The sequence below is a fragment of the Pseudomonas sp. GB2N2 genome (genome assembly GCF_054897705.1).
The window spans coordinates 3840398-3954249 of record NZ_CM142701.1 but is presented as its reverse complement, the minus strand read 5'-3'; the positions used below and the strand labels follow the sequence as shown (position 1 = coordinate 3954249).

The 113852-nt window shown below is 60.7% G+C and carries 103 protein-coding genes and 2 pseudogenes (1 of these 105 cut by a window edge); 42 read left to right on the top strand and 63 right to left on the bottom strand.

Annotated elements, in window-relative coordinates:
* Nucleotides 1-12 precede the first annotated feature (12 nt).
* The 3 genes from ACYZT4_RS18275 (at nucleotide 13) to ACYZT4_RS18265 (ending at nucleotide 1956) form a co-directional block, all read left to right on the top strand.
* Nucleotides 13-651, top strand: coding sequence for an FMN-dependent NADH-azoreductase (locus ACYZT4_RS18275; RefSeq protein WP_461981963.1), 639 nt, complete (start codon nucleotides 13-15; stop codon nucleotides 649-651).
* On the top strand, nucleotides 652-957 hold the full coding sequence (locus ACYZT4_RS18270) for a DMT family transporter (protein ID WP_461981962.1): 306 nt from the start codon (nucleotides 652-654) through the stop codon (nucleotides 955-957).
* Between the two features lie 108 nt (nucleotides 958-1065).
* A complete protein-coding gene (locus ACYZT4_RS18265; protein ID WP_461981961.1) occupies nucleotides 1066-1956 on the top strand; it encodes an alpha/beta fold hydrolase in 891 nt (296 codons plus the stop codon).
* Between the two features lie 95 nt (nucleotides 1957-2051).
* Here ACYZT4_RS18265 and ACYZT4_RS18260 read toward each other — a convergent pair whose 3' ends face one another.
* Entirely contained in the window at nucleotides 2052-2939 is an 888-nt protein-coding gene (locus tag ACYZT4_RS18260) for a DMT family transporter (protein WP_461981959.1), read from the bottom strand.
* A gap of 150 nt (nucleotides 2940-3089) precedes the next feature.
* Between ACYZT4_RS18260 and ACYZT4_RS18255 the strand changes: the two genes are divergently transcribed.
* Both ACYZT4_RS18255 and ACYZT4_RS18250 read left to right on the top strand, forming a co-directional pair.
* A complete protein-coding gene (locus ACYZT4_RS18255; RefSeq protein ID WP_157714380.1) occupies nucleotides 3090-3395 on the top strand; it encodes a PsiF family protein in 306 nt (101 codons plus the stop codon).
* Nucleotides 3396-3619: 224 nt separating this feature from the next.
* On the top strand, nucleotides 3620-4633 hold the full coding sequence (locus tag ACYZT4_RS18250) for an AI-2E family transporter (RefSeq protein WP_461981957.1): 1014 nt from the start codon (nucleotides 3620-3622) through the stop codon (nucleotides 4631-4633).
* Between the two features lie 107 nt (nucleotides 4634-4740).
* Here the strand turns inward: ACYZT4_RS18250 and ACYZT4_RS18245 are convergent, their stop codons facing one another.
* On the bottom strand, nucleotides 4741-6006 hold the full coding sequence (locus ACYZT4_RS18245; protein WP_461981955.1) for an Hsp70 family protein: 1266 nt from the start codon (nucleotides 6004-6006) through the stop codon (nucleotides 4741-4743).
* Nucleotides 6007-6311: 305 nt separating this feature from the next.
* Here ACYZT4_RS18245 and ACYZT4_RS18240 point away from each other — a divergent pair, with 305 nt between their 5' ends.
* Nucleotides 6312-7265, top strand: coding sequence for a DnaJ C-terminal domain-containing protein (locus ACYZT4_RS18240; RefSeq protein WP_461981953.1), 954 nt, complete (start codon nucleotides 6312-6314; stop codon nucleotides 7263-7265).
* A 23-nt stretch (nucleotides 7266-7288) separates the two neighbouring features.
* Nucleotides 7289-7594 (top strand): chaperone modulator CbpM, encoded by a 306-nt coding sequence (locus ACYZT4_RS18235; RefSeq protein WP_461981951.1) that lies wholly within the window; start codon nucleotides 7289-7291, stop codon nucleotides 7592-7594.
* A gap of 88 nt (nucleotides 7595-7682) precedes the next feature.
* Here ACYZT4_RS18235 and ACYZT4_RS18230 read toward each other — a convergent pair whose 3' ends face one another.
* Nucleotides 7683-8804: a sensor histidine kinase gene (locus ACYZT4_RS18230; RefSeq protein ID WP_461981949.1), complete on the bottom strand. Its 1122-nt coding sequence runs from the start codon at nucleotides 8802-8804 to the stop codon at nucleotides 7683-7685.
* Between the two features lie 247 nt (nucleotides 8805-9051).
* On the opposite strand from ACYZT4_RS18230, the gene ACYZT4_RS18225 reads away from it, so the two are divergent.
* Nucleotides 9052-14307: a dermonecrotic toxin domain-containing protein gene (locus tag ACYZT4_RS18225; protein ID WP_461981946.1), complete on the top strand. Its 5256-nt coding sequence runs from the start codon at nucleotides 9052-9054 to the stop codon at nucleotides 14305-14307.
* Nucleotides 14308-14446: 139 nt separating this feature from the next.
* A complete protein-coding gene (locus ACYZT4_RS18220; protein ID WP_461981944.1) occupies nucleotides 14447-19624 on the top strand; it encodes an NEL-type E3 ubiquitin ligase domain-containing protein in 5178 nt (1725 codons plus the stop codon).
* On the opposite strand, the gene ureC is transcribed toward ACYZT4_RS18220, so the two are convergent.
* From ureC to cbiE, 24 genes are all read right to left on the bottom strand, one after another.
* Nucleotides 19609-21309: an urease subunit alpha gene (ureC, locus tag ACYZT4_RS18215; protein ID WP_461981942.1), complete on the bottom strand. Its 1701-nt coding sequence runs from the start codon at nucleotides 21307-21309 to the stop codon at nucleotides 19609-19611. The two genes, ACYZT4_RS18220 and ureC, sit on opposite strands and share 16 nt — an antisense overlap.
* A 125-nt stretch (nucleotides 21310-21434) precedes the next feature.
* Entirely contained in the window at nucleotides 21435-21740 is a 306-nt protein-coding gene (locus tag ACYZT4_RS18210; RefSeq protein ID WP_461981940.1) for an urease subunit beta, read from the bottom strand.
* Complete coding sequence (locus tag ACYZT4_RS18205) at nucleotides 21740-22273, bottom strand: GNAT family N-acetyltransferase (protein ID WP_461981938.1); 534 nt, start codon at nucleotides 22271-22273, stop codon at nucleotides 21740-21742. Before ACYZT4_RS18205 ends, ACYZT4_RS18210 begins: the two co-directional genes overlap by 1 nt.
* A gap of 6 nt (nucleotides 22274-22279) precedes the next feature.
* Nucleotides 22280-22813: a GNAT family N-acetyltransferase gene (locus ACYZT4_RS18200; RefSeq protein WP_461981936.1), complete on the bottom strand. Its 534-nt coding sequence runs from the start codon at nucleotides 22811-22813 to the stop codon at nucleotides 22280-22282.
* A 9-nt stretch (nucleotides 22814-22822) separates the two neighbouring features.
* On the bottom strand, nucleotides 22823-23125 hold the full coding sequence (gene ureA / locus ACYZT4_RS18195; RefSeq protein WP_033055605.1) for an urease subunit gamma: 303 nt from the start codon (nucleotides 23123-23125) through the stop codon (nucleotides 22823-22825).
* A 47-nt stretch (nucleotides 23126-23172) separates the two neighbouring features.
* Complete coding sequence (locus ACYZT4_RS18190; RefSeq protein ID WP_461981934.1) at nucleotides 23173-24012, bottom strand: urease accessory protein UreD; 840 nt, start codon at nucleotides 24010-24012, stop codon at nucleotides 23173-23175.
* Between the two features lie 30 nt (nucleotides 24013-24042).
* Nucleotides 24043-24741 carry an urea ABC transporter ATP-binding subunit UrtE gene (gene urtE, locus ACYZT4_RS18185; RefSeq protein WP_461981933.1) on the bottom strand — a complete coding sequence of 233 codons (699 nt, stop codon included), beginning with the start codon at nucleotides 24739-24741 and terminating at the stop codon, nucleotides 24043-24045.
* A gap of 122 nt (nucleotides 24742-24863) precedes the next feature.
* Entirely contained in the window at nucleotides 24864-25733 is an 870-nt protein-coding gene (gene urtD, locus ACYZT4_RS18180) for an urea ABC transporter ATP-binding protein UrtD (protein WP_461981931.1), read from the bottom strand.
* Nucleotides 25734-25743: 10 nt separating this feature from the next.
* A complete protein-coding gene (urtC, locus tag ACYZT4_RS18175) occupies nucleotides 25744-26769 on the bottom strand; it encodes an urea ABC transporter permease subunit UrtC (RefSeq protein ID WP_461988727.1) in 1026 nt (341 codons plus the stop codon).
* Between the two features lie 53 nt (nucleotides 26770-26822).
* Nucleotides 26823-28325, bottom strand: coding sequence for an urea ABC transporter permease subunit UrtB (gene urtB, locus ACYZT4_RS18170; RefSeq protein WP_461981929.1), 1503 nt, complete (start codon nucleotides 28323-28325; stop codon nucleotides 26823-26825).
* A gap of 165 nt (nucleotides 28326-28490) precedes the next feature.
* Entirely contained in the window at nucleotides 28491-29756 is a 1266-nt protein-coding gene (urtA, locus tag ACYZT4_RS18165; RefSeq protein ID WP_461981927.1) for an urea ABC transporter substrate-binding protein, read from the bottom strand.
* Nucleotides 29757-29991: 235 nt separating this feature from the next.
* On the bottom strand, nucleotides 29992-31002 hold the full coding sequence (locus ACYZT4_RS18160; protein WP_461981925.1) for a FecCD family ABC transporter permease: 1011 nt from the start codon (nucleotides 31000-31002) through the stop codon (nucleotides 29992-29994).
* Nucleotides 30999-31946, bottom strand: a complete 948-nt coding sequence (locus tag ACYZT4_RS18155; RefSeq protein ID WP_461981923.1) for an ABC transporter substrate-binding protein — start codon at nucleotides 31944-31946, stop codon at nucleotides 30999-31001. Before ACYZT4_RS18155 ends, ACYZT4_RS18160 begins: the two co-directional genes overlap by 4 nt.
* Entirely contained in the window at nucleotides 31943-32731 is a 789-nt protein-coding gene (locus ACYZT4_RS18150) for an ABC transporter ATP-binding protein (RefSeq protein WP_461981921.1), read from the bottom strand. The genes ACYZT4_RS18155 and ACYZT4_RS18150 overlap by 4 nt, the downstream gene beginning before the upstream one ends.
* A 99-nt stretch (nucleotides 32732-32830) precedes the next feature.
* Nucleotides 32831-34210 carry a PepSY-associated TM helix domain-containing protein gene (locus ACYZT4_RS18145; RefSeq protein WP_461981919.1) on the bottom strand — a complete coding sequence of 460 codons (1380 nt, stop codon included), beginning with the start codon at nucleotides 34208-34210 and terminating at the stop codon, nucleotides 32831-32833.
* A 175-nt stretch (nucleotides 34211-34385) separates the two neighbouring features.
* Complete coding sequence (locus ACYZT4_RS18140; protein ID WP_461981917.1) at nucleotides 34386-36503, bottom strand: TonB-dependent copper receptor; 2118 nt, start codon at nucleotides 36501-36503, stop codon at nucleotides 34386-34388.
* Between the two features lie 84 nt (nucleotides 36504-36587).
* Nucleotides 36588-37046 carry a DUF2946 domain-containing protein gene (locus tag ACYZT4_RS18135; protein WP_461981915.1) on the bottom strand — a complete coding sequence of 153 codons (459 nt, stop codon included), beginning with the start codon at nucleotides 37044-37046 and terminating at the stop codon, nucleotides 36588-36590.
* 21 nt (nucleotides 37047-37067) lie between these two features.
* On the bottom strand, nucleotides 37068-37544 hold the full coding sequence (locus ACYZT4_RS18130) for a copper chaperone PCu(A)C (protein WP_461981913.1): 477 nt from the start codon (nucleotides 37542-37544) through the stop codon (nucleotides 37068-37070).
* A gap of 48 nt (nucleotides 37545-37592) precedes the next feature.
* Complete coding sequence (locus ACYZT4_RS18125) at nucleotides 37593-37991, bottom strand: DUF2946 domain-containing protein (protein ID WP_461981911.1); 399 nt, start codon at nucleotides 37989-37991, stop codon at nucleotides 37593-37595.
* 98 nt (nucleotides 37992-38089) lie between these two features.
* Nucleotides 38090-38380, bottom strand: coding sequence for an addiction module antidote protein (locus ACYZT4_RS18120; protein ID WP_461981909.1), 291 nt, complete (start codon nucleotides 38378-38380; stop codon nucleotides 38090-38092).
* A gap of 3 nt (nucleotides 38381-38383) precedes the next feature.
* Complete coding sequence (locus ACYZT4_RS18115) at nucleotides 38384-38686, bottom strand: type II toxin-antitoxin system RelE/ParE family toxin (protein ID WP_461981907.1); 303 nt, start codon at nucleotides 38684-38686, stop codon at nucleotides 38384-38386.
* A 191-nt stretch (nucleotides 38687-38877) separates the two neighbouring features.
* Complete coding sequence (locus tag ACYZT4_RS18110) at nucleotides 38878-39606, bottom strand: cobalt-precorrin-6A reductase (RefSeq protein WP_461981905.1); 729 nt, start codon at nucleotides 39604-39606, stop codon at nucleotides 38878-38880.
* The gene (locus tag ACYZT4_RS18105) at nucleotides 39603-40700 is read right to left on the bottom strand and encodes a cobalt-precorrin-5B (C(1))-methyltransferase (protein WP_461981903.1); all 1098 of its coding nucleotides are present in this window, start codon (nucleotides 40698-40700) and stop codon (nucleotides 39603-39605) included. The genes ACYZT4_RS18110 and ACYZT4_RS18105 overlap by 4 nt, the downstream gene beginning before the upstream one ends.
* Nucleotides 40693-41904, bottom strand: coding sequence for a precorrin-6y C5,15-methyltransferase (decarboxylating) subunit CbiE (gene cbiE, locus ACYZT4_RS18100; protein WP_461981901.1), 1212 nt, complete (start codon nucleotides 41902-41904; stop codon nucleotides 40693-40695). Before cbiE ends, ACYZT4_RS18105 begins: the two co-directional genes overlap by 8 nt.
* 159 nt (nucleotides 41905-42063) lie before the next feature.
* Between cbiE and ACYZT4_RS18095 the strand changes: the two genes are divergently transcribed.
* The 6 genes from ACYZT4_RS18095 to ACYZT4_RS18070 all read left to right on the top strand — a co-directional run bounded on the left by ACYZT4_RS18095 (nucleotide 42064) and on the right by ACYZT4_RS18070 (nucleotide 48481).
* Complete coding sequence (locus tag ACYZT4_RS18095) at nucleotides 42064-42810, top strand: hypothetical protein (protein WP_461981900.1); 747 nt, start codon at nucleotides 42064-42066, stop codon at nucleotides 42808-42810.
* Between the two features lie 146 nt (nucleotides 42811-42956).
* Nucleotides 42957-44270 carry a precorrin-3B synthase gene (gene cobG / locus ACYZT4_RS18090; protein ID WP_461988725.1) on the top strand — a complete coding sequence of 438 codons (1314 nt, stop codon included), beginning with the start codon at nucleotides 42957-42959 and terminating at the stop codon, nucleotides 44268-44270.
* Nucleotides 44263-44889, top strand: a complete 627-nt coding sequence (locus tag ACYZT4_RS18085; protein ID WP_461981898.1) for a precorrin-8X methylmutase — start codon at nucleotides 44263-44265, stop codon at nucleotides 44887-44889. Before cobG ends, ACYZT4_RS18085 begins: the two co-directional genes overlap by 8 nt.
* Complete coding sequence (locus tag ACYZT4_RS18080; RefSeq protein ID WP_461988723.1) at nucleotides 44889-45620, top strand: precorrin-2 C(20)-methyltransferase; 732 nt, start codon at nucleotides 44889-44891, stop codon at nucleotides 45618-45620. The genes ACYZT4_RS18085 and ACYZT4_RS18080 overlap by 1 nt, the downstream gene beginning before the upstream one ends.
* Nucleotides 45620-47320: a precorrin-3B C(17)-methyltransferase gene (gene cobJ, locus ACYZT4_RS18075; protein WP_461981896.1), complete on the top strand. Its 1701-nt coding sequence runs from the start codon at nucleotides 45620-45622 to the stop codon at nucleotides 47318-47320. The genes ACYZT4_RS18080 and cobJ overlap by 1 nt, the downstream gene beginning before the upstream one ends.
* A gap of 360 nt (nucleotides 47321-47680) precedes the next feature.
* Nucleotides 47681-48481: a hypothetical protein gene (locus ACYZT4_RS18070; protein ID WP_461981894.1), complete on the top strand. Its 801-nt coding sequence runs from the start codon at nucleotides 47681-47683 to the stop codon at nucleotides 48479-48481.
* Between the two features lie 48 nt (nucleotides 48482-48529).
* On the opposite strand, the gene ACYZT4_RS18065 is transcribed toward ACYZT4_RS18070, so the two are convergent.
* The 14 genes from ACYZT4_RS18065 to gcbA all read right to left on the bottom strand — a co-directional run bounded on the left by ACYZT4_RS18065 (nucleotide 48530) and on the right by gcbA (nucleotide 67181).
* Nucleotides 48530-49126, bottom strand: a complete 597-nt coding sequence (locus tag ACYZT4_RS18065; RefSeq protein ID WP_007937197.1) for a MarC family protein — start codon at nucleotides 49124-49126, stop codon at nucleotides 48530-48532.
* Nucleotides 49127-49190: 64 nt separating this feature from the next.
* Nucleotides 49191-51968, bottom strand: coding sequence for a hybrid sensor histidine kinase/response regulator (locus ACYZT4_RS18060; protein WP_461981892.1), 2778 nt, complete (start codon nucleotides 51966-51968; stop codon nucleotides 49191-49193).
* A 99-nt stretch (nucleotides 51969-52067) separates the two neighbouring features.
* Nucleotides 52068-53363: a phosphoribosylamine--glycine ligase gene (gene purD, locus ACYZT4_RS18055; RefSeq protein WP_461981890.1), complete on the bottom strand. Its 1296-nt coding sequence runs from the start codon at nucleotides 53361-53363 to the stop codon at nucleotides 52068-52070.
* 171 nt (nucleotides 53364-53534) lie between these two features.
* Nucleotides 53535-55142: a bifunctional phosphoribosylaminoimidazolecarboxamide formyltransferase/IMP cyclohydrolase gene (gene purH, locus ACYZT4_RS18050; RefSeq protein WP_461981888.1), complete on the bottom strand. Its 1608-nt coding sequence runs from the start codon at nucleotides 55140-55142 to the stop codon at nucleotides 53535-53537.
* Between the two features lie 81 nt (nucleotides 55143-55223).
* Nucleotides 55224-55544, bottom strand: coding sequence for a DNA-binding transcriptional regulator Fis (gene fis, locus ACYZT4_RS18045; RefSeq protein ID WP_007907419.1), 321 nt, complete (start codon nucleotides 55542-55544; stop codon nucleotides 55224-55226).
* Entirely contained in the window at nucleotides 55541-56551 is a 1011-nt protein-coding gene (gene dusB / locus ACYZT4_RS18040; RefSeq protein ID WP_461981886.1) for a tRNA dihydrouridine synthase DusB, read from the bottom strand. The genes fis and dusB overlap by 4 nt, the downstream gene beginning before the upstream one ends.
* 185 nt (nucleotides 56552-56736) lie before the next feature.
* A complete protein-coding gene (locus ACYZT4_RS18035) occupies nucleotides 56737-57978 on the bottom strand; it encodes a DUF3426 domain-containing protein (RefSeq protein ID WP_461981884.1) in 1242 nt (413 codons plus the stop codon).
* 30 nt (nucleotides 57979-58008) lie between these two features.
* The gene (gene prmA, locus ACYZT4_RS18030) at nucleotides 58009-58887 is read right to left on the bottom strand and encodes a 50S ribosomal protein L11 methyltransferase (protein WP_461981882.1); all 879 of its coding nucleotides are present in this window, start codon (nucleotides 58885-58887) and stop codon (nucleotides 58009-58011) included.
* A gap of 250 nt (nucleotides 58888-59137) precedes the next feature.
* Complete coding sequence (gene accC, locus ACYZT4_RS18025) at nucleotides 59138-60496, bottom strand: acetyl-CoA carboxylase biotin carboxylase subunit (protein ID WP_461981880.1); 1359 nt, start codon at nucleotides 60494-60496, stop codon at nucleotides 59138-59140.
* Nucleotides 60497-60513: 17 nt separating this feature from the next.
* Entirely contained in the window at nucleotides 60514-60972 is a 459-nt protein-coding gene (accB, locus tag ACYZT4_RS18020; protein WP_461981878.1) for an acetyl-CoA carboxylase biotin carboxyl carrier protein, read from the bottom strand.
* A gap of 46 nt (nucleotides 60973-61018) precedes the next feature.
* Complete coding sequence (gene aroQ, locus ACYZT4_RS18015) at nucleotides 61019-61471, bottom strand: type II 3-dehydroquinate dehydratase (RefSeq protein ID WP_461981876.1); 453 nt, start codon at nucleotides 61469-61471, stop codon at nucleotides 61019-61021.
* A 131-nt stretch (nucleotides 61472-61602) separates the two neighbouring features.
* Nucleotides 61603-63348, bottom strand: coding sequence for a protein-disulfide reductase DsbD (locus ACYZT4_RS18010; protein ID WP_461981874.1), 1746 nt, complete (start codon nucleotides 63346-63348; stop codon nucleotides 61603-61605).
* 163 nt (nucleotides 63349-63511) lie between these two features.
* Nucleotides 63512-64555: a methyl-accepting chemotaxis protein gene (locus ACYZT4_RS18005; protein WP_461988721.1), complete on the bottom strand. Its 1044-nt coding sequence runs from the start codon at nucleotides 64553-64555 to the stop codon at nucleotides 63512-63514.
* A gap of 955 nt (nucleotides 64556-65510) precedes the next feature.
* Nucleotides 65511-67181 carry a diguanylate cyclase GcbA gene (gcbA, locus tag ACYZT4_RS18000; protein ID WP_461981872.1) on the bottom strand — a complete coding sequence of 557 codons (1671 nt, stop codon included), beginning with the start codon at nucleotides 67179-67181 and terminating at the stop codon, nucleotides 65511-65513.
* Between the two features lie 320 nt (nucleotides 67182-67501).
* On the opposite strand from gcbA, the gene ACYZT4_RS17995 reads away from it, so the two are divergent.
* The 11 genes from ACYZT4_RS17995 to ACYZT4_RS17945 all read left to right on the top strand — a co-directional run bounded on the left by ACYZT4_RS17995 (nucleotide 67502) and on the right by ACYZT4_RS17945 (nucleotide 78127).
* A complete protein-coding gene (locus ACYZT4_RS17995) occupies nucleotides 67502-68653 on the top strand; it encodes a DUF2515 family protein (RefSeq protein WP_461981870.1) in 1152 nt (383 codons plus the stop codon).
* Nucleotides 68650-69333: a hypothetical protein gene (locus tag ACYZT4_RS17990; protein WP_461981868.1), complete on the top strand. Its 684-nt coding sequence runs from the start codon at nucleotides 68650-68652 to the stop codon at nucleotides 69331-69333. The genes ACYZT4_RS17995 and ACYZT4_RS17990 overlap by 4 nt, the downstream gene beginning before the upstream one ends.
* A gap of 14 nt (nucleotides 69334-69347) precedes the next feature.
* Entirely contained in the window at nucleotides 69348-69854 is a 507-nt protein-coding gene (locus ACYZT4_RS17985; RefSeq protein ID WP_461981866.1) for an Hcp family type VI secretion system effector, read from the top strand.
* Nucleotides 69851-70327 (top strand): hypothetical protein, encoded by a 477-nt coding sequence (locus tag ACYZT4_RS17980; RefSeq protein ID WP_461981864.1) that lies wholly within the window; start codon nucleotides 69851-69853, stop codon nucleotides 70325-70327. The genes ACYZT4_RS17985 and ACYZT4_RS17980 overlap by 4 nt, the downstream gene beginning before the upstream one ends.
* Before the next feature lie 155 nt (nucleotides 70328-70482).
* Entirely contained in the window at nucleotides 70483-71550 is a 1068-nt protein-coding gene (locus tag ACYZT4_RS17975) for a DUF2333 family protein (RefSeq protein ID WP_461981862.1), read from the top strand.
* Between the two features lie 3 nt (nucleotides 71551-71553).
* Nucleotides 71554-72111 (top strand): NUDIX hydrolase, encoded by a 558-nt coding sequence (locus ACYZT4_RS17970; RefSeq protein ID WP_461981860.1) that lies wholly within the window; start codon nucleotides 71554-71556, stop codon nucleotides 72109-72111.
* A gap of 289 nt (nucleotides 72112-72400) precedes the next feature.
* Nucleotides 72401-72772: a translation initiation factor Sui1 gene (locus tag ACYZT4_RS17965; RefSeq protein ID WP_461988720.1), complete on the top strand. Its 372-nt coding sequence runs from the start codon at nucleotides 72401-72403 to the stop codon at nucleotides 72770-72772.
* A 218-nt stretch (nucleotides 72773-72990) separates the two neighbouring features.
* Nucleotides 72991-74904, top strand: coding sequence for an arginine decarboxylase (gene speA / locus ACYZT4_RS17960; RefSeq protein WP_461981858.1), 1914 nt, complete (start codon nucleotides 72991-72993; stop codon nucleotides 74902-74904).
* Between the two features lie 233 nt (nucleotides 74905-75137).
* Nucleotides 75138-76454, top strand: a complete 1317-nt coding sequence (locus tag ACYZT4_RS17955) for a contractile injection system protein, VgrG/Pvc8 family (RefSeq protein ID WP_461981856.1) — start codon at nucleotides 75138-75140, stop codon at nucleotides 76452-76454.
* Nucleotides 76451-77233 carry a DUF4123 domain-containing protein gene (locus tag ACYZT4_RS17950; RefSeq protein ID WP_461981854.1) on the top strand — a complete coding sequence of 261 codons (783 nt, stop codon included), beginning with the start codon at nucleotides 76451-76453 and terminating at the stop codon, nucleotides 77231-77233. Before ACYZT4_RS17955 ends, ACYZT4_RS17950 begins: the two co-directional genes overlap by 4 nt.
* An 18-nt stretch (nucleotides 77234-77251) precedes the next feature.
* Nucleotides 77252-78127, top strand: a complete 876-nt coding sequence (locus tag ACYZT4_RS17945; protein ID WP_461981852.1) for an alpha/beta hydrolase — start codon at nucleotides 77252-77254, stop codon at nucleotides 78125-78127.
* On the opposite strand, the gene ACYZT4_RS17940 is transcribed toward ACYZT4_RS17945, so the two are convergent.
* Nucleotides 78121-79470 carry an MATE family efflux transporter gene (locus ACYZT4_RS17940; RefSeq protein ID WP_461981850.1) on the bottom strand — a complete coding sequence of 450 codons (1350 nt, stop codon included), beginning with the start codon at nucleotides 79468-79470 and terminating at the stop codon, nucleotides 78121-78123. The genes ACYZT4_RS17945 and ACYZT4_RS17940 overlap by 7 nt on opposite strands.
* Before the next feature lie 67 nt (nucleotides 79471-79537).
* The gene (locus tag ACYZT4_RS17935; RefSeq protein WP_461981848.1) at nucleotides 79538-79831 is read right to left on the bottom strand and encodes a hypothetical protein; all 294 of its coding nucleotides are present in this window, start codon (nucleotides 79829-79831) and stop codon (nucleotides 79538-79540) included.
* Between the two features lie 185 nt (nucleotides 79832-80016).
* On the opposite strand from ACYZT4_RS17935, the gene ACYZT4_RS17930 reads away from it, so the two are divergent.
* The 5 genes from ACYZT4_RS17930 to ACYZT4_RS17910 all read left to right on the top strand — a co-directional run bounded on the left by ACYZT4_RS17930 (nucleotide 80017) and on the right by ACYZT4_RS17910 (nucleotide 84382).
* A complete protein-coding gene (locus ACYZT4_RS17930) occupies nucleotides 80017-80319 on the top strand; it encodes a MazG-like family protein (protein ID WP_461981846.1) in 303 nt (100 codons plus the stop codon).
* The gene (locus ACYZT4_RS17925; RefSeq protein WP_461981844.1) at nucleotides 80319-81068 is read left to right on the top strand and encodes a methyltransferase domain-containing protein; all 750 of its coding nucleotides are present in this window, start codon (nucleotides 80319-80321) and stop codon (nucleotides 81066-81068) included. Before ACYZT4_RS17930 ends, ACYZT4_RS17925 begins: the two co-directional genes overlap by 1 nt.
* Nucleotides 81069-81080: 12 nt before the next feature.
* A complete protein-coding gene (locus ACYZT4_RS17920) occupies nucleotides 81081-81707 on the top strand; it encodes a DUF4136 domain-containing protein (RefSeq protein WP_461981842.1) in 627 nt (208 codons plus the stop codon).
* A 54-nt stretch (nucleotides 81708-81761) separates the two neighbouring features.
* Complete coding sequence (locus ACYZT4_RS17915; RefSeq protein WP_461981841.1) at nucleotides 81762-82319, top strand: DUF4136 domain-containing protein; 558 nt, start codon at nucleotides 81762-81764, stop codon at nucleotides 82317-82319.
* Nucleotides 82320-82462: 143 nt separating this feature from the next.
* Nucleotides 82463-84382 (top strand): pilus assembly protein TadG-related protein, encoded by a 1920-nt coding sequence (locus ACYZT4_RS17910; RefSeq protein ID WP_461981839.1) that lies wholly within the window; start codon nucleotides 82463-82465, stop codon nucleotides 84380-84382.
* On the opposite strand, the gene ACYZT4_RS17905 is transcribed toward ACYZT4_RS17910, so the two are convergent.
* Nucleotides 84367-87111: a PAS domain-containing sensor histidine kinase gene (locus ACYZT4_RS17905; RefSeq protein WP_461981837.1), complete on the bottom strand. Its 2745-nt coding sequence runs from the start codon at nucleotides 87109-87111 to the stop codon at nucleotides 84367-84369. The genes ACYZT4_RS17910 and ACYZT4_RS17905 overlap by 16 nt on opposite strands.
* Nucleotides 87108-87548: a TadE/TadG family type IV pilus assembly protein gene (locus ACYZT4_RS17900; protein ID WP_461981835.1), complete on the bottom strand. Its 441-nt coding sequence runs from the start codon at nucleotides 87546-87548 to the stop codon at nucleotides 87108-87110. The genes ACYZT4_RS17905 and ACYZT4_RS17900 overlap by 4 nt, the downstream gene beginning before the upstream one ends.
* A 75-nt stretch (nucleotides 87549-87623) precedes the next feature.
* Between ACYZT4_RS17900 and ACYZT4_RS17895 the strand changes: the two genes are divergently transcribed.
* Together ACYZT4_RS17895 and ACYZT4_RS17890 are read left to right on the top strand one after the other, a co-directional pair.
* Nucleotides 87624-88094, top strand: a complete 471-nt coding sequence (locus tag ACYZT4_RS17895; protein ID WP_461981833.1) for a prepilin peptidase — start codon at nucleotides 87624-87626, stop codon at nucleotides 88092-88094.
* Between the two features lie 113 nt (nucleotides 88095-88207).
* Complete coding sequence (locus ACYZT4_RS17890) at nucleotides 88208-88990, top strand: response regulator transcription factor (RefSeq protein WP_461981831.1); 783 nt, start codon at nucleotides 88208-88210, stop codon at nucleotides 88988-88990.
* Nucleotides 88991-89062: 72 nt separating this feature from the next.
* Here the strand turns inward: ACYZT4_RS17890 and ACYZT4_RS17885 are convergent, their stop codons facing one another.
* The 8 genes from ACYZT4_RS17885 to cpaB are packed head-to-tail and all read right to left on the bottom strand — an operon-like array spanning nucleotide 89063 to nucleotide 96565.
* Nucleotides 89063-89338: a DUF3613 domain-containing protein gene (locus ACYZT4_RS17885; RefSeq protein WP_461981829.1), complete on the bottom strand. Its 276-nt coding sequence runs from the start codon at nucleotides 89336-89338 to the stop codon at nucleotides 89063-89065.
* Nucleotides 89339-89351: 13 nt separating this feature from the next.
* Nucleotides 89352-90065, bottom strand: coding sequence for a hypothetical protein (locus tag ACYZT4_RS17880; RefSeq protein WP_461981827.1), 714 nt, complete (start codon nucleotides 90063-90065; stop codon nucleotides 89352-89354).
* A 10-nt stretch (nucleotides 90066-90075) separates the two neighbouring features.
* Nucleotides 90076-90966, bottom strand: a complete 891-nt coding sequence (locus ACYZT4_RS17875) for a type II secretion system F family protein (protein WP_461981825.1) — start codon at nucleotides 90964-90966, stop codon at nucleotides 90076-90078.
* Complete coding sequence (locus ACYZT4_RS17870) at nucleotides 90963-91847, bottom strand: type II secretion system F family protein (RefSeq protein WP_461981823.1); 885 nt, start codon at nucleotides 91845-91847, stop codon at nucleotides 90963-90965. The genes ACYZT4_RS17875 and ACYZT4_RS17870 overlap by 4 nt, the downstream gene beginning before the upstream one ends.
* A 10-nt stretch (nucleotides 91848-91857) precedes the next feature.
* A complete protein-coding gene (locus ACYZT4_RS17865) occupies nucleotides 91858-93138 on the bottom strand; it encodes a CpaF family protein (RefSeq protein ID WP_461981821.1) in 1281 nt (426 codons plus the stop codon).
* Nucleotides 93135-94331: an AAA family ATPase gene (locus tag ACYZT4_RS17860; protein WP_461981819.1), complete on the bottom strand. Its 1197-nt coding sequence runs from the start codon at nucleotides 94329-94331 to the stop codon at nucleotides 93135-93137. The genes ACYZT4_RS17865 and ACYZT4_RS17860 overlap by 4 nt, the downstream gene beginning before the upstream one ends.
* Nucleotides 94328-95593, bottom strand: a complete 1266-nt coding sequence (locus ACYZT4_RS17855; RefSeq protein ID WP_461981817.1) for a type II and III secretion system protein family protein — start codon at nucleotides 95591-95593, stop codon at nucleotides 94328-94330. The genes ACYZT4_RS17860 and ACYZT4_RS17855 overlap by 4 nt, the downstream gene beginning before the upstream one ends.
* A 21-nt stretch (nucleotides 95594-95614) precedes the next feature.
* Nucleotides 95615-96565 carry a Flp pilus assembly protein CpaB gene (gene cpaB, locus ACYZT4_RS17850; RefSeq protein ID WP_461981815.1) on the bottom strand — a complete coding sequence of 317 codons (951 nt, stop codon included), beginning with the start codon at nucleotides 96563-96565 and terminating at the stop codon, nucleotides 95615-95617.
* Nucleotides 96566-96878: 313 nt separating this feature from the next.
* On the opposite strand from cpaB, the gene ACYZT4_RS17845 reads away from it, so the two are divergent.
* Nucleotides 96879-97088: a Flp family type IVb pilin gene (locus ACYZT4_RS17845; protein WP_461981813.1), complete on the top strand. Its 210-nt coding sequence runs from the start codon at nucleotides 96879-96881 to the stop codon at nucleotides 97086-97088.
* Between the two features lie 67 nt (nucleotides 97089-97155).
* Nucleotides 97156-97566, top strand: coding sequence for a response regulator (locus ACYZT4_RS17840; protein WP_461981811.1), 411 nt, complete (start codon nucleotides 97156-97158; stop codon nucleotides 97564-97566).
* Nucleotides 97567-97763: 197 nt separating this feature from the next.
* On the opposite strand, the gene ACYZT4_RS17835 is transcribed toward ACYZT4_RS17840, so the two are convergent.
* On the bottom strand, nucleotides 97764-98618 hold the full coding sequence (locus tag ACYZT4_RS17835) for a MaoC family dehydratase (RefSeq protein ID WP_461981810.1): 855 nt from the start codon (nucleotides 98616-98618) through the stop codon (nucleotides 97764-97766).
* A gap of 2 nt (nucleotides 98619-98620) precedes the next feature.
* Nucleotides 98621-99973: a 3-oxoacyl-ACP reductase gene (locus ACYZT4_RS17830; protein WP_461981808.1), complete on the bottom strand. Its 1353-nt coding sequence runs from the start codon at nucleotides 99971-99973 to the stop codon at nucleotides 98621-98623.
* 114 nt (nucleotides 99974-100087) lie between these two features.
* Here ACYZT4_RS17830 and ACYZT4_RS17825 point away from each other — a divergent pair, with 114 nt between their 5' ends.
* Together ACYZT4_RS17825 and ACYZT4_RS17820 are read left to right on the top strand one after the other, a co-directional pair.
* Nucleotides 100088-101365: an acetyl-CoA C-acetyltransferase gene (locus tag ACYZT4_RS17825; RefSeq protein WP_461981806.1), complete on the top strand. Its 1278-nt coding sequence runs from the start codon at nucleotides 100088-100090 to the stop codon at nucleotides 101363-101365.
* Between the two features lie 174 nt (nucleotides 101366-101539).
* A complete protein-coding gene (locus tag ACYZT4_RS17820; RefSeq protein WP_461981804.1) occupies nucleotides 101540-102331 on the top strand; it encodes an AraC family transcriptional regulator in 792 nt (263 codons plus the stop codon).
* A gap of 64 nt (nucleotides 102332-102395) precedes the next feature.
* On the opposite strand, the pseudogene ACYZT4_RS17815 reads toward ACYZT4_RS17820, so the two are convergent.
* Together ACYZT4_RS17815 and ACYZT4_RS17810 are read right to left on the bottom strand one after the other, a co-directional pair.
* Nucleotides 102396-102992, bottom strand: a pseudogene (locus tag ACYZT4_RS17815) (methyl-accepting chemotaxis protein); the annotation flags it as partial.
* 309 nt (nucleotides 102993-103301) lie between these two features.
* Nucleotides 103302-104186 (bottom strand): annotated as a pseudogene (locus ACYZT4_RS17810) (cache domain-containing protein); the annotation flags it as partial.
* A 482-nt stretch (nucleotides 104187-104668) separates the two neighbouring features.
* On the opposite strand from ACYZT4_RS17810, the gene ACYZT4_RS17805 reads away from it, so the two are divergent.
* On the top strand, nucleotides 104669-105562 hold the full coding sequence (locus ACYZT4_RS17805) for a PA4780 family RIO1-like protein kinase (RefSeq protein ID WP_461981802.1): 894 nt from the start codon (nucleotides 104669-104671) through the stop codon (nucleotides 105560-105562).
* An 88-nt stretch (nucleotides 105563-105650) separates the two neighbouring features.
* On the opposite strand, the gene cueR is transcribed toward ACYZT4_RS17805, so the two are convergent.
* From cueR to ACYZT4_RS17790, 3 genes are all read right to left on the bottom strand, one after another.
* Nucleotides 105651-106064 carry a Cu(I)-responsive transcriptional regulator gene (gene cueR, locus ACYZT4_RS17800; RefSeq protein ID WP_461981800.1) on the bottom strand — a complete coding sequence of 138 codons (414 nt, stop codon included), beginning with the start codon at nucleotides 106062-106064 and terminating at the stop codon, nucleotides 105651-105653.
* On the bottom strand, nucleotides 106061-108454 hold the full coding sequence (locus tag ACYZT4_RS17795) for a heavy metal translocating P-type ATPase (RefSeq protein WP_461981798.1): 2394 nt from the start codon (nucleotides 108452-108454) through the stop codon (nucleotides 106061-106063). Before ACYZT4_RS17795 ends, cueR begins: the two co-directional genes overlap by 4 nt.
* 77 nt (nucleotides 108455-108531) lie before the next feature.
* Nucleotides 108532-108915, bottom strand: a complete 384-nt coding sequence (locus ACYZT4_RS17790) for a hypothetical protein (protein ID WP_461981796.1) — start codon at nucleotides 108913-108915, stop codon at nucleotides 108532-108534.
* Between the two features lie 148 nt (nucleotides 108916-109063).
* Between ACYZT4_RS17790 and ACYZT4_RS17785 the strand changes: the two genes are divergently transcribed.
* Nucleotides 109064-109261 carry a cation transporter gene (locus tag ACYZT4_RS17785; protein ID WP_461981794.1) on the top strand — a complete coding sequence of 66 codons (198 nt, stop codon included), beginning with the start codon at nucleotides 109064-109066 and terminating at the stop codon, nucleotides 109259-109261.
* A gap of 221 nt (nucleotides 109262-109482) precedes the next feature.
* Complete coding sequence (locus ACYZT4_RS17780) at nucleotides 109483-110679, top strand: multidrug effflux MFS transporter (protein WP_461981792.1); 1197 nt, start codon at nucleotides 109483-109485, stop codon at nucleotides 110677-110679.
* Between the two features lie 8 nt (nucleotides 110680-110687).
* Here the strand turns inward: ACYZT4_RS17780 and ACYZT4_RS17775 are convergent, their stop codons facing one another.
* The 3 genes from ACYZT4_RS17775 to ACYZT4_RS17765 all read right to left on the bottom strand — a co-directional run bounded on the left by ACYZT4_RS17775 (nucleotide 110688) and on the right by ACYZT4_RS17765 (nucleotide 112340).
* A complete protein-coding gene (locus ACYZT4_RS17775; RefSeq protein ID WP_461981790.1) occupies nucleotides 110688-110858 on the bottom strand; it encodes a hypothetical protein in 171 nt (56 codons plus the stop codon).
* Nucleotides 110859-110992: 134 nt separating this feature from the next.
* Nucleotides 110993-112006, bottom strand: coding sequence for a zinc-binding alcohol dehydrogenase family protein (locus tag ACYZT4_RS17770; protein WP_461981788.1), 1014 nt, complete (start codon nucleotides 112004-112006; stop codon nucleotides 110993-110995).
* 40 nt (nucleotides 112007-112046) lie between these two features.
* Entirely contained in the window at nucleotides 112047-112340 is a 294-nt protein-coding gene (locus ACYZT4_RS17765) for a putative quinol monooxygenase (protein WP_461981786.1), read from the bottom strand.
* Between the two features lie 116 nt (nucleotides 112341-112456).
* On the opposite strand from ACYZT4_RS17765, the gene ACYZT4_RS17760 reads away from it, so the two are divergent.
* Together ACYZT4_RS17760 and ACYZT4_RS17755 are read left to right on the top strand one after the other, a co-directional pair.
* Nucleotides 112457-113386: a LysR family transcriptional regulator gene (locus ACYZT4_RS17760; RefSeq protein WP_461981784.1), complete on the top strand. Its 930-nt coding sequence runs from the start codon at nucleotides 112457-112459 to the stop codon at nucleotides 113384-113386.
* A gap of 314 nt (nucleotides 113387-113700) precedes the next feature.
* Nucleotides 113701-113852: the 5' end (the start) of an ArsR/SmtB family transcription factor gene (locus tag ACYZT4_RS17755; RefSeq protein ID WP_461981782.1), read on the top strand. 583 nt of this gene lie beyond the right edge of the window; only the first 152 of its 735 coding nucleotides appear in the window; its start codon is at nucleotides 113701-113703; its stop codon lies beyond the right edge, outside the window.

Here is a 113852-nt window from a genome sequence, read left to right as displayed (position 1 = left end):
GAGGATATTCAGATGAGTAAAATTCTTGCCATTCACGCCAGCCCACGGGGCGAACGCTCCCACTCCCGCCGTTTGGCTGAAGTGTTTCTAAGCGCTTGGCAGGCGCGCCATCCACACTCGCCACTGACCCGCCGCGAAGTTGGGCGGGCGTTGATTCCTTCGGTCAACGAAGCGTTCATCGCCGCCGCGTTTTACCCCGAACCGGATGCCCGGCCACTGACGATGCAGGCCGACCTCGCGTTCAGCGATGAACTGGTGGCGGAATTGCTCGGCCACGACCTGCTGCTGATCTCGACCCCGATGCACAATTTCAGCGTGCCCAGCGGCCTCAAGGCCTGGATTGACCAGATCGTGCGGCTCGGGCTGACCTTCAATCACACGCTGGACAATGGCGTCGCGCAATACCAGCCACTGGTACAGGGAAAGAAAGCCCTGATCGTCACCAGCCGAGGCGGTTTTGGCTTCGGTCCCGGCGGTGAACTGGAAGCGTTGAACCATGCCGATACGCTGTTGCGCACGGCGCTGGGGTTCATCGGCATCACTGACATCACCGTGGTCGCCGCCGAGGGCGAGGAATCTGCGCAACGCACCTTCGAGATCTCCGCCGCCGAGGCCGAGCAGCGTTTGCTCATTCTGGCCGGGGAGTTCTAGATGGCCTGGGTGTTTCTGCTGATCGCCGCCGGGTTCGAAGTCACGTTTGCCATGGGCATGAAATACGCGCAGGGCTTCACCCGGCTCTGGCCGTCGCTGATCACGGTTGTGGCAGCCGTTGGCGGGATTTACTTTCTGACCCTGGCCATGCGCGAGTTGCCGGTGAGCATCGCTTACCCGATCTGGACCGCGATGGGTTCGCTGGGCACGGTGTTTCTCGGCTTTGCGCTGCTTGGCGAAAGCCTGACGGCGATCAAGCTGGTGTCGGTCGGGTTGATCGTGGCCGGGGTGGTGGGATTGAAGTAGGACGGATGTCATAAACTGGTCGTCGAGTTGTCATGTTCGATGTCGATGCTTGGCTGATGTCTTGCATTCAGCCTTGCGTCACCTCACCGATCACAAGGATGTCCACTCATGTCGCAAGGTTCCGCCACGCGTTATCCGTTGGTGCTGGTCCCGGGAATGCTCGGGTTTATCCGTCTGGTGCTCTATCCGTACTGGTACGGGATTGTGGCGGCGTTGCGCCGGGGTGGTGCGACGGTGATTGCGGTGCAGGTCTCGCCGCTGCACTCGACCGAGGTGCGCGGCGAACAATTGCTCGCGCGCATCGATGAGATCCTGCGCGAGACCGGCGCCGAGAAGGTTAACCTGATCGGCCATAGCCAGGGCTCGTTGACGGCCCGTTACGCCGCCGCGAAACGCCCGGATCGCGTGGCGTCGGTGACGTCGGTGGCCGGTCCCAATCATGGTTCTGAACTGGCGGATTACCTGCACACACATTATCCGGCGGACAGCGCGAAAGGCCGGGTGCTGGCTTTTTTCCTGCGCATCATCGGTGCGTTGATGAGCTTGCTGGAAACCGGTTATCGCGGGCCAAAATTACCGGTGGATATCCACGCCTCTCATGAATCCCTGACCACTGCCGGTGTGGCGCTGTTCAATCAGCGTTATCCACAGGGCTTGCCTGAAGTCTGGGGTGGGCACGGGCCGGAAGAGGTCGGTGGCGTGCGTTATTACTCGTGGTCCGGCACGCTGCAGCCGGGCAAGACCGATCGCGGGCGCAATCTGTTTGACGGGACGAATCGCAGTTGTCGGCTGTTCGCAAAAACCTTTGTGCGCGAAACCGGGCATTGCGATGGCATGGTCGGGCGTTACAGCTCGCATTTGGGCACGGTGATCGGCGATGAATATCCGCTGGATCACTTCGACATTGTTAACCAGTCGGTGGGGCTGGTGGGGAAGGGCGCGGAGCCGATCCGGTTGTTTGTGGAGCATGCGGCGCGGCTCAAGGCTGCCGGGGTTTAAATGTCAGACCGCGTCATCGTTCATCGCGAGCAGGCTCACTGCCATATTTGAAATGCATCCCCTGTGGGAGTGAGCCTGCTCGCGATGGCGTCAGTTCAAACGACGCTGACCTTACGGCCCAATACCGTGGTCCAGCGCTCGGAAACAATCACTCCGCCCAGCGTCAACACCCCGCCCACGAGGTGATACAGCGCCAGTTGCTCCTGCAGCACCCCCGCCGCAATCAACGCCGTGATCACCGGCAGCAGATTGAAAAACAGCGTGGTCCGGCTCGGCCCCAGACGCACCACGGCTTGCATCCACGCCAGTGGCGCAATCATCGACGCCAGCAAAGAGGCATACAACACCAGCGGAATGTTCTGCGCGGTCAGGCCGGTTTTGGCTGACACGGCGAACAGCGGAAACAGCACCACCACCGCCACCCACACCTGCAAATACAACAACACCAGCGGTGGCAAGCGCAGCTGCCACTTTTTCAGCAGCGTGCTGTAGATCGCGTAGGCCAGCGTGGCAACCAGCATCATCGCATCGCCCAGGTTCACCCCATGTTCGATCAACGCGCCCAAGCTCCCGGACGACACCACCACCAACACACCGGCGAACGACAGCACGGCACCGCCCAGCGCGCCCGCGGTCAGGCGCTGGCCGAGACTGACCATGGCCATGGCGAGTGACATCAGCGGCATCAGCGACAGGATGATCCCCATATTGGTGGCCGACGTCAGCGTCGCGGCGAAATACGCCAGGCTTTGATAGACCGCCATGCCCAGCACGCCGAGGATGAAAATTTTCCCCAGGTTCGGACGAATCGCCGGCCAATGGGCAATGACCGGTTTGAGCATGAACGGCGTGAACAACAATCCGGCCAGCAGCCAGCGGTAAAAACCGATCTCGGCCGGGAAGATTGCCCCGGCCGACATCTTGGTGATCACGGTATTGCCAGCCCAAATGAAAATGGCCAGCAAGGGATAAGCGTATTGCATCGGGAACAACCAGAACGTTAATGAGGGGCGATTATCGCCTGTCTGGAGCAGTTCGTCGCAGCCAACTCAAGAACAGGAAGGTGTAACAGGTGTTGTCTACACTGCACAACGAGGCCGCACTCCTCGGTGCGGCGACAAGGAGAAAACTCCATGAAGATGTTGCGTGTCCCTTTGTTGATGATCGGTTTGCTGCTCTGCTCCCAGGGCTTCGCCGCCACTGCCCAACAGAACAAGATGACCACCTGCAATGCCGATGCAACCGCGAAAACCCTCAAGGGCGATGAGCGCAAAGCCTTCATGAGTACGTGCCTCAAAGCCGCGCCGGCGGCCAACGACGCCAAGACCATGACCCCGCAGCAGGAAAAGATGAAAACCTGTAATGCCGATGCGGCGACCAAGGCGCTCAAGGGGGACGAGCGCAAGGCGTTCATGAGTGATTGCCTGAAGAAAAAATAACAGTCGGGCCGGACAAATGTGGTGGCTGTGCTGGCCTCATCGCTGGCAAGCCAGCTCCCACAGTTATTGAGTACGACACAAAACCGGTGGGAGCTGGCTTGTCAGCGATGAGGCCCGCGAGAACGCTCCAACCCCCGACCAAGGTCGCGCTACACAATCCCTAGTGCTGACACCCGAACGCTGGCAGACTGCCAATCCTTTTACGCCGTTCGTTTTGAGGCTGTATGCCAACGTTTTCTCAACGCCAAGTCTTGCTGGTCATCAGCTGGGTAATCATCTTCGGTGGTTTGTTGCTGGTGCTCCCGCTGCGCTTGTTGCCAAGCCTGCTGGCCGGCTTGCTGGTGTTCGAACTGGTCAACATGCTCACCCCGCAATTGCAGCGCCTGATCGAAGGTCGGCGTGCGCGCTGGCTCGCCGTAGCGTTGCTGGGCACGTTAGTGGTGAGTGTGCTGGCGCTGATCTTTGCCGGCGCCATCAGCTTTCTGCTGCACGAAGCGGAAAACCCCGGCGCGTCCCTCGACAAATTCATGCACGTGGTCGATCGCGCGCGCGGGCAATTGCCGCCGTTCATCGACGCCTATCTGCCCGCCAGCGCCGCGGAATTTCGCGTGGCCATTGGCGAGTGGCTGAGCAAGCACCTCAGCGACTTGCAGCTCGTCGGCAAAGACGCTGCGCACATGTTCGTGACGCTGCTGATCGGCATGGTGCTGGGGGCGATCATCGCCTTGCAGCGCGTACCGGACCTGACCAAACGCAAACCGCTGGCCGCCGCGCTGTTTGATCGTTTGCACCTGCTGGTGCAGGCGTTTCGCAACATCGTGTTCGCGCAGATCAAGATTTCCCTGCTTAACACCTTCTTCACCGGGATTTTCCTGGCGGTGATCCTGCCGATGTTCGGCATCCAGCTGCCGCTGACCAAAACCCTGATCGTGCTGACCTTCCTGCTCGGCTTGCTTCCGGTAATCGGCAACCTGATGTCGAACACGCTGATCACCATCGTCGGGCTGTCGTTGTCGATCTGGGTGGCGATGGCGGCGCTGGGGTATCTGATCTTTATCCACAAGCTCGAGTACTTCCTCAACGCGCGCATTGTCGGCGGGCAGATCAGTGCCAAGTCGTGGGAGTTGCTGTTGGCAATGCTGGTGTTCGAGGCCGCGTTCGGCCTGCCGGGGGTGGTGGCGGGGCCGATTTATTACGCGTACCTGAAGAGTGAGCTGAAGCAGGTGGGGATGGTCTAGAGGCAGCGGCAAGCTACAAGCTTCAAGCCGTAAGTAAAAGCAAGAGCGAGCGCGGTCTGCCCTTGGCCCTTACTTGAAGCTTGCAGCTTGAAGCTCAAAACTGCTCCTCAGCCATAACGCTTCGCCGCTTCGATCGCCAATCCGCTACCAATGCTGCCAAAGATGTTCCCTTCCACATGCCGCGCATTCGGCAGCATCGCCGACACACTGTTGCGCAGCGCCGGAATACCGCTCGAACCGCCGGTGAAGAACACCGTATCCACCTGATCGACCCGCACGTTGGCGTCGTTGAGCATTTTGCTCACGCTGTTGCGCACGCGCTCGAGCAGGTTGTCGATGGCTGATTCGAACAGCGCCCGGCTCAGTTCCACGCTCAGGCCCGGTTCGACGCGATCCAGCGGTACATGGCGGCTCTCGGCGTGGGTCAGCTGAATCTTGGTTTCTTCCACTTCCATCGCCAGCCAGTGCCCGGCGCGTTGCTCGATCAGCTTGAACAGACGGTCGATGCCGCCGGTGTCCTCGATGTCGTAACGCATGCTGCCCAACGCCAGGGTCGACTTCTGCGAATACACCGAGTTGATGGTGTGCCAGGTCGCCAGGTTCATGTGGTGGCTGGTTGGCATGTAGGCGCCGCTCTTCATCCGGCTGCCATAGCCGAACAATGGCATCACGCCTTGCAGGCTGAGCTGCTTGTCAAAATCGGTGCCGCCGACGTGCACGCCGCCAGTGGCGAGGATGTCTTCATGGCGGTTGTCGTGGTCGCGGCGCTCAGGGGACAGGCGCACCAGCGAGAAGTCGGAGGTACCACCGCCGATGTCGACGATCAGGACCAGCTCTTCCTTTTCGATGGTCGACTCATAGTCGAACGCCGCCGCAATCGGCTCGTACTGGAACGACACGTCCTTGAAGCCGATGGCGCGAGCCACGTCCACCAAAGTGTTTTCAGCTTCCTGGTCCGCCATTTCATCGTCATCGACGAAAAACACCGGACGTCCCAGCACCACTTCGTCGAACTCTCGACCGGCTGCGTCTTCCGCGCGTTTCTTCAATTGGCCGATGAACAGCCCGAGCAGGTCCTTGAACGGCATCGCCGTGCCGAGGACGCTGGTGTCGTGCTTGATCAGCTTGGAGCCCAGCAGGCTCTTGAGCGAACGCATCAACCGGCCTTCGTAGCCTTCCAGGTACTCGTGCAGCGCCAGCCGGCCGTACACCGGGCGACGTTCTTCCATGTTGAAGAACACCACCGACGGCAGGGTGATTTTGTCGTCCTCCAGCGCGATCAGCGTTTCCATGCCGGGGCGCAGCCAGCCGACGGTGGAGTTGGACGTGCCGAAGTCGATACCACAGGCACGGGCTGGAGATGCGTTTTTCATGACTTTCAGGTTCCGGTTAAAAAACGGCCGCGCAGTGTATGTCAGTGCGGCACAGATACGAAGGCCGACTATCCGCTAAATCTCACTGATTAGCGCCTTGATATGACGGCCCGATGCCCCAAACTTGTCTGCATTGGCCCTGGCAGCCATTGCGACGGTCAAAAGAACCGCCCGCCGCTGCCGATAACTTCTAACTTCTGATGCGCGCCCCGGTCACAACCTTGAGATCGGTCAACCTCGCGGCTGCCAATGAGCGCATGCTGCCGGTAGTGGCGCGATTTTGCTAATGGATGGTGATTCCGACGATGGACTTCAAAGACTATTACAAGATTCTCGGTGTGGAACCGACCGCGGACGACAAGACGATCAAGGCCGCCTATCGCAAACTGGCGCGCAAATATCATCCTGACGTCAGCAAGGAAAAGGACGCCGAGGCCAAGTTCAAGGACGCCTCGGAAGCCTATGAAGCGCTGAAAAGTGCCGACAAGCGCGCCGAGTACGACGACTTGCGCAAATACGGCCAGCACGGCCAGCCGTTCCAGGGACCGCCGGGTTGGCAGGGGCGTGGTAGCGGCGGCGGTGGTTTTGGTGGTGGTCAGGACACGGGCGATTTCTCGGACTTCTTCAGTTCGATTTTCGGCAACCGTGGCCCGGGTTTTGGTGGTGGGCAGTCGGGCCGCAGTGCCGGGCGTCGAGGGCAAGACGTGGAAATGGAATTAGCGATTTTTCTGGAAGAAACCCTCTCGAACGAATCGAAGAAGGTCACGTTCCAGGTGCCGCAGTACAACGCGGCCGGCCAGCACGTCAGCAACACCAGCAAAAGCCTGAACGTGAAAATCCCCGCCGGCGTCACCGACGGCGAGCGCATCCGCCTCAAGGGGCAGGGCGCGCCGGGTATCGGCGGTGGGGCGAATGGCGATCTGTTCCTGATCATTCGCTTTGCGCCGCATCCGAAATTTGATGTGGAAGGGGAAAACCTGATCATCACCCTGCCGCTGGCGCCGTGGGAATTGGCGCTCGGTGCTGAAGTGGCCGTGCCGACGCTGACCGGCAAGATCAATCTCAAAGTGCCGGCCGGCAGCCAGAACGGCCAGCGCATGCGCGCCAAAGGTCATGGTCTGCTGAACAAGGCAGGCGAGCGCGGCTACCTGTTCGTGCAATTGAAAGTCGTTATGCCTAAAACCTCAAGCGATGAGGTCAAGGCATTGTGGCAGGAGCTGGCGACCAAAGCCGCGTTCGACCCGAGAGAAAATTTCTGATCCAAGAGACGGAGTAGCCCGGCATGAGCAACCCCCTGATCGTTCAACTGGACATGGCAGAGTTCTGTGAGGCGACCGACCTGTCGGACGTCTACGTGATCGAAATCGTCGAACACGGCATCCTCGAACCTCAGGGCTCAGTGCCCAAGGATTGGCTTTTCAACGATTTGGAACTGGTCCTGGCCAAGCGTGCCGCGAAGTTGCGTCATGACCTGGAGCTGGAATGGGAAGGCGTTGCGCTGGCGCTTGATTTGCTGGAAGAGGTCCAGCAGCTGCGGGCGGAGAATCGGATGCTGAAGCAGCGGTTGGGGCGGTTGGTGGTTGAATAGCTGAAGCGAACTCCGACCTGCAGGAGTCCGGCTTGCCGGCGATGGAGCCCGCAAGATCGCCATCGCCGGCAAGCACGGCTCAGGCCATTTATCTCGGAAACACCACCGTAAACAGCGTCCCGTCAGCCTCATTCGAGCTGACTTCGATCGTGCCGCCGTGCGCATCCACCACTTCCTTGACGATAAACAACCCCAGCCCGAGGCTGGTGGAGGGCTGGCCGAGTTCTTCGTCGGCGCTGCGCACCAGCGGATCGAAAATCGTGCCGATGGCATTCTCGGGAATCGGAATGCCGTGGTTATGCACCGTGAGGCGGACAGCGTCGGCCTCGCCGATGAGGTTTACTGTCACATCGTGTGTGTTCGATCCATGCTGCAATGCATTGCCAATCAGGTTGCGCAGCAGTTGGTCCAACCGCCCGGCATCCCAGACGCCTCGGGTATCTCCCTGCACCTTCAAGGTCGGATCGCATTCGGGGTTGCCCGCGCAGGCTTCGACGACTGCCGCATGCGCGGCGTCGGCCAGGTCCATGGGGGCCGGGGCGATGGGCAGGCTTTTGCCCAGGCGGCTGCGCACCAGCTCCAGCAAATCACCGACCATCACCGCCATGTGTTGCGCGCCTCGCTTGATATTGATCGCACACGCCAACGCGTCACCCTCAAGCGTGGCTTTGCGCATCAGCAGTTCGGTCGACATGCTCACGGCTTGCAAAGGCGCACGCAAATCGTGGCCAAGGATCGCCAGAAATATATCCCGGGAGTGATCGACCTGTTCAGCGTAGGCCGCCGTGGATTCGGCCAACGCTTCGTCGATGGCTTCGTTGAAACGGATCATGTCCTGGAAATAGGCGAGGTCCGGCGATTCCAGGCTATTGACCCACAGCCGGATCACGCAGGCCCGCAGATGGCGAAATTCGCTGGTCATCTGCACCAGGTCGAAGCCGACGGTGTGGCGCAACTCGCCGTGGCTGGCACCCGCCTCATCCAGGCTCGGGGTTTTTTCCGGGCCCTCGCCCCTGGCCTTGGCCTGTTGTTCGCTGGCGGTTTGCGCAGTGGTCATGTCCCGCGCGGCAGCCAGCAAAATCTCCTTGGCGTGATCACGCAAGGCCACTCGATCCATATTCTCGGCGGCCGGAGTGATCGTTCTGGCGAATTGCTCCCATTCATCGACGATGCGGTCTACCTGTAGCCTGATGAATTCGGGGAGGCGCATGACCGGGTTCCTGAAGATTCTGGAGGATGAACGTGTCGCATAGTAGCGCCTTCAGATCGGAAAAAAACCTCCCGTGACGCTGCGGCATTATGGGCGTTGTCCTGGGCGGTATATATGTATTTTTGCATTCCTGTTTTTTGAACAATTAGGGCCATGAACACCTTCTAACCAACGGTTATTCAGGCTTTTGTTTTGCCGGAAGGTAAATAGTCTATGGGGTTCACTTACTCTTCTGAGGTTCGACCCTATGTCTGCATTGCAAGGAAGCAACCCGGCGAACGCTTCATCTGCACCTGAAGTTGCCAAAAGCGTTCACGAACAACGCGTCACCCAAGTCATTCCCGCTGCGATAAAAAATGCATCACCGGCCACGCTTGAATCCATGTTGAAGCTGACCGCGAAGAGGCCGGCGTGGTACTTGAAAACAACGGCAACCGACCGGCAGCAGTTGAAAGCAATGCTAGATGAGCGCTGGCGCTTGCAAGGTGAACTGGATGAACTATTGGGTGGGCTCCAAAGCGATATTCATGCCTTCGCAAAACCATTGCTGACGACATCGCTGCAAGCGAATTTCAATACGGGAGAAGATCCCGAAACCCTGTCCCTGCATCTTTATGTGCCCGACAACCTTATTTTGGGGATCGATACCGGGGTCAGTCGCATCCGCCAAAATTCACTACTGGCTGCGGCATTGCACAACTTTGAACAAGCTGAAACGCAAGAGGGCGCGTTCAGAAGTGGCTCCGGCGTGTATCGCAACAGCCCTCAGGGAACCCCGCATCGAATCAACGCCATTACGCCGCCCAGGTTCGCCAGCCTGTGCCGACGGCTGGATATCGGTAGGCAGTATCAAACCCATATCAAGGCCCGGCTGGAGCCACCGGCAGCCGAGGCGAAACAGCGTTTGCAGGACCGCTCGACCGCCAGCGAAAAAGCCGCGTTCAAGTCATCGGCCTTTATCGCCCGGCTGAAAGGCGATATCAGCAGTGATGCCTTTGACCGGCTGCAAGACGTCGTAGAAGGAAAACAGAACGTTCAGTTCCGTGGCGCGCCACTGCTCAGCCACCGGTTGTCGTTGATGGGTTTTCGGCTGACGTCGATCGTGCTGTTCAGCGCGGTGAGCGAGGGTTCTGCCTTGAAAAAGGCAGTGGATGCGATGGCGCCCGACAGCATCAAATTCTGGACCGGCTGGTCCTGGCTCATTCCCTTTTTGCCCGGCCATGAGTTTGAAAAATTCAAGCTGATGCAGGCCTTCTTCGCTAACGGCCCTGCCGGCATCAAGGACGAAATGCTGCGCAACGACGATATTTTTCAACAGCGCCGGTTGACCGGGCCGTTGATCGCTTATGTACCGGATGATCCGGACCATCCGCTGAAAGAGTATTCATCGCTCACCGAGTTCATGAAAGTCTTGATCGGCCAGCTGCGCGACCCGCGCTATCAGGCATTCTTCAGCCGCTTCGTGGCACAGAAGGACAAGGGCCATTTTTTCGCCAGGGTCAACGAGCGCCTCAAGACCCTCAAGTGGACACCGCGTGAACCGCTCGACATGGGCCCCTGGTGGCGAGAAACCCCGATCGAAAACCCCAACGCCGAGCCCATCACCCATGTGCTCGCCGGTGACCTGTGGGTCACGCTGTTTCGGGAACGGCGCGACAAGGTGATCAGCGATGCGCGCAGTATTGCCGTGCCAACCGACGATGAAGATGCGGCCAGTCGCTGGAAACGCCTGACCAGTTACCTCGACATCGGCTGGAATGTGTTCAGCTTCGCCGCCCTGATGGTGCCCGGCTTGGGTGAAGCGGTGCTGGGCATCATGGTTGCGCAGATGCTCGCGGAACTGGCCGAAGGCATCGAGGACTGGAGCAAGGGCGACCGGGAGGAGGCGGCGAGTCATATCAACGGCGTACTGATCAACTTCGCGCAATTTGCGCTGATGGGGGCCGGGCATGTGCTGCCCAAAACACCTGTCACCCTTTCGCCCTTTGTTGAAAACCTCAGGCCCGTGGAGGTCGGCGGCAAAGAGCGACTGTGGAATCCCGACCTGACGGCCTATGAACATCCGGTGATCTTGCCGCCCGCCGCCGAGCCCGATGTGCGCGGACTTTACCCACATGAAAACAAAAACGTCCTGCGACTCGATGACAAGCATTACGTGGTGGCGACGGACCCGCAGACCGGGCTGCACAGCCTTGAGCACCCGGTGCGGCCAGACGCGTATCGACTTCCTGTCGAGCATGACGGTGCCAGTAGCTGGAAGACTGAAATCGATCGTCCACTGGAGTGGGACAAGCCGCGCTTGCTGCGGCGTTTGGGCACGGCGACGGATACGCTGTCCGACGAATCCCTCAAGCAGATTCTGACCGTCAGTGGCGTCGAGGAAAACGCGCTGCGCCGGATGCATGTGGAGCACGAAAGACCGCCCGCCATGCTGGTCGATACCCTCGATCGCTTCAAGGCGTACGCGCAGGCCGGTGAACTGGGCGCACAAATCCTCGCCGACCGTGTTCCCGAGGCGTTGGAGAACTTGATCCCCTCGTTCATCACCGAGTTACCGCGCTGGCCTGAATCCCGAGGTATTGCGCTGTTCGACGGGCCAACGCTGGACGGTGTGTCTGTGGATTTCGGCTCGGCGAACAGTCAGATCAAGTTGTCCCGCGTGGATCTTCGGGCAGGCCGGTTGCCGATACGGGTGGTCGAGAGTTTCAGCGAGCGGGACATTCATGAGTTACTCGGCCAGGGGATTTCCAGCGACAAACAGATACGCATCGACGAACTGCGAAAACGCCTGGCCGAACACGCCGGTAAACACCGAAAACGCGTGTTCGACACCCACTACAAACAGAAAAATGCAACTGGAAGTGCGGATGTGCTTTTGCTGTGCGACCACTATCCGACATTGCCAGTGACCGTTGTCGAAGCGTTATTGCGCGAGGCCACCCCGGATGAATTACTTCATCTGGCACAAAAACGCCGTATTCCCCTGAGCCTGCGCGAAAAGGCGCACACAGCCCAGGATCAGGTGCGCATGAGCCGTGCCTACGAGGGCCTGTATCTGGAAGCGCTGGAAGACACTGACACCCGTCGACTTGAGCTGGCCTCGCTGGCCGCCATGCCAGGCTGGTCGGCCGACGTTCGCATCGAGGTGCGAGCCTTCTCCTACAGCGGCGAATTGCAGGCCAGCGTAGGGCCTGAAGATGCACCGATCCGCAAAGTCCTGATCGTTGATGAACAAGGTTTGTACCTCGCACGGGACGAACAGGCGCAACACCTGCACGGCGCCGATGATTTCTACGCTGCGGTGTTGCATGCATTACCTGACAGTGAACGCGAAGCGCTCGGATTTGACATTCATCAGGATGAACGGCTCAAGCAGGCGCTCCAGCGCTCGCCGCTGAGTCAGGAGCGGTTCGCCCCGATCCTCGAACAGCAGCCGATCCGCAAACCGGCTTACGATCCGCAAGTCATGCGTCTGCGCGGAGGCATGCCGTGGTATGCACGAAAAATCAGCGCCCAAACTCTGCACCAACGTTGCGGCTGGTTGTATCCCGGGTTCACTGAAGCGCAGGTGAGCGAATTGCTGAGTGGTTTCGGGGACGCTGCGCCCGCGCGTTTGAAAGCTTTGGAAAATGAATTCGTCCAGTTGCAGCGTTCACTCGAGCGCTGGGTCAGGTCGCCGGCGTCGATGCCGGATGCTCGTACGGAAATCGCCTCCAGGCAGCAAGTCTACGCAGCCATCAAGCAATGCTGGCAGCGAACCGGTCCGGCCGGTGAGGAGGTGACAGGTATCCTGCGCCCGCAAACACTCAATCTGGATGGGCCACTCATGGCGCAGCACATGGAGAGTATGCCGAAGCTGATCGCCAACTTCGATCACGTCACCGAGTTGAACATGCGCCGGGCAGGCCTGCTTACCCGCCACGCGCGATTTCTGGAACCCTTCCACCAGTTGCGTTATCTGGACCTTGGCGCAAACCTGCTGGACCGTCTGCCGCCGGCCATTGGCGAGATGCCTTACCTCGTACACCTGATTCTGAATGAAAACCGGATCGAGCTGACCGCGCGAGCGGTTGCTCGCTTGAGGGGCCTGACGCGACTCAGGTTCATTGGGCTGAAGGGTAACCCCCTGCAGCGGCTGCCCGATGTCAGTCGGATGCCGGAGTTGCACACGCTGATCCTCGAGAGCACCGGTATCGACACGTGGCCCACAGGGCTGCTCACCCAGTCCCGGCCGCGCAACCTCTACGTGAATCTGTGGCGTAACCCGATCAGCCGCATTCCCGATGTGGCGCCTGGTTCGTTTCGTGCGGAGATTCTGGCCCGCACCCTGCTGAGTCGCGAGCCGCAGTGGATATCCCCGGAGAACCTGAACACGCTGCGCCAGTACACCGAGTCGGTCGGTCTCGACCCTGATCGCCCGTACCCGCCGAGGGGCACCCTGGACAGTACCCAGTGGGCCGATGGTCTGTCCGACGAAAAATGGCAGACCCGCCAGGCGATCTGGGATGCAGTCGAGGATGAGTTCAATTCCGAGCCCTTTTTCAACGAGATCCGGCGGCTGACCCAGTCCGCCGATTTCACTGAAAAAACCGGACTCTATCGGCGAGAGCTGACGGCCAAAGTCTGGCGCATGCTGGAGGCCATGAATAAAGACAGCCAGCTGCGCATGACTCTCTTTGCCGAGGCCGTGGCGCGCACGCAGTGTGTCGACGGGGCGACCCAACTGTTTAATGTCTTGGGCATGAAAGTGCTGATTCATGAAGCCTACAGGTTGGCGAATCCCGGTTTGGTCGAAGCCGAACTGGTCAGCCTGGCCAAGGGCGCGTCACGTCTGGACGAAATCGAGCGAATTGCCGAACGCACCATTGCGCAACGCCTGGCGGCCGGTGAGCAGGTTCGGCGAATCGACGCCGATCACAATGTGACTGGCAGCATCGATATCGTTGAAGTGCACTTGGCCTTTACTACCGAATTGGCCAGACCGGAGGCAGCTGGCGGCCTCGACTTGCCCTGGCAGGCGCACACCCTGCAATTTCGCGGCATTGCCGGCGTCACCCGGCCGATGATCGAAAACGCACGCCTGAGGGTGCTGGGGCTGGAGGAGGGAGATGGCTTGCGTGATTCAATGGTCGAACTGCCGTTCTGGAAATCCTACCTGGAAGGGGCCAACCGTTCGCGCTTCAAGCCGTTCGAGCGACGGATGAATACGCTGTATGAGTTCAAGACTGCCCTGCAGGAAAGGGCTGACGGGCTGGACCTGTTGCCCGAGGAAAAAGACCGTTTGAAAACCCGGATCAGAATCCTGGCTTTTGAACTGGGCAAACCGGAAAGCGAATTCGCTCCCGGCACGGTGATGAACGATGACGAGTTCGCAGAGCAGTACGCCGCGATCAAAAGCGACAAAAAGGACTTGCTCAAACAGTTGACACAACACGCCATGGACCGGGCGAAAGTGCAGCGGGTCGAGGTGCCTTTCGAGGTTGAGTCGACAGACCTGAAGTGATGTCGCGACGCGATGGTGCTTATGTCATCGCGTCGTTTTTGTTGAGAGATTGATTTTTCGTGTGGTACATAGTTGCGCTTTTTTCACGAGGTCGTTCGTTAGGCTCTGATGACTTTCAATCAGTCATGGATGACCTGTCATGCTCGAATCACTTACACCCACTTCGACTGCCGAAGGCAGCTTCAACGCCGACCTGCGCGGCGTGCATTACGACTTTCTCAAAGACCGCCTACCCGCCTGGTTCTCTGACGCCTCCGTGCAGCGGCAAGTAGAAACCGGCCGCCACGCGCTGCAAATTCCGGCCTGGTACCGGACCTCCACGGCCTATCAAAAAAAATCCCTGGCGAACAGCCACTCGCGCTTTCGCGAAAGCTTGAATCAGATCGACGCAAAACTGGGACGCATCAAGGACGTTTTCGAGTTTGCCGAGCAACCGCTCAAGGACGCAATCAAGGCGACGTTCAACCTCGACCTGGACGTTAAAAACGTTTTTCTCGCGCGTAAATATGCGTTCAAGGGACGGGATGATTTATACGGTGCCTTTGCCTTCGAGCAGCAAAACACGCGAGACCTGAACCACGAGTACCGCGGCACCTCCTTGCTTGAGGCCGCGCTGGCCAACTTTGAGCCCGATGAAGCCAAGCCGCTGCGCTGCAATGACTGTCAGATCATCACCGACTGGAGCCGTTACGACGGCGACATCATCCCGACGTTCGAAGCGCTCAACTCTCAGGCCAGGCCGATCGCAGCCCATGAGTTTGCCGCCCTGTGTCGCACCCTGGACCTGGGTGCTCTGTACCAGAAACACATCAAGGACATCGTGCAGCCTGAGGATCAGGACGAACGCGAAACACTGGAGCGGCAACTGGAGGAACATTTGCGGCAACAATTGGCGGTGACCACCGAAGCCGCTTGGCAGCAACTGGCAACCCGGCCGGGCAGTCGGCAGGTCGAGTCGGGCATCAGCGCCGACGTCTACCGGATGCTCCAGCAAACCCTCACCGGGAGCCGCGCTACTCTGGACGGCAGGCCGGTGACCTGTGCGGCGTTAAAGGTATTTGGCATCGAGTTGGTGGGCCCCTTACTGATCGGACCGAACCGAGTGAGCGCTGACCGGATCGAGCGGTTGGCGGTGTACCTGCCCAATGACCCGGAACAACCGCTGAAGGAGTACGCCTCCAGCGCCGATTTCATGGCGGACCTGAGAGCGCGCTTGCACAGTGCCGCCTATCGACGCTTTTTCAGTCAGTTCGTACCAATGCGGCAGCAAGGTTTGTTTTTCGGCCACTTCAACAAATTGTACAAGCCCGACGGTGCCGGCAATCAGGCTGATTTCCCGGTGCAGTCCAGGCCGACGAAGCTGCCACTTGATGAAGTGCTGATTAATGGAGATTTGTGGCTACAGCTGCGTCAGAACGCGATCAATAAAATGTACGCCGACGCACGAGCGGTTGTCGTGACGACGGGCGAAGAGGACCGCAAAGCCCGGGCAAGCCGGCTGGAAAGCTATTTGGATTCAGTGACCAACGTGTTCAACCTCGCGGCGTTTGTCGTGCCCGGTTTAGGGCCGATCATGCTAATGGTCGGGGCGGCACAGATGTGCAATGAAGTATTCGAAGGCATCGAAGCGTACGAGCAGGGTGAAACCAAAGAACTGTGGGCACACTTGTCCAGCGTGGCGCTGAATGTGGCATTTGTCGGCACCGGGGCGGCGGTGCTGCCGAAGATTCAATTGTCGAGCCTGGTGGACTCACTCAAGCCCGTCACGCTGGCGGAGGGCGAACAGAAGTTATGGAACCCGGATCTTTCGACGTACAAGGCCAGCGTCACACTGGCGCCGGAGGCCCGCCCCGATGCGGTGGGTCTGTACCCGCACAATGGACAGAAGGTTCTGCCGATTGAAGGTGACCACTATCAGGTCGGACACGACGCGGCCAGCGACCGGTACAGCATTCGCCACCCCAACCGCCCCGACGCCTACAGCCCTGAGCTTTTGCATAACGGCGAAGGTGCCTGGCGTCATGAGCTGGAGCGCCCGCAGACCTGGGACGCGACGCTGATGCGACGGCTTGGCCCGATAGCGGAGGGTTTCAACGATGCTGAGCTGGAGCAGATCCGGCGGGTCAGCGGTGTCGATAAGGATGTCCTGCGTCGGTTGCATGTCGAGGGCGAACCAGTGCCGGCGGTCCTGCTCGAGACCTTGAAGAGATTTCGCGCCTATGACGTTGCCCTGAAGGTCGCTCAGGGCATCGGTGAGGGCTCGCTTTCCAGCGCGTTGTGCGGCTACGCCGCGTCGTTGGCGGTCGAGTTGCCGGGGTGGCCGGCGAGCAAAGCCATCGAGGCTGTTCCGGGTGAAGGCTTGAGCGAGCCTTCGGTCAAGTACGGCAACGTTGATGCCTTACCAGAAGATATCCTCAAAATCAGCCGTGAAGACCTGATGAGCGGCCAGTTGCCCGCGCGGATTATCGCCTCAATGAACGAGGCGCACATCAAAGCGCTCTTGCCTCAGTACACGCCCGCAACGTCGGCGGAACGTATCAGTACCCTGAAACAAAAACTGCATGAACGTGCGGTCAGTTCGCGGGCACGCTTGACACACAGCCTCTACGCCGAGCAACAACCGTCGGCCGATGCGCAAGTGGCTACCGTTCAGCGGGACTTCACCAGCCTGCCGGCTGCGATGATCAAAGAGTTATTGGCAGACGCGACGACTGCCGAACGGGCAACCCTGAACACCGACAAGCGCGTTCCGCTGCGCCTGGGCGAAGGTGCGCGCCGGTTACAGCAGCAGATGCGCCTGACCCGCGCCTATGAAGGTTTGTACCTGGATGCGCTTCTGGACACGGACAGCGAAATCCTCGTGCTCAATACGTTGCAACACCTGCCGGGCTGGGTGAGTGATATCCGTCTCGAAGTGCGCGAACGTTGGCTTGGAGGAGAGCTGCGCGCCAGCGTCGGTCCCGAGGATGCCAGCGAGCGCAAAGTGCTGCTGCGCACGGACGATGGTCGCTATGAGGCACGTAATGATCGTGACGAGCATTTGCACGGGGCCGATGACTTTTATTCATCAATTCAGCATGCGTTGCCCGACCGTCAGCGTCAGTCCATTGGAGTGCCTGACGTTGCGCAGGGGGCCAGATTGAAGGCGAAAATTCTTGAACATCAGATGAGCCCGGATCAACTTCGGCCCCTGCTGAAAATGCAACCGCGCCAGCCTCGGTTCTTCAAGGCGCCGATGCGCCTGTCCGGCGAACGCATCGGTTACCCGCTGAGCGATCAGCCGGATATCAGCCGATGGGAGCGCGCCACTGAGGCGCGGCTTCGGGCGCTGTATCCCTCGATGTCGGCGGAGGAGGTCGGTTCATTTATCGAGAATATGGACGAGACGCTGGACGGCGAGTTGAAAAATCGTGAAATCGAATATGCGCAGATGAAAGTAGATTTGGAAACCTGGCATCGGGCGTGGCTGAGAGCCGCGTCGGTGGAAGAGCGTTCGACCCGTGCCTTCCGCCGCCGTCGGGACGCCCGCGTGACGATCATTAGAGCCCTCAAACAGGCCTGGCAATGCACGGGAGAGGTGGACGTGGACAGCACCGGTCTTCGCCAGGGTCAGCGCATTGATTTGGCCGAGCTCGACATCGGCGGCGAGATCAATGAACTGCCGACGCTCACGGCGAATTTCAACCACGTTACTTATCTGGATTTATCGGGTACCGGCATCAAAGGCAATGCTGACGGGTTTTTGCGTAACTTCGAGCGATTGCGCACGTTGGTGCTGGGCAATAACGAACTGGATGCGCTGCCGCAAAACCTCGGGAGCATGACCCACCTGTCCACCCTGGACCTGTCCGACAACCTGATCGAACTCGACGCCAACGCTGTCGCGCAATTGCGAAAACTCAAGCGCGTGCGATACCTGGGACTTGAGGGCAACCCATTGGGGATGCTTCCGGACATCGGACGTATGCCGGGGCTGCAAATTGTGTTGTTGGCCAATACCGGAATCGATACCTGGCCGGTGGGGCTATTCGATCAGGCACGGCTGCGCACGCTGTATCTGGATATGCAGGCTAACGTGCTGGAAATCGTTCCTGACGTGGCGCCCGGGTCGGCGCAAGCGGAAGTCATCGCGCGCACGCTTATCAGTCACGAACCCGCCAATATTTCCGCGCAGAATCTGCAGCGGGTCAGACACTACGGCCACTCGGTAGGGTTTGAGCCGAATCGACCGGAGTACGCTCGCGGTGTCGCCGACAGTGGACGTTGGGCCTCCGGACTGACGGAGGAACAGTGGCGGGGCAAACAGGATCTATGGGCCGACCTCGAAAACGAGCCTGGATCAACCCCCTTTTTCAGGGAGCTGAGGAACCTGTCGGAGTCTGCCGATGCGGTGGCAGCAGACCCGGCAGCCAAGATCGGGCTCAGCCGTAAGGTCTGGTCGATGATCGAGGCCGCAACCGGAAACACGGCATTGCGCGAAAAGCTGTTTCTCATGGCCACGGCGCCTACTACCTGCGTCGATGCGGGTGCGCAGTTGTTCAATGCCATGGGCCTGGAAGTGCTGATTGTTCAAGCCTATGAATTGGGCACAAACGAGCTGATCGAAACGGAGTTGGTGACGCTGGCGCGGGGCAAGTCGCGTCTGGACAGGTTGGGCAAGATTGCCCGAGAGCGTATCCGCGAACTGATGCGGGAAGGGCGCCAGCTTATCGAGCTCGATGAAGACGAGAATCTGGTGCCTCACTTTGATGCTCAGGGAGAGCGGCTTCCAGATATTGATGAAGTGGAAATCCATATGGTCTACCCCACTCAACTGGCGGCGACGGAGTTTCTGGATTTGCCTTGGCAATCCCGGGAGATGCGGTTCAGCGCGCCCGATGTGACAGCCGAAATGATCCAGACTGCTTACGATCGGGTGCTGGCAGAAGAGCAGGGGCCGCGGCTGCAAGCGCTGCTGCTCGAACAGGAATTCTGGGTGGACTTTGTCAAGCGATCCTATGCACGACGGATCACCGTTCTGCGATCCAGAGGTGAATTCTTGCTGGACCTTCAGGCCGCCCAACGAGCCTGGCTTGGAAGTGATTCGACCGTGCACAGGATTCATTGGCGTGCTCAAGTGCGCCGGCTGGCGAGACTGCTGGGCAAGCCGGAAAGTGAAATCAAACCCGGTACGGTGTTAAGCGACGAGCAGTATTACGCCGAGATGGCTGAAATCGGCACGCTGGAAACGGCGCTGATCGCCAGCCTGACCGAGCAAGCGATAGCGCGCGCCAAATTGCAACACGGGGTAGGCGCATTGGGTCAGAACAGGAAGTAACGCTGCGCCATCGGCAATGTTTCCGCCGGTTCACACCACAGCAATACCCCGTCGGCCTTGACCTGATAGGTCTGCGGGTCGACGTCGATGTTCGGTAGGTAATCGTTGTGGATCAAGTCGGTTTTCTGCACCTCGCGGCAACCCTTGACCACGGCGATTTTTTTCTTCAACCCCAAGGCTTCCGGCAGACCAGCCTCCTGCGCTGCCTGACTGATGAAGGTCATGCTGGTGGCGTGCAGCGAGCCGCCGTAACTGGCAAACATCGGACGGTAATGCACCGGTTGCGGCGTCGGAATCGAGGCGTTGGCGTCGCCCATCAGACTCGCCGCAATGGCGCCGCCCTTGAGAATCAACGTCGGCTTGACCCCGAAAAATGCCGGGCGCCACAGCACCAGATCAGCCCATTTCCCTACTTCCACCGAACCTACTTCATGGCTGATGCCGTGGGTGATCGCCGGGTTGATCGTGTATTTGGCGATGTAGCGTTTGGCGCGGAAGTTGTCGTTGCCCTCGCCGTCACCCGGCAGTGGTCCGCGCTGTTTTTTCATCTTGTCGGCGGTCTGCCAGGTGCGCGTGATGACTTCGCCGACGCGGCCCATGGCCTGGCTGTCGGAGCTGATCATCGAGAACGCGCCGAGGTCGTGGAGGATGTCTTCGGCGGCAATCGTCTCGCGGCGGATGCGGCTTTCGGCGAACGCTACGTCTTCGGCAATGCTCGGGTCGAGGTGGTGGCAGACCATCAGCATGTCGAGGTGTTCGTCGATGGTGTTGCGGGTGAACGGCCGGGTCGGGTTGGTCGAACTCGGCAGCACGTTGGCGAAGCCGCAGGCCTTGATGATGTCCGGGGCATGCCCGCCGCCCGCGCCTTCGGTGTGATAGGTGTGGATGGTGCGGCCCTTGAACGCGGCGAGGGTGGTTTCGACGAAGCCGGACTCGTTGAGGGTGTCGGTGTGGATTGCCACCTGAACGTCGTACTGGTCGGCGACGTTCAGGCAGTTGTCGATGCTCGCCGGGGTGGTGCCCCAGTCTTCGTGCAACTTGAGGCCGATGGCGCCGGCCTTGACCTGTTCGATCAGCGGCTCCGGCAGGCTGGCGTTGCCTTTGCCGGTGAGGCCGATGTTCATCGGGAACGCGTCCGCCGCTTGAAGCATCCGCGCCAGATGCCACGGGCCTGACGTGCACGTGGTGGCGTTGGTCCCGGTCGCCGGGCCGGTGCCGCCGCCGATCATGGTGGTGACGCCGCTGATCAGCGCTTCTTCAATCTGCTGCGGGCAGATGAAGTGAATGTGCGTGTCGATGCCGCCGGCGGTGAGGATCATGCCTTCGCCGGCGATCACTTCGGTGCTGGCGCCGATGGCGATGGTCACGTTCGGTTGTACATCCGGGTTGCCCGCCTTGCCGATGCCCGCGACGCGGCCATCCTTGAGGCCGACGTCAGCCTTGACGATGCCCCAGTGGTCGATGATCAGCGCGTTGGTGATCACCGTGTCGACAACTTCAGCGGCGAGCAACTGGCTTTGGCCCTGGCCATCGCGGATGACTTTGCCGCCGCCGAATTTCACTTCTTCGCCGTAAGTGGTGAAGTCTTTTTCCACTTCGATCCACAGCTCGGTGTCGGCCAGGCGCACCTTGTCGCCGACGGTGGGGCCGAACATGTCGGCGTAGGCCTGACGGGAGATCTTCATTTCCTCGTTCCTCGGAATTGAGCTGCAAGCTTCAAGCTGCAAGCCTCAAGTAGAAGCAGATAGGGGGGCACCGCAAACTGCTCTTTCTTGCAGCTTGAAGCTTGAAACTTGCAGCTGAAGTCGACCTATAAGTCGCCCATGACTCTTCCCGCAAACCCAAAAACCCGACGCAACCCCTCCAGGTCGACAAGCTCGACTTCCCGACTCTGCCCGGGTTCGAAGCGCACGGCGGTGCCGGCAGGGATGTTCAGGCGCATGCCACGACCGGCGGCGCGGTCGAAGGTCAGGGCGTCATTGGTTTCGAAAAAATGATAATGCGAGCCGACCTGGATCGGCCGGTCGCCGCTGTTGGATACCTTCAAACTGACGGTGCGGCGGCCAACGTTGAGTTCTATGTCGCCGGGCTGGATCTGATATTCACCGGGAATCATCAATGGGCTCCCTGGAGCACTTTGTAATAGAGGGCGGTCGGCTTGTACCGACCACTCGGGTCGCAGGCGTAGTCAGGAAGTTCACCGGCGCGGGTGTAACCCAGCGCGCTGTAGAAATCCTCGGCCGGGGAGCCGGCTTCGGTGTCGAGGTAGAGCATCCCGCGTTTGTGCTGAAGCGCGGCCTGTTCCAAAGCGCTCATCAACTGTTGGCCCAAGCCGCGACGGCGCGCCTGTTCGCGTACCAGCAATTTCTGCACTTCGGCGCGGTTCAGGCCGTTGGCTTTCTGGCACAGGGTCAACTGCACGCTGGCCTGCACTTGTTCGTCCTTGACCACCACCCACAGCAGCACATTGCCCTTGTTCAGGTTGTCCTGAACCTCATCGAAATAGGCGCGCGCCTGCGTGGCATCGAGGTCAGCCATGAAGCCGACACTGGCGCCATAGCCGACGGCGTCGAGCAGCAGATCAATCAAACCCTGGCGATAGTGGGCAAAGCTTTCAACATTGACGCGGCGCAGTTGAGCGGCATTCATCGGGCGTTACTCCTTGCTGGCGGGCGGCGGTTCGGCGCCAGGATTGAGGGTCAATTGCATGAACGTCAGGTCCAGCCAGCGGCCGAACTTGGTGCCCACTTGAGGCATCTGCCCGGTCGTAACGAAACCGGCCCGTTCATGCAGGCGAATGGAGGCGGCATTCCCGCTTTCGATGGCGGCGACCATCACATGCTTGTCGCAGCCTTTGGCGCGCTCGATCAGCACGTCCATCAACTTCGGGCCCAGCCCGTTACCACGCTGGTCGCTGCGGACGTAGACCGAATGCTCGACGGTGTGGCGGAAACCATCGAAGGGGCGCCAGTCACCAAATGAAGCGTAGCCGAGTACGCTGTTGTCGCCGTCGACAATCACCAGGATCGGATAACCCTGGGATTGACGTGCGCTGAACCAGGCCTGGCGATTGCCGAGGTCAACGGCCTGTTCGTTCCAGATCGCCGTGGTGTTGAGCACGGCGTCGTTGTAGATGTCGCGGATCGCCGGCAGATCGGCGTGCACCGCATCGCGGATGGAGTCAGTCATGGCGCAGCCTCAGGCGATAGGTTGGTGGACGGTGACCAGCTTGGTGCCGTCGGGGAAGGTGGCTTCCACCTGAATCTCCGGGATCATTTCCGGGATACCTTCCATCACTTGTTCGCGGCTGAGCAGGGTGGTGCCGAAGTGCATCAGCTCGGCGACGGTGCGGCCGTCACGCGCGCCTTCGAGCAGCGCGGCGGAGATGTAGGCCATGGCTTCCGGGTAATTGAGTTTCACGCCGCGGGCCAAACGCCGCTCGGCCACGAGGCCGGCGGTGAAGATCAGCAGTTTGTCTTTTTCGCGTGGGGTCAGGTCCATTGTGTGGAATCCATAATCGGCAGATTTAAAAAAGTGAGGATCGCATTTCAGGTGCTCCATATTCTGGGCGGGACTGCCTCTCGGCCGAGCAATGCCGGCCTCAGCAACCGCCACAAATCAATCAACCAGCCCCGCGCCAACAGCGCCTCGCTGGCCAGGCATCGGGCAACGATCAGTCCCGGCAACTGGGTCAGATCGCCGCGCACGTCATTGGGCAGCGATCGGCATTTCTCCAGTAATTCACGTTCAATCTCCCCGGTCACCAACAGCGTCGCAAACACCGGTTGCCCGTCCAGGCCAATCGGCGAACCGAGCAACCCGTCATCCCCGACAATGCGCTGACGTTCATGCCAGAGCAACTGGCCGTCGCGGCGAATATCCAGCTGCGCCTGAAAATGCCCGAGGTCAAAACGCTCGCCGCTGGCCGGGCGACCGAGCGCCACGACGTCCCAGTAGAACAAGCGCGCATCACCTTCCAGATCAATGACGGTGCTGAGTTCGGCCTGGGCGGCGCTGAAGACAATCGTTTCCTGCGGTAGCCACTCCAGTGTCGCGCCGGCGGCCACCTTCAGTTGCAGTTTCTGATAAGCCGGGCCAGCGGCGCGATACCACTTGGCGGCGCCGGGGCTAGTGATTTGCGCCCACGCGTTGCGGTCAACGCTGGCGCTGATGTCCAGCCGATCACCACCGGCAATCCCGCCGGGCGGGTGCACGATGATGTGCTGGCAGACCTCGGGACCTTCGGCATACAAATGCTTTTGCACGCGCAACGGGCCGATGTGTCGGCGCTGAACCGGGCGCGTGCTGTCGCCGAATCGGGCGTAGCCCAACTCCAGCTCGGCGTGCCAGCTCGGGGTAAACAGGACAGTGGGAAGGGCTGAGTTCATGGGTTCTAATTATCGTCAGGACGCTGCAGATTAGATCGTAACCAGGCCGCGCACACCCTCGGCTTCCATATTTTCTCCGCGACCCTGTTGCACGATCTCGCCCCGGGACATCACCAGGTATTGATCGGCCAATTCAGCGGCGAAATCATAGAACTGCTCCACCAGCAAAATCGCCATGTCGCCACGCGCCGCGAGCTTCTTGATCACTGCACCGATCTCCTTGATCACTGACGGCTGGATGCCTTCGGTCGGCTCGTCGAGAATCAACAACCGTGGACGACTGGCCAACGCCCGGCCGATTGCCAATTGCTGCTGCTGACCGCCGGACAAGTCGCCGCCACGGCGTTGCTTCATTTGCAGCAGCACCGGGAACAGCTCGTAGATGAACGCGGGGACTTCTTTCGCTTCACTGCCCGGAAACCGCGACAGGCCCATCAACAGGTTTTCCTCGACGGTCAGCCGGCCAAAAATCTCGCGGCCCTGAGGCACGTAGGCGATCCCCGCGTGCACCCGCTGGTGCGGCTTGAGCGTGGTGATCGGCTTGCCTTCCCAGTTCACCGCGCCCTCCTTGGACGGGAGCAATCCCATCAGGCATTTGAGCAACGTGGTCTTGCCGACACCGTTGCGCCCGAGCAGGCACGTGACTTCACCGACCTTCACCTCAAACGTCAGGCCGCGCAGGATGTGGCTACCGCCGTAGTACTGATGAAGGTGTTTGACCTGTAGCATTGGAACTCCGTTTGTAGGGCTTCAAGCGGCAAGCTTCAAGCGGCAAGCTTCAAGTAAGAACGGAACGGTGCGGCTATGCTTTTCACTTGCCGCTCGAAGCTTGCGGCTTGTAGCTGGCCGATTCACCGCCCCAAATAAACCTCAATAACTCTCTCATCGGCCTGCACCTGCTCCAGCGATCCTTCCGCCAGCACGCTGCCCTGGTGCAATACGGTGACGTGATCGGCAATCGAGCCGACAAAGCCCATGTCATGTTCCACCACCATCAGCGAATGCTTGCCCGCCAGGCGCTTGAACAACTCGGCGGTGAATTCGGTTTCGGCGTCGGTCATGCCCGCCACGGGTTCGTCCAGCAGCAGCAATTGCGGGTCTTGCATCAGCAGCATGCCGATTTCCAGAAACTGCTTCTGACCGTGGGACAACAAGCCGGCCGGGCGATTGACCGAGGTGGTCAGGCGAATGGTGTCCAGCACTTCGCCGATGCGATCTCTTTGCTCACCGCTCAAGCGCGCCCGCAAGCTGGCCCACACCGACTTGTCGGTTTTCTGCGCCAGCTCCAGGTTTTCAAACACGCTCAGCGCTTCGAACACCGTCGGCTTCTGAAACTTGCGACCAATGCCGGCCTGGGCAATCTGCACTTCGCTCATCTGCGTCAGGTCGAGGGTTTCACCAAACCAGGCCTTGCCGTGACTCGGCCGGGTCTTGCCGGTGATCACGTCCATCAGCGTGGTTTTGCCCGCACCGTTGGGGCCGATGATGCAGCGCAATTCGCCAACGCCGATGTACAGGTTCAACGCGTTCAGCGCCTTGAAGCCATCGAAGCTGACGCTGATGTCTTCCAGGGTCAGGATGGTGCCGTGGCGAGTGTCCAGCCCCGGGCCCACCCGTTGGCCGAGGCCGATGGCGTCGCGGCTGGTGCCGGCGTCCTTGTTCGGCTGCGGCGGATAGAAGGCCGGTTCGAGCATGAATTCAGCGGTCGCAGTGACTCTCATTTTACAAACCTCATTCATTACCCCTTTTCTTCAGCAGGCCGATCACGCCTTTGGGCAGGTACAGGGTCACGACAATGAACAGCGCGCCAAGGAAAAACAGCCAGTATTCCGGAAACGCCACTGTGAACCAGCTCTTCATGCCGTTGACGACACCGGCGCCGAGCAACGGACCGATCAGCGTGCCGCGCCCCCCGAGAGCCACCCAGACCGCCGCTTCGATCGAGTTGGTCGGCGACATCTCGCTCGGGTTGATGATCCCGACTTGCGGCACGTACAGCGCCCCGGCCAGACCGCACAGCACCGCGCTCAAGACCCAGACAAACAGCTTGAATCCGCGTGGGTCGTAGCCGCAAAACATCAGGCGGTTTTCCGCATCGCGCAACGCCGTGAGTACCCGGCCGAATTTGCTTTGCGCCAGGCGCCAGCCGATGAACAGGCTCGCCACCAGCAACACCACTGTGGCAAAAAACAGCACCGCGCGCGTCCCCGGTTCCGTGATGCCAAACCCGAGAATGCTGCGGAAATTGGTAAAGCCGTTATTGCCGCCAAATCCGGTTTCGTTACGGAAGAACAACAACATGCCGGCGAAGGTCAGTGCCTGGGTCATGATCGAGAAATACACGCCCTTGATCCGCGAACGGAAGGCGAAGAAACCGAACACCAACGCCAACAATCCAGGCGCCAACACCACCAGGCACATCGACCAGAGAAAGCTGCTGGTGCCGGTCCAGTACCACGGCAATTCGGTCCACGACAGGAACGTCATGAACGCCGGCAGGGCATCGCCCGAGGCCTGGCGCATCAAATACATGCCCATCGCATAACCACCGAGGGCAAAAAACATACCGTGCCCGAGGGACAGCAGACCGGCGTAACCCCACACCAGATCCAGCGCCAGGGCGACGATGGCGTAGCAAAGAATCTTGCCCACCAGGGTCAGCGTGTAAGCCGAGACGTGAAACGTGTTGTCCGGCGACAACAGCGACAGCAGCGGCAATGCCAGCAACAGAACGAGGACTATCGCGCCGACGGCCATCGTGATTTTGGGGCCGGCCTTTTGCGTGGCCGTTAGCATCAGGGGCTGGTTCATCAGTCGATTACCCGTCCTTTCAGTGCGAAGAGGCCTTGCGGACGTTTCTGGATGAACAGAATGATCAGCGCGAGGATCAGGATCTTGCCGAGCACCGCACCGATCTGCGGTTCGAGAATCTTGTTGGCGATGCCCAGGCCAAACGCTGCCAGCACGCTACCCGCCAGCTGCCCGACACCGCCAAGCACCACCACCAGGAACGAGTCGATGATGTAGCTCTGGCCGAGGTCCGGGCCGACGTTGCCGATCTGACTCAGGGCAACGCCGCCGAGGCCGGCGATGCCCGAGCCGAGGCCAAAGGCGAGCATGTCCACGCGCCCGGTCGGCACGCCGCAGCAGGCGGCCATGTTGCGGTTCTGAGTGACGGCACGCACGTTCAAACCCAGGCGCGTCCTGTTCAGCAGCAGCCAGGTCAGCACCACCACAAACAGCGCAAACGCGATGATCACGATGCGGTTGTACGGCAGCACCAGGTTCGGCAACACCTGAATCCCGCCCGACAACCACGCCGGGTTGGCCACTTCAACGTTCTGCGCGCCGAACACCAGGCGCACCAGTTGAATCAGCATCAGGCTGATGCCCCACGTCGCCAGCAGGGTTTCCAACGGGCGACCATAGAGGTGACGGATCACCGTGCGTTCCAGCGCCATGCCGATGGCTGCCGTGACGAAAAACGCCACCGGCAACGCCATCAGCGGATAGAACTCGATGGCTTGCGGCGCGAAGCGCTGGAACATCAGCTGCACCACGTACGTCGAGTACGCGCCAAGCATCAGCATCTCGCCGTGGGCCATGTTGATCACCCCGAGCAAGCCGAAGGTAATCGCCAGGCCGAGCGCCGCGAGCAGCAGGATCGAGCCCAGCGACATGCCGCTGAAAGCTTGGCCGAGGATCTCGCCGATCAGCAGTTTGCGTTTGACTTGCGCGAGGCTGGTTTCAGCGGCAGTGCGCACACCGGCGTCGGCTTCGACCCCCGGTTGCAGCAGACTTTCGAGGCGAGTGCGGGCCAGCGGGTCACCGGTTTCGCCGAGCAGGCGCACAGCGGCGAGGCGCACGGCCGGGTCGGCGTCGACCAGTTGCAGGTTGGCCAGCGCGAGACTCAGGGCGGCGTGAACGCTTTCGTCCTGTTCGCCGGCGAGTTGCTGGTCGAGGAATTTCAGTTGTGCCGGTTTGGCACTTTTCTGCAGTTGCTGCGCGGCGCCGAGACGGATTTTGGCGTCGGCGGCGAGCAGTTGATGACTGGCCAGCGCGGTGTCGATCAGACCCCGCAGGCGATTGTTCAGGCGCAGGGTTTTTAGTTGGCCTTCGACCATCAGTTCGCCTTGTTGCAAGGCGTTGATCAGTTCGATTCGGGCCGGAACGGGCTGCGCGGCCCAGGCTTCGAGCAGCTTGGCTTGCTCGACGGGGTTGGCGGCGACGAAGTCTTCGGTGTCGCCGGCTTGTGCGCCCAGCGGCAGCAATAGCAGGCAGGCGAGGATCAAACGGTAGAAGGCAATGGGCATATTGTTAGCCTTGCACGGACAAAGTTGTAGGAGTGAGCCTGCTCGCGATAGCGGTGTGTCAGACACATGGAGGTTGGATATGCCGACGCCTTCGCGAGCAGGCTCGCTCCTACAGGGGATTTGTGTCGGGCTTGAATAATCCGTTCAGGCCCGACATCCAGTGACTTAGTTGCTCTTCATCGCATAATCCGGCTTCTTGTCGTTGCCATCGATATACGGGCTCCACGGCTGGGCGCGGATCGGGCCTTCGGTCTGCCACACCACGTTGAACTGACCATCGGCCTGAATCTCGCCGATCATCACCGGCTTGTGCAGGTGGTGGTTGGTCTTGTCCATGGTCAGGGTGTAGCCGGACGGCGCGGCAAAGGTCTGGCCGGCGAGGGCTTCGCGGACTTTGTCGACGTCGGTCGACTTGGCTTTCTCGGCCGCCTGCGCCCACATGTGGATGCCCACGTAGGTAGCTTCCATCGGGTCGTTGGTCACCGCTTTGTCGGCGCCCGGCAGGTTGTGTTTCTTCGCGTAGGCTTTCCAGTCGGCGACGAATTTCTTGTTCGCCGGGTTCTCGACCGACTCGAAGTAGTTCCACGCCGCGAGGTTGCCCACCAGCGGTTTGGTGTCGATGCCGCGCAATTCTTCTTCGCCGACCGAGAACGCTACGACCGGAACGTCAGTCGCTTTCAAACCCTGGTTCGCCAGCTCTTTATAGAACGGCACGTTGGAGTCGCCGTTGACTGTGGAGATGACCGCGGTCTTGCCACCGGCCGAGAATTTCTTGATGTTGGCGACGATGGTTTGATAATCGGCGTGGCCGAACGGGGTGTAGACCTCTTCGATGTCCTTGTCTGCTACACCTTTGGAGTGCAGGAACGAGCGCAGGATTTTGTTGGTGGTGCGCGGGTACACGTAGTCGGTGCCGAGCAGGAAGTAACGCTTGGCGCTGCCGCCTTCTTCGCTCATCAGGTATTCAACGGCGGGGATCGCCTGCTGGTTCGGCGCGGCGCCGGTGTAGAACACGTTCGGCGACATCTCTTCGCCTTCGTACTGCACCGGGTAGAACAGCAGGCCGTTGAGTTCTTCGAACACCGGCAGTACCGATTTACGCGACACCGACGTCCAGCAACCAAACACCACGGCGACCTTGTCCTGAGTCAGCAACTGACGGCCCTTTTCCGCGAACAACGGCCAGTTCGACGCCGGGTCGACCACGACGGGTTCGAGCATCTTGCCGTTCACGCCGCCCTTGGCATTGATCTCGTCGATGGTCATCAACGCCATGTCTTTAAGGGATGTTTCGGAGATCGCCATGGTCCCGGACAACGAATGCAGAATCCCGACCTTGATGGTCTCTGCGGCCTGGACTGTCCAGGTCATGCCCATCGCGGCAATGCTTGCCGTGAGTGTGAAAGCCTTGATCAAGCTGCGACGCTTCATTGTGCGATCTCCGTGAACATTAGTATTTTTTTGATGGGCAGATGCGGACTACTGAAGGCTGTTTTGCAAGGGCTGTGCCCAGTCGGAAAAAGGCAGGGAAATGTCGTATTAGAGCGGTTGCGCGGTTTGGCGGCGCACCACGAAGGACCGCGTCAGGCGCGTTGGTGCGAAGAGGTGCGCCACATTGGGGCGCAATTTTTGACACGCCAAAAATCGAATGTGGGAGCTGTGTGCGTCACCGGCGGCGCATCAGGCCGATGAAGAACAGCCCGCCAATCGCGGCGGTGGCGACGCCGATGGGCAGGTCCTCGGGGGCGATCAGCGTGCGGGCGGCGACATCAACCCAGACCAGGAAAATGCTCCCCAGCAAGACGCACGCGGGCAACAACCGGCGATGCTCGGCCCCGACCAATCGCCGCGCAATGTGCGGCACCATCAATCCGACAAATCCGATGGAGCCAGAGATCGACACCAGCACTCCGGTCATCAGCGATGCAATCACGAATACCTGCAGCCGAACGGCCCGGGCATTCAGGCCGAGCGTCACGGCGGTCTGCTCACCCGCCATCAGCGCGTTCAGCGGACGCGCCATGCCCAACAACAAAACCAGCCCCAGCAGAACACTGGCGGCCGGCACCGCGAGCAATTCCCAGCGCGCCAGCCCGAGCCCGCCGAGCATCCAGAACATCACTGCCGAACTCGCACGGTGATCGCCAAGAAACAGCAACAGATTGGCAACCGCCATCATCACGAAAGACACCGCGACGCCGCACAGCAGCAGTCGATCACTGTCCAGCCGGCCGTGACGGTTGGCGATCATCAGCACGATCAGCATGCTCAACAGCGCGCCGATAAACGCGGCGATGGGCAAGGTCAGCAGGCCGACGATTTCATCCACATGCAGCACTACGATCACCGCACCGAGCGTTGCGCCCGAGGTGACGCCGAGCAAGTGCGGATCTGCCAGCGGGTTGCGCGTCACCGCTTGCAGCACCGCGCCGACCAGTGCCAGGCCAGCGCCGACCGATGCACCGAGCAACATCCGCGGCACGCGGATCAACCAGACGATGTGTTCCTGTCCCGCCGCCCAATTTACCTCGCCGAGGCCGAACACCTTGTGCAGCAAAATCCGCCACACCACGTCTACTGGCACCCGCGCCGGGCCGAAGCCCAGCGACACCACGCACGACACCCACAGCAATGCGCCGAGGGCGATCAGCAACAGGGCGTAGCGACGACCAATCATTCGCTGTGGAAACCTTTGGCCAGGGTTTCCACCGCCCGCACGTTGTCGATGCCGGGCGTGGCCTGCACGTAAGGAATAACGATGAACCGCTGGTTTTTGATCGCGTCCACCGATTGCAGCGCCTTGTTGTCGAGCAGGAATTGGACTTTCTGCGCAGCGGTGACTTCGCCATAGTCGACGATCACGATCACTTGCGGATTGCGCTCGACCACGTTTTCCCAATTGACGCGGGTCCAGCTCGCGTCGACGTCATCGAGAATGTTGCGCCCGCCCGCCGCGTCGATCAGCGCTTGCGGCATGCCGAGGCGACCGGAAGTCATGGCGCGGTCTTCGCCGCTGTCGTAGAGAAATATGCGCGGTTTGTCGGCGGGCAGGTTCTTGCGCACCTCGGCGACTTGCGCCTGCAGGTTGGCGATCAGGCGGTTGGCACGATCCTGCACGTCGAAGATTTTGCCGAGGTTGCGCAGGTCGTTGTAGGTGTCTTCCAACGTGGCTGCCGGGCGCTGCATGACAAAGGCGCAGGACTCGGTCAGCTCGTAGACGTTGATGCCCAGCGGTTGCAACGTCTGCGGCGTGAGGTCACCCCCGACGCGCATGCCGTAGTCCCAGCCGGCGAAGAAGAAATCGACGTTGGCATTGAGCAGGGTTTCCACCGACGGGTACTTCTCGGCCAGCTCCGGCAGGCCGTTGAGGATCGTCTGCATGTCGGGCGTGACCGACTTCCAGCCACTGACGCCGCTGTAGCCGGCCATGCTCGGTTTGAGGCCGAGGGCGAGCATCATCTGGGTCATGTTGATGTCGTGGCTGACCGCGTGTTTCGGCGCTTGCGCGAAGGTCACTTCGCGGTTGCAACTCTGGATCGTCAACGGGTAACGGGTGGCCTCGGCCTGCGCCTGGGCACTGCCCAGCAACACCGCGACGCACATCAGTGAGCGCACATTCATGGTTGGGTTATCCAGGTGATTCGTGGGTAGCCATGCAAAGGGTGTTCATCGATCAGCGCTTCGACGCCGAACACCTCACGCAGCAGCGGGGTGGTCAGGACTTCTTTCGGTGTACCGCTGGTGACGATACGACCGTGATCGATCACGTACAGCCGGTCGCAAAACGCGGCGGCGAGGTTGAGGTCATGGATGCTGGCGAGGGTGCCGATGTTCAGGCGCTTGACCAGTTGCAGCAACTCAAGCTGATAGCGCGGGTCGAGGTGATTGGTTGGCTCGTCGAGGATCAGCAATTGCGGTTGTTGCGCCAGAGCGCGGGCGAGGATCACTCGCTGCTTTTCCCCGCCGGAGAGGGTGGCGAAAGCGTGATCTTCGAAGCCTTTGAGGCCGACGGATGCCAGGGCTTGAGTGGCGAGTTTTTGGTCTTCCAGGGTGTCGCCGTCGAACAGGCCTTTGTGCGGTGTGCGGCCCATGCCGACCACTTCGTCGACGGTCAGGCCGAAGGCGTCGGGAAACTCCTGCAACACCACGGCGATGCGTTGCGCGCACCAGCGCGAGGATTGCTTCCAGACGTTGTGGTGATCGAGCCGGACCTCACCGCTTTCGGGTTTGCTGAAGCGCCAGGCGCAGCGCAGCAGGCTGGTCTTGCCGCTGCCATTGGGGCCGATCAACCCGACGAACTCACCAGCGGCCACGTGCAGCGAGGCATCACGCAGCTGGAACTGGTGATGACAGTGGCCATGGCCCAGAGGTGTCCAGGCGAGGTTTTTGAGGTTCAGCGAGGTCATGCGTTAACTCTGGAATATTGGGTGCTGCTGATGGCCCTGAAGAACTCATTTCAAGGCGCGGAGTTTACAGCGCCTTCTGCCGCGCGCATCTCGCTTGTTTCATGATGAAGATGAGGTCGATTCAGTTTGCCGGGTGAAACGCGAAAGCAGCACTCGATCCACCACCCAGACCACTACCAGCGAAGCCCCCACCAGCGGAAACAACACCGCCAGCACCAGCATGATCGCCACGCCGGTTTTCCAGGTCGGTAGATCGTGGCGCAGCGGCGGAACGCCCACCTTGCCTTGTGGGCGACGCTTCCACCAGATCACCATGCCGCTGACGGCGCTGAGCAGAATCATCAGGCAGATCAGCAGCACGATGATCTGATTGAACGCGCCGAACATCTTACCCTCGTGGAGCATCACGCCGATTTCCGTGGCGCGGGCGACGCTGCCGTACTGCTCGAAACGCACGTCGGCGAGCACATTGCCGGTGTACTGATCGACGTGCAGCGTGGCGTCGTTGCGCGGGTCATCGGCGAACACGGCGATGGTGAACACGCCGGTCGCGGTGGTCGGCAAGGTGATGCTGTAACCCGGTTCGACCTGGCGTTGCAGGGCGATGTTCTGCACGTCTTGCAGGCTGATGATCGGCGCTGCGGGGCCGGCGGGCGCGGCGCCGTGGGCCATGTGTTCGGCGTGGTCGCCGGACATCGGCATCGGTGTGTTTTCCATCGCCCATGGCACGGTCTGGCGGGTGGCGCTGTTGAGGCTGCGGGCCTCGACGTCGGAGGTCGGCACGTTGTCCCACATCGCCGCCGGGAACACGTTCCAGACCTGGGCGTATTGCTTGCCCCAAAACCCGGTCCAGGTCATGCCGCTGAGCAGCATCACCAACAACAATGCCGCGCCCCAAAACCCGGTGACTGCGTGCAGATCACGCCACAGCGCGCGTCCGCGATAGCTCAGGCGTGGCCAGAGAATCCCCGCCGCTTGACCGCGTGGCCACCAGAGGAAAACCCCCGAGACCACCAGCACGATGCCCCAACCGGCGGCCAGTTCCACCAGTCGGTCCCCGACCGTGCCGATCATCAGCTCACCATGAATCGCCCGCGCCACGGCTTGCAGATTCCACTTGGCGTCTTGCTCGCCGAGGATTTTGCCCTGGTACGGATCGACGAAGACGTTGAGCTCGGTGCCGGCGTTGAGTACCACAAATTGCGCGCTGCGTTCGGCGTTTACCGGCGGCAGGTATTGCTTGATCGTGCCGTGTGGGTACGCGTCTTTTACCCGCTTGAGCAGGTCGTCGGCGGCAACATTGTGGTGACCCGTCGGGACGTTCATCAGGTCGCCGTACATCAACGGATCGAGTTGCGGTTTGAACAGGTAGATGACCCCGGTCAGGGCCAGCATCACCATAAAAGGCGCGACGAACAGACCGGCATAAAAATGCCAGCGCCAGGCCAGGTTGTAGAAATTCGGTGTGGGCTGTTTCATCAGTTGTGCTCCGCTTGGCTTGGGTTTTTTTGTGGTCTGTGTAAGGCCCCTGTAGGAGCGAGCTTGCTCGCGAAAGTCGTGAACGATGACGCGACCATTCTGAATGAGCGCGGTGCCTTCAAGTTCTTCGTCGGAACGCCGCCCGGACCAAGCGCGCTCCTACAGGGCGAAGCTTTTAAAAGCTCATGTCCACCTTGGTCCAGAGCGTGCGCCCCGGTTCTTTAATGGCCTGCGGGTCATTGGCCGGATAGCCAAAACCGGCGTTCCCGGCCAGGTTCAAATGCTCGGCGTACGCTTTGCCGAACAGGTTGTCGACGCCACTGCTGACCCTCCAGTGCTGGTTGATCCGATAGGCGCCGTTGAGCGAGAACACACCAAAACCGGAGGTCTTGTCGAAGTCCTTGCCGACCACGTTGCCCTTGTTCTGGTCAATACGGTTTTGTGCCGCGACCACTCTCCACAGTGCGCCGGCGCTCCAGTTGTCTTCGCTGTAAGTCAGACCGAAACGTGCATCCAGCGGCGGCATCTGCGGCAGCGCCGTGCCGTCACTGCTGTTCTTGCCCCAGGCGTAGGCCAGGGTCGCGTCGGCCTTCCAGTTCGACGTCAGCTTGTAGGCCGCGCCGAGTTCACCGCCCATGATCCGCGCGTCGATGTTTTGCGCTTGCGAGGTCATGCCCATCATCCCGGGCGTGTAGTTGAACAGGATGTAATCGCGCACCTGCCCGACATAACCCGAGGCCCAGGCTTCGACGCCAGCGGTCTTGTATTGCAGGCCGAAGTCGAGCTGGGTGGTCTTCTCGGGTTTGATCGAATCGAAGGCATTCACCGAACCGGCGGGGCCGGAGTCGGGCGAAAACAGCTCCCAGTAATCCGGGAACCGCTGGGTATGACCGAGGCCGGCGTAGAGCGTGGTCGGGCTGTCGGCCAGGTCATGTTCGTAACGCACGAAGCCGCTGGGCAGCGTGTCGGCGCGGGTGTCGTCGGCGGTCGGGTTGGCGCGGGTCGTCATTCCAGAACCCGTGGTTTGGCGGAAATCCGTGGCCGAAGCACGGTCCAGACGCGCGCCGGTGATCAGCCGGTCACGGTCGGCGGCGTACCAGGTCAGTTCGCTGAATACGCCGTAGTTATGGAAATCGGCGTCCTTGGTGTAAGGCAGGTTTTTATAAGTGTCGATGCCCATGCTGCTGCGTTCGCGGTGCTCGTTGGTCTGCGCATCAAGGCCGCTGATCAATTGCACATCGGCCCAGCGCCAGGTGGCTTTGATCCGTGCGCCGAGGGTGCGGCGGTCGACATTCGAGGCCATCGGCCCGGCCATCATGCCGGTGCCGGACGGCGTGCGCAGGGTGTAGTTGTCCATCACGTGGTCGGCGTAGTTGTAGTAGATCTGCGCTTCGATCTTGTCCAGCACGTCGCCGATAGTGGATTTTTCGAAGCGCAGGCCGAGGCTCTCGCGCTTGAATTGCGAACCGTCCATGCCACGCCCGGCGTAACGCGCTTCGCCATCGCCCTTGCCGGCGGTGAGTTCCAGCAGCGTGTCGGCGTCCGGTGTCCAGCCCACGGCGACGTCACCGTTCCACTTGTCGTAACGCGAGGCCACGGTGTCGTTGTTGCCGTCGCGGTAATCGTCGGAGTGCGCGGTGTTGCCGATCACCCGCACGTAGCCCAACGGCCCGCCAGCGGCGGCGTCCACTACCCTGTCGAAACGGCCGTTGGAGCCGGCCAGGACGCTGGCGTTCACCCGAGTGCCGAGTTCGCCGAAGCTCTCCGGCTCGCGATCGAACAGGACCGTGCCAGCGGAGGCGCCCGGTCCCCAGAGCACCGTTTGCGGGCCTTTGATGACGGTCAGTTGGTCGTAGGTTTCCGGTGAGAGGTAGGAGGTCGGCGCGTCCATCCGGCCGGGGCAGGCGCCGAGCATCATGCCGCCATTGGTGAGGATGTTCAGTCGCGAGCCGAACATGCCGCGCAGCACCGGATCACCGTTGGTGCCGCCGTTGCGCACCAGGGCGAAGCCGGGGATGGTCTTCAAGTAGTCGCCACCGTCGCTGGCCGGCACCGGTTGGCGCGGGTCCTTGGGGTGGGTGACGATGGTCAGCGGCGAACTCGGGGCGATGGCGGTGATCACCGTCGGGCTCAGTTCCTCATTGTGGCCGGCGTGCTCGTCGGCCAGCGCCATCGGGGTCAGCAGTGCGCCGCAAAGAACGGCGCTGGCGTGCCTGAAATGAACGCGTGATGCGCTCGGGGCCGTGGATGCTTGGGCAATGCGCAAGCGTGGGTCAGCAGAAAACCTGGACATGACAATTTCCATCGAACAGTCGTAAACGACACGGCCGGCAGCCTGCGGCTGCCCTTTAAACCGTGTGAAATCAGCGGTGGGTGTTTACGTGACGATGGGCGGGGCACGCGTGCGGGCACCGGGGAAGAAGGTGGGGCGGGCGTGACCCAGGCGCGTGGCGGGGGGGCTGAAAGCAGTGGCGCGTGGGGTATCGAATGCAGCGAAACACTGGCCGCCGGTCAGCGCCGGGCAATTGAACAGCAGGCTGCAATAACCGCACTTTTCCCAGATCGCATGGTGCGAGGGTTGGGGTGGACAGTGCTCGGCGGCGGGTTGCGCGTCGTGGTCGGCGTGGTCCATCGCCGGCATGTCCATGCTCATGTTCATCGACATGTTCATGGAGATTTGCATCAACACGGAAGCGCGCTGATCCATCGGCATCGACTGAGAAATCAGCGGGCCGATAAAGATCATCAACATCGCGAACAGGCTGATCCAGCTGCCACGGGTCAGGCGCAAAGGCTGACGACGGTGGGCGGATGACCTGGCGCTAAGCGGGCGCATGGGCGACTTCAGCTCAGGCGATTACGGGTTATGCGCATGCGCCTGGCCGTCCGGTGCCTTTTTCTGCACCGCGACTTCGACAGTCACGTCACCGGCTTTCTCGAAGTGCATCGTCAGAGGGAAACGCTTGCCATCGCTGAGCAGGCTGCGGTCTTTCAGCTCCAGCAGCATGACGTGGTAGGCCATCGGTGCAAACGTGACGTCGCCACCCGCCGGGATGTCGACGGTCGGCACCTGCTGCATTTTCATCAAGTCGTTCTGCATCACGTGTTCGTGCAACTGGGCGAGACCGGCAACCGGCGAATCGACGCTGAGCAGTTTGTCAGCCGTCTTGCCTTTGTTTTGAATTACAAAGTAAGCCGCAACGGTCGGCGCATTCGGTGGCAATTCCTGCGACCAGGGGTGAGCGATTTCCAGTTCGCCAGCCTTGTATTCATGGGCATTGGCAAAGCAGGCAGGCAGCAGCAACGCAGCCAGAACGATGAGTGTGTTCAACATGGCAGTTCTCCGGATCGATTCAAGACGCAGGTCAATTGCGAGAAAGAATCACACCAGAGGGGACGCGCGGGGATTAAGGCTCGGCCATTGCTGGCGCGGTGTGGGGATGTCGAATGAGGCGGCGGGCAGGCTTCGATTGGACTCGAAACGCGCAAAGTACACCTGCGGCACATGCCCGGGCAACGCCACCAGCGGCGCCGAGCCGGAGCAGCACCAGCAATGCTGCATGTTGGAATGATCGTCATTCTGCGGCGCTTTCTGCTCAAGCGTCCCCAGGGAAATCGCCACCATCTTCGTGCCGGTGGACGAGCAGAAACTGCCCCACAACACTTGCTCGGCCGGCGACGTCGCCGCCTGCGCCATCGCTCCGGTCATCGGCATGGCGAGCAGGTTGAACAGCACTGCGAAGCAGGCGATCCAGGCAATTGCGAGCCGTTGTCGGGACATGGGACAAATCCGGTGGGGTGGGCGATCAGGCGCGGCTATTTAGCCTGATCAGTGCCGATAAGTAAAAAGCCCGCGTGCGGTGTGGTGTCGCAGCACCGTCAGATCGCAGTGGCGTGCAATCGCAGACCCAAGGCTTTCATAACCTTCATGATAGTCGCGAATTCCGGATTGCCAGTGCTGCTTAATGCTTTGTACAAGCTCTCACGACCCAGGCATGCATCACGCGCAACCTGAGTCATGCCCTGCGCTCTGGCTATGTCGTTGAGTGCTGCGCGTATCAGAACGCCGTCGCCGGCATCTTCTTCAAAACAAGCGTCCAGATAAGCGGCCATTTCTTCCGGAGTTTTGAGAAACTCGGCGGCATCGAAACGGGTAAATTGTTCGGTCATGACCTACTCCTCATTACCGATGTTTTGCGTCATTTGAATAGCGCGTTTGATATCTCGTTTTTGAGTCGACTTGTCGCCCCCCACTAAAAGCAGGTAAACCACTTCGCCCCGGCGAGTGAAGTAAATTCTATAGCCCGGGCCATGATGTACACGCATTTCATAGACAGATTTGCCTACAGATTCGCAATCGCCAAAATTTCCATGTTCGGCGGCTCGGAGCCTGGCGATGATCCGAACTTTTCCGATGGTGTCTCTTAGTGAGTCGAGCCAGTCTGCAAATGCACTGGATCGTTCGAAGTCGATCATGGCTGATCGTATTCCTTGGGATACAGGTTGGCAAGCGGCCTTTCTCCTACTCGTGCGTAGTCTTGTACTGTCGAGTCGAGTCGTTATGCTTGATAGGATTTAAGGAATGCGAATATAGGATTGGAGCTCTGGGAGTTACAGTCAGCTCTTTCCTTGAATGTTGCGGGTAAAATCGCACGGCTCTGCAGGTGTCAGGAAAGGTCTGACGCCCGTAGAGCGTTTTGCACATCGCCCACGCTCCAAAACTCCCGATCCACCCCCACCAATACCGGCCTCTTCAACACCAGTACCGGCACCCCGCGCTCGCGGGCCACTTCCAGTTTCGGCTCGGTGGCGGTGCTGCCGCTGTTCTTGCTGATCAGCACATCGATCTGCCGACGTTGAAACAGCTCACGTTCATCGTCGATCAAAAACGGCCCGCGAGCGCCGATCACCTCGCAGCGTTCGTTGCCGGGGTAAACATCCAGTGCGCGCAGCGTCCAGAATTGCTCCGGCGGGATTTCATCCAGGTGCTGCAAGGGTTCGCGGCCGAGGGTGAACAGCGGGCGGCGGAACGGTTTGATAGCTTCAACCAGCTCGGCCCAGTCGCTGACTTCGCGCCAGTCATCACCGGCTTGCGGTTGCCAGGCCGGGCGCCGCAGGGCCCAGCAGGGAATGCCGGTCAATTGCGCGGCCGTCGCAGCGTTCTGGCTGATGCGTGCGGCGTAGGGATGAGTCGCGTCCAGCAGCAGATCGATCCCTTCATCGTTGATGAATTGCGCCAACCCCTCAGCACCGCCATAGCCACCGACGCGGACCTGGCAGTTCAGATCGGTCGGTACTCGGCCGACACCGGCCAGGCTGTAAATGTGCTCCGGCCCCAGCGTCCGGGCGATCGCCAGGGCTTCGGTGACACCGCCGAGCAGCAAGATACGTTTCATTGAAAAGCTCCCGCATGGCCGACGATTCCGCCCTGGCGATCGATGGCAAACACTTCGACCTGAACCTGCGCCGGCACCACGCTGCGGGCGAACGCCAGCGCGTGCGTGCACACCGCATCGCCGAGCGCGATGCCGGCGGCGCTGGCCATCGCCAAGGCTTGTTGACTGGTATTAGCTTCAACGATCGCTTGCTGTAACGCTGTGTCGGCGCCAATCGCAGCGGCCCATGCCGCCAGTTGCGGCAGGTCGATGCTCGAATGCCGGCTGTGCAAATCCATGTGCCCCGCCGCCAGTTTGCTGATCTTGCCGAAACCGCCGCACAGACTGAGTTTATCCACAGGCACTTTGCGCAGGTGTTTAAGGACGGCGCCGACGAAGTCGCCCATTTCGATCAGGGCGATTTCCGGCAGGTCATAGACGCGGCGCATGGTGTCTTCGCTGGCGTTGCCGGTGCACGCGGCGATGTGCAGATAGCCGTTGGTTTTCGCCACATCGATGCCCTGATGGATCGAGGCGATGTACGCCGCGCAGGAAAACGGCCGGACGATGCCGCTGGTGCCGAGTATCGACAAGCCACCGAGAATGCCCAGACGTGGATTCATGGTTTTCAACGCCAGTGCCTCGCCGCCCTCGACGTTGACCGTGACCTCGAAACCGCCCTGATAGCCGAGCTCTTCGGCGAGCGCGGTCAAGTGGTCCGTGATCATCTTGCGCGGCACCGGGTTGATCGCCGGCTCGCCGACCGCCAACACCAGTCCCGGTCGTGTCACCGTGCCGACACCACGGCCGGCACTGAAACGAATGCCTGGTTCGGCGTTCAAGCGCACATGGGAAAACAGCAATGCGCCGTGGGTCACGTCCGGGTCGTCGCCGGCATCCTTGATCGTGCCGGCCTCGGCGCCGTCATCGTTTAGCCGGCAGAATTCCAGGCGCATTTGCACCTGTTTGCCTTTGGGCAGGACGATGTCCACGGCGTCCGCGCACTCGCCGCCGAGCAGCAAGCGAGCCGCCGCCAGGCTGGTGGCGGTGGCGCAACTGCCTGTGGTCAGGCCGCTGCGCAGCGGAGCGGGTTGTTCGGCGGTTTCATCACGCATCGAAAGGTTTGACCATGTTCAACACGGTTATCGGCAGCGCTTGGCGCCAGGTATCGAAGTCGCCCAACGGTTGCGCCTGGGCAATGTGAATGCGCGTCAGCTCACCGCCATGTTGCTCGCGCCAGGCCATCAAGGTCATTTCGCTTTGCAACGTGACCGCGTTGGCGATCAGCCGGCCGCCAGGTTTCAACTGAGTCCAGCAGGCGTCCAGCACGCCCTCGCGCGTGACGCCGCCACCGATGAACACCGCGTCCGGACGTTCGAGTCCAGCGAGGGCCTGCGGTGCCTTGCCGCGAATCAGTTGCAGACCGGGCACGCCGAGCGCGTCGCGGTTGTGTTCGATCAACGACTGCCTGCCTTCATCCGCCTCGATGGCCAGTGCCCGGCAACTCGGGTGGGTGCGCATCCATTCGATGCCGATCGAGCCGCTGCCGGCGCCGACGTCCCACAATAATTCACCGGGCACCGGGGCGAGGCGCGCGAGGGTGATGGCGCGAACATCGCGTTTGGTCAGTTGGCCGTCGTGCTTGAACGCCGAGTCCGGCAGGCCGGCCAGTCGCGACAGGCGTGGCGTATGGGCTTCAGCGATGCATTCAATGGCGATCAGGTTCAAATCGGCGATCACCGGATCGGTCCAGTCCCGGGCAACGCCGTCGATGCGTCGCTCGGCGTCGCCACCCACATGCTCCAGCACGGTAAAGCGGCTCGGCCCAAAGCCGCGCTCGCGCAGCAACGCGGCAATGGCGGCCGGGCTTTGGCCGTCGTTGCTCAGCACCAGCAAGCGAACACCGCTGGACAGTTGCGCGTTGAGCGCCGAGATCGGGCGGGCGACCACCGACAATGTGACCACCTCCTGTAATGGCCAGCCCATGCGCGCGGCGGCCAGTGAGCAAGAGGAGGGCGCCGGCAGGATCAGCATTTCATCGCTCGGCAGTTGACGGGCGAGGCTGGCGCCGACGCCGAAGAACATCGGATCGCCGCTGGCCAGCACGCAGACCGGCTCGCCACGCAAAGCCAGCAGGCCGTCCAGGGAAAACGGTGATGGCCAGCGCTGGCGCTCGCCGCGGATGCACGCTGGTAATAGGGCCAGTTGCCGTTGGCTGCCGACAATCGTCGACGCGGCCAACAGCGCATGCCGGGCATTCTTGCCCAGACCCTTGAAGCCGTCCTCACCAATGCCTGTCACGGTCAGCCAGCGTGCCATGTGCGTTCTCTGTTCATCTGTGTAAAGCGGCGCATGATAACGCGTCGGGAGTGCAGGCGAGTAATGGATTGTTTTAAGTTTGAGGTCCAGTTCGGTGGTTGATGTTATCGAGGTTGGTTAGTCTGGGTTTTCATTGATTAACTTTAAAAGGATTTAATGATGCGTATTGAGAAAGTGGGCAACTTGGACTTGTTGGCTTATTCCTCAGGATTTGAACGAACTCTCGGAGTAGGTAATAAAAAGTTGGCACGACCCGGGCTGGATCAATCCGGGGCGGCCGGATCGCTGCTGGGAGGCAATCTGATCAGTACGGCGAGGGGTGTGTCACGCCAGGATAAACGCGACGTCAACGCCAGCCTGCGCTACGCGCAGTGGTACGCGAGCCAGGAGCGCGATCGTGAGTCGGATGCTCAAGGCTGGTTTTCCAAGTTTGCCGTCGCCTTGTGGACCATGGGTTGGGAGTATGAAGACAGTCATGTTGTCGAGAAACACTACAATCACTTTTCTGGCCAACTAAGTCGGGCCTATATGAATACCCTTGTTGGTGTTAACCCGCCGATGGCCAAACTGACGAGGGATATGTTTGATGCGCTAATGGTTAATACGTCTGCACTCTGGTCATTGTCCAAAGAAAGTCGGCGTGGCCGGGAGTTTGCGATTGCCCCCGCTGAATATGACCAACAGGGCAGGCTGTCAGTGGGCTTGAATGATTACTCGTTGAGGGCGCGAGTCCAACGCGACGGGTTTCTGTTTTGGGACTGGAACGAGGGCGGGGTGGCGCTCACGCATCGCGCTGTGCCCCTCACACTCAACAGAGCGAGATTTGAAGAGGTTCGTACTGAGTTGAGTGACCGGCTCGACCTAATTGCGGAGGCCATCTTCGAGTTTTACGCAGAACTGCTGTGAGGGACGCCGCCTGAAGGATTGAGGGGCCGATGCATTTGCGACACGCGGTCTTATGATGCCGCGGGGCAAAGCAGGCATAATACGGCGCGCTTCCGTCGGGAGGCGCTTCCACTTTTAAACCGGTCGTCCCTTTGAGCAAACTCACGTTGTCCAGTACGTTGCGCCCCTCGGCTTGTCCGGGGTTGCTGCGTATCGTGCAGGCCAGGGACGGTGGTATCTGCCGGATCAAACTTCCCGGCGGGGTCATCAGTGCTGAACAGGCCAACGCCGTTGCCGACGGCGCGCAGCGTTATGCCGATTCGGTCATCGAAGCGACCAACCGGGCCAACCTGCAGATTCGCGGCATCGCTAATGAACAGGCCGCGTTGATTGACAGTCTGCTCGCCGCCGGGCTCGGCCCTTCGAATGCGGCGGGCGACGATGTACGAAACCTGATGCTGAGCCCCAGTGCGGGGATTGACCCGCAGAGGCTGTTCGACACCCGCGGCCTCGCCCGACAGATCCTTGCCACCCTGCAAGAGCAGGAGCGCTTTCACGACCTCAGCGCCAAATTCGCCGTGCAACTCGACGGAGGCGAACGTCTGGCGATGCTCGAACATCCTCATGACCTGTGGTTGTCCGTTTTTAAGGATGAAGACGAAGATGAGCCGCGGCTGGCGTTTGGTCTGGCGGGATGCCCGACTGATCGGCCGGCCGGTTCGGTGCCACTGGAGCAGGGTCATGCGCTGGTAGTCGCGGTGCTTGAACTGTTTCTTGAACTGGCGGGCCCCGAGCAAACGCGCATGCGCCATGTGCTGGCCGACGTTGCGGTCGACGTGTTCCTCGCGCGTCTGGCCGAACGCGTGCCTTTGCAGGCTGTCGCCGGGTGGCAGCGTTCATCGCGTTCCGAGGTCCTGCACATTGGCGCGCACCCGCAGGCGCAGGCCGGGCAGGTCTATGTCGGCGCAGTGCCGCCGCTGGGGCGGCTCGATAGCGCCATGCTCCGGGCCGCCGCTCTCCTGGCGCAGGATTACGGCGACGCAACGCTGCGGTTCACGCCTTGGCAAAGCCTGCTGTTGCCGAACATTCGCCAAGAGCACGCCGATGAAGTCATCCGTCGCCTGCAGGCGTCGGGATTTGTCTGCGTAGCCGATCAGGCGTTGTCACGGATGATCGCCTGCACCGGTTCGACGGGCTGTGGCAAAGGCCTGGCCGATACCAAGGGCGATGCGCTGCAACTGGCGGCGCTGCTGCAGCGCCATGGCCAGCCATTGAGCGTGCATCTGTCCGGGTGCTCGCGTTCGTGCGCCGCCGCGCACTGTGCGCCGGTGACGTTACTGGCCGTCACCCCCGGTCACTACGACCTCTATTTTCGCGATGCCGCGCAGCCGGGTTTCGGCGCGCTGCACGCACGCAATCTTACTATTGAAGCGGTCGACGCCTTGCTCGATGCCCGCTCACGGAGCCTTTTGAATGCTTGATTACATCCGCGACGGTCAGGAGATCTATCGCAACTCCTTCGCGATCATTCGTGCCGAAGCCAACCTCGAACGCATCCCGGCCGATCTGGAAAAACTCGCGGTCCGCGTGATCCATGCGTGCGGCATGGTGGGGGCGATTGACGGCCTGCAATTCTCCGAAGGCGCGGGTAAGGCCGGGCGCGCGGCGCTGGCCGCCGGTGCGCCGATCCTGTGCGACGCGCGGATGGTCTCCGAAGGCGTGACCCGCACGCGCTTGCCAGCGAACAACGAAGTCATTTGCACCCTGCGCGACGAAAGCGTTCCCGATCTCGCCCGCGAGCTGGGCAACACCCGTTCCGCGGCGGCACTGGAACTGTGGCGCCCGCACCTCGAAGGCAGCGTGGTGGTGATCGGCAACGCACCAACTGCGTTGTTTTATCTGCTGGAAATGCTCGATGCCGGTGCGCCGAAACCGGCGCTGATCCTCGGTTTCCCGGTGGGTTTTGTCGGCGCCGCCGAATCCAAGGCAGCGCTCGCGGCGGACAGCCGTGGCGTGCCGTTCGTCATCATGCAAGGCCGGCTGGGCGGCAGCGCCATGGCCGCCGCTGCTGTCAATGCCCTCGCCACGGAGATCGAATGATGCAGCAACCCGGACGTTTGATCGGCCTGGGCGTTGGCCCCGGTGATCCGGAACTGATTACCGTCAAGGCCCTGCGGCTGTTACGCGAATCGCCGGTGGTGGCGTACTTCGTCGCCAAAGGCAAAAAGGGCAACGCTTTCGGCATCATCGAAGCGCATTTGCAGGACGCGCAAAGCCTGCTGCCGCTGGTGTACCCGGTGACCACCGAAGCGTTGCCGGCGCCGCTGTCCTATGAACAAGTGATCAGTGATTTCTACGACGCGGCCGGCGAAGAGCTGGCGGCGCATCTCGATGCCGGTCGCGACGTGGCGGTGATCTGCGAAGGTGATCCGTTCTTCTACGGCTCTTATATGTACCTGCACGATCGCCTCGCCGAACGTTATGAAGCCGAAGTGGTGCCTGGCGTCTGTTCGATGCTGGGCGGTGCTTCGGTGCTCGGTGCGCCGCTGGTGTATCGCAATCAAAGCCTGTCGGTGCTGTCCGGCGTGCTGCCTCACGACGATCTCAAGCGCCGCCTCGCCGATGCCGATGCGGCAGTGATCATGAAGCTGGGGCGTAATTTCCCCAAGGTTCGCCAAGTGCTCGAAGAACTCGGGCTGGCCGGGCGCGCGTTGTACGTCGAACGCGCCACCATGGCCAACCAGAAGATCGTGCCACTGGATCAGGTCGCGCCGATGTCGTCGCCTTACTTCTCGTTGATCATCGTTCCCGGTGAAAGGTGGCAAGGCTGATGACGCGTTCAGTTCCGGCGATTGTCATTCTCGGCAATGGCAGCCTCGCCACCGCGCGCAGGATTCAGCAGGTCTACCCCGGCGCGTTGATTCACGGGTTGGCCGAACGAGTCGAGGGTGCAGATCGTGTCTATCACGAATTCGGCGCGACGCTGCGCGAGCTCTATCAGCAGGACACGCCGGTCATTGCCCTGTGCGCGGCGGGCATCGTGATCCGCACACTCGCGCCGTTGCTGCTGGAAAAAGGTGCAGAGCCACCGGTGCTGGCGGTTGCTGAAGATGGCAGCGCGGTGGTCCCGCTGTTGGGCGGTTTGGGCGGCGTGAACGTGCTGGCACGAGAGATTGCCGCAGCGCTGCAGGTGTCAGCCGCGATCACCACCAGTGGTGAGTTGCGCTTCGGCACCTGTCTGCTCAATCCACCCGATGGTTATGCCTTGGGCGACCTGGAACTGGGCAAACGTTTTGTCTCCGATTTGCTCGCCGGTGAGACGGTGCGCATTGAGGGTTCGGCGCCGTGGTTGGCGCAGGCGCAGTTGCCTGAACACCCGCAAGCGCGGTTGGCCGTGCATGTGGGGCATGCCGAGCGATCGCCAGCTGCCAACGAATTGTTGATCTACCCGCGCAACGTTTTGGTGGCGGTAAGTGCTGGCGTGGACAACGTGTCAGGGTCGATTCGTGACGCGTTGCATCAGGCGAAAATCGCTGTGCAATCCGTGGCGCTGCTGTTGGCAGGTGACAGCGCAATGGCGGATTCGGCGCTGCGTGAGGCGGCGCTGGAACTGGGTGTGCCGTTGCGTTTTGCCAACGCGGGCGTTGCGGTCAGTGAGCTTGCGCGCAACGCTGTTGGCCAGTCTGTTTCGATCGTTGGCGATGAGCGCATTGCCATCGCGGTGGTCGAGCAACCGCTAAACCCATTATTGATCGGTCGTCCTCGCGGACGTCTCGCGGTGATCGGCCTTGGCCCGGGCGCTGCCGACTTGATGGTGCCAGCGGTCAAGGCCGAGCTGGCGCGAGCCAACGATGTACTCGGTTACGAAACCTATGTGCGCATGGCCGGCCCCTTCCGCGCCGATCAAGTGCTGCATTGCACCGATAACCGCGAAGAGATGCAGCGCGCGCGTCATGCGTTCGAGCTGGCGGCGCAAGGACGTTCCGTGGTGGTGGTTTCATCGGGTGATCCGGGTGTGTTCGCCATGGCGGCGGCGGTGCTCGAAGCATTGCATGAGTCTACTGACGCTGCGTGGCACAACGTCGACCTGGAAATCTTGCCAGGCGTTTCGGCATCGCTGGCGACGGCCGCGCAGGCGGGCGCGCCATTGGGGCATGACTTCTGCGTGCTGTCGCTGTCGGACAACCTCAAGCCATGGGACATCATCGAGACACGCCTCGATCTGGCATCGCAGGCTGATCTGGCTCTGGCGTTCTACAACCCCATCTCGCGCTCGCGTCCATGGCAACTTGGCCGGGCATTGGAAATCGTCGCCCGCCATCGCACGCCTCAGACACCGGTCGTTTTGGGGCGTGACATTGGTCGCCCGGGACAGACGTTGCGGGTGACGACGCTTGGCCAACTGACCCCGGATCAGGTGGATATGCGCACTATGGTCCTTGTGGGATCGTCCACAACTCGCGTATTTGCGCGGGCAGGTGGCGGTGATTGGGTCTTTACCCCGCGTTGGTACCCAGAGAAGCCCGCCTAACCCCCATCGTTCCTACAATGGTTGTCATCACTCTGAGTCATTGCTCTTCGTAGGTTAACTCCCTGTTGAGTAGGGAAACGTTACTTGCGAAGTGTACTGGCGAGTAGGATTGTTTACATTTTTCTATAGGTCGCATTCTTGCGTTATGGAAAGTGATACTAGGATGTGCGCATTTATTTGGTTTCAAGTGGGTGGTGCCTTGTTTGTTCTGTGTTAAGTTTTTTCAGTTGCACTGAGAGTTATCTATTTTGGTTGGCGTGTGGTTTTTTAAGTTGTTGAAAGAGTAGTTGGGGTGGAGTAGGGTTTATTAAGTGTCCCGGTCTGGGTCGCTTTTCAAACTTAAATTAAATGGATTTTTTAATGTATAAAATGAACGATGTAGAGGCTGATGCCTATTTTGATCAATGCCTTGGTCAATGCCAGGCCAAACTAAAGCAGATGGCTCCAAAGATTCAGGGTTTTTCGGCAACTCGATTAGCACAATTGCCGATTGATCGGGATGAATTGAATGCCGCGATCATGGGCAGTGGCATTGTTGGCTTTCTGGAGGGGATGTCGAGGCGTAACAAACGTATGGTCAAAAATACCTACGCCTATGCCGATATCGCTTCCAAAATGCTGTTTCCGGGCAAATCGCAGAAAGTTGCTCGCTACGACTGTTTTAAAAAATTGATGTTCGCCATGGGGTGGACCGAGTATCACAGTGCGTTCACTCAATACAAGTCCAGTACTGCAAAGTTAATGATGGATAACGTAGCGCTGGATATTGTGTATTCGGTTGTCGGTGGCGTGGCGGGTCCTGTCGGGAGTGCCTTGAAAGTTGTTGCGGAGAAAACCATCGAGGCACTGAAGAAGCAACCCGATGCGGTCCAACTGTTTGAGCGTCACGCCCTCGAAGCCGGTGGTGCAAACTTTGGTGTGTCCGTGTGCAAACAGGATGAGGACGCTGAAGTCACGATGGCCGTAGGTACGGTGCGTTACGACGCATCCGCCAACAATACCAAGGTTATCTTTTTCGAATGGAACAGCTCTGACGTTGAGATGTATCAAGGTAAGGCGTTGTTCACCATCCACGAGGAGGACTTGCGCAAAGAGGCGCAGGCCATCAAGTACCTCGATGATCTTCGCGAGGCGGTGTTCATGGAGTTTTCGCCGGTTTAAACGCAGTTGATTGCCAGAGGCATAAAGCCTCTGGCTTTCAGTCCCCTGTTACGGCACGAGATACCCTTTCACCCCAGTGAAAATAATCTGCGCCGCCAGCGCGCACACAAACAGCCCCATCAGCCGGCTGACAATCTGCAAACCCTGATCACCGAGAATTCGTTCAATCCGGTTCGACAGATAAAGCACCACGCCGACCGTGAAGCTGGCCAGCGCGATGCTGAGGATGGCGGTGAGTTTGTCATCCCAGTGTGGCTGGCTCACGCCCATCACCAGTAAGGCGCCGATGGTGCCGGGGCCGACCGTCAGGGGAATGGTCAGCGGAACGATGGTGACGTCCTGTTGCACGTTGTCGGTCTGCACCGCCGACTTGCCTTGGGCCATGCCCAGCGCCGAAATGAACAACACGCTGCCGGCACCAATGCGGAAGGCGTCCACGGTGATGCCGAAGACGCTGAAAATGACCCGCCCGAACAAATACAGCAAGACACTGGACACCAGCGTGGCAGTCGCCACTTTCCAGGCCAGCCGACGCTGCTCCTTACGTGAATAGCCACGGGTCAGGCTGATGAAACAGGACAACACGAAGAACGGGCTGTAGAGCACCAGCATCTTCAGGTAAACGCTGAACAACACGTGGAGCATGGTGCAAGCTCACTGGCGAGGGAAGTCGTGGGGGATTCTATCAGGCGTCGCCGGGTCTGTCGGCTCAGGACGTTTGTGCCGCCGTGCGGTTCTGCTGATCGCGCTGGGCCACCCAATGCTCGATCAGTTCGCGCAACTGCGACAGCTCGACGGGTTTGGCCATGTGTCCGTCCATGCCGGCCTGACGCGCACGCTCTTTATGTTCGGCGAGAATGTGCGCGGTCAACGCCACCACCGGCGTGCGAATTCGCTGGTTGCTGACCTCCCATGCGCGTAATTGCTGGGTGGCCGAGAAGCCGTCGAGGATCGGCATCTCACAATCCATCAGTACCAGGTCGTAACGCTGGGCCTTCATCGCCTGCAAGGCTTCTTCGCCGTTGCTGGCCGTGTCCGGTTGCAGGTTGAGCTTGCCCAGCATGCCGCGAATCACCTTGGTCGAGATGCTGTTGTCCTCGGCCACCAGAATGCGGAAATCGCTGGGGACCTTGACCGGCAGGGTCGGGCCCGGCGGCAGGTGCGGCGAAACGGCAAGGCCCTTGTTGCGCTGGTTCAGTTCATCCGCCAGCGTGGTCTTGAGGGTATAGCCGGCGACCGGTTTGGCGAGGATGCGTTTGATCCCGGAGTTGCGCGCAATGATCTTGCTTGGCGCATTGCTGATGCCGGTGAGCATGATCAGCAGGATGTCGTGGTTCAGGCTCGGGTCTTCTTTGATCTTGGCGGCCAGTTGCATGCCGGTCATGCCGGGCATGTTCTGGTCCAGAAGGACCACGTCGAAGTAATCGCGCAGGTGCGCCTTGGTCCGCAGCAGCGCCAACGCTTCCTTGCCGGATGGCACGGCACTGACATTCAGCCCCCAGGCGCTGCACTGTTGCACCAGCACTTTGCGGCAGGTGTCGTTGTCGTCCACCACCAGCACCCGTGCGCCTTGCAGCGGGCCATCGAGATCGGAGGTCGGGTGTTCGAGGCGGTCTGGGTCAAGGGGCAAGGTCAGCCACAGGGTGCTGCCCTGATTGGCGCCGCTCTTGACGCCGAATTCGCCGTGCATCAGACGAATCAACTGCCGGGCGATCACCAGCCCGAGGTTGCCTCCCAGGCGGTTGGCCGAGAGGAAGTTCTTGCTGTGCAGTTCGGCGTGCATCAACGCATCACGTTCTTCGGCGTCCATTGGCTCGCCGCTGTCCTGCACGGCAATGCGCAGACGCGGTTTGGCGCTGCGTTCGTCGAGGGCGACGACGATCAGGATCTCGCCTTCGTCGGTTTTCTTCAGGGCGTTTTCCAGCAGGCTCAGCAGGGTTTGGCGCAGGCGCGTCGGGTCGCCGCTGATGACCCGCGGCACTTGCGGCTGGATGAAGCTGATCAGTTCTACGTTCTGCTGTTCGGCCTTGGCGCGGAAGATGCTCAGGCAATCTTCGATCAGCGCATTGAGATCGAACTGCACGTCGTCCAGTTCGATCTGCCCGGATTCGAGTTTGGAGATGTCGAGGATCTCGTTGATCAGTGTCAGCAGTTCGTTGCCGGCACTGTGGATGGTCTGCACGTAGTCGCGTTGTTTGACCGAGAGCGGCGTGCCCAGCAACAGTTCGGTCATGCCCAGCACGCCATTCATCGGAGTGCGGATTTCGTGGCTGATTTTTGCCAGGAATTCGGCCTTGGCGTTGATCTCGGCATTGCTGGCGGCAAGGTCGCGGCTGACGCTGAAACGGTCTTCGGTGATGCTGCGCTGGCGCTCGCTGAGGGCAATGCTCATCAACAGGCCGCTGATGCAGATGAAGATCAGCAAGGCGATGATCAGACCTTGCGGTTCGATCAGTGTCAGCCCCAGCAGGGCCGGGAGGATGATCAAAGTGCCAACGTTGAACACCACCATGGCGGCCACGAACAGCCGTGCCGGTCGATAGCCTTTTTGCCAGTGCCAGGCGCTGACGAAGAGCATCGTCAGGCCCGCGAGGGCGACCAGGGTGTAGGTGATGATGTTCAGTGGCAGCGTATTGACGAACAACAGCAGCAGGCCGCAGACGGTGATGAGCAGGATATCGCCGAGCAGCAGTTTGTTCAGTGGGTGAGGGCCGAGCGGGGCGAAGAAGCGGTAGGCAAACATCAGCCCGCACGGTGCGGTCAGCAGCAGGAAGAGGTAGGCGCCCGGTGTCTGCAGCGCGTGCCAATTCGGTAGCCACGGGCCGGCCAGGTTCAGCAACAACGCCAGACTGAGCATCAACAATGCTTCACAGCCCGCCAGCCACAGGCTGCTGCGGGACCGGGTGTAGGCGTATCGAATCAGGTTATGCAGCACCAGCATGCCGATACAGCCGAACAGCAGGCCGTAAATGAGTGTCTGGCTTTGATTGGCCGCCGTCATGATCGCCGATTGCAAGGTGATGTAAGGCCGCATCTGGTGTTCAGACACCAGGCGCAGGTAAACATCGAGGGGCTTGTCACTTTGCGGCAACGGCAACATGAAGTCGCTGTTGGGTAACGGCCGTTCAACCTGCGGCTGTTCGGTTCCGGTGTTGAGCTGGTCGATCAGCCGGTCACCGTCCAGCACATAAAGATTGAGGTGCGCCAGGTCGGGCGCGAACACCCGCAACAACTGCTCGTGTTTGCCGGGTGTCAGCCTGAATCGCAGCCAGAGCGCACCGCCGGGCTCGGCCGCGGAGAGGCGTTCGAGTTCGATGGGGCTGAATTGATTGGTGTAGCGTGCGGAGCGGATGTCGCTCAGTTGCAGGTCGCCCTGTTCGTCGAGCAATACCGCCCAACCACTGCCTTGCGCGGCTTGGGCCGCAAGCATGCAGAGCAGCGTCAGCAACGTGACAGTGAAACCTATGGCAATCCTGAGCCAGCGCACGGCGAAATCCCTTCGTAGGTTGATGCCAGAATATAACTATGCGCGGCGCCGGAATAGTCCGGCAAGGGCCTGAATCCCAAGCCCTGCCGAATGGATCGCTTATTCCTGATTTTCGCCACGCTCGCGGGCAATGGCGCGGTAGCCAATGTCCTTGCGATAGAAACTGCCTTCCCAGTCAATCTTCGCCGCCAGCTTGTAAGCCTGCTGCTGAGCAGCGTCGACGCTGGCGCCCATGGCGGTAGCGCACAGCACCCGACCACCGGCCGTTACCACTTGACCATCCTTGAGCGCAGTACCGGCGTGAAAGACTTTGCCTTCCAGCGCGGCCGCTGCATCCAGACCATTAATGGCGACGCCCTTAGCGTAGTCGCCAGGATAGCCGCCTGCTGCCAAAACAATACCCACGCTAGGACGTGGGTCCCATTGCGCTTCGACCTTGTCCAGCGCTTGCGCCAGGGCCGCTTCGACCAGCAGCACCAAGCTCGACTGCAGGCGCAGCATAACCGGTTGGGTCTCAGGGTCGCCGAAGCGGCAGTTGAATTCGATAACTTTTGGGTTACCAGCCTTGTCAATCATCAGGCCGGCATACAGGAAACCGGTGTAGACGTTGCCTTCATCGGCCATGCCACGCACGGTCGGCCAGATCACCAGGTCCATCACACGCTTGTGCACTTCGCTGGTGACCACGGGCGCCGGGGAGTAGGCACCCATGCCGCCGGTGTTCGGGCCGGTGTCGCCGTCGCCGACGCGTTTGTGGTCCTGGCTGGTGGCCATCGGCAATACGTTCTTGCCATCGACCATGACGATGAAGCTGGCTTCTTCGCCGTCCAGAAACTCTTCGATCACTACCCGCGAACCGGCTTCGCCGAATGCGTTGCCGGCGAGCATGTCGCGCACGGCGTCTTCGGCTTCGACCAGGGTCATGGCCACGATCACGCCTTTACCGGCGGCCAGGCCATCGGCCTTGATCACGATAGGTGCGCCTTTTTCACGCAGATAAGCCAGGGCCGGCTCGATCTCGGTGAAGTTCTGGTAGTCGGCGGTCGGAATCTTGTGGCGTGCCAGGAAGTCTTTGGTGAAGGCTTTCGAACCTTCCAGCTGCGCAGCGCCAGCGGTCGGACCGAAGCAATCGAGGCCACGGGCGCGGAACAGGTCGACGACGCCGGCGACCAGTGGCACTTCAGGGCCGACGATGGTCAGCGAAACGTTCTTCTCGGCAAAGTCTGCGAGTTGTTCCAGTGCAAGCACATCGATAGCGACGTTTTCGCACTTGGCTTCAATGGCGGTGCCGGCATTGCCAGGGGCCACGAACACCTTTTGCACACGCGGATCCTGAGCCACTTTCCAGGCCAGGGCGTGTTCACGGCCACCGCTGCCAATGATCAAAATATTCAAAAAAAGACTCCTTCGGAGAAGCTGCAAGCTACAAGCTGCAAGAGAAAGCGGATTTGTGCAGCTTTCAATTGCGGCGTGAAGCTCTAAATTAGTCGGGCTGTTGCGACAAGCAAGGCCGACGCAAGTCTGCTCTTAACTTGTCGCTTGCAGCTTGAAGCTTACGGCTGCTTCTTAGTGCCTGAAGTGGCGCATGCCGGTGAAGACCATTGCGATGCCCGCTTCATCAGCGGCTGCAATCACTTCGTTGTCACGCATCGAGCCGCCTGGCTGGATCACCGCGGTGATGCCGACCTTGGCCGCATTGTCCAGGCCGTCGCGGAACGGGAAGAACGCGTCAGAGGCCATGACCGAACCGGCTACCTGCAACCCGGCATGTTCAGCCTTGATCGCGGCGATACGGGCCGAGTTCACACGGCTCATCTGGCCAGCGCCGACACCGATGGTCTGGCGGTTCTTGGCGTAGACGATCGCATTGGATTTAACGTACTTGGCCACTTTCCAGGCAAAGATCAGGTCGTTGATTTCCTGTTCGGTCGGCGCGCGTTTGGTCACGACTTTCAGGTCATCGGCGCTGATCATGCCGACGTCGCGGCTCTGCACCAGCAGGCCACCGTTGACGCGTTTGTAATCCCAGGCAGCGGCGCGGTCAGTCGACCACTCGCCGCACGTCAGCAGACGTACGTTGGCTTTCGCCGCGACGATGGCGCGGGCTTCTGCGCTGACGCTTGGGGCGATGATCACTTCGACGAACTGACGCTCGACGATGGCCTTGGCGGTGTCAGCATCCAGCTCGCGGTTGAACGCGATGATGCCGCCGAACGCCGATTCGGTGTCGGTGGCGTAGGCCAGTTCGTAGGCCTGTCGAATGCCGCCTTCGGCGTCCGGGCTCACGGCCACGCCGCACGGGTTGGCGTGCTTGACGATGACGCAAGCCGGCTTGACGAAGCTCTTCACGCATTCCAGCGCGGCGTCGGTGTCGGCCACGTTGTTGTACGACAGTTCCTTGCCTTGCAGTTGGGTCGCGGTGGCGATACCGACTTCGGCAGGCTTGGTTTCCACGTAGAACGCCGCGCTCTGGTGCGGGTTCTCGCCGTAGCGCATTTCCTGAGCCTTGACGAACTGGCTGTTGAAGGTGCGCGGGAATTCGCTGCGACCTTCGGTGCTGAGGGTGTCAGCGGCCTGGTTTACGGTGCCCATGTAGTTGGCGATCATGCCGTCGTAAGCCGCGGTGTGTTCGAAGGCCTTGAGCATCAAGTCGAAACGCTGAGCGTAGGTCAGGCCGCCGGCCTTGAGGCCTTCGAGCACGCTGGCGTAGTCACTGGCATTCACCACGATGGCCACGTCTTTATGGTTTTTTGCCGCCGAACGGACCATGGTCGGGCCGCCGATGTCGATGTTCTCGATGGCGGTCGGCAGGTCGCAGCCTGGCTTGTTGATGGTGGCTTCGAACGGGTACAGGTTGACCGCTACCAGATCGATCGGCTTGATGCCGTGCTCGTTCATGATGGCGTCGTCGATACCGCGACGACCAAGGATCCCGCCGTGGATTTTCGGGTGCAGGGTCTTGACCCGACCGTCCATCATTTCCGCGAAACCGGTGTAATCCGCGACTTCCACTGCGGCAACACCGTTGTCGCGCAGCAGCTTGAACGTTCCGCCGGTGGAGAGGATCTCGACGCCCAGGGCTTCAAGCTCTTTGGCGAATTCAAGGATCCCGGTCTTGTCGGAGACGCTGATCAAGGCGCGGCGGATCGGCAGGCGGGTTGTCTGGTCGGTCATTTCAATTTCCATCAAAAGCAAAGGAGTCAGCAAAAAAGGCGACCGGTTTTACGCGGGCGCCTTTCTGGTTTGATTGAATGCTTAAAGCAAATCGTACTGCTTGAGTTTCTTGCGCAGGGTGCCTCGGTTCAATCCGAGCAGCTCACTAGCCTTGGTCTGATTGCCCTTGACGTAGTTCATCACGCACTCGAGCAGGGGCGCTTCGACTTCGGAGAGCACCAGGTTGTACACATCCGTGACGGCAGCGCCCTCAAGGTGGGCGAAATAATTGTGCAGCGCTTTCTCGACACTGCCGCGAAGGGTCTGACCTTCTTCGCTCGGCGTATTGAGGTGCTGTTTCAAATTTACGTTGTCGCTCACGGGTGTTGTTCCACTCACTAAAGTCTCGGTCATCATCGTCATGCGGCCACCCCTTCTCCGTCCCCTGTCAGGCTCTTGTAACGTTCGGCGAAGAAGCCCTGAACGTTGGCGCATTGTGCTTCCGTATCTTCCAAACGATTGAAGTGGGCGCGAAACTCCTTGGCGCCCGGCAAGGTTGCGAGATACCAGCCCACATGCTTTCGAGCGATCCGGACGCCCATGACGTCTCCATAGAAGACATGCAGTGCAGCCAGATGCTCTAGCAGAATGCGTTCCACCTCGATCAATTCCAGCGCCGGAAGTTTTTCGCCGGTACGCAGGAAATGGTCGATCTCACGAAAAATCCACGGCCGCCCCTGGGCCGCCCGTCCCACCAGCAATCCATCGGCACCGGTCGCGTCGAGCACGTACCGGGCCTTTTCCGGCGAATCGATGTCGCCGTTGGCAAAAACCGGTATCGACACCGCCTGCTTGATCGCGGCAATGGTGTCGTATTCGGCCTCGCCGGTGTACAGATCGGCACGGGTGCGGCCATGTACCGCCAACGCCGTGATGCCTGCCTGCTCGGCGATCTTCGCCACCGTCAGGCCGTTCTTGTTGTCCCGGTCCCAGCCGGTACGAATCTTCAGGGTGACCGGCACATCGACCGCAGCCACCACGGCTTGCAGGATCTCGGTCACCAATGCTTCGTCCTTCAACAGCGCGGAACCGGCGGCCTTGTTGCAGACCTTCTTCGCCGGACAGCCCATGTTGATGTCAATAATCTGTGCGCCCAGTTCGACGTTGGCCCGGGCCGCATCCGCCAGCATCTGCGCATCACCACCGGCGATCTGCACCGAGCGTGGCTCGGGATCACCTTCGTGGATCATGCGCATGCGCGATTTGCGGGTGTTCCACAAACTCATGTCGCTGGTGACCATTTCCGAGACTACAAGTCCTGCGCCCAGTCGCTTGCACAGCTGACGAAAGGGCTGGTCGGTGACGCCCGCCATAGGGGCGAGAATCAAGCCGTTGTGCAATGTGTATGGACCGATGCGTACCGCCGACATAGGACTTCCCTGTTGTGGGGCCGGATCATGAGAGTTCGAAAAAGGGTTGGCATGATACCCGCTCTCGATGACTGGAGAAAGGCTGAATTGAACAAAATCTGAACAGTTATTCTGTTATCGCCAGCAGTTTGGTATGAGCGGTCTCTGTCAGAAATATGCCGTCAAACCTGTAGGACTGAACCGTTTCACTCGGGCGAATGAAAGCTCAGGCTGTAGTTCACGGCTTTGGCGCCTGGGTCGAGGATGTCCAGGGCGATGTGGATCGGCGTTTGCGGTGGCATTTCCGCCATGCCTTCGAGATCGCCGTTGAGGTACTCGCCGGGTTTGAAGCGACGGCTGGCGATCAGGTGACCATTGAGGTCGGCGAAGCGCAGCTCCAGCAACGGGAAGGGCTGGGAGAACGGGGCGCGGTTGTAGATGATCGCATCGACCACCAGCGCGCCATTGAACTCCGGATGGCTACGCACCACCAGATTGCTGCTTTTGATTTTCGCGATGTCGACCTTTGACGGCACGGTGCAGCCGAGTGGCGGGCACAGTTGCTGGAACCACGGACGGTATTGGTCCTGGCGCGCCAGTTCATCGAAGTGATAGGCGACGTACTGGCCGACAAGCGCGCCGGCACCGAGCAGAATCAACAGCAACCAGAGAAACCGGCGGCCCCAGGGGGAGCGGCGTTTTTGCCAGTCGAGTTGCAACGGGTCGTCGGTCAGGTCTTGCAGAACCTCGGCGCGCATCGCTGTTTCACTGCGTTCGCGGCGTTTGCGCAGGGGTTCGATTGAAGGCAGAGGGTGATCGAAGTCGTCACTGTCGTCAGCTGCGGACAGGCGTTCGTGATGAAGCGGTGCGTCGAGCGGGTCGTTCAGGCGCAGCTGTGGGGGCCGGGGCGGCTGAGGCTCATCGTCTTGTTCGACCAGTTCCAGGGACAGCGATGGCTCAGTGCGCGAAGCTTTGCCCGGCTCGATGGCCGGTTCTTGCGTGATCGCTGCGTCGGCCGCTTCCGCGCGATCGGCGGCCGATTCGCTGAACAGGCTGTCGGACCAAGGCTCTTCGTCATGTTCGGAAGTGTCTCGGCGGGCACTCAAGCTGTCTTCGCGGTGACGACCGAGCTCGGTGGTCGGCTGGATTTCCCGCTGTTCGAGCCGGGCGAGTTCTTCGTCCAGGTCCAGGCTGTCCAGATCAAGCTCAGCGGCGGTCCATTGTTTCTGACTGATGGCGCGTTGTTCCGTCTCCGCCACTTCGACGGCATCGGGGATGGCCGGCGTGACCGCTTCCTTGCCCGCCTGCTCAAGCAGTTGCTTGGCAGAATTGAACACCTGCAGGCACGACCCGCAACGAACCACTCCACGGGCCACGCTCAATTGAGCATGGCTGACGCGGAAACTGGTTTGGCAATGCGGGCACTGGGTGACGAAGCTGTCGGTCATGCGGCGATCCGGATTATGCAGGCGCCCATTCTAGCGCCGACGGCCAGTGATGCGCACCCAGCCATCGCGATTGGCGATCGGGTCCAGATCGAAGTCCTGAGCGTAGGCTTGGGCAACTTCTTCGCCCTGTTCGGCGAGGATGCCCGACAGTGCCAGGCGACCACCCGGCTTGACCAGGCTGGACAGTTGCGGTGCCAGGGACACCAGCGGACCGGCGAGGATGTTGGCCACCAGCACGTCGGCCTGAACCTGCGGCAAATCTTCCGGCAGGTACAGCGGGAAAAGTGCTTCGGCGATGTGGTTGCGCCCGGCGTTGTCACGGGACGCTTCCAGCGCCTGCACGTCGATGTCGGTGCCGACGGCTTCCCTGGCACCCAGCAGCAACGCGGCAATCGCCAGGATCCCCGAGCCGCAGCCGAAGTCCAGCACGTTGCAGTCGTTCAGGTCCTGACCATCGAGCCATTCCAGGCACAGTGCGGTGGTTGGATGCGTGCCGGTGCCGAACGCCAGGCCGGGATCCAGCAGGAGGTTCACGGCGTCCGGTTCAGGTGCGGCGTGCCAGCTCGGCACGATCCACAGGCGCTGACCGAAACGCATCGGCTGGAAACCGTCCATCCAGCTGCGTTCCCAATCCTGGTCTTCGATCACTTCGCTGTGGTGCTCGGGCAGCGGGACGCCCGTCAGCAGCTCCAGATGCGCGAGCACCGTGGCGGCTTCGGTGCCACCTTCGAACAGCGCCAGCAAATGCGTGTGCGACCACAGCGGGGTGGTGTTGAGTTCCGGTTCGAAGATCGGCTGATCTTCGGCGTCCATGAACGTCACCGACACGGCGCCCACTTCAAGGAAAGCGTCTTCATAGGTTTCGGCTTGTTCTGGGCTGATGGCGAGACGGACTTGCAGCCAAGGCATGGCGGGCACCTTTGAAAAATATTGATTGCAGCCTAGCGGGCTGCGAGAAGCGCGCAAGTTTACGCGAGCGCGACACAGAACACGACTTGCTCTTCGTAGGAGCGTGGCTTTCCCGCGAAGGGCGCGCATTGGCTTTCCTGATACACCGCGGTGCCTGGTTCGCGGGCAAGCCACGCTCCTACAAAGGCGGATGAAATGTCCAGAAACAACAAAGCCGCTCGAAAGCGGCTTTGTTGGTGCGGATCACAGACTAGTGCTTGTCGCCAGCCAGTTTGTGTTCCAGGTAGTGGATGTTGACTCCACCTTTGCAGAAGCCTTCATCGCGGACCAGATCGCGGTGCAGCGGGATGTTGGTCTTGATCCCGTCGACCACGATTTCGTCCAGCGCATTGCGCATGCGCGCCAGTGCTTCGTCACGGGTTGCGCCGTAGGTGATCAGCTTGCCGATCAACGAATCGTAGTTCGGCGGAACCGCATAACCGCTGTACAGGTGCGAATCGACGCGAACGCCGTTGCCGCCTGGAGCGTGGAAATGCTTGACCGTGCCTGGGCTTGGCATGAAGGTTTTCGGGTCTTCGGCGTTGATCCGGCATTCCAGCGCGTGACCACGGATGACGACGTCTTCCTGGGTGTACGACAGTTTGTTGCCAGCGGCGATGCTGAGCATCTCCTTGACGATGTCGATGCCTGTGACCATTTCCGAAACCGGGTGCTCGACCTGAACGCGGGTGTTCATTTCGATGAAATAGAACGCGCCGTTCTCGTACAGGAACTCGAACGTGCCCGCGCCACGGTAGTTGATGTCGATGCACGCCTTGACGCAGCGTGCGAGGACTTCAGCCCGTGCTTTCTCGTCGATGCCCGGTGCCGGCGCTTCTTCGAGAACCTTCTGGTGACGACGTTGCAGCGAGCAATCGCGGTCGCCCAGATGGATGGCGTGGCCCTGGCCATCGGAAAGCACCTGGACTTCCACGTGGCGCGGGTTGGTCAGGAATTTTTCCAGATAGACCATCGGGTTGCCAAACGCCGCGCCGGCTTCGGTGCGGGTCAGTTTGGCGAAGGAGATCAGGTCTTCTTCTTTGTGCACAACGCGCATGCCGCGACCACCACCGCCGCCAGCGGCTTTGATGATTACCGGATAACCGACTTCACGACCGATGCGCAAAGCGGTTTCTTCGTCTTCCGGCAGCGGGCCGTCGGAACCCGGAACGGTTGGAACGCCAGCGGCGATCATGGCGTGCTTGGCCGAAACCTTGTCGCCCATCAGGCGAATGGTGTCGGCTTTCGGGCCAATGAAGGCGAAGCCGGAGTTCTCGACCTGCTCGGCGAAATCAGCGTTTTCCGCAAGGAAACCGTAGCCTGGGTGAATGGCGGTGGCGCCGGTCACTTCAGCGGCAGCGATGATGGCCGGAATGTGCAGGTAAGACTTCGCAGCCGATGCCGGACCGATGCAGACGGATTCGTCCGCCAGGCCCAGATGCATCAGCTCTTTGTCAGCCGTGGAGTACACGGCTACGGTCTTGATGCCCATCTCTTTGCAGGCACGCAGGATTCGCAAGGCGATCTCACCGCGGTTGGCGATCAGAACTTTTTCCAACTTCGCAGTCATCAAAGTTTCTCCGCGGTTCAAACGATGGTGAACAGCGGTTGGTCGTACTCAACCGGCTGGCCGTCTTCGACGAGGATGGATTCAATCACACCGCTGGTTTCAGCTTCGATGTGGTTCATCATCTTCATCGCCTCGACGATGCACAGGGTGTCGCCTTTCTTCACGGTCTGGCCGACTTCAACGAAGGACGGCGAGCCTGGCGAAGACTTGCGATAGAAGGTGCCGACCATCGGCGAACGGGCAACGGTGCCGTTCAGAACTGGCGCGGCCGGCGCAGCAGGGGCGGCGGCAACCGGGGCGGCAGCCACTGGCGCTGGAGCCGGAGCGTGCATTGGCGCCGGAGCGTAGTACTGCTGAGCCGGGGTCTTGCTGTGGCGGCTGATACGTACGGACTCTTCGCCTTCCTTGATCTCGAGCTCGTCGATGCCGGACTCTTCCAGCAATTCGATCAGTTTCTTAACTTTACGGATATCCATGAATCATCAACTCCCAAGGGTCGGTCAGGGGCGTTACGCTTGTTGTTCAAGCCGTTGCCTGTCTTTCAAGCTGTTCCAGGGCGGCCTCCAGGGCCAGTCGATAACCGCTGGCGCCAAGGCCGCAGATCACTCCCACCGCTACGTCGGAGAAGTAAGAGTGATGGCGGAAAGGTTCGCGTTTGTGCACGTTGGACAGATGCACTTCGATGAATGGGATGCTCACCGCCAGCAGCGCGTCACGTAATGCGACACTTGTGTGTGTAAAAGCTGCTGGGTTGATCAGAATGAAGTCCACCCCTTCGCTGCGGGCAGCGTGGATGCGGTCGATCAATTCGTACTCGGCGTTGCTTTGCAGGTGCAGCAAATGATGGCCGCCTTCACGGGCGCGGCGCTCCAGGTCCTGGTTGATCTGCGCCAGTGTCGTAGCACCATAGGTGCCCGGTTCGCGGGTGCCGAGCAAGTTCAGGTTGGGTCCGTGCAGAACCAGTAAAGTCGCCATCTGCTGTTCCTTGATATCTATGTGCAATTGTCAGAACCCGGCGACTATGCCGCAAAGCCTTTGTGACTGTCCAGTTCTATGCAATAGCCAGCACGATGGCCGATGTTTGCGCGAAATTTGTGACCGGGTGATTAAATCCGGTCATTTGCGTTCGCTACACGTTCGGCGAAGTCCGCCGCGTTGATCTCGCCGATCACCCGCACATCGAAGCGTTCAACCCCGTCCTTGCCGAAAAACATCAGCGCCGGAGGCCCGAACAGTTTGTAACGGTCGAGGAGGGCGCGTTGCTCGGCGTTGCTGGCCGTGATGTCGAAACGGATCAGTCGGTAGCCCTTGAGGCGTTCGACGACATTGCCGTCGTCGAGCACTTCGTGTTCGATGACTTTGCAGCTGATGCACCAATCGGCGTACCAGTCGAGCAGCAGCGGCGTGCCAAAGGATTTGGCCTCGGCGAGGACGCGATCGAGCTCGGTCGCCGTGGTAACGGTTTGCCAGTCGCCGGTGTTTTGCACCGGCTCATTACTGCTGACAACACGCGGCTGGCCAATCGGGTTGAACGGGTCGGTCTGGCCACTGAACGCGCCATACCAGCAGGCCAGCGCGTAAAACAGCAGGAACATGCCGAACAACTGCCCCAGGCGTTTTCGCGCAGGTTTGTAGACAAACTCCAGTGCGCCCATGAACAAACCGACGCCGCCTGCCAGCAAACCGATCAGCAGCAACGTGATTTGTCCCGGCAGGACTCGGCTGAGCAAGCCAATCGCCAGACCCAGCAACAACACGCCAATCGCGTTTTTCACGTAGATCAGCCACGGCCCGCTTTTCGGCAGCCAGGCGGCGCCGCCGGTGGCGACCAACAGGAGTGGCGCGCCCATGCCGAGGCCGAGCATGAACAGCTTCAGCCCGCCACCCAGCGCGTCGCCGCTGGCGCTGATGTACAGCAGCGCGCCGGCCAAAGGTGCCGAAACGCACGGCGAAACCAGCAGGCTGGACACTACGCCGAGCACCGCCGCGCCCCACAATGAGCCACCTTCCGTGCGACCGGCGATACGGTCCAGCCGGCTGCTGATCGCCTGCGGTAACTTCAGTTCGAAGACGCTGAACATCGCCAGTGCAAACACAGCAAAAAACGTCGCGAATGGCACCAATACCCAGGCGGATTGCAGGCGCGCTTGCAGGTTGAGCTGCGCGCCAAACATCCCCATCAACGCACCCAGCAGGGCAAAGCACGCCGCCATCGGCAGCACGTAAGCCAGGGACAGGTTGAAGCCGCGCCATCCGCCGACCTGCCCGCGCAATACCACGCCGGACAGGATCGGCAGCATTGGCAGCACGCACGGCGTGAACGTCAGGCCCAGGCCGGCGAGGAAGAACAGCGCGAGTTCGCGCCAACTCCAGCTTTTGACGCTGGTTTCATTGCCTGCGCCATCGATGCTCAGGCGTTCGGTTTCGGGCGGATAGCACAGGCCTCTATCGGCGCAGCCTTGATAGGTCACGGCCAACGTGAAGGCGCGCTGATCTGTGCGAGGTAGTTCTACATCGAGAATCCCGTGGTAAACCTCGACGTCGCCAAAGTACTCATCGTGCTTTTGTTCACCCTTCGGCAACTGCGCAATACCAAGGACAATCTCGGCCGGATCAGCGCGAAATTGAAAGCGATGGCGATAGAGGTAGTAACCCTCGGTGGCAACGAAACGCAGTTTGATTGAGAGCGGCGTGCTCTCCACCAGGCTCAGCTGAAAAGCTTCGCGAACCGGCAGGAAGTCGGCACTGTTGTTGATCGAGCCCAGGGTGGCGCCGGGCCGGTTCTCCAGCAAGCCGGTGGCGGAGGCCGGCAAGGCGAGCATTAAAAGCAGCAGGCAGAGCAAACGGCGCATGACGATCTCGCGTATCGGAAGTGGGGGCATGATAGCGGACAGTGGCCGGGTGTGCAGGGCGGGGGATTTCGTGCTGATTGAAAGGACGCCATCGCTGGCAAGCCAGCTCCCACAGGTTTTGCGCTGACCGTGTGGGAGCTGGCTTGCCAGCGATGGCGGTTTATCAGACGCGGAAGGCTTGAACAGCCGTATGCAATCGCCCGCCCAACACCAGCAAATGCTCCCCTTGTTCTCGCCCCTCGCCAATCCTCAGCAAATTATCCCCACCCAATTGGTGAATCCGCTCACTGTGATCCCGGATCTCGCTGACAGCACCGCTCTGCTGCGCAGTGACATCGGCGATGCGCACGGCAGTGTCGGAAATGGTCTGGATCGCCCCGACGATTTTGTCCAGCGCGCCGTCAGCGGCCTGAGCCTGATTGGCCGTGGCTTCGGCGTGTTCGACCTGTGCGCGCATGCCTTCCACCGATTGCCGCGCGGCCGTTTGCAGTCCGGCGATCAACGTCTGGATCTCGGCGGTGGCACCGGCCGTACGTTGCGCCAGCGAGCGAACCTCTTCGGCCACGACGGCAAAACCGCGGCCCATTTCCCCGGCGCGGGCCGCTTCAATTGCGGCGTTCAATGCCAGCAGGTTGGTCTGGTCGGCAATCGAGCGGATCACCGTCAGCACGCCGCCGATGGTCGCCGACTCTTCAGCGAGGTGTTCGATCATTTGCGCATTGCCCTGCACTTCATCGACCAATGCGTGTAGCCCGGCGAGGCTCAAGCCAATGACTTTTTGCCCATGCTCCACCGCCAGTCCGGCGTGACGACTGGCGTCGGCGGCCTGGCTGGCATCGCCGGCGACTTGTTGAATCGTCGCTTCCAGTTCGCCGAGGGAATCGCGAATCAGTGCAGTGTCACCTGCCTGGTGCTCGGCGCCGCTGTGCAAATCATTGCTCAATTCGGCGAGAGTGCGGCTGCTGCCGGCGACCTGCTCGGCGTTGAGGCGAATGGTCCCGACCAGATCGACGAGGTAGGCGCGCAAGCGGTTGAGCGAGGCTTGAATGTCATGCAACTCGCGATTGGTTTTGCCCAGTTCAATGTCCCGGCTAAAGTCCCCTTCGGCCCAAGTCGAGAGAGCCGGCGCAAGATTGGTCAGCGTCCGGGCGAGGCGTCGTTGCAAGGTGTCGATGAGCAGCGCGATCAGCAGGATCAGGCCAATCATCACGCCTTGCATCAGCCGCACTTCGCTCTGGATTTGCCCGTGCTGGGCGCGTACCACCGGTTCCAGCCCGGCGATGGCTTGCTGCACCCCAGCGATTTTCAGGTGGGTCGCGGTGCTGAGGTCGGCTCGTTTCTGGATCTGATCGCGGGTGCGCGCCAGCTCCGCAGGGTAGCGATTGAGCAGGCTGGCGAGTTCGCGTTTGAGTCCGACGCCAGCATCTTCGGCCACGGCTTTTTCGCTGTTCTCCAGGCCCATCAGGGCGGCGAAGTCATCCGTGCCTGATTCCGCCTGACTGGTCACGCCGAGCAGCGGCAGGGCATTCAGACGTTCAGCCTGAGCGCGGATGCTGGTGACTTCCCGTTCAACATCGGCCGCCAGTTCACTGCGACCGCTGCTGACCAGTTTGTCCCGGGCCAGCGACAGTTTGCCCAAGTGTTGCGAGGCTGCCAGTAACGGCGTGAGGTACGTTGCGTTGCCGCTGGCGTATTGGCTGAGCTGATCGAGGCTGGCGCCGAGCTCGCGTTCGGCCTGCAACAGCAGCGCTTGTGGGTCGCCGGCGAGTTTGCCAGCGGCCAGCAGGTCGGTTTTGCTGAATTCTTCCAGGTTCGACAGGCTCGGGCGCAAAGTCTCGGCCAATGCGGGCGGCAACTCACCGAGTTCCTTTTGCAGTGCGTCGATGGCCTGGCTGGCGCTGCTCAGGCGCAGCGCGTCACCGCTGGCGAGGTAATCCTCGACGTTGCGTGCCACTTCATTCTGAAACTGCTGAGACAGCCCAAGGTAGCGCTCCATCAACAAGTACGGGCGCTCCAGGGCTTTTTGCGACCACCAGAGCGTGGCGCCGAGGGCCACGCACACGGCGACTAAAAGGAGGGTATTGAGATTGGTCAGCAGCTTCAGGCGCATCGCGGGACTACCAACGGCAGAATGGTAAGCGCCTGAAGTTATTGCGTTTCTGTTACAGGGTTATGACTGAATGGGTCGATTCTGATGAAAAGGTGGCACTTTGCTGTGACGCCCGCGAAGTCTGCACGCGGTTGCGCCCGGCGTGCTTGGCGCGGTACAGCGCCTCGTCCGCCTGGCTGGCCATCATCAGGCCGTCGGACCCTTCGTTCATCTCGACCACGCCAGCGCTAAAGGTGCACCAGAGATCCTGAGGCTGCGCGGGGTAATGAATTTCCGCAAAGCGCTGACGGATTTCGTCGAGGACGTTGTAGGCCGCTTCGATATCAGTGTCGGGCATGACGATCGCGAACTCTTCGCCACCGTAACGGCCGATGAAGTCGGTCTTGCGAAGACGCTGCTTGAGAAACAGCGCCAGGCTCTTGATCACGCGGTCACCCATGGGGTGGCCGTGGCTGTCGTTGACCCGTTTGAAGTGGTCAATGTCGAGCATCGCAAAGCTCAGCGGCTTGCTTTCGCGGCGGGCGCGGAAGCTGCAGTCTTCGAGCAGTTGCAGAATGTGCGTGTGGTTGTACAGCCCGGTAAGGCTGTCGCGAACCATTCGCGCTTTAAGATTGCGCGCCCGCGCCGCGCGATTGCGCACGGTGGTGATCAGGTGCCGCGGCTTGATCGGTTTGGTCAGGAAGTCGTCGCCACCCTCGCTCATGGCGTCGAGTTGCTTGTCCAGATCGTCTTCGGCGGACAGGTAAATGATCGGCACGCTGACGTAACGGTCGTTATGGCGAATCACTTTGGCCAGTTCAGTGCCGGTGCAACTCGGCATGTACATGTCAAGGATGATCAGGTCGGGCTGGAAGTCCGCCAGCTCAGCCATAGCCTGGATCGGGTCGATCAAGGTCCGCGTGACAATCCCGGCGCTGTTGAGCAGGCGCTCGGTGTGCAGGGCCTGGGCGCGCGAGTCGTCGATGATCAGCACTTTATAAGGTTCGTACTGCGCGACGCAGGTCAGGACTTCGATTTTCTCCAGCAGGCTCGAGGCTTCGAGGGTCCCGGTGAGAAACTCCTGACCACCGGCACGCACGGCGGCGAGCCGGGTCGGCGTGTCAGTTTCGAGCAGGCTGAAAAACAGCAGCGGCAACGGTTCATCGAGGCCGACCTGAGCTTCGGCCGCCAGTTTCAGGCCGATGCCAGGTCCGCTGAAGTCCACGTCCATGACGATCGCGGCCGGCAGGCGTTCAACCATCGCCGAGCGAAACGCAGCCACGCTGTCGAGGGATTGAGCGCTGAGCCCGAAAAACTCGAGCTGCTTGGCGAGGCGCTCGGCGCGGTCGTGATCCTGCAGCATCACGTAGATCGGTTTGCGCAGCGGCGGCAGGAACGTATGTTCAAATTGATCGCCATGACGCAGGCCGGTGCGCGACAGGCGCTGCATCAAGCGATTGAGGTCGGTAATCAAGCCACTGCTCAGGCGCCCGCGATTGGCGTCGACGGCCTCCAGCGACTGGCCGATGTGGCGCGCCAGTTGGCTGTGCTCCGGTTGTTCAAATCGCTCGGCGAAACGCAGCAGACGCAGGTTGGCCTCGCTCAGTTCCGATAAGTCGGTGGGGGACCACTCACTGCGTTGCAGGCGCTGCCAGATCTCAAGAATTTGACGTGCCTGATGAATTACCCGCTGGGCAAAATGGTGCTTGAGACGCTCACGGCTGGGGTCTTCTGGCTCGGTCATATCCTGACTACTAGTTAGGGTGCATGCTGAGATCGACTGGTGGCTCTATGCTAGCACCTCTTTTCAATGGCATGAGTGTCGCAGGTCAATAAACTGCGATGCGGCATCATTCAGTTTCTGACTGCTCGGTCTTGTTTGGTGATTTTTCATCGGCTTAGCCCTCTGGGCAGGGGTTCCGGACGTCTGAAGGTTTTTTACGAAACTTCCTCACGTTCGGCGAGCTTCGTCTGTCAGGGGATTCTGATTTTTCGCGCGTTGGAGCCGGACGGGATTTTTGCCTGATAGGGTTCAGGGATTCCCCTAGACGCTGTTCGCCCATCATGACCCAGTGTTTCAAAGACCTGCCCTGCGATGAGCAGCGCCTGAACCACAACTCCACGCCCGTTGCTGATTGTGAATGCAGTGAGGTGGAGCTTTATGGCACCAGGGCCCTCGTCACCGACGTGCCGATTTTAACGTGCGCGGGCCTTTGGCATCTTTATCAGCGCGAGGCAGAAGAAATCGTTGCGCCCGGCGGGTTGCTGATCGCTGATCCCGTGGCGCGCAATCGTGCGATCAATGCGGCTTACGCCAGGCTATGGCTGCACGATTCGAGGTTTCAATGGGCCGGGTTGGCGGCGTTTGCCTCCAAGCAAGTCGGCTGCGGATTGCTGCATGCGGCGGACAGTATCGAACTCATTCGCTCGGAGCATGAGACGCGAGAGCGGATGCGTGATAGCCGACGTGAGTTCGGGTTGCTGACGCCGGGCAAGATGGCCGAGCAGGCGGACGAATTGCGTGACTATAAGGAAGCGGATGCGCGCAATCCTGTTCCTTCTGTGGATTTTCGGTCTGAAAGAGAAGCGCTATCGCTGGTGCAACAGCAGTTCCGGCATGTGCACGAGATGATGGCGCTGGGGAATACCACACTGTTTCTTGATATTTATCCATTGCATGAATTTTATGCGAAGCGTGGGTGGAAGGAATTTCAGAAATGCTTGGGCGCCAGGGAGGGAATTTATGGGCATTCGAAGTTTCCGGTGTTGTGGCCAGTGGAGCAGAAAAAGCTTCGGTTCGGGCAGGTTCACTACCAAATACTGCAGGCTTTCGAGGCAATAGAGGCAGGAAATACAGCCGCAAGTGTCGAGTTTCTAGCCTGGCATGAGCAACGCAACATCCTCCAGCCGACCATTTATGAGGATCGGCAACTGGTGATGTTGCTTCGCGGCAACCATGCCTCTTACGTGACGGGTTTTCCTTCCGGTGTTGCACAGGCTATCGAGTTGACGCTTACCAGCCAATGTCAGCGTGCCGAGGATGATCGCACCATAGAGTTTGACAACAGCCCGCTGGCGGATTTGTCGGACATCAACCAGAGAATGACATTTGTACTTCGGGCGGCAGCGCGCTTTGATCACATGCTCAGCGATGACAACCGTGCCGCATTGGTGCAATCGATTAACGAGATCGCATCGGCCGGAGTAAACCTGTGAATCTGTGGCAGCGCCGTTCCGGTTTACGTCATGGCACAGGCCTGCTGATTCTGGCTGCTTTGATGGTGTTCGCCATACGTCAATTGCAACAGCCTCTTTGGGATGACCCGCAAATAACCCTTGAAATAGGCGGGACCTATGAGGAAATGCGGAAAATTTCAACGGCCCCTTTCAGTCCGCTGATACGCGGACATGTCTGGGGCGGAATTCCCAAGACCGATGCTCGCTTGCGATTTATCGACCCGCAATATGGATTTGATACGCCTTTAGCTCGCTTTTTTACAATTACATTCAATGACAACGTTATAGAAGACGTACTCATGTCTCCGCAAATCGAGCCATTACTGATCGACGACGCTTTAAACGTAGTGCTGGACCTGCAAGAGCAATTGCGTGCCAAAGGCTGGGTGGCGAAGGGGCTGCGAAGACATCCAACGATCGACGATACCCCTGAATGGCGGGACTACCTGAGGAAAGGAGTTTTGCACGGGCAATCAAATTGGCAAGCCGGTGATAAGTATCAAGTCACTTTGGCAGTAGGGCGCTTCGAGGATTACCGAAACCCCACCGAAGAACGCTACCTCATCACCCTGGCGCTCGCCAAACCCTGGGTTCCCTTCGACGAAATCGAAGACATGTACGACGAACCCAGTCACTTCCCCGCCCCACAACCCAAATAAAAAGGAGCCCCACCATGCCAACCCCCGCTTTCATGACTCTCCGCGGCGAAAAGCAAGGCCTGATCAGCGCGGGCGCTTTCACCGAAGGTTCGGTGGGCAACATTTACCAAATGGAGCGCAAGGACCAGATTATGATTCAGGCCCTGAGCCATGGCATTTTCGTGCCGAAGGGTTCGGGGGCCGGGCGGCGGATGCACAAGCCGTTGATCATCACCAAAACCATCGACAAGGCGTCGCCGCTGATCAACAACGCTTTGTGTTCGGGAGAATTGATCACCCAGTGCCGCGTCGAGTGGTATCGGACCTCGGCTCAGGGTATCCAGGAGCATTTCTACACGATGGAGCTGGAAGATGCGGTGATCGTCGGCGCTGAAGTGCTGATGCCGCATTGCCAGAATCCCGGCACCGCGCATCTGACTCAGCTGGAAAAGGTCCACTTCAGCTACCGGCGGATTTACTGGCGGCACGAAATCAGCCGAACCATGGGTTGCGATGAGTGGAGTGGCGGGGAAAACGCATGAGGCTGGTCAATGAGCGTGATCTTTCCGGATTGCAGCGAAAACACGCGTGGCCCAGTGAGCAAGCGTCGGAGTGGGTGCAAGAGGCGTTGCGGGATCATCAACCCATCGAAGGTCTCGCCGAACTGCGTAGCGGCCTGTTGATCAATCTCCACAGCGAGGTGCTCGAGCAGATCGAGCGGGGAGAATGGTGGCTGATCAAGGCCGAGGCCGATTTCATTGACTGGAAGATGCCGGACCGGGCCTTTGATCCCAAGGTAATCGAGCTGATGCAAAATCCACCGGCACAGCCAACGCGATCGCCAAGATTATTTCGGCTCGTAGACAGCGTAACGGGTAAGCCGCTGGCACAGCATCAATACATCGCCACAGTGGATGGCGACACATCGCCACGCAGAACCGACGGCGTGGGCATTGCGCATCTTTTTACATCAACTGAGACGCAGCAGATTTCGATGAAGATCATCGGTAATTGACTCGGGCATGGCCACTTGAGCTCATGGACAACCAGTTGTCACATCCACAGACGCTAATTTTTCCGGATAACCCCAACGGCGGGTGCCGGGCAAAGGCACGTTGTTGTATGGTTGTGGTCGAACCGATGAACTCAAGTGATTGAAAGGATATCGCCATGCTGGACTGGAAGAACCGCGCGGGCAGCGCGCCTGAACGTGCCGCTGAACCGAAATCGGCTACCCGCAGCTACATCGGTGGCCTGTTGTTCAGTCGGGCGCTGGCCACGCTGATCGGCCTCTACCTGATCGTGACCATCGCGCTGGGCTGGTACTGGAGCCAGGAGCCGGCGCTGTTCCCGGTTCAACAGAATGCGCAAATGGCTGCCGAGAAAGAAGGCAAGCAGATGGTGATCGGTTACACCACGGTGGAAACCCTCAAGACCGTTGCCGGTACATTGCTGAACAAACCGGGCGGCTATATTTCCAACGACCGTTTTCCGCCAGGCCTGTGGATGGACAACACGCCGAGCTGGGAATATGGCGTGCTGGTCCAGGTCCGCGACCTGACGCGAGCACTGCGTAAAGACTTCGCCCGTTCGCAATCGCAATCGGCCGAAGACTCCGATCTGGCGAAGGCCGAGCCGCGCTTCAACTTCGATAATAAAAGCTGGGTGCTGCCGTCCAGTGAGTCGGAGTATCAGGAAGGCATCAATTCCCTGAGCCGCTACCAGGCCCGCCTGTCCGACCCTTCGCAGAAAAACGCACTGTTTTATGCCCGCGCCGACAACCTGAACAACTGGCTGGGCGATGTGGGCACCCGCTTGGGTTCGCTGTCGCAACGCCTGTCGGCCAGCGTTGGCCGGGTCAAGCTGAACACTGCGCTGAAAACTGAAGTCGTCGCGCCGGGTCAAGTGCCGCAGGTTGATGAAGAAATCGTCGAAACCCCGTGGATGCAGATCGACAACGTGTTCTACGAGGCCCGTGGCCAGGCCTGGGCGTTGTCCCACTTGCTGCGCGCCATCGAAGTCGACTTCGCTGATGTGCTGGCGAAGAAGAACGCGACGGTCAGCGTGCGCCAGATCATTCGTGAGCTGGAAGCCTCGCAAGAGCCAGTCTGGAGCCCGATGATTCTCAACGGCAGCGGCTTCGGCGTGCTGGCCAACCACTCGCTGGTCATGGCCAACTACATCTCGCGGGCCAACGCGGCGGTGATCGATTTGCGTCAATTGCTCAATCAGGGCTGAGTCATGGTCGATAACGCCAGAGAGGCGGCCCATCGCGCGGCCTCCGATGCCGAACAGATCGCCTGGGTCGACGAGCAGGACAACCTGCTCGGCGCCCTGGTCCGCTCCGACCTGCGCGAACGCGGGCTGATTGGGCGCGGCACCTACATCATGCTGTTCAACTCTGCCGGCGAACTCTGTGTGCATCGGCGCACCTTGAGCAAGGCGATTTATCCGGGGTACTGGGACGTGGCGGCGGGGGGCATGGTGCTCGCCAGCGAAACCTACGCGCAATCGGCAGCCCGGGAGCTGGAAGAAGAACTGGGCGTCAGCGGCGTGAAACTGAGCGCCCACGACCATTTTTTCTTCGAGGACACCGGCAACCGCCTGTGGTGTTCAGCGTTTTCGGCCGTGTGGGACGGCCCGCTGATCCTGCAGCCTGAAGAGGTGCTCGAAGCGCGCTTTATTCCCATCGATCAAGTGATGCTGGAAATCCGGCAAAAGCCTTATTGCCCGGACTCTTTGGCGGCGTTGAAGCGCTATCTCAAGGCGCGTGACAAGGACGTCGCAAAAGAGGCATGAATTGGCGCCGATTGGCTCTTAGCAATCGGCGTTTTTGCCGTTACACTGCGCGACCTTTTGAAACTGAACCGGTATTGCTTTCCTGTAGGAGCGAGCTTGCTCGCGATAGACGTCAACGATAACGCGGGCGTCCAGAATGAATGCGTTGCCCTTGCGTTTTCGCGAGCAAGCTCGCTCCTACAAGGGTTTTATCGGTTCAGTAGCGCTGCCCCTGCCTGAGTGGGGCTTCGCGGTCGAGGGCACTTCCCGAGTGCCGCGACCAGTCTTTGTCCTCCCAAGAGGATTGCCGGTGGCCAAAAAAGCCGCATCCTTCGCCGCCCTTGGTGGCCTGGTATTTTCCACCGACGCAGGTCGTCATTGCCCGGATTGCAGTCAACCGGTGCACGCCTGTATCTGCAAACAGACCGTTATCCCGGCCGGCGACGGCATTGCTCGCGTGCGTCGCGAAAGCAAGGGCCGTGGCGGCAAGACGGTGACGACCATCACCGGTGTGCCACTGGCGGAAGACGCGCTCAAGGACCTGGCCACGACGTTGAAGAAGCGTTGTGGTACCGGTGGAGCGCTGAAGGACGGCATCATTGAAATCCAGGGCGATCATGTCGAGCTGTTGTTGGGCGAGCTGATCAAACTCGGTTTCAAAGCAAAGAAGTCCGGCGGCTAGCAGCCTCTGTGAAAACCACCCCCGGCTTGACCCGTGCCTGATTTTCTCGCGGCCTGGCGTCGCCCACATGGTTTTCACAGAGCCTGTTCTGACCGGTTTCTAAACTCACTGCGGTCAGCGAGGTCTATCCCTTCGCTGACGAACCGTCATTTTCATCCTTTAGACTGCGCCGGCCTGAACCCAGGCGACGCTCTATGACTTCTTTATAGGGGACTTCAATGTCCGTACGACGCACACGCAAAGACGATGGCAGCCAATGGACAGTTGCGGACAGCCGCAGTGTTTACGGGATTCGCCATTGGGGGGCCGGATATTTCGCGATCAGTGACGCCGGTCGCGTCGAAGTTCGTCCGAACGGTCCGAACAGCTCGCCAATCGACCTGTTCGAGCAAGTCGACCAGCTGCGCAAAAGCGGCCTGTCCTTGCCGTTGCTGGTGCGTTTCCCGGACATTCTGCAAGACCGCGTGCGTCAGCTGACCGGCGCGTTCGACGCCAACATCGAGCGCCTCGAATACCAGAGCAAATACACCGCGCTTTACCCGATCAAGGTCAACCAGCAAGAAGCGGTGATCGAGAACATCATCGCCACCCAGGACGTGTCCATCGGTCTGGAGGCCGGCTCCAAGCCTGAGCTGCTGGCGGTGCTGGCGCTGGCGCCGAAGGGCGGCACCATCGTCTGCAACGGTTACAAGGACCGTGAGTTCATCCGTCTGGCACTGATAGGTCAGAAGCTCGGTCACAATGTGTTTATCGTGATCGAGAAAGAATCCGAAGTTGAACTGGTGATTGAAGAAGCCGCCTCGCTGAAGGTCAAGCCTCAGGTCGGCCTGCGCGTACGCTTGTCGTCGCTGGCCTCGAGCAAGTGGGCCGACACCGGCGGCGAAAAATCCAAGTTCGGTCTGTCGGCGGCGCAACTGCTGTCGGTGGTCGAGCGCTTCCGCGCGGCGGGCCTGGATCAGGGCATTCGCCTGCTGCACTTCCACATGGGCTCGCAGATCGCCAACCTGGCGGACTACCAGCACGGTTTCAAGGAAGCGATTCGTTACTACGGCGAACTGCGCAACCTTGGCTTGCCGGTGGATCACATCGACGTCGGCGGCGGTCTGGGCGTCGACTACGACGGCACGCATTCGCGTAATGCCAGCTCGATCAACTACGACATGGACGATTACGCCGGTGTCGTGGTCGGGATGCTCAAGGAATTCTGCGACGCGCAGAACCTGCCGCACCCGAACATCTTTTCCGAAAGCGGCCGCTCCCTGACCGCGCACCACGCCATGCTGGTGGTGCAAGTCACCGACGTCGAAAAACACAACGACGACGTGCCGCAGATCGACAACAAGGAAACGCTGCCGGAAACCGTGCAGTGGCTGGTTGACCTGCTTGGCCCGACCGACATCGAGATGGTCACCGAAACCTACTGGCGCGCCACGCACTACATGAGCGACATCGCCACCCAGTACGCCGACGGCAAGCTGACCCTGGCCGAAAAAGCCCTGGCCGAGCAGTGCTACTTCGCCGTTTGCCGCCGCCTGCACAACTCGTTGAAGGCGCGTCAGCGTTCGCACCGCCAGGTGCTCGATGAACTCAACGACAAGCTGGCCGACAAGTACATCTGCAACTTCTCGGTGTTCCAGAGCCTGCCGGACACCTGGGCCATCGGCCAGGTCCTGCCGATCCTGCCGCTGCACCGTCTCGACGAAGAACCGCTGCGCCGCGCCGTGCTGCAGGATCTGACCTGCGACTCCGACGGCAAGATCAAGCAATACGTCGACGAGCAGAGCATCGAAACCAGCCTGCCGGTGCACGCACTGAACGAAGGTGAAGACTACTTGCTGGGGATCTTCCTGGTGGGCGCCTATCAGGAAATTCTCGGCGACATGCACAACCTGTTCGGTGACACCGACTCGGTGAACATCTACCAGAATGCCGACGGCAGCGTGTACCACGCGGGTATCGAAACTCACGACACCATCGAAGACATGCTGCGTTACGTGCATTTGTCGCCGGAAGAGCTGATGACCCACTACCGCGACAAGTGCGCCAGCGCGCGCATCAGTGCGGCCGAACGCACCCAGTTCCTCGACGCCTTGCGCCTGGGCCTGACCCGTTCGTCTTACCTGTCCTCTTGAGGTAAGTCGCCGTTCTCATCAGGTTGTCTGAAAAGTTTCCGCACGCAGCGGAAATTTCAGATGACCTGGTGCGACGGTTCTCTATTTTCCTGCGAAATTGCCCACACTCCCGGCTATCACAGCCATATGGTCCTCTTTTCACGTAGGCCATTTCCTAAGTTGTACTTCGGCACTCTACTCGGCCATGCCTCTCGGCGAGAATCCCCGGCCGCCCCTCCTGTAGAGAATCGCCGATGTTCGATCCAGCCAACGAACCGTCATTTCGTCTGGATGTAGCCGGTCTGCCCGACCCGTTCGAAGTCCTGGCCTTTACCGGTAGAGAAGCGATCAGCGAGCCTTTTGTGTTCGATGTGGATCTGCTGATCGATGACCCGACACTCGACCTTGCAAGCTTGCTGTACCGTCCGGCCGTTTTGCATTTCGGGCCCGAGGGCAACACGTTGCATGGCCTGTTGCATGAACTGGTCCAGCGTGACCATGGCTCTCTTGTCAGGCTTTGCCGGTTGCGACTGGGGCCGAGGCTGGCGTGTCTTGCCCAGCGTTTCAATCAGCGGATCTTCAATGCACTGTCGGTGCCCGACATTCTCAGTCAGGTGCTGAGGGAACACGGCATCGCCGGCAGGGATCGACGCTTCGAACTGATGGGCGAATACCCGCCCCGGGATTTCTGCACCCAGTATCGGGAATCGGATTTGCAGTTTCTCCAGCGTCTGTGTGCTCAGGAGGGCCTGCATTACCATTTCGAACCGCATGCGCAGGGGCACTGCGTGGTGTTCGGTGATAGCCGCGGGCATTTCCGTCTCGGCGAGAGCGCACGGTTCCAGTCCGATGGCGGGCAACCGGCGGTGCGGCAGTTTCAGCTGCAGGTAGGCCAGCGTACCGCGCCCAGTGCCGAAGGGCGCACCGATCTGCCGATGTTGCGCAGCGGGCACTTGATGCCGTTGGCCGGCCACCCGGTCGCCGACTGGAATCATCTGTGGCTGTTGACCGATGTTGAACATGAGGGCAGCCAGGACCCACGGGTGCCTTACAGCAATCGTATCCGCGCGATTCATTGGGAGACACCCTTCGTCCCGCCCTCCTGCGCGGTGAAACCACGGATGCACAGCCTGCAGCGCGCCTGGGTTGTCGATGTCGATGAGCCTCGGCCGGATGCGTCCAGGCCAGTGGCCGTGCAGTTTGACTGGGTCTATCAGGGTGAAGGCGCGACACCCAGCTACTGCTGGCTGCCGCTGGCCACTGAGCTGGACGATTCCGGCGTCGCGTCATTGAGCGAGGGCACCGAGGTGGTGGTGAGTTTCATCGAGGGCGATCCGGATCAGCCGTTGATTTGCGGGTTTCTGCCCACACCGTCGACGGTCGGAGAAGTCGCGCGTTTCGGCCCGACAGAAAAGAGTCTGCCCGAGGAAGGTTTACTGAAGCTCCTGCGCTCGGGCGAGCCTTTGGTGCTCCTGTGTCTATTGCCTGGCGGCGGCAGTTTCAGCCATTGCACTGAGGCGCCCTGCACCTGTCGGGCGGTGACCGGGTTTGGCCAGAGCGGTGCGGCATGATCGGCGCAACGGCGCAATGGCTGTTGCTGGACGTGCCCAGTGCACCTAAAGCGAAGGCATTGCTGCAACAGTCATTCGCCCCGGCAAGCCAGTTCTGGCTATTCGAGGACACAGAATGGCAGGCGTTACGCACGGACGGCCCGGTCCTGATCGACCTTCGAACCTGCCCGGCACTGGCGGAATCGTGCTACAGCCAAACGCAGGTCTGGCGTGGCTTGCTGATCGTCAGCAAGGCGTCGTCGGGGCAGTTGCTGGCGCATTTGCGGCGCATGCTCACCGTCACGCTGGGGCTGCACCACCGGGCCTTGCTGAGTTTTTACAACCCCAACACGGCGAGCTATTTTTTCGATGCCTGCGATGCGGTGGAACTGAGTCGCTGGCTGGGACCTATCATGGAGTTGCACTGGTTCGGCGGAACCTGGGCTGACCGTGCGATCGGCAGTCAGGGCTGGCAGCAGTTGCTTAATCCGCAGCTCGACGTCAGTCCATTGCCGGTCGAAGAAAGTCTCAGCCTTCGCCAGCGGGAAAATCTGCAGACTTGTCTGCTGGAACAACATGCCTGGCACTGGAGCCAATCCACCGGGACCGATTACAGCAGCCTGTGGTCCCATGTGCAGGAGGGGCTTGCGCTGGGTTTCAGCGAGCGGCCGGTTCTTGACGGCTGGTTATGGCTACGCTTGCAGCATCCCCGCGCTTTGCTGGGGCAGCCGCTGTCGGGACTGACCCAGCAGGAACGCCTCGACAGCCTGCGCCAACGCTGGCAAAACGATCAATCCTGAGCATGAGGTCCGACATTCATGGCGAACGCAATCCGGCGACTGTTCACCCTGGCAATCGGCGGGTTTTTGCTTTTCACGATGACGGCATGCTCGCCGTTGAAATTGCTGAATGCCCTGACCCCAGACGGCAGTTTCGACAAGACCGAGGGCATTGCCTACGGAGATGACCCGCGGCAAAAACTCGACGTGTATGTGCCGCGCCACCTAGCCGGGAATGCGCCGGTGGTGGTGTTTTTCTACGGCGGCAGCTGGAACAGCGGCTCACGCAGCGACTACACCTTTGTCGGCGAGGCCTTGGCGTCCAGAGGAATTGTTGCGGTGCTGGCGGACTATCGCCTGTATCCGCAGGTGCGCTATCCGCTGTTTCTGGAGGATGGCGCGAAAGCCGTGGCCTGGACCCACGAGCACATTGGCCAGTTTTCCGGCGATCCACAGCGGTTGTTCCTGATGGGCCACAGTTCCGGAGCCTACAACGCCGCGATGCTGGCGCTGGACCCAACCCTGCTCGGAGCCGTGGGCTTGTCACCGCACAACCTCAGAGGCTGGATCGGCCTGGCCGGGCCCTACGACTTTTTGCCGATCGAAAATCGTGACGTGCGGCCGGTGTTTTTCTGGCCGGATTCGCCGCCGCAATCGCAGCCGATCAATCATGTCAGTCGCGGCGCGCCGCCCGCGTTATTGATGGCGGCGAAGGACGACAATCTGGTCAACCCGACGCGCAACACCGGTGGTCTGGCGCGCAAGCTGCGGGCGGCGGGCGTGCCGGTACAGGACCTGTATTTCTCGCGCCCAGGACACGCCACGTTGGTGGCGTCGCTGTCACGCCCGATGCGCGGGCTGGCGCCAGTGCTGGAGCAAATCGCAGCGTTCGTGAAGGCACCGCCGGTTCAGTAAGCCCGACCCGTGAACCAGCCGTCGTTTTTGCGCAGAAACCAGGCAATCGCCCCGAGCGTCAGGCTGCGCAGCACCATGAACAGCAGGAAGGTTATCCACAGCCCGTGGTTGCCCAGACCTTGCAACGCCCAGCTAAACGGCAGGATAAGCAGCACCGTCAGCAGCATGCCGTTGCGCATTTCCCGAGCACGGGTGGCGCCAATGAACAGTCCGTCGAGCAAGTAGCTCCAGACCGCGATCAAAGGCAGGGCGGCGAGGTAGGGCAGGTAGATGAAGGCTGTGTCGCGCACGCTTTGAATGTTGGTTTGCATTTCGATGAACAGGTGCCCGGCGAACAGGAACAGCGCGGCAAATCCCAGGCTCGCCAGCAACGACCAGCCGCACGCCACCACCAATGAACGGCGCAGGGCGTCGCGGTCGCGAGCGCCAATGGCATGGCCGCACAGCGCCTCCACGGCATGGGCCAGGCCGTCCAGCGCATGGGCGGTCAACAGCAAACCGTTGAGCAGCAGGGCGTTGGCGGCCACGGTGGCGTCACCCAAACGTGCACCTTGCACGGTGATCAGGAAAAACACCGATTGCAGCAGCAGACTGCGGATAAAGATGTCGCGATTGACTGCCAGCAGCGGTCGCCAGCTCTGCCACAACGCCAGCGCTGCCCAGACGATGTGGCCGGGGTAAGCGCGCAGGGCCTTGCGGGTCAGCAGCAGGCCGATCAGTGCGCCGGTCCATTCGGCGATCACCGAGGCCCGGGCCGCCCCGACCACGCCCCATTCCAGGCCGAGGACGAACCACAGGTTCAGCGCAACGTTGACCAGGTTGGTGCTCAGCAGAATCGCCAGCGGAGCCCGTGCGTTCTGGGTGCCGAGGAACCAGCCGACCAGCGCGTAACTGGCCAGTGCGGCGGGCAGGCCGAACAGGCGCGTGTGGAAAAACTCGCGGGTCAGGTGCTCCAGCTCTGCCGAGGGTTGCATGAAGTGCAGCGCGACACCGCTCAGCGGAATGCCCACGGCACCGAGGACAATCGCCAGCCCCATGGCCAGCAACAGACCTTGCAACAGAATCTGCCGCAACGCCGCACCATCCCCGCGTCCGGCGGCCTGAGCGGCAAATCCGGTGGAGCCCATGCGCAGAAAGCCCATCGCCCACGCCAGGAACGTATACAGGCTGGCCCCGACCGCGACCGCGCCCAGTTGATGGGCATGGGGCAGGTGGCCGATCACTGTGCTGTCGACCAGCGCCACCAGCGGCACGGAGATGTTCGAGAGAATCATGGGCGCGGCAAGCGACCAGACCCGGCGATGAGTCGGGCGGTCGCGCCAGTCGGCGATCAGGTTGGACATGCAGGCTCCCTGGAGAGCCGGCATTGTAGCGATTCATTTGGCATATCCGCCGATCAAATGTGGGAGGTTAGTGGATGATCCAGCTCAGCAACCACAAACCGAGCACCAGCCAGATGATTCCCATGATGATCGACGCGCTCATGAACGCCCGGATCGCCGACCACAACAGCATCAGCCCCAGGATCAACGCGATGATGCTGATGATCGAAGTGTCCATCCCCAGTGCCCGGGACAGGCCTTCGACAAAATTCCCGCCGGCGTGGCTCAACAGATTGAACAGGCCACTGAGGCCATCAACGATAAAGCGGATGACTGAACCGAGCGCCTGGCCGAGCCATTCGAAAAAACCTTCTACCTGCATGTCGTTAGCGTCCTGATGTAAGGGGTTGAGGCTTGGGCCATTGATCGCAGCGCCGAGTTCCCTGGGGCATTGAGTATGACGCAAGATCCCTGTAGCAGTTGCCGAACGCAACCTTCGGCCGCTGTTACATAGGCCTTGCCTTGATCGAGCATCCCCCCGAAGCTATACGCCTTCAGGAGAGCCCGATGAACCTTGTTGAACTGACCGAACGCCTGCACGCCATCCGTGACCGCAATGACTGGCGGCCATTTCACAGCCCGAAAAACCTGGCCATGGCCGCCAGCGTGGAGATGTCCGAGCTGGTGGAAATCTTCCAGTGGCTGAGCGAAGACCAGTCGCGCCAGTTGCCGGCTGACAAACTGGCCCATGCCGGGCAGGAAGTCGGCGATATCGTGCTCTACCTACTGTTGCTGTGCAGCGAGTTGGGGTTGGACATGAATGAAGTGGTGCGCAGCAAGCTCGCGGACAGTGAACGGAGGTTCAACTGATGAGTGATCGTCATTTCGATCAACTGGCGACGCGTTTTGCGGAGAAGATCTACGGCGGCGCCAAGGGCGCGATCCGTCTGGCGGTGCTTCAGGCCGACCTCGCCGAAACCCTGCCGGACCGACCTATGCGGGTCCTCGACATTGGTGCCGGACTGGGCCACATGTCGTTGTGGCTGGCCCAACGCGGGCATGACGTGACGTTGGCCGAACCCGCCGAACCGATGCTTGAAGGCGCCCGCCAACGCTTCGCCGACGCCGGGCAGACCGCGACGTTCATCCAGGCACCGTGGCAGGAATTGCTGGGTCAGCTCACCGAACCCTACGACCTGGTGCTGTGCCATGCCGTGCTGGAATGGCTGGCCGAGCCCCACGCGATCCTGCCGGTGTTGCATCAATTGACGAAGAAGGACGGCTGGTTGTCCCTGGCCTTCTACAACCGCGATGCGCTGATTTACCGCAACTTGCTCAAGGGCCACTTCCGCAAAATGCGCAAGAACGACATGGCCGGCGAGAAGCAGAGCCTGACCCCGCAGCAACCGCTTGATCCGCGTGAACTCGCAGCGCAACTTGAAGGCTTGTGGCAGGTCGAAACCCAGAGCGGGGTGCGTGTTTTCCACGATTACATGCCGGTGGAATTCCAGGCCCGCGCCGAACTGGTGGACTTGCTGGAAATGGAGCTGGCCCATCGGCGTCACCCAAGTTTTGCCGGACTTGGGCGCTATTTGCACTGGATCTGTCGGCCCGTCTGATCGGAGCGCGAAATGAAAAGTCGTTCAGGGTTACTGGTGATCTGTCTGGGGTTGGCGGCCTGCCAGGGCAGCAATCCCTACGTGGCCAGTTCCAAACCGTTGCCACCGGCGCCGCCCGCGGCGGCCAACACTTTTGACCGAAGTGCCTACCCGGCAGCGCCGCGCGACTACGGTCGCTACCGCAGTTGGGCCTGGCTCAACGGGCAGATGCCGCCGGGTTCAGCCTGGGCGGATTCGGCGCAAGTCGCCGAGGCCGTGAGCAATGCCCTGGACCAGCGGGGCTTGCGGCCGCTGCATGACAATCGCCCGGCCGACCTGTTCGTCAGCGCCAACCTGCACCTGGAAACCCGCCTGCGCCAGGTCCAGGATGACGCCGGTTATTACGGCGGCGGTTATGGCGGCGGTTATGGGGGGTATAACCGCTATGGCAGCGGTTATGGCATGTACAACACGGTGCCGATCATTCGCACTTATTCCGAACAGGTCGTGGTGGTGCGGGTGGACATGTTCGATGCCCAAAGCGGGCAACCCGTCTGGAGTTCGAGCGCCGAAACCAGCAACAAGGGCACCCAGAGTGCGCGGGCCGACGCCATTCGGGAGGCTGTGGAAAAGGCCATGTCGGCGTATCCTCCGAGTTAGCTTCGGTAGTCCAGAAGCATTCCACAGGTTCATGTCTTCAACCGGAGAATCATCATGTTCCGCCGTCTCGCTTTACTGGCCGTGGCCGCGCTGCTCAGTGCCTGCGCCGGCAACCAGGTCAATCATGATTTCGACGCCAGCCGCGACTTCGCTGCCTATCGCAGCTGGGGCTGGAGAGAACCCGCGCTGCAATATCGCCCTGATGACCCCCGGATCAAGAGTGACCTGACCGAGCAGCGCATCCGCCAATCGGTGGCCGATCAGCTGGATCAGCGCGGCTTGCGTCCGGCCGCCGCGGGCAGCAAGGGTGATGTGAACGTACAGACTTACCTGATCGTCGAAGACCGTCAGCAACAGGTGACCACCAACTACGGCGGCGGTTGGGGTGGCCCATGGAATGGCTATTGGGGCGGGCCGATGTACAACGAAACTCGCAACATCAGCTATAAAGTGGCGATCATCCAGATCGACCTGCTCGACGGCAAGGACGGTAAACTGGTGTGGCGCGGCAGTGACGAACAAATCCTCAGCCGCTCGCCGAACCCGAACGATCGCAGCACGGCGATACGTGAGACGGTCGGCCGAATCCTCGCCAATTACCCACCCCGCTAAATTCCGAAATCCCCCCGTGGGGCCCCACAGGGTTATTTTTTTGTCTGGGGTGGCGCGTTGCCAGCAGGCTTGCCCAGCCTTGTCTACACTGCTTTTCACCAATGGAGGTAGCGCTCGGCAGTGCGCCGGCAAAGGAGTGCGCGATGTTTCCCCGCTGGCAGTTCGGCGGCCCGGCCCGGCAACAAGGGGCGATCGGTTTGATGGCAGCACTGACCCTGGCTCTGGCCTTGGGATTCACGGTGTTGGTCATCGACACTGGCCGGCTCTATCTCGAACAACGCAAATTACAGCGTGTAGCGGATACCGCCGCGCTTGAGGCCGTGACCCGCAACGGTGATTGCCGGTCCGGGCTGAGCGCCGCCAGTTACGCCACTCAAAGTGCGGCTCGCAACGGTTTTACCGTCAACGCCAACGGCACACTGACGGTCAGTTGCGGCACCTTGCAGACCGGTGCAGATAACCTGCGAGCCTTCACCGTCGACTCGACCAAATCCGCCGCCGTGCGCGTCATCGCCACCCATACCGTTCCCACCAGCGTCGCCGCTGGCATTGGTGCGTTGCTGTCCGGCGGGCCGGCGAGTCTCACCACCCAACTGCACGCTACTGCCGTGGCTGCCGAGCCGAAAGCGACGCTAGCGCAGCTCAGTATCCGAAGCACCTTGGTGGGGGTTGATACGACGCAGTCAAACCTGCTGAATCCGCTGTTCTCAACGCTGCTGGGCGGCAATGTCAACCTTACGGCTGTCGGTTGGGACGGGTTGGTCAAGACCGACGTCAACTTGCTCAAGTTCATGGATCAATTAGCGATAAAACTGGGTGTCGCGGCGGGTGATTACACAGCGTTGCTGAACACCCAGGCCAGCGTCACCAAGTTCATTCAGGCCGCCGCCAATGCGCTCCCAGTGAACGGCTCCACGGCGACCGTCAAGACCGCGCTCGGTAACCTGGAGGTGGCTGCCACCAACGCCTCACCAATCAAGTTGGGTGATTTACTGCAGCTGCAAACCGGCACCGAGGCCGCCGGGCTCGATGCCACGGTGCAGCTGTTCCAGTTGATTCAGGGCTTTGTGCAACTGGCGAACAAAAACAGCGCGGTCACCGCTGTGTTGCCGGTGAATGTGCTGGGGCTGGCGGGCATGACCACGCGGATCAAGATCATTCAGCCGCCGCAATTTTCCGCAATTGGCGACCCGGCGCTGGCAAAACTGGCCCCCTTGGGCGTGAACAAAATATACGTGCGCACCGCGCAAATCCGCATCCTGGTGTCGGTTGATCTGTCATTGATCAATGCTGTTTTGCAGCTCGTCAATGTAGCGTTGCAGGGCGCAGTTGACCTGATCAACGCACTTCTCTCAACGACATGCCTTCTGAGTTGCACCCAGACGGACCTGCAAATCCTGCCTGATGGACTCAACCTCGACCTCGGCATTGAAGCCGGCGTGGGCAGCAGTTACGTCACCGATTATTCCTGTAACAGCCCGACGAGCAAAAGCCTCACCGCCACCACCAGCATTTCAGCCTTGCAGCTGAAGGTAGGCAGGATCGATCCGACCATCTGGCTGTCATCCTCGTCTGCGCCCGCCCTTTCGCCGCTGACGCTGGTCGATATCGGCTCGAAAACCTGCCATCTGCTCAGTTGCGGCGCACGCACACCGTTCGGTGGTGGCGGCAGTGAAATCATGATCGACAGCCCGGTTGCCGGCACCACCGAGCCCAATTACGCCTTCGCCAATCCCCATGAAATCAACGTGGCACCAAACCCCACGCATCCGGTAACGGTGTCCGGTGTGGTGGGCAGTTTGAAGGGGACGCTCCAGGGCATCACGTTGATTCAACACACGCCCACCATCGGCAGTCTGTTGGGCACGCTTTTGAATACGTTACTGTCGACGCTGGCAAATGTGGTGCAACTTCTGATTTCGGCCATCAGCGGCCTGCTCGCACCGCTCATTGACCCGATTGTCGACGGCCTGCTGGAAAATCTCGGGATCGACGTCAACAAGGTCGACGTCGGCTTCAACCTCACCTGCGGCCAAAAAGGCAAAGCCTATCTGGTGATCTGAGCCTCCACGAAAATCGGCAGTTCAACACAGAACCGCGCACCCTCAACCGAGTTGCGCACGCTGAGTTTTCCGCCCATGTTCTCGACGATGCCATAGCTCACCGACAACCCAAGCCCGGTGCCGACGCCCACCGGTTTAGTGGTGAAGAACGGTTCGAAGATCCGCTCCAGCAAGCGCGGATCGATCCCGCCGCCATTGTCCTCGACCCACAAACGGACCGCGTTTTCGTCACGCTCGGCCTGCACTGAAATCCACGGATTGAAGTCACGATCAGCTTCGCGTTTGCTCAGCAGCGCATCTCGAGCGTTGACGATCAGGTTGATCAGCACCTGTTCCAGCTGATCGACATAACCGCGCACCTGCACGTCGAAACCGCGCTCGCCGACCCGCAACTCAACACCTTTACCGCGCATGCCTTCCGCCAGCAGCGACAGCGTGCCGTCGATGGCGTCGAGCGGGTTGAACGGCTGCTGCTCGACTTCCGAGCGGCGGCCGAACACGCGCATGTGATCCACTACCCGCGCGGCGCGCTGGACCTGGGCGTCGATGCGGTTGAGCTTTTCGGTGAGGTAGTCGACCTGCACATCGCCGTTGCTCAAGCGCTTTAGCACATTGACGATGGCCATGCGCATTACATTCAGCGGCTGGTTGATTTCGTGGGCCAGGCCCGTGGCCATTTCGCCGAGGGTGGCCATTTTCGCGCTCTGGGCCAGCTGTTGCTGGGAACGCCGGACCTCGGTGTTGTCGCGGCCCACGGCCTGGATTTCCAGCAAACGACCCTGCTCATCAAACACGCCACGGTCCGACCAGACCCACCAGGCATGTTCGCGTCCGGGCAATTGCAGGTTGATCTCCGCGGTGCTGACCGGGAATTGCGCGCTCAACTGGTTGAGCCGCTGCACAAACGCTTCACGTTGTTCCGGCGACATCCAGTTGCCCAGATTCACCCCCGGCAATGCCTCGGGTTGGCATTCCAGATAAGTCGCCAGCGGCCGGTTGCCGAACGTCAGGGTCAGGTCCGGGCGATAACGGCAGATCATCGCCGGGGAGTCTTCGACCAGAATCCGGTAGCGTTCTTCGCTGCGTTTAACCTGCTCGGCGGCCAGGGTGGCGTCGGTCACGTCCAGCCACAAGCCGACCGCTTCGACCGGCAGGCCGAGGTCATCGCGCAGCAGCTTGGCTTCGTCGAGCAGCCAGTGATAATCGCCACGACTGTCACGCAACCGATAGCGCGCACTCGCCGCGCCTTCGCGCAGCAACTGTCGGGTGCGCTCGAAATAGCGGTCGCGGTCTTCGGGATGAATGCGCTCGACCAGTTCTCCCGCGCTGCATTCGGCCAGGCGCCAACCCAGCAGCGGCAGCAAGCTGTCGCTGAAAAAGCTCGGCAGCAGCGCGCCTTCGACATAGCGCTGCACATAGATCACCGCCGGTGAGCTGGCGATCAGGTTGTCCAGTCGGGCATGGGCCGCCGCGGCTTTTTGTTCCTGGTTCTTGATGTCGCTGATGTCGAGCATGAAGCCCACCAGCCGCCGGTGCCTGCCGACGCCCAGGGCCTGGCCTTGCAAGCGATACCAGAGCGACGCGTCGGGAAGATGCAGGCGCACGCAGACCACCAGCGGCGTGCCTTGATCCTGCAAGTCTTGCAGGCGACTGCGCAGTTCTTCGCGGTCGGCGGGGTGGATCTGCTCAAGCCAGTCGTGCACGGGCAGGCGCGTGCCGGGCAGGTTCAGCGTAGTCGCCAGCGACGGGGCCAATTGCACTTCGGCACTGTCGCTGAAAAATTCCCACCAGCCTGTGCCGAGCAGGGCTTGCAGCGATTCCAGTCGCTCGAGTTGCAGATGATGCCGATGCTCGCGCAAGCGCTCCAGCAAAGGCCCGGCCAGCGCGGCGGCAAGTTGCAGCCAGTCACGCTCACCGACGTCGGGTGCGCGCTGTTGCACCGGATAGAAACCACAGAGCAACCACGCGACCACGCCTTGCGCGTCGTGATAAGGCACCGCCAGCCCTTCGGCATTGCCGAAGATGTCGCGCAGGCGCGGATGCTCACCGAGGATTAAATGGTGCGGGGCGCAGCCGCTTAAACTGTCGAGCCCGGTGCCCAGGCGCTGAGCGTTTTGCCACAACTGCGGGGCATCGGAGGCCGCGAAATGCTGGTGAATCTGCCAACCGTCTTCCTGTTCATCCAGCAGTGCCACGGCGATGCACGGGATCTGAAAGCGCTGGGTCAGGCTTTGCAGCTGCTCCACCAGCGCTTCCGGCAGGCGAGCGAGGCTGCACAAGCGCAATTGATCGCCGATCTGAGTCGCCAGCAACTGGCACTGTTCGCGCACTTGCGATTGCCGGCGTTCGTGCAGCAAGTCGCTGATGTCCAACAGCTGTAACAGCCAGGTATCGCCCAACGGCTGGACCCAACCCCGCAAGTGCAGGGGTTGGCCTGCGAGACTGTAAAAGTCCAGGTCCAGCGTTTGTCCTTGCCAGTCCGCCGGCCGGCCTTCGACGGCGAGGCTGCTGTGTGGCATGAGGAAATCCAGCAAGGGCGGCGCCTGTGTGGTGGACGCCTGTTGAGCCAGGCCATGGCGTAGCGGGCCGGTCAGGTGCAGCACTCGACCTTCGGCATCCAGGTGCATCTGTAAGCCGACGTTGGCCACGCTCAAGTGGCTGTTGGCATCCTGGGCAGTTGGCGGTTGGCGGTTGAGCAGACGCCCGAAGAGCGAGGCCCCGGAACTCAAAATTGCAGGCTCGATTTGGCGGTGAGTGTTGCCGGCAGATTGGGCACTTGGCCAATTCCCGGCAGGTTCAGAAACGGGATGACTTGCCGGAGTTTGTTGGTGGGGTAGTTTATTTCGACCTTCAATAACCCGCCGACATAAGTGGCGTCGGCGTCGGTGACAACGTTGAAATTCAGTGCGGCTGGAATCCAGGCCGTTTGTTTCGTCAGTTCCGATTTGGCCAGAGCGATTATTGCCGTCTGGTAGCCCGGCGTGTTCGTGTCCAATGCCACACTGCGGCGCACTGCTTCGGCCGTTGATTGGTTGAACGATTGCATCAGCAACAGCGGCAGGCTGTACGTGACAATCCCATAGAACACGGCGAAAAAAATCACGAACACCAAAGCAAACTCAATCGCTACGGCGCCTTTTTGCTTGCGGGGGAGGTGGGTTTTCATGAGTGCGTCTACCCTGACAATCACTGCGTAATGTCAGCATAGAATCATTCAGCCAAAACGGACGTTTTTTACCGCATGCAGAGTTTTTTCCTACTGATCTGGCTGACGCTCTGCGCCGCGCAGGATATTCGAGAACGGCATATTGCCAATGCGCTGACCCTGGGTGCCGGGGTGTTGGCGCTGGGCTATCTGTGTTTGACCGGCGCCACCTGGCTGGGCGCTGATGCCGCGCAGGGCGGCGGGGCCTTTTTGCTGGCGCTGGCCTTTACCTTTCCGGGGTATGCGTTGCGACGGCTGGGCGCGGGGGATGTGAAATTAATGACAGCTTTGGGCCTTGCGACAGACGGTATGCACGTGCTCGGGACGTTTATCGGCGCAGGATTCGCCACCATTCTGTGGCTGCTGCTGGCGCCAAAAGTCTGGCCTTATATGAGTCAACGACTTAGTCATCATCTTCGATATCTGGAACCTGGAACGTCAAACAAGCAGCCATTTGCGCCTTTTGTGTTGACGGGTTTTTTGCTCACATTGGCTTGGATCCACTAATCGCTTGTTCATGTACAGAGTCAGAAAGTCCGTCTATTTTCAAAACAGCAGTTAGACAACCCTTGGCTGTCGTTACAGGGTGAGTCAGCCTTTGGCTTTGCAGGGAGTTGCATGTGAACAAGCCTACCTCCGCAATAAAAGTTCTGGTGGTCGATGATCAATCGCTGATCGTTGAAGAACTTTGTGAGTTTCTTGAAAGCCGTGGTTACCGTTGTGTGCCGTGTGAGTCCAGCCAGCAGGCGGTCGAGCGTTTCAGCGAGGACGCGGAGATTGGCCTGGTGCTGTGCGATTTGCACATGCCTGGCCTGGACGGAATTGAGTTGGTGCAGGAGCTGCAACGCTTGTCCGGCAAGCATCGGGTGTTCGAGGCAATCATGCTCACTGGGCGCGCGGACAAGCAGGACGTGATCAAGGCCCTGCGCGCCGGGATTGCCGATTACTATCAGAAGCCGATTGATCTGGATCAGATGCTCGAAGGCGTTCAGCGTCAGGAAGTGGCGTTGCAGGAACGGCAGAAGAGTGTGCAGCTGGGGCATCTGAATCAGAAGCTGCAGTTCCTTTCCGAATCGATCGATGATCTTTATCAGGATCTGGACAAGGTGCGGCGTAGTCCGCGGGTGGCGGAGGGTGCTGATGGCGAGTTCAGTGATCTGGACCGACTGGAGATTCCGGCGATTTTCAATCCGTTGTCGCCCCGGCAGCTGGATGTGGCGCGGTTGGTGGGCAAGGGGCAGACCAATTATCAGATTGCCTGTGAGTTGGGGATTACCGAGAACACGGTGAAGTTGTATGTGTCGCAGGTGTTGCGGTTGACGCATATGCATAACCGCACGCAATTGGCTTTGGCGCTTTCCCCCAATAATTCCGGGCTGCGCCAGCGAGTGACAGCTCACTAAAACTGCACTCGTTCCCACTGTAGGAGCCTGCTTGCTGGCGATGGCGGCCTGAGCGTCGCAAAAAATCCTCGATTACCCACCCGACCCACTGTCCACTTTTCCTCCCTGATCCTGATCAAAGAACTGCGGGATCGCATGCTCATAACTCTTCAGCCATCGCTGCATGCTCAATTCACGCTCCGTAGCGGTAGAAGTCTGGGGCTTCGTGGACGCCGCTTGATTGCGGCTTTGCAGTTGCAGCCAGCCCTCGGTTTCCTGTTGTTGCGGTGACGCAGGACCGGCGTCTATGGCGTGGACGGTAAAGGGCAAGGCCAGCAGGCCGAGGCAGCAGAGAACAGTGGTTTTCATCAACGCCATCTCCCTATTGGATTGTCGGTGCGACGACCGCCGCGACCTGGTTCGCAGCGGTCGAAACAGGTTTGCCCGCTGCCTTGAGTTTTTCTGCGCGGGCCTGGGCTTCAGTGACTTGGGCGGGGCTCAGGCCGAGGCGGCTCACGAGTTCGGCGGCGCGGCTCCAGTCGTCCTGGTAGATCAATAAGGTCACCAGGTTCAGTGCGGCCAGTGAGTCGCTTTGCTTGAGTTCAATCGCCGTCAGAAACTCGAAACGCGCATCCTCTACGCGCAGTTGATTGAGGTACACCACGCCGAGGTCGTTGCGAATTTTTTCGTCGGTGGGCGCCAGGCGTGCGGCCCGTTGCAAGTGGGCCTGGGCCTGGCCGTTGTCGCCCTTGGCGGCGGCGAGTTGGCCCAAGCCATGTTCGGCTTCGGCGGCCATGCAACTGCCGAGCAGGCTGCGGTACAACGGCTCGGCCTCGCTGCGGCCCAGCAGTCGATAGACCTTGGCCTTGCGCAGGCGCACATCGGCCAGGTTGTCCGGCAGGCTTTGCAGGTTGGCCAGGCTGGCGTGCAGTTTGCCGTCGTTGGCCATGTCGTCGGCCAGGCTCAGCGACAGTTGTTCATCGGAACTCAACTTGCCGCAACTGGCGGTGCTGGTCAGGGCACTCCAGGGCGTCTGGCCGTTGCTCGCGCAGCCGCTCAGCAGCAGCAGACTCAAACCGGCAATCAATGCTTTCATCAGGTCCCCTCTAAGAAGCAAAGGCACGGGCCAGGGCAGTGAAGCCCGGGCCGGCCAGCACAATCAACAACGCCGGGAAGAGAAACAGCATCATCACGACGGACATTTTGGCGGACATTTTCGAGATGTATTCCTGCAGGCGTGTCAGGCGTCGGTCATCCAGCAATTGCTTGAGTGCCAGCAGGGATTTCATCGCGCCACCGCCCTGATGAAGCAACTGCTGAAGGATCACGCAGGTGTCGGTGATTTCCTCCACGGCCAGCAAGCGACTGGCCTTGTTCAACTCATCTCCCAGCTCCAGGCCTGAATCGACTCGGGCCAGCACCAGGCGCAATTCGTGGGTCAGCGCCGGCAAAATCTGTCTGCCTTCGTTGCTCAACACCCGCAGTGATTGCTCCACGGCCATCCCTGACTCAAACAGAATTCGCAACAGTGGAATGAACGTGGAAATCTCGATTGCCAGTTGTTTTTGCCGACGTTTGGCGGCAGCGGCCAGCAGACGTTTGGGTAGCAGGTAACCGATACCGGTGGCGAAGCCCGGGCCGATCCAGTGGTTTTCCACCTGCGGGAAAAACAGGCTCTGGATCAGAAGACTCAGGGCCAGCGCCAGCACCGGCGCGCCCACCTGCAACGCCGCGAACAACGAGCGTCGCCGCGCGCTGCGCCAGCCCAGACGGTTGAGCAAGGTTTGGGTTTCATTGTCCAGGTTGACCGAGCGCTGGCCGATCCGGCTGCTGCCCAGTGCTTGCATCCAGTGCCCCACGCGGTTGTCACCCAGCGGTTTACCGTCCAGCCGTTGCGCCACTTGCCGAACCCGTCGACGTTGTTCCAGCAAGCCGCTGAGCAGTAAAACCCCGGCCCCGAGAAACAGCAGTGCGCTAATCAGCAGAGGAATTTTCATACGCTGCGCAACATGCGCCAGAGCGCGAGGCTGCCCACCACCTGCAGACCAAACGCGGTGGCGAGCATGTTCCGCCCCGAGTGGTCGTTCCACATGGCCAGCAAGTAATGCGGGTTGGCCAGCAAAAAGTAGCCGGCCAGGCAGATCGGCAGCAACCCCAAGACCCAGGCGGTCACTCGGGTTTCACCGGTCATGGCGCGCAGTTGGCGCGCCGCTTGTTCGCGCTCGCGGATCATCTTGATCAGGTTCTCCAGCAGTTCGCTGGCGTTCCCGCCATAGCGGTGATTGACCTTCAAACCGAGGGCGAACAGCCGCAGTTCATCCCGTTCATACAACTCGGCGAGGTCAGTGGCGGCGTCCGGCAGGCTGACGCCCAATTGCACGTTGCGCTGCACCCGGCCCATGGCATTCTTCAACGGCTCTTCGGCGGTTTCGACAGCGCCGAGCACCGCATCGGCCAGGGTTCGCCCGGACTTGAGGCTGCGCACCGTATGATCGAGCAACTGCGGCAATTGTTCGATCATGCGCCGAAGCCGACGTTGATAACGCCAACTGACATACAGCCGCACGATTACGGGCGGTACCAGCAGCAACACCAGCGCGCCGATCCAGCTGCCGACGACAAAACCGAGGACGATGCCCACCACCCACAGCGTCAGCCATAAGCCGATGCGTTCAGTGGGGCGGCCGAGGCCGGCGCGTAAAAAGGCCCGTTCCAGACCGGTCCAAGAGGATTTCTCGACCGCCAGTTCGGGTTGGCCGTGAGCCAGGCGCCCCAGCACCCGATCAGTGCCGGACTGGCGCGTGGCGCGATAGAACAGGCGCACCGACAGCCCGAACAACCCCAGGCAAATGAGCGCGAGCAACAGCGGTTTGAGCATGCCGTGGCCCTCAGTACGTCGATGGAGATATCGCCGACTCGCGGCGCAGTTTGTCGCCGGCGGGGTTGACCGCCTCGCGCAGAAAACCGAAACCGCCGCGTCGGTCGAAACGGAACAGCGTGTTGGTGACGTAGACGTCGTCGCGGATGCCGATTACCTCCACCACCTCGCTGACACAGCGCCGGCCGTCGGGCAGGCGCGTCAGCTGAATCACCACGTCCAGCGCCGCGCAGATCATTTGCCGCAGGGTGCGTTCGGCGATGGTGCGACCGGTCAGGCCCACCAGCGTTTCCAGACGTAACAGCGCATCCTGGGCGTTGTTGGCGTGCACCGTGCTCATCGAACCGTCGTGGCCGGTGTTCATCGCCGTGAGCACGTCGACCACTTCGACGCCGCGAATCTCGCCGAGGATGATCCGGTCGGGGCGCATCCGCAGGGCGTTGCGGATCAGGTCGCTGGATTTCACCTCGCCATGCCCCTCGGCATTAGGCGGACGGGTTTCCAGGCGCACCACGTGCGGATGGCCGAGTTGCAATTCGGCGATGTCCTCGATGGTGACCAGGCGTTCGTGCGGGTTGATCAACTGACTGAGGATGTTCAGCAAGGTGGTCTTGCCGGTGCCGGTGCCGCCGCTGATCAGAATGTTGCAGCGCTTGGCCACGGCTTCCTGAATGAAATCGAAGATCGCCTGGTCGATGGTTTGCATCGCCATCAGGTCAGTGCTTTTGAGCATGTCCTTGCGGAATTTTCGAATCGACAGGCACGGGCCATCGAGGGCAATCGGCGGAATGATCGCGTTGACCCGGCTGCCATCCGGCAGGCGCGCATCGACCATCGGCGAAGACTCATCGAGTCGTCGTCCCAGCGGCGCAAGAATGCGCTGCATCACACGCTCGACGTGGTGCGCATCGATAAACCGCAGGTCGCTCTGATGCAGAACGCCGTCACGCTCGATGAACACCCGGTGCGGGCCGTTGACCAGAATCTCGGTCACCGCCGGGTCGCGCAGCAGCACTTCCAGCGGACCGAAACCGGTGAGCTCATCGACGATTTCTTCGGCAAGGCGCTCCATTTCATAGCGGGAAATCGCCAGGTGCAGGCGGGCGATGTACTCCGCGACTTTGTCGATGACGAATTGCGCCAGCACTTGCCGCGAGCCTTCCAGCAGGTTTTTCCCGGACTCTTCGATGGCGTCGATGATGTAGCGGTGCAGCACCAGTTTCAGTCCCTCGTGGTCCGAGTTGCCAGACGTTGTGCGCACCGGCGCGCCAAACAGTTTTTCGCCGTTCATTGCGCGCCCCTCAAGCGTTCGAACCAGCCCGCCTTGGGCTTGGCGAGGCCTTCGGAGCGTTTGGCCAGGCGTTCGCCAAGGGCGCGCAGGCTTTGGGTCAGCCCTTCGCGCGGGGCCAGTTCGAACAGGGTCACGCCCTGGTTTTTGGCGTTGAGGCGCACTTCCGGGCTGTAGGCGAGGGTGGCGATGACCTCCATGCCGAAGGTCTTGGCGAGGGTGTCGACGTCCGGCGCAACGTTGCGCAGGTAGCGGTCCACGAGTAATTTGGCGTGGTCGAGTTTCATGCCTTTCTCGCGCCAGGCATTCAGTACGGCCAGGTTGCGGCGGCAGTCGAGCACGTTCTGGTCGGTGTACCACAACAGCTTGTCGCAATGGCTGACGAAGGTGCGCAACGCTTCGCTGTCGGGCTGTCCGGTGAGGTTCACGACGATGTGCTGGAAGTGCTGGCGCAGGGCGCTGAGCAACATGTACAACTCGGCGGCGCTGGTGTGTTCCAGCGGCTCATCGTGGCTGGCGTAGGCGAGAATCCGCAGCCCGGCGGTGCAGTGGGTGAAGGCGCTATCGATCAGCGTGGCATCGAGGCGGCGCAAATGGCGCAAGGCATCGCCGAAATGAAACGAGCTTTCCAGACCCAGCAACGCCAGGCTGTCGCCGCGCGGCAGGCCGAGGTCAAGCAACAGTGTCTGCTGGCCGCTCTTCTGCACGACCTGCGCCATGTGGTTGGCCAGCAGCGCGCCGTCGGCATTGCTCTGCACACCGTAAAGCACGGTCAAACCGCCCAGTAATGTGTTGGACGCCACGGGGGGCAGGCGTTTGCTCAGCCGTCGCACCAGGCCGGACACTTCGCTGGAGCGCGAACCATACGCCACGAAATCCCGCGCCCCGGCACGCATGGCGTTGAGCACTAATTGATTGTCCATTCCATCGCCCAGCGCGACGATCGCCAGCATCGGCTTGGCTTCCAGCGCGCCTTCGATCAACGCGCTTTGGGCGACCACGTGTTCACGATCAAGACCGACGAACACCAGGCTGGCGAAGGTCACGTCCACCAGCGCCAACAGTTCGTCGAGGCTGCCGCCACCGGCGCTGACCACTTGGCCCAGCGGGGCGAGGGCGCCTTGCAGCCACTCAAGATCGGTATTGTTGCGCGTGATCGCGAGGAAGGTCTGACTCAGGATTTGACTCTGGCTCATTGCGATAACCCACTGCGTTTATCGAAGTTACCGTTTTCAAGGAAGTACAGGCGATACCAGTTCGGGTCGTAGTTGCGCAGCTTTTCCCCGGGCAACGAAGGCAATTGGGCGTTGGCGGCCAGCGGCTGGACCAGGTGCGGCGTGACGATCATCAGCAGTTCGCGCTCTTCGCGGTTGACCTGCGAGTTGCGGAAGAACGCGCCAAGAATCGGGATGTCGCCCAGCCCCGGGAATTTGCTCACTTGCGAGGCGTTGTGGGTGCTGATCAAACCGCTGATGACGAAGCTCTCGCCATCCGCCAGCGAGATACTGGTGTCGGTGCGGCGAATGGTGAACGCCGGCACCGTGGTGCCGCCGATGGTCACGCCGTTGTTGTAATCCAGCTCGCTCACCTCGGGCGCTACTTTCAGGGCGATGCGGTCGTTGCTGACCACGGTTGGCGTGAGGGTCAGGCGAATCCCGAATTCCTTGTATTCGATCGAGTAACTGTTGCTGTTGGCGCTGGGGACCGGGATCGGGATTTCACCGCCGGCCAGGAAACTCGCGCTCTGCCCGCTGAGGGCCACCAGGCTCGGTCGCGCCAAGGTGTAGGCGAACCCGCTGCCTTCCAGCGCATTGATGATGCCGAGGAAGTTGCCGCCGCCGAAGACGATGTTGAAGCTGTCGTTGAGCAACGGGATGCTCGGCACTGCAATGCGCGGGTCGATGTTGAACAGTGGCAGCACGCCGGGCGTGACGAAGGTATTGGGCACCGTGCCGGGGGAGCCGAACAGGAAGTTGTTCGAGCTCTTGCCGAAAATCGAGGTGCCGGCCTGTTTCAGTTTGGTGCGGCTGACTTCCACGAAGCGAATATCGGTCTGCACTTGCGACGGCAGCGGTGGCTCATTGGACGGCAGTGGCGTGGCGCTGGTCATCGCCGCCGTGGCCCGGCCTTGCACGAAGATCATGCTCTGCCGAGGTGCGCTGGCGCACGCCGTCCAGACCATCAGGCTGGTGGCGCCGGGGGCCATGCCGGTGAGCAGGAAGGCCTGATTACCGTTGACCCGCACGTCGGCGATTTTCGGATCGCCGACGGCCACTCGAGTGATCGCCACCGGTGATTGCAACTCCTGCTGCAGCCCTTCACCCACTTGCAACACCGCCGGCAACGGCGCGAGCGCGGCGCAATTGCCGGCAGCGGCAACGGTCGCCGTGAGCGGCAATCCGCTCAACAATGAGACCCAGAGCAGGCCTTGGAACATGGGCATGGAACGTCTGCGCATTTAGATGCGTCCTTGCTCGACTCAGGGAGTTTGTTGGGTGATTTCGTTGCCGCGAATGACTTCCACGCCCGACTTGCGCGGTGCTGCGACGCTGGCTGTAGCGGTGGCGAGCGGTTTGGGCGGGGCCGTCATGGCCAGTTGATTGAACTGGATCAGTTCGCGGTTGGCGCTGGCGAGGTTGGACGATGACTCGGTGTCGCCAGCCCAGTAACGCGACAGGCGTTTCTCATCGGCACTGCGCACGGCCAGGCGCAACACCCCGGCCTGGGTCGCGAGCATCAGGCGACTGACGAGCGCTTCGGGCACAGCGAGCAACACGGTCCGGGCGCTGGTCCGCGATTGCTCCTGCTTGAGCTGCTCTTCGGTACTGCGCGCCGGGCTGGCGGGTTGGCCGTCGTTGGTCAGGCCCAATTGCTCGCCAACGCCGAGGACGCGCAAGGCCGGAAGCACCCGTTGCGCCGAGGACTGCGGGTTGTTGGCGTCCATGCGCAGAAACAGCAGCACGTCGACGTAATCCCCCGCTTTCAATTGCCCGCCGACATTGGTCACTTCATCCACGGCCACGGCGATGGCGCGTTCATCGGGACGAATCATTCGCGCCAGTTTGCTGCCGGATTCGAAGCTTTCCTCATTGAGCCAACTGCCGGCGCTCAGGGCGCGCCAGGTCGTGTGCCCCACGGCTTGATCAAGACGGGTGAGGCTGCCGGCCGGGACGATCGCGAGTTTTTCCAGGGTGACGTCGGCGGCGCTGATCTGCTCGAACGGGGCGACGTCACGCAGCAGGACGACCACCGGATGACGCGTCGGGTCTTCGACGGCGACGGTCTGGGTGGTCGGCGCGGGTGTGTTGCTCTCGGTTTGCGCAACGGGTTCGGCGACGGGTTGGCGGCTCAGCGTGAGGCCCCAATAACCGACAACGATGGCGCCCACCAGCAGCAAACCGGCAAGGCCCAGGGTGACGCGACTGTTCATGAAGGCTCTCCCTTTCCTGCTGCTTAAACAACCCCGTCCTATCCAACGAGACAACTTCTCAAACGGCAGCAATAAACTTGAACTATTTCGCTATTGGACGGTAGCGCAGCTAGAGCAAAACGCCATTACCGGTCTGAAAATTTATCTATAAGGGCGCAGATCACGGGTTTTTTGACGTCAACGAAAGGGCTAATACTTTAGTGATAATTCTTTTTTACAGTTGTTGGGACGGGGTTTGGCGTCAATGCTGATGCTGGCATAGGGGAATCACGTTGCGTCCATGCAACACCCGTCGTCATCAAGGAGAAACGTCATGGCCTTTCGCAAGCTGACTCAGAAGATCAAATCCGAAATCGCGTTTTACATCAATCTGGCGAAAGACACTGAGGGCGCTTCGGGTATCGAATACGCGATTATTGCCGGGATGGCGGCGGTCGCTCTGGCGGCGTTCATGGCGCCGATCTCGAGTGCAATTACCACGATTTTTACGACCATCAAGGCAGCGCTGGTTCCGGCGCCTTGATCACGCAATTTGCTAACTTGCCGGAGTGGTCCTAACGTCATCGCTTAGTCCATCGCAGGAAAACTCCATGACTGTTCTCACACTCCCTCGCCAACAACTTCTGCTGGTCGATGACGAAGAAGATGCGTTGCTCGAACTGGCGGAGTTGCTGGAGGGCGAGGGCTTTCATTGTCTGACCGCTACGTCGGTGAAACTGGCGTTGCATCATTTGACTCGGCACCCGGACATCGCGCTGGTGATCACCGATTTGCGCATGCCGGAAGAGAGCGGGATGTCGTTGATCAGGCGTCTGCGCGAGCACACCTCCCGGGAGCATTTGCCGGTGATTGTGACGTCGGGGCATGCGGACATGGAGGACGTGAGTGACATGCTGCGTTTGCAGGTGCTCGATCTGTTTCGCAAGCCGATTTATCACGTTCGGTTGTTGGAGACGCTGAATAATCTGTTTCCTCAGCCTCGGATGAATTTGGTCGGTTAATGGTATAGGTGCATGGCTTGCCCCCGAAGGCCTCCCAATAACACTGCACTCTCCAGAATCCTTCGCCAGCAAGCACACCGCGGCCCCTGTAGGAGCTGGCTTGCCAGCGATGGCGTCCTCGAGCACCCCGCTGCATCCGGATTTTTTCGCCGGCAAGCCGGCTCCTACTCGGATTTGTGTTATTTGCAGAGTGGGTGTCAGGCCACCGGCCGCCAGTGGCCGACCATATGCTCCAGGTCCCCCGCGCCGACCAACTGAAAATCCCCACTCGACCCCGCCACACTGGCGAGCGATGTCACCTCGCTCGGCAGGCGTACCGGTTTGCGAAATTGAACCGCAATCTCGACATTGGCGGTCGGCAAGTGATTGCTCAGCGCTGCCAGTGTCCGTGCCTTATTCCACAGCCCATGGGCAATGGCGGTCGGGAAGCCGAACAGTTTGGCGCTCACCGCACTCAGGTGAATCGGGTTGTAGTCGCCGGACACCTTGGCGTACTGCCGGCCAATGTCCGCCGGTGCTTTCCAGCGGGTGACTTCGATCAGTGGCATTGACGATGCGAGCACCTCCTCAACCGGCTCACCGTCTGGTTTCACTTCGCGGCAAAGCATGCGGCTTTCAGCTTCCCACAGCGGACCCAATTGATCGTCGAGCGTCGTCACCAGATCGAACGTCGCCCCCTTGGCGTGAGGTTGCAGATTCTGCACTTGCACGCTGACCCGCGCGCGATTCACCCCGCCCATGGGCCGCAACACGCGGATGCGGTTGCTCAGGTGAATCAGCCCTAGCAGCGGAAACGGAAAGTCTTTGGCGGTGAGCAATTGCATCTGCAACGCAAACGCAAGGATGTGTGGGTAGGTCGGCGGCAGCAAACCGTTGTCGGCAAATTCGCAGACGTTGCGATAAGCCGCCAGGCGCTGCGGATCGACATCGACCCAGCAGCGCAGACCCGAATCCGGTAGCGTGGTGCCGGTGATCTTGCGTCGCGTCGCGGCCTGCACGTACAACCCGGGCAGGCTCGGTTCGCGATTGAGTGTGTGCCAGTCGGTGGTCATCACTAAGCCCCCAGAACACTTTGCCCACACACCCGCAGCGCTTGCCCGGTGAACGCTCCGGTGCCCGGTTGCGCCAACCACGCCACCGCTTCGGCCACGTCTTGCGGCAGACCGCCCTGGCCCAGCGAACTCATGCGGCGGCCGGCTTCACGCAGGGCAAACGGAATGTGCGCGGTCATTTGCGTCTCGATGAATCCCGGTGCCACCGCATTGATGCTGATCCCGCGCTGGTTCAGCAACGGCGCCCAGGCTTCGGCCAGGCCGATTAACCCGGCCTTGCTCGCCGCGTAATTGGTTTGCCCGCGATTGCCGGCGATGCCGCTGATGGACGCCAGCAGAATCACCCGGCCGTTGTCGCGCAAGGTGCCGCTGTCGAGCAATGCCTTGGTCAGCACTTGCGGGGCATTGAGATTGACCGCGAGCACCGCGTCCCAGAATTCCGGGGTCATATTGGCCAGGGTTTTGTCGCGGGTGATGCCGGCGTTGTGCACCACGATATCGATGCCGTCAGGCAGGTGCTCGATAAGTTGCGCAGCGGCATCCTCGGCGCAAATATCCAGTGTAATGCTGCGCCCGCCAAGGCGTGCGGCGAGTGCGTCGAGATCTGTCTTGGCCGGTGGCACGTCGAGCAGAATCACGTCCGCGCCGTCACGGGCCAGGGTTTCGGCAATCGATGCGCCGATCCCGCGGGCCGCACCGGTGACCAGCGCCTTGCGGCCCGCCAGCGGACGCGTCCAGTCGGTCACCGGCGTGGTGCAGGCGTCCAGGCAAATCACTTGCCCGGAGACGAAGGCACTTTTTGGCGAGAGGAAAAATCGCAGCGGACCTTCCAGTTGATCCTCGGCGCCTTCACCGACGTGGATCAGTTGCAAGGTGCCGCCGCTGCGCAACTCCTTGGCCAGCGAACGACTGAAGCCTTCAATCGCACGTTGCGCACTGGCCGCAAACGGATCGCTCAACGTCTGCGGCGTGCGCCCGAGAATGACCAGGTGCGCCGAGCTGTCGAGGTTTTTCATCAAGGGTTGAAAGAACTCGCGCAGCTGCTTGAGCTGGTCGGTGTGCACCAAATCACTGGCGTCGAACACCACGGCTTTGAGCTTGGGGCCATGGCCGGGAATCCACGCCGCGGCCAGGGAAGGATCGGCGCCGTAGCTGTAAATCGCATCGGTCAGGCGATTGGCGAAGGCACTGACTTTTTCCGCCAGCGGCCCGCCACCGATCAGCAGCGCCCCTTCGACCGGACGCAACTGGCCTGCCTGCCAACGTTCCAGGCGCACCGGCGACGGCAGACCCAAGGCACCGACCAGGCGATGGCCGATGGACGAATTGGCGAAGTCGATATAGCGGTCAGACATGGAACGCGCTCCAGCAGCTGGGGTTCAAAGTGTGGACCACGAATGGCAATCAGTCGTTCGATCCGCGAGATAAGGCCTACGCTTGGTCTGTGGATTTTTCATCAGGAGCTTTTCATGACTCAACTGCGCCGCGTCGCGATTATCGGCGGTAACCGTATTCCCTTCGCCCGCTCCAACGGGCCGTACGCCACCGCGAGTAACCAGGCGATGCTCACCGCAGCGCTCGAAGGCCTGATCGAGCGTTTCAACCTGCACGGTTTGCGCCTGGGCGAAGTGGCGGCGGGCGCGGTGCTCAAGCATTCCCGGGACTTCAACCTGACCCGCGAATGCGTGCTCGGCTCACGGCTGTCGCCGACCACCCCGGCGTATGACATTCAGCAGGCGTGCGGCACCGGCCTCGAAGCGGCGTTGCTGGTGGCGAATAAAATCGCCTTGGGCCAGATCGAGTGCGGCATTGCCGGCGGCGTTGACACCACGTCCGACGCGCCGATCGGTATCAACGAAGGTTTGCGCAAAATTCTCTTGCAGGCCAATCGCGCCAAGACCACCGCCGACAAACTGAAAACCTTCCTGCAATTGCGCCCGGGTCATCTCGTCCCGCAATTCCCGCGCAACGGCGAGCCGCGCACCGGCCTGTCGATGGGCGAGCACTGTGAATTGATGGCGCAAACCTGGAACATTCCGCGCGCCGAACAGGATCAGCTGGCGCTGGAGAGCCACCAGAAACTGGCGGCGTCCTACACTGAGGGCTGGCACAACGACCTGATGACGCCGTTCCTCGGACTGACCCGCGACAACAACCTGCGCCCGGACTTGACCCTGGAAAAACTTGCGTCGCTCAAACCCGCTTTCGAGAAAAGCGCCAAAGGCACCCTGACCGCCGGCAATTCCACGCCGCTCACCGACGGCGCCTCGTTGGTGCTGTTGGGCAGTGAAGAGTGGGCGAAGGAACGCGGCTTGCCGATCCTGGCGTATTTGCGTGACGGCGAGGCGGCGGCGGTGGATTTCGTCAACGGCGCCGAGGGGCTGTTGATGGCGCCGGTGTACGCGGTGCCGCGATTGCTGGCGCGTAACGGCCTGACCTTGCAGGACTTCGATTACTACGAAATCCACGAAGCCTTCGCCGCCCAAGTGCTGTGCACGTTAAAGGCCTGGGAAGACCCTCAATACTGTAAAACTCGCCTGGGCCTCGACGCGCCACTGGGTTCCATCGACCGCAGCCGCCTTAACGTCAAAGGCAGTTCGCTGGCGGCGGGGCATCCGTTTGCGGCTACCGGTGGGCGGATTGTGGCGAACCTCGCCAAGCTGCTGGATGCGGCTGGGAAGGGCCGAGGACTGATTTCGATTTGTGCCGCAGGCGGGCAAGGCGTCACCGCCATCATCGAACGCTGATGATTTGACTGGATGAAACCGGGAACTTGTAGGAGTGAGCCTGCTCGCGATGGCGGTGTGTCAGTCAAAGAATGTGTCGACTGATATACCGCCATCGCGAGCAGGCTCACTCCTACAGGGGAGCTGTGGTGTTAAGGTTGATTCATTAGCCACCCCGCGACACAAGGCCTATCAATGCCGACTAACGGACAACTTTCCCTCGAACGTTCGATCCCCGCCCTGACCGCGCTGCCGCGCCCACTCTATGCCCGGGCGGAAAGCCTGACCGCTGGTTCGTGGACGCCGTCTCACCGACACGATTGGGTGCAGTTTTCCTACGCGATCAGTGGCGTTCTCGGGGTTCACACCGCTGAGGGCAGTTTCTTCGCGCCGCCGCAGTGGGGCATCTGGATTCCGGCCGATGTCGAGCATCAGGTCGTGACCTCAATGCGCGCCGAGATGCGCAGCCTGTACGTGCGCCGCGAAGATTGCCGGTGGGCGGACGATCGTTGTCGGGTGCTGGAAGTGACCCCGCTGGCTAGGGAGTTGATCAAGAGCTTTTGCCTGCTGCCCGTGGAGTACGCGCAAGGTGACAGCCCGTCAGCGCGATTGGTGAGTGTGCTGCTGGACCAGTTGGCAAACCTGCCCGAGGTCGGTTTTTCGCTGCCGTTGCCACGCCATACGCGGTTGCTGGGTTTGTGCAACGAGTTGATCGAAAGCCCGGAGCAAGTGGTGACGCTGCAGGAGTGGGCGGGACGCCTGGGTACCTCGGAAAAAACCCTGATGCGCCTGTTTCAGCGGGAAACCGGCTTGAGTTTTCGCGGCTGGCGGCAGCGCATGCGGTTGCTGTCGTCGCTGAGTTTGCTGGAGGAAGGCGACAGCGTGACCAATACCGCGCTGGCGTGCGGGTATGATTCGACGTCGGCGTTTATTGCGGCGTTCAAAGGGTTATTTGGGTTTACGCCAGGGGAATTGTTTCGGCAGTAGCACCGCACATCAGATGTGGGAGCGAGCAAGCCCGCTCCCACACGTGATGTGCGGCATACCAAAATCAGGTGCGGAAACGACGAACCAGACCATCCAGCTCATTCGACAATCCAGCCAGGCTCTGCGAATCCAGCCGCGCCGAGTTCGCCAGTTCCGCCACCAACTGCGCATCGCCATGGATCTGGCTGATGTGCCGGTTGATGTCTTCTGCCACCTGATGCTGTTGCTCGGCTGCCGTAGCGATCTGGGTGTTCATGTCGCGGATCACGTCCACCGATTCGCGAATCTGCCCGAAGCTGCTGCGCGCTTCGCCGATGCGGGTCACCGATTGCTGGGACACTTCCAGGCTCGCGTGCATCTGCTGAGTCACCTGGCTCGTGCGTTTGGCGAGGTTGCCGAGCAGGCCGTCGATTTCCGCCGTGGAATCGGCCGTGCGTTTGGCCAGTGCCCGCACTTCATCCGCCACCACCGCAAAACCGCGACCCTGTTCACCGGCCCGTGCGGCTTCGATGGCAGCGTTCAGCGCTAACAGGTTGGTCTGCTCGGCGATCGATCGAATGGTCCCGAGAATCGATTGAATGTCATTGCTGTCACGTTCCAGCTGTTGCATCGACTGCGCCGACTGTTCGATCTCCTGGCTCAGGCGATCAACGCTGGTCACTGCCGCGTCGATCTGCTGCTGGCCTTCACGGGCCTGACGCTGACCGCTGTCGGCCGACTCGGCGGCCTGACTGCAAGAGCGCGCGACTTCGTTGGCGGTGGCGACCATTTCGTGGAACGCGGTGGACACCATGTCCACGGCTTCACGTTGGCGCCCGGCCGCTTCGGCCATGTCGCTGGAGACCTGGGTCGAACTCTTGGAGGTGGCGAGAATTTTCGTCGCGGCGCCGCCGATGCTTTGAATAAGGTTACGAATCGCCGCCAGGAACTGGTTGAACCAGCTGGCCAGTTGCGCGGTTTCATCGCTGCCACGAATCTGCAGGTTCTTGGTCAGGTCGCCTTCACCCTGGGCGATGCCTTCCAGACCGCTGGCGACGCTGCGAATCGGCCGTACGATCACGCTGGCGAAACTGGCGCCGACGATGGCGAAGATCACGGCCAGCACGGCGGCGATGATGGCGATCAACCAGGTCAGCTGGGTGGCCGAGCTCATCACGTCGCTCTGCTTGATCAGACCGACAAAGGTCCAGCCCAGCTGCTCCGACGGCCAGACGTTGGCCATGTAACGCTCGCCGTTAAGCTCGACTTCCACCAGGCCTTTGCCGGCCTTGGCCAATTGCGCGTAACCTTCGCCGAGGCTGCTAAGCGCCTTGAAGTTATGTTCCGGTTGCTTCGGGTCGACCAGCACGGTGCCGGTGTTTTCCAGGAGCATCAGGTAGCCGGTGTCGCCCAGTTTGATCTGCTTGACGATTTCTGTGAGCTGCTTGAGCGTCACGTCGATGCTGACCACGCCGCCGTTGGTGCCCAACGTGTTGTCGATGGTGCGCACGGTGCTGACGTAGGTCGCATCGTCCTGGGCCCAGTAGTAGGCCTCGGTGCGAAACGGCTTGCCCGGTTTGGCTTGGGCCGCCTTGTACCACGGGCGCTGGCGCGGGTCGTAGTTGTTCAGCTTGGCATCGTCGGGCCACGACACATAACCGCCAGCGGCGGTGCCGAGGATCGCATAGGCGTAGGACGGGTGACTGTTGCCCAGGTTCTGCAGGAGGCTGAAGACTTGTTTGTCCGACTCGCCCTGCGGGATGGTCTCGGCGTTGGCGCTCATGTAGGTCTTGAGGCTGGCGTCGGAGTTCTTGATCAGCGGTTGGCTGGCCAGGTAGTCGACGTTCTGGCTGATGCCGTCAAAAAACAACTGCATGGCGTTGCTGACCTGGCGAATCTCGCGTCCGCTGCTGTCGACGAAATTTTCTTTGGCATCACTGCGCAGGTTCAGCACAACGAGGGTGGCGACCAGCACCACGGGCAAGCAGGCGATGATTGCAAACGCCCACGTCAACTTCTGTTTGATGTTCATCCGCGCTCCAGATTTTCTTGTAGGCCCACGCAGTGCAGATGACTCGCGGAATTATTGGCAGCCGTAAATGCTTGAGTTGATCCCGGTCCCTTGGGTGCGCCATCGTTGTGTGTCGGAACGATCGTCGGACAATTCATTTTGTTACTGAAGACTTCGGCTGTCGGAGGAGGAAATTGAGGGCTATTGGAAAAAATCCTACGAAGGGTACGCATGGGTAGGTCGGACTCTGTCGTAAATCGTCGGCAACCCCTCCCCCGATTGCGTGGATTGCCGTATAACGAATGACTTTCGCGTGTTCGGTAATAAAGGACCCACAATAAAAGCTGATGAAGACTCCAAAACGCATTGAACCCCTGATCGAGGACGGTCTGGTCGACGAGGTGCTGCGCCCACTCATGAGTGGTAAAGAAGCAGCTGTTTATGTGGTGCGCTGCGGTAACGAGCTACGTTGCGCGAAGGTCTACAAGGAGGCGAATAAACGCAGTTTCCGCCAGGCGGCCGAGTATCAGGAAGGCCGCAAGGTGCGCAACAGCCGGCAGGCCCGGGCCATGGCCAAGGGCTCCAAGTTCGGCAAGAAAGAGACCGAGGACGCCTGGCAGAACGCCGAAGTGGCGGCGTTGTTCCGTCTCGCCGGTGCTGGCGTGCGAGTTCCAAAGCCTTACGACTTCCTTGAAGGCGTGCTGCTGATGGAACTGGTGGCCGACGAATACGGCGATGCTGCGCCGCGCCTGAACGACGTGGTGCTGGAGCCGGATCAGGCGCGCGAATATCACACGTTCCTGATTTCCCAGATCGTGCTGATGTTGTGTACCGGTCTGGTGCACGGTGACCTGTCCGAGTTCAACGTGCTGTTGACGCCGACCGGCCCGGTCATCATCGACTTGCCCCAGGCGGTCGACGCGGCGGGCAACAACCACGCGTTCACCATGCTGGAGCGGGACGTCGGCAACATGGCCTCCTACTTCGGGCGGTTTGCGCCGGAGTTGAAGAAGACCAAGTACGCCAAGGAAATGTGGGCGCTTTACGAAGCCGGCACCTTGCACCCGGCCAGCGTGTTGACCGGTGTGTTCGACGAGCCGGAAGAGTTGGCGGATGTTGGCGGGATCATGCGCGAAATCGAGGCGGCACGCCTCGACGAAGAGCGTAAGCAAGCGGTCCGCGCGGCAGATGACGCGCCACCGAACAAAACCGAAGAACCGCCTCCACCCTGGATGCAGTGATCGGATAAAAAAACCTGGCTTCGGCCGGGTTTTTTTTGGGGCATTGTTTTGAAACCGCATGGGCGTCCGTACATTCAATATCAACGCGTCAGGCACGCACCGGTGCCGAGCAACACCCCGACTCAAGATTCTTGAGAATCGGGCAATCCGGGCGATGATCGCCCTGGCAGTGCTCGACCAGATCCTGCAGCGTGTCACGCAACTCGCCGAGTTCGCGGATTTTCCGGTCCAGCTCGTCGATGTGCTGACGGGCCAGCGCCTTCACATCGGCGCTCGCCCGTTGGCGGTCCTGCCAGAGGGTCAGCAGTTTGCCGACCTCTTCCAGGGAAAACCCCAAGTCCCGCGAACGCTTGATGAACGCCAGCGTGTGCAAATCCTGATCGCCATACAGCCGATAACCGCTGTCAGTGCGATTGGCCGCCTTGAGCAGACCGATGGATTCGTAATAACGGATCATCTTCGCGCTCAGGCCGCTGACGCGGGCCGCTTGGCCGATGTTCATCGGTTATCCTCCAGATCCTTGGGTTTCCAGGTTTTCAACAGTAGCGCATTGCTGACCACGCTGACGCTCGACAATGCCATCGCCGCACCGGCCAGCACCGGGTTGAGGAAACCGAAGGCGGCCAGCGGAATGCCGATCAGGTTGTAGACGAAGGCCCAGAACAGATTCTGACGAATCTTCGCGTAGGTCTTGCGGCTGATCTCCAGTGCCGCCGGCACCAGACGCGGGTCGCCGCGCATCAAAGTGATACCGGCCGCGTGCATGGCCACGTCGGTGCCGCCGCCCATGGCGATACCGATGTCGGCGGCAGCCAGGGCCGGGGCGTCGTTGATGCCGTCGCCGACCATCGCGACCACGCCGGTTTTCTTCAATTCGGCGACGGTGGCGGCTTTGTCGGCCGGCAGCACTTCGGCGTGCACATCGGTGATGCCCAGCGCCTCGGCGACCACTTTGGCACTTCCGCGATTGTCGCCGGTCAGCAAATGGCTGCTGATGTGGCGGGCGCTGAGTTGTTGCACCGCTTGCAGCGCGCCGGATTTGAGGGTGTCGCCGAAGGCGAACAAGCCCAGCACTGTCGGTTGCGGAGTTTGCTCGATCAGCCAGGACAGGGTCCGGCCCTCGGTTTCCCAGGCAGTGGCGGCTTCAGCCAATGGACCGAGGCCCAGACCACTTTCTTCCAGCAATCGGCGATTGCCCAACGCCAACCGCCGACCGTCGAGCGTGCCGGCAATGCCACGACCCGTCAGCGATTGACTGTCGCTGACATCCGCCACGGCCAAACCGCGCTCGGCGCACGCATCCAGAACGGCCTTGGCCAGTGGGTGTTCACTGCCGCGTTGCAGGGCGCCGGCCTGTTGCAACAGAGCGGCTTCGTCGCCGTCGATGGCGCTCAGATGGGCGATGCGCGGCGCCCCGGAAGTCAGCGTGCCGGTCTTGTCGAACACCACGGCGCTGACTTCATGCGCGCGTTCCAAAGCTTCCGCGTCCTTGATCAGAATCCCGTAGCGCGCCGCCACGCCGGTGCCGGCCATGATTGCGGTTGGCGTTGCCAGGCCGAGGGCGCAAGGGCAGGCGATCACCAGCACCGCGACCGCATTGATCAGCGCCGTTTCGATAGACGCGCCGTACAGCCACCAACCGATCAGGGTCGCCAATGCGATCAGCAGCACCGTTGGCACAAAGACCTGGCTGACTTTATCCACCAGTTTCTGGATCGGCGCTTTCGCGGCCTGGGCGTCTTCCACCAGACGGATGATGCGCGCCAATACCGTTTCCGCGCCCAAGGCCTGGGTGCGCACCAGCAGTCGGCCTTCACCGTTGATGGCGCCGCCGGTGACCTTATCGCCAGGTTGTTTCGGCACCGGCAGGCTTTCGCCGCTGATCAGCGCTTCGTCGGCGTGGCTCTGGCCTTCGATCACTTCGCCGTCCACCGGAAAACGTTCGCCGGGTTTGACCAGCACCAGATCATTGAGGCGCAAGGCGCTGATGGCGACGTCTTGCTCGCGACCGTCGATCACTTGGATGGCCCGCTCGGGACGCAAGGCTTCGAGGGCGCGGATGGCACTGGCGGTCTGACGTTTGGCACGGCTCTCCAGGTATTTGCCCAGCAGCACCAACGCGATCACCACGGCAGAGGCTTCGAAATACAGATGCGGCATGCGCCCCGCGGCGGTGGCCCATTCGTAGAGGCTCAAGCCATAGCCGGCGCTGGTGCCGAGGGCGACCAGCAGGTCCATGTTGCCGGCACCGGCGCGCACGGCTTTCCAGGCAGCGACATAAAAGCGCGCGCCGAAGATGAATTGCACCGGCGTCGCCAGCGCGAATTGCGCCCATGTCGGCAACATCCAGTGCACGCCGAACGGTTGCAGCAGCATCGGCAACACCAGCGGCACGGCGAGGGCGATGGCCATGATCAGCACCCAGCGCTCACGGTGCAGGCGCTGTTGTTGAGTGTCGGTTTGTGGGTGTTCGGCTTCCCAGACGCTGGCGTTGTAGCCGGCCTTGGTCACGGCGCCGATGAGAGTTTGGGGATCGATCTGCCCGAGCAGTTCGAGGTGGGCGCGTTCATTGGCCAGGTTGACGCTAACGCTCTTGACCCCCGGCACTTTCGCCAGTGCCCGTTCGACCCGGCCGATACAGGACGCGCAGGTTATGCCGTCGATGCTCAATTCCAGGCTCTGTTGCGGCACGCTGTAACCGGCTTGCTGCACCGCGTCCATCAACGCCGGCAGGCTGTCGCTCGGCGCCTGCACCCGCGCCTGCTCGGTGGCAAGGTTGACGCTGACGGCGGAGGCGCCGATGACTTTGCTCAAGGCACGCTCGACACGCCCGACGCAACTGGCGCAGGTCATGCCGGCAATCGGCAGATCGAAAGTGGTGGATTCGGACATGGGTCGCGCTCCTGTAGTGGATGACTGCAGGATCAACCTTGCCATGTTGGCAAGGTCAAGCGCTATTTACAGGCGACTCAATACTCGAGGGCGGCGGGCTTGAGGTACATCCCTTCCTGCGTCATCGCGATCCTGAACTTCAACACGTCCCCGGCCTTGAGCATGATGTTCTGCGATCCCGGCGCCAGCATCCCCGGATTGCACCCCGGCGCCTGACCCGGCAGCAGTTTCAATCGCAGCGACACATTGCCCGGTGGCAGATTGAATGAAGTGCTCTGCTCCTGAAACAGCCGTGCCGACAGTTGATCCTGGATATACACGCCGATTTCGCAGTTGGTTGACACTTCCAGCCGCTCGCGGGAAATGATCAGCACGCCGTAATCCTCCCCGGCAGCATTGACCGAGGGCACGGCGGCGAAAAGGCTGAGCAAGCCAAACAGGCTGAGAGCTGACCAGCGCATGGCTGAATCTCCTGAGATCGAATAGTTGATGCACGCAGCTTGGCCGACCGCGGCGCCGATTGCCAGCCCGGCAGTTTGTTTAAGAACTTGACCTTGCCATGGTGGCAAGCTCGACACTGCTCGCAATCTCACTCAAAGGAGTCATCCCATGCAAGTATTTAACGTTCAAGGCATGTCCTGCGGTCATTGCGTCAAAGCCATCACTCAAGCGGTCCAATCCAGGGACCCGGCGGCCAACGTACGGGTTGATCTGGCGGCACAGGAGGTTGGCGTCGAGAGCGCGCTGACCGTGGATCAGGTGATAGCGGCGATCGCTGAAGAAGGCTACGAAGTCAAAATAGCCTGAAATCCCAACACAGATCCCTGTAGGAGTGAGCCTGCTCGCGATTGCGGTGTGTCAGTTCACCTCATTCCTGACTGACACACTGCCTTCGCGAGCAGGCTCGCTCCTACAGGGGATTGCATTTAGCCTGCGGTTTTTAATAGTTAGCGAGCTATCGGAATGTTCAATGTGTCGCTGCGCGGCTAAACTGTCGGGCTGCTGACTTCAGTCTTACTGGATGCCCGATGAATTTCCGTACCATTTTGATACTTGGCGCCCTCAGCGCTTTTGGGCCGCTGGCGATCGATTTCTACTTGCCCGCGTTTCCGGCCATTGCCCAGGCGTTTGGTACTGATGAACAACACATTCAACTGACCCTGGCGGCGTACTTCCTCGGTTTGTCCATGGGTCAGCTGATGTACGGCCCGGTGGCGGACCGGTTTGGCCGGCGCGTTCCGTTGCTGGTGGGCGTCGGTCTGTTCACCGCTGCCTCATTGGCGTGCGCCTATGCGCCTAACCTTGAATGGCTGCTCGGCGCGCGTTTCATTCAGGCGCTGGGCGGTTGCGCGGGGATGGTGATTGCCCGGGCGATCGTCAGTGACAACTGCGATGCGGTGGGCTCGGCGAAAGTTTTTTCACAGCTGATGCTGGTCATGGGCCTGGCGCCGATTCTCGCGCCGATGCTCGGCGGATTGCTGGTCAATACCACAGGCTGGCAGTCGATCTTCCTGGTACTGACCGGTTTCAGTGCCTTGGCGGGGCTGGCCGTGGCGCTCGGTTTGCCGGAAAGCATGCCCGCCGACATGCCACGTCAGCCGCTGTCGGGCGCGCTGCGCCAGTATGCGCGTCTGGTGTCGGACCCGATTTACCTCGGCCACGCGCTGACCGGCGGCATCGCTATTGCCGGGATGTTTGCCTACATCGCCGGTTCGCCGTTCGTCTTCATCAAACTCTACGGTGTCCCGGCCGAGCACTTCGGCTGGTTGTTCGGCACCAATGCGGCGGGATTCATTCTGGTCGCGCAAGTCAACGCGCGCTTGCTGGCCAAGCGTGGGCCGGCGTTCTTGCTGGCGCGTGCCGTCTGGGTTTACCTGGCAGCCGGCTTGACGTTGCTCGCCGTCAGTTCGCTGCACACCGAACGACTCTGGCCACTGCTGATTCCGCTGTTCATCTGTATCGCCAGCCTCGGTTGCATCCTGCCCAACGCTTCGGCTTGCGCGATGAACGGGCAGGGCTCCCGGGCCGGCAGTGCTTCAGCGATGCTCGGTTGTCTGCAATTCAGCGTCGCCGCCGGAGCCGCTTCGCTGGTAGGGATTTTGTACGATGGCAGCGCCATGCCGATGGCCATGGTCATCAGCCTGTGCGGGATTCTGGTGGTGAGCGTAGCGATGCTCACCCGGCGTTTGCAAAATGCCCGGACATTGGCACGAGCCCAAGTCTGAGAAAGGCCTCAGCCCACAGCGCGCTGCTGATGGGCGGGGATCTGATGAGGAGCGTGCAATCGCGCTTCGAGGGTTCGGGTGAAGGCGCGCGCTTCGGCTTCGCTGCGGAATGTCACGGCGTGCTGATCCAGGCGGACCTGCCACTGGGAAGTTGCCACTTCTTTTATCAGGATCTTCATTGCTGACCTCCTTCAGTAAAAGATTGCATCGCAGAGCCCTCGATTGTAGACCTGAATACGACCGCTATCATGACAACGGTCAACCTTCGGACTGACGGCGTCGTCCTTGCGGACGACACTTGTATCAATGTATTTCAGAAACCCTCCAGCACAATCTTGCCCTTGGACTTGCCACTCTCCAGCAGCGCGTGCGCACGGCGCAAGTTCGCCGCATTGATCGTTCCGAAATGCTCGCCGACCGTGGTTTTCAGCGTCCCCGCGTCAATCAGCCCAGCCACGCGATTGAGCAATTTATGCTGTTCTATCATGTCCGGCGTTTCGAACAGCGAGCGGGTGTACATGAACTCCCAATGCAGCGACAGGCTCTTGCGCTTGAGCTTGGTTACGTCCAGCGCTTTCGGGTCGTCGATCAGCGCCAGTTTGCCTTGTGGTGCCAGCGCCTCGATCAACTGATCCAGATGCTGATCGGTTTGAGTCAGGCTGGCGACGTGAGTCACTTGTGCGACGCCAGCACGTTTCAGTTCTTCGCTCAGCGGCTGGCTGTGATCGATCACCAGGTCGGCGCCCAATTCACGCACCCAACTCTGGGTTTGCACACGGGACGCCGAGCCGATGACTTTCAGCCCGGTGAGCTGGTGAGCCAGTTGCGTGAGAATCGAACCGACGCCACCGGCCGCGCCGACGATCAACAGGCTCTGGCCTTCATCGGTTTTACCTTCGCGCACTTGCAGGCGCTCGAAGAGCAATTCCCACGCAGTGATCGCCGTCAGCGGCAGCGCCGCGGCGTCGGCGAAACCGAGGGTTTTCGGCATATGGCCGACGATCCGCTCGTCCACCACGTGCAGCTCGCTGTTGCCGCCGGCGCGGGCAATGGAGCCGGCGTAAAAAACCTTGTCGCCGGCCTTGAACAACGTCACTTCGCTGCCGACTGCTTTGACCACGCCGGCCACGTCCCAGCCCAGCACTTTGGCCGCGCCGTCTTCCGGCTGGACATTCTGGCGGACCTTGGCGTCCACCGGGTTGACCGAGATGGCTTTGACTTCTACCAACAGGTCACGCGGACCAGCGGCCGGCTCCGGCAACTCGATGTCTTGCAGGGATTGCTCGTCGCTGATCGGCAATGAGCTGTAGTAGGCAATGGCTTTCATAAGGATTTCCAAACGGTAATAAACGGTAATACAAGAAGGATCAAGCCACGGAGCGCAGGCGCTTGAGATCGAAGTGTTCAAGAAAGTCACCGGCCTTGGCGCGAAAGTGCTGGATGTGTGCGCTCGCATCATGGGCTTGCAGGGCTTCGTCGCTGGCCCATTGTTCAATCATGTAGAAGGCCAGCGGATTGGCCAGGTCCTGATGCAGATCGTATTGACCACAACCGGCCTCGGCGCGGGTCGGCTCCAGCAGCGCACGCAGATGCTGTTCAAGTGCGTCATGGTGGCCGGCTTTGGCGATCAGGGTGGCGATGGCGGTAAATGGCTGGGACATGTTGGACTCCGGAGGCGGGGTGATTTCGATGGGCAGATGATTGGCTATTTCTCTGCAAGATAAAACCCGCTAAAAGAGCAGTCTCTTTCAATGTTTTTTTGATAATCGAGGCTGACATGCTGCGTTTTGATGACTTGCAGTTGTTCGTTCGGGCGGCGGACCTGGGCAGTTTGTCAGCCGCCGCCCGGGGCATGGACATGTCGGCAGCGGTGGCCAGTGCGGCGTTGAAGCGCATCGAACAGCAACTCGGCGCCCGACTGCTCGCCCGCTCCACGCGCAGCCTGCGCCTCACCGCTGAAGGCGAGGGGTTTCTCGAATACGCCCGGGCGGCGCTGAGCAATCTCGACGAAGGCCGCCGTTTGCTGGCCAGCGGTCAGGATCAGGTCAGCGGCGTATTGCAGTTGTCCGCGCCCTCGGATTTCGGACGCAACCTGCTGCTGCCATGGCTGGACGAGTTCCAGCGTGAGCACCCGAAACTCACGGTGCGCTTGCTGCTGGGCGACCGCATCGCCGACCTGTTCCGCCAACCGGTGGACATTGCCCTGCGTTACGGCGAGCCGGAAGACTCAAGCCTTGTTGCGTTGCCCATCGCCCCGCACAACCGCCGTGTGCTGTGCGCGGCGCCGAGTTACCTGGTCCGGCATGGCGAGCCGCGGCAACTGGAGCAACTGGCGCAGCACAATTGCCTGCTGTTCATGCTCGGCAGCCGGGTTCACGACCACTGGAGTTTTCACGATGGCAAACGCGAAGTCAGTCTGACCGTCAGCGGTGACCGTTTCAGCGACGACGCCGATGTGGTGCGTTTGTGGGCGGTGGCGGGCGCCGGGATCGCCTACAAATCCTGGCTCGATGTCGCCGCCGATGTGTTGGCCGGTCGCCTGAAAGTGCTGATGCCGGAGCTGGTGTGTGAGCGCGCACCGCTGAATTTGCTGTGCGCCCATCGCGCACAATTGAGTAAGCCGGTAAACCTTCTGCGGGAAATGCTTGCCAGCCGATGTACTCGATTGAGCAGTCAATTTCCCCTGTTGACGGGTGTCGATCATTAGTCGCAGGCAAATAGCGAAATTTCCCTCAGGATCAATCACCACCAACGGTTTCCGGGGGGCAGGAACCGGCGGTCAACACGCTTATACTAGCGCCCGCCTCAGGTACGCGCCGTCGATCTCGCCGTGGCGAGACCCGGTTCGAGCCGATCAGGCCGCTGGGTCAATCGCGACCTCTGCAGGGTCTTGGAAGCATTGACCTGGTTGAGTGACTGGCATTGCCCGGTTATGGCGGTTTCCGCGTCTTGGCCGACGACACATTACTGGTCAAGATGTCTCCGAGCAGTAGACGAAACGATTCAACAGGGAGTGAATACATGGAACATGCACCTTGCATCAGCCAGATCGCCACGTTGCTGGCTGACCCAAAGCGCAGCGCAATGATGTGGTCCTTGATGGACGGCGTGGCGCGGCAGACCGAGGAGCTGGCATTGCTGGCCCGCCTGTCGCCATCTTCGGCCAGTGCACA

Excerpts from the sequence above, each read along its gene's own strand:
- ACYZT4_RS17765 (WP_461981786.1), bottom strand. The coding sequence starts at position 112,340 with ATGTCCCAGCCATTTACCGCCATCGCCACCCTGATCGCCAAAGCCGGC.
- ACYZT4_RS18115 (WP_461981907.1), bottom strand. The coding sequence starts at position 38,686 with ATGATCGACTTCGAACGATCCAGTGCATTTGCAGACTGGCTCGACTCA.
- ACYZT4_RS17910 (WP_461981839.1), top strand. The coding sequence starts at position 82,463 with ATGTTTCCCCGCTGGCAGTTCGGCGGCCCGGCCCGGCAACAAGGGGCG.
- ACYZT4_RS18260 (WP_461981959.1), bottom strand. The coding sequence starts at position 2,939 with ATGCAATACGCTTATCCCTTGCTGGCCATTTTCATTTGGGCTGGCAAT.
- accB (WP_461981878.1), bottom strand. The coding sequence starts at position 60,972 with ATGGATATCCGTAAAGTTAAGAAACTGATCGAATTGCTGGAAGAGTCC.
- purH (WP_461981888.1), bottom strand. The coding sequence starts at position 55,142 with ATGACCGACCAGACAACCCGCCTGCCGATCCGCCGCGCCTTGATCAGC.
- ACYZT4_RS18105 (WP_461981903.1), bottom strand. The coding sequence starts at position 40,700 with ATGCGTGATGAAACCGCCGAACAACCCGCTCCGCTGCGCAGCGGCCTG.
- ACYZT4_RS17835 (WP_461981810.1), bottom strand. The coding sequence starts at position 98,618 with ATGACCACCGACTGGCACACACTCAATCGCGAACCGAGCCTGCCCGGG.
- ACYZT4_RS17915 (WP_461981841.1), top strand. The coding sequence starts at position 81,762 with ATGTTCCGCCGTCTCGCTTTACTGGCCGTGGCCGCGCTGCTCAGTGCC.
- ACYZT4_RS18245 (WP_461981955.1), bottom strand. The coding sequence starts at position 6,006 with ATGAAAAACGCATCTCCAGCCCGTGCCTGTGGTATCGACTTCGGCACG.
- urtE (WP_461981933.1), bottom strand. The coding sequence starts at position 24,741 with ATGCTACAGGTCAAACACCTTCATCAGTACTACGGCGGTAGCCACATC.
- ACYZT4_RS18235 (WP_461981951.1), top strand. The coding sequence starts at position 7,289 with ATGAGCAACCCCCTGATCGTTCAACTGGACATGGCAGAGTTCTGTGAG.
- ACYZT4_RS18270 (WP_461981962.1), top strand. The coding sequence starts at position 652 with ATGGCCTGGGTGTTTCTGCTGATCGCCGCCGGGTTCGAAGTCACGTTT.
- prmA (WP_461981882.1), bottom strand. The coding sequence starts at position 58,887 with ATGCCTTGGCTGCAAGTCCGTCTCGCCATCAGCCCAGAACAAGCCGAA.
- ACYZT4_RS17790 (WP_461981796.1), bottom strand. The coding sequence starts at position 108,915 with ATGCGCTGGTCAGCTCTCAGCCTGTTTGGCTTGCTCAGCCTTTTCGCC.
- ACYZT4_RS18065 (WP_007937197.1), bottom strand. The coding sequence starts at position 49,126 with ATGCTCCACGTGTTGTTCAGCGTTTACCTGAAGATGCTGGTGCTCTAC.
- ACYZT4_RS17825 (WP_461981806.1), top strand. The coding sequence starts at position 100,088 with ATGACTCAACTGCGCCGCGTCGCGATTATCGGCGGTAACCGTATTCCC.
- ACYZT4_RS18155 (WP_461981923.1), bottom strand. The coding sequence starts at position 31,946 with ATGAATGTGCGCTCACTGATGTGCGTCGCGGTGTTGCTGGGCAGTGCC.
- ACYZT4_RS18080 (WP_461988723.1), top strand. The coding sequence starts at position 44,889 with ATGCAGCAACCCGGACGTTTGATCGGCCTGGGCGTTGGCCCCGGTGAT.
- ACYZT4_RS18225 (WP_461981946.1), top strand. The coding sequence starts at position 9,052 with ATGTCTGCATTGCAAGGAAGCAACCCGGCGAACGCTTCATCTGCACCT.
- ACYZT4_RS18205 (WP_461981938.1), bottom strand. The coding sequence starts at position 22,273 with ATGAATGCCGCTCAACTGCGCCGCGTCAATGTTGAAAGCTTTGCCCAC.
- ACYZT4_RS17840 (WP_461981811.1), top strand. The coding sequence starts at position 97,156 with ATGACTGTTCTCACACTCCCTCGCCAACAACTTCTGCTGGTCGATGAC.
- ACYZT4_RS17865 (WP_461981821.1), bottom strand. The coding sequence starts at position 93,138 with ATGAACGGCGAAAAACTGTTTGGCGCGCCGGTGCGCACAACGTCTGGC.
- ACYZT4_RS17770 (WP_461981788.1), bottom strand. The coding sequence starts at position 112,006 with ATGAAAGCCATTGCCTACTACAGCTCATTGCCGATCAGCGACGAGCAA.
- ACYZT4_RS17950 (WP_461981854.1), top strand. The coding sequence starts at position 76,451 with ATGATCGGCGCAACGGCGCAATGGCTGTTGCTGGACGTGCCCAGTGCA.
- ACYZT4_RS18140 (WP_461981917.1), bottom strand. The coding sequence starts at position 36,503 with ATGTCCAGGTTTTCTGCTGACCCACGCTTGCGCATTGCCCAAGCATCC.
- ACYZT4_RS18275 (WP_461981963.1), top strand. The coding sequence starts at position 13 with ATGAGTAAAATTCTTGCCATTCACGCCAGCCCACGGGGCGAACGCTCC.
- ACYZT4_RS17780 (WP_461981792.1), top strand. The coding sequence starts at position 109,483 with ATGAATTTCCGTACCATTTTGATACTTGGCGCCCTCAGCGCTTTTGGG.
- ACYZT4_RS18125 (WP_461981911.1), bottom strand. The coding sequence starts at position 37,991 with ATGTCCCGACAACGGCTCGCAATTGCCTGGATCGCCTGCTTCGCAGTG.
- ACYZT4_RS18120 (WP_461981909.1), bottom strand. The coding sequence starts at position 38,380 with ATGACCGAACAATTTACCCGTTTCGATGCCGCCGAGTTTCTCAAAACT.
- ACYZT4_RS17940 (WP_461981850.1), bottom strand. The coding sequence starts at position 79,470 with ATGTCCAACCTGATCGCCGACTGGCGCGACCGCCCGACTCATCGCCGG.
- ACYZT4_RS17985 (WP_461981866.1), top strand. The coding sequence starts at position 69,348 with ATGCCAACCCCCGCTTTCATGACTCTCCGCGGCGAAAAGCAAGGCCTG.
- ACYZT4_RS17805 (WP_461981802.1), top strand. The coding sequence starts at position 104,669 with ATGAAGACTCCAAAACGCATTGAACCCCTGATCGAGGACGGTCTGGTC.
- ACYZT4_RS17760 (WP_461981784.1), top strand. The coding sequence starts at position 112,457 with ATGCTGCGTTTTGATGACTTGCAGTTGTTCGTTCGGGCGGCGGACCTG.
- ACYZT4_RS17885 (WP_461981829.1), bottom strand. The coding sequence starts at position 89,338 with ATGAAAACCACTGTTCTCTGCTGCCTCGGCCTGCTGGCCTTGCCCTTT.
- ACYZT4_RS17855 (WP_461981817.1), bottom strand. The coding sequence starts at position 95,593 with ATGCGCAGACGTTCCATGCCCATGTTCCAAGGCCTGCTCTGGGTCTCA.
- ACYZT4_RS18265 (WP_461981961.1), top strand. The coding sequence starts at position 1,066 with ATGTCGCAAGGTTCCGCCACGCGTTATCCGTTGGTGCTGGTCCCGGGA.
- ACYZT4_RS18005 (WP_461988721.1), bottom strand. The coding sequence starts at position 64,555 with ATGATTGGCCTGATCCTGCTGATCGCGCTGCTCATCGACACCTTGCAA.
- ACYZT4_RS17935 (WP_461981848.1), bottom strand. The coding sequence starts at position 79,831 with ATGCAGGTAGAAGGTTTTTTCGAATGGCTCGGCCAGGCGCTCGGTTCA.
- ACYZT4_RS18200 (WP_461981936.1), bottom strand. The coding sequence starts at position 22,813 with ATGACTGACTCCATCCGCGATGCGGTGCACGCCGATCTGCCGGCGATC.
- urtD (WP_461981931.1), bottom strand. The coding sequence starts at position 25,733 with ATGAGAGTCACTGCGACCGCTGAATTCATGCTCGAACCGGCCTTCTAT.
- ACYZT4_RS17945 (WP_461981852.1), top strand. The coding sequence starts at position 77,252 with ATGGCGAACGCAATCCGGCGACTGTTCACCCTGGCAATCGGCGGGTTT.
- ACYZT4_RS17845 (WP_461981813.1), top strand. The coding sequence starts at position 96,879 with ATGGCCTTTCGCAAGCTGACTCAGAAGATCAAATCCGAAATCGCGTTT.
- ACYZT4_RS17820 (WP_461981804.1), top strand. The coding sequence starts at position 101,540 with ATGCCGACTAACGGACAACTTTCCCTCGAACGTTCGATCCCCGCCCTG.
- ACYZT4_RS17920 (WP_461981842.1), top strand. The coding sequence starts at position 81,081 with ATGAAAAGTCGTTCAGGGTTACTGGTGATCTGTCTGGGGTTGGCGGCC.
- cueR (WP_461981800.1), bottom strand. The coding sequence starts at position 106,064 with ATGAACATCGGCCAAGCGGCCCGCGTCAGCGGCCTGAGCGCGAAGATG.
- ACYZT4_RS18160 (WP_461981925.1), bottom strand. The coding sequence starts at position 31,002 with ATGATTGGTCGTCGCTACGCCCTGTTGCTGATCGCCCTCGGCGCATTG.
- ACYZT4_RS18035 (WP_461981884.1), bottom strand. The coding sequence starts at position 57,978 with ATGACCGACAGCTTCGTCACCCAGTGCCCGCATTGCCAAACCAGTTTC.
- ureC (WP_461981942.1), bottom strand. The coding sequence starts at position 21,309 with ATGAAGATCTCCCGTCAGGCCTACGCCGACATGTTCGGCCCCACCGTC.
- ACYZT4_RS17785 (WP_461981794.1), top strand. The coding sequence starts at position 109,064 with ATGCAAGTATTTAACGTTCAAGGCATGTCCTGCGGTCATTGCGTCAAA.
- ACYZT4_RS17975 (WP_461981862.1), top strand. The coding sequence starts at position 70,483 with ATGCTGGACTGGAAGAACCGCGCGGGCAGCGCGCCTGAACGTGCCGCT.
- urtB (WP_461981929.1), bottom strand. The coding sequence starts at position 28,325 with ATGCCCATTGCCTTCTACCGTTTGATCCTCGCCTGCCTGCTATTGCTG.
- ACYZT4_RS17870 (WP_461981823.1), bottom strand. The coding sequence starts at position 91,847 with ATGCTCAAACCGCTGTTGCTCGCGCTCATTTGCCTGGGGTTGTTCGGG.
- ACYZT4_RS18145 (WP_461981919.1), bottom strand. The coding sequence starts at position 34,210 with ATGAAACAGCCCACACCGAATTTCTACAACCTGGCCTGGCGCTGGCAT.
- fis (WP_007907419.1), bottom strand. The coding sequence starts at position 55,544 with ATGACGATGATGACCGAGACTTTAGTGAGTGGAACAACACCCGTGAGC.
- ACYZT4_RS17830 (WP_461981808.1), bottom strand. The coding sequence starts at position 99,973 with ATGTCTGACCGCTATATCGACTTCGCCAATTCGTCCATCGGCCATCGC.
- ACYZT4_RS17775 (WP_461981790.1), bottom strand. The coding sequence starts at position 110,858 with ATGAAGATCCTGATAAAAGAAGTGGCAACTTCCCAGTGGCAGGTCCGC.
- ACYZT4_RS17875 (WP_461981825.1), bottom strand. The coding sequence starts at position 90,966 with ATGAAAATTCCTCTGCTGATTAGCGCACTGCTGTTTCTCGGGGCCGGG.
- speA (WP_461981858.1), top strand. The coding sequence starts at position 72,991 with ATGTCCGTACGACGCACACGCAAAGACGATGGCAGCCAATGGACAGTT.
- cbiE (WP_461981901.1), bottom strand. The coding sequence starts at position 41,904 with ATGGCACGCTGGCTGACCGTGACAGGCATTGGTGAGGACGGCTTCAAG.
- ureA (WP_033055605.1), bottom strand. The coding sequence starts at position 23,125 with ATGGACCTGACCCCACGCGAAAAAGACAAACTGCTGATCTTCACCGCC.
- urtA (WP_461981927.1), bottom strand. The coding sequence starts at position 29,756 with ATGAAGCGTCGCAGCTTGATCAAGGCTTTCACACTCACGGCAAGCATT.
- ACYZT4_RS17955 (WP_461981856.1), top strand. The coding sequence starts at position 75,138 with ATGTTCGATCCAGCCAACGAACCGTCATTTCGTCTGGATGTAGCCGGT.
- ACYZT4_RS17930 (WP_461981846.1), top strand. The coding sequence starts at position 80,017 with ATGAACCTTGTTGAACTGACCGAACGCCTGCACGCCATCCGTGACCGC.
- ACYZT4_RS18110 (WP_461981905.1), bottom strand. The coding sequence starts at position 39,606 with ATGAAACGTATCTTGCTGCTCGGCGGTGTCACCGAAGCCCTGGCGATC.
- ACYZT4_RS18250 (WP_461981957.1), top strand. The coding sequence starts at position 3,620 with ATGCCAACGTTTTCTCAACGCCAAGTCTTGCTGGTCATCAGCTGGGTA.
- ACYZT4_RS17995 (WP_461981870.1), top strand. The coding sequence starts at position 67,502 with ATGACCCAGTGTTTCAAAGACCTGCCCTGCGATGAGCAGCGCCTGAAC.
- ACYZT4_RS18230 (WP_461981949.1), bottom strand. The coding sequence starts at position 8,804 with ATGCGCCTCCCCGAATTCATCAGGCTACAGGTAGACCGCATCGTCGAT.
- cobJ (WP_461981896.1), top strand. The coding sequence starts at position 45,620 with ATGACGCGTTCAGTTCCGGCGATTGTCATTCTCGGCAATGGCAGCCTC.
- ACYZT4_RS17925 (WP_461981844.1), top strand. The coding sequence starts at position 80,319 with ATGAGTGATCGTCATTTCGATCAACTGGCGACGCGTTTTGCGGAGAAG.
- gcbA (WP_461981872.1), bottom strand. The coding sequence starts at position 67,181 with ATGACCGAGCCAGAAGACCCCAGCCGTGAGCGTCTCAAGCACCATTTT.
- ACYZT4_RS18150 (WP_461981921.1), bottom strand. The coding sequence starts at position 32,731 with ATGACCTCGCTGAACCTCAAAAACCTCGCCTGGACACCTCTGGGCCAT.
- ACYZT4_RS17970 (WP_461981860.1), top strand. The coding sequence starts at position 71,554 with ATGGTCGATAACGCCAGAGAGGCGGCCCATCGCGCGGCCTCCGATGCC.
- ACYZT4_RS17880 (WP_461981827.1), bottom strand. The coding sequence starts at position 90,065 with ATGAAAGCATTGATTGCCGGTTTGAGTCTGCTGCTGCTGAGCGGCTGC.
- ACYZT4_RS18070 (WP_461981894.1), top strand. The coding sequence starts at position 47,681 with ATGTATAAAATGAACGATGTAGAGGCTGATGCCTATTTTGATCAATGC.
- ACYZT4_RS18010 (WP_461981874.1), bottom strand. The coding sequence starts at position 63,348 with ATGCGCCGTTTGCTCTGCCTGCTGCTTTTAATGCTCGCCTTGCCGGCC.
- ACYZT4_RS18130 (WP_461981913.1), bottom strand. The coding sequence starts at position 37,544 with ATGTTGAACACACTCATCGTTCTGGCTGCGTTGCTGCTGCCTGCCTGC.
- ACYZT4_RS18095 (WP_461981900.1), top strand. The coding sequence starts at position 42,064 with ATGCGTATTGAGAAAGTGGGCAACTTGGACTTGTTGGCTTATTCCTCA.
- cpaB (WP_461981815.1), bottom strand. The coding sequence starts at position 96,565 with ATGAACAGTCGCGTCACCCTGGGCCTTGCCGGTTTGCTGCTGGTGGGC.
- ACYZT4_RS18240 (WP_461981953.1), top strand. The coding sequence starts at position 6,312 with ATGGACTTCAAAGACTATTACAAGATTCTCGGTGTGGAACCGACCGCG.
- accC (WP_461981880.1), bottom strand. The coding sequence starts at position 60,496 with ATGACTGCGAAGTTGGAAAAAGTTCTGATCGCCAACCGCGGTGAGATC.
- ACYZT4_RS18135 (WP_461981915.1), bottom strand. The coding sequence starts at position 37,046 with ATGCGCCCGCTTAGCGCCAGGTCATCCGCCCACCGTCGTCAGCCTTTG.
- ACYZT4_RS18210 (WP_461981940.1), bottom strand. The coding sequence starts at position 21,740 with ATGATTCCCGGTGAATATCAGATCCAGCCCGGCGACATAGAACTCAAC.
- ACYZT4_RS18085 (WP_461981898.1), top strand. The coding sequence starts at position 44,263 with ATGCTTGATTACATCCGCGACGGTCAGGAGATCTATCGCAACTCCTTC.
- aroQ (WP_461981876.1), bottom strand. The coding sequence starts at position 61,471 with ATGGCGACTTTACTGGTTCTGCACGGACCCAACCTGAACTTGCTCGGC.
- dusB (WP_461981886.1), bottom strand. The coding sequence starts at position 56,551 with ATGTCGGCGGTACGCATCGGTCCATACACATTGCACAACGGCTTGATT.
- ACYZT4_RS17900 (WP_461981835.1), bottom strand. The coding sequence starts at position 87,548 with ATGAAAACCCACCTCCCCCGCAAGCAAAAAGGCGCCGTAGCGATTGAG.
- urtC (WP_461988727.1), bottom strand. The coding sequence starts at position 26,769 with ATGGCCGTCGGCGCGATAGTCCTCGTTCTGTTGCTGGCATTGCCGCTG.
- ACYZT4_RS18190 (WP_461981934.1), bottom strand. The coding sequence starts at position 24,012 with ATGAACTCAGCCCTTCCCACTGTCCTGTTTACCCCGAGCTGGCACGCC.
- ACYZT4_RS17980 (WP_461981864.1), top strand. The coding sequence starts at position 69,851 with ATGAGGCTGGTCAATGAGCGTGATCTTTCCGGATTGCAGCGAAAACAC.
- ACYZT4_RS17795 (WP_461981798.1), bottom strand. The coding sequence starts at position 108,454 with ATGTCCGAATCCACCACTTTCGATCTGCCGATTGCCGGCATGACCTGC.
- ACYZT4_RS17860 (WP_461981819.1), bottom strand. The coding sequence starts at position 94,331 with ATGAGCCAGAGTCAAATCCTGAGTCAGACCTTCCTCGCGATCACGCGC.
- ACYZT4_RS17895 (WP_461981833.1), top strand. The coding sequence starts at position 87,624 with ATGCAGAGTTTTTTCCTACTGATCTGGCTGACGCTCTGCGCCGCGCAG.
- ACYZT4_RS18220 (WP_461981944.1), top strand. The coding sequence starts at position 14,447 with ATGCTCGAATCACTTACACCCACTTCGACTGCCGAAGGCAGCTTCAAC.
- ACYZT4_RS18255 (WP_157714380.1), top strand. The coding sequence starts at position 3,090 with ATGAAGATGTTGCGTGTCCCTTTGTTGATGATCGGTTTGCTGCTCTGC.